This window comes from Kitasatospora sp. NPDC048545 (genome assembly GCF_040651155.1).
Lineage (GTDB): Bacteria > Actinomycetota > Actinomycetes > Streptomycetales > Streptomycetaceae > Kitasatospora.
The window spans coordinates 1-113,721 of sequence record NZ_JBEZIQ010000030.1; the positions used below are offsets into that span (position 1 = coordinate 1).

The window sequence follows — 113,721 nt, forward strand, 5'->3', positions numbered from 1 at the left end:
TCGCCCTGGGGGAACTCGACGCTGACGTTGTCGAGGGCGACGACGCGGGTCTCCCCCTCCCCGTAGACCTTGTTCAGGCCGGTGGCGCGGGCGGCCGCCACACCGGGGCGGACGGCGGTTGCGGTCGACGTGGTCACGGGGGGCTCCTTGTGCTCGTGGACTTGTACCTCCATGCTCCGCGACGTGATCATGGTCTGGCGTCGCTCCGCCGGACGGTTGGCCCGACCACCGCTGGGCGTACGGGAGAGCGGGACCGTCCTCCTGCGGTATGACGGAAACCCTGAGGGAGGGGCGGTGGCCGGGGGGTGGCCGGAAGCACTATCCTTCGTGGCCGAATCCCGAACAGTTCGTCAGATGGCAAGGAAACATGACAACTTCCGGGGCTGGGAACATGCGAAAGGGCGAGCCGGGAGACTAGGCTCAGGGTGGTTTCGCAGGACGCCCGGATGGTGGAACGCAGACACGGGCAGCTTAAAACTGCTTGGCCGCGAGGCCGTGCCGGTTCGAGTCCGGCTCCGGGCACCGGTCGACCGGCGGGGGCGCCGACGGCTCCCCCGCCGGGCGTCGTTCACCGGATCCTCCTCGCGGCGTATCCCGGAATTTTTGCCAGGCCATTACCCTTGTGCGTGGGCGGCGCAGTGCCGCCACGGAGGGAATGAGCAATGAGAAGCAGCAACCCGGTCTTCTCGCGGGAGGGGTCCTTCACCCGCGACTCCGGCTACGCGGGGTTCGGCAACACCGCGCAGGCCGGGAACCCGTACGGCGGGAACCCCTACGCCGGGACGCAGTACGCCCAGCAGCCGCAGGGTCAGGCGCCGCTGACCGACGAGCAGCTCTACCAGATGTACAACGGTCCGTCGGCCGGTCCGACGGCCACCGGGCGGATGACGCTCGACGACGTGGTCGCCCGTACCGCCATGACGCTGCTGACGCTGGTCGGCGCGGGCGCGGTGGCCTGGTTCGCGCTGCCGTTCGAGAACTACGGCTTCGCGATCGCCGCCAGCCTGGTGGCGATGGTCGTCGGCCTGGTGGCCTCCTTCAAGCGCAGCGTCAGCCCGCCGCTGATCCTGACCTACGCGGCCCTCCAGGGCTTCGCGATGGGCGCCTGGTCGCACGCGCTGAACACCATCCTGAACGGCATCGTGATCCAGGCGGTGCTGGGCACGGCGGCGGTCTTCGCGGCGATGCTGTTCGCCTACAAGAGCGGCAGGATCCGGGTCACCGCGCGCTACGCCCGGATCGGCATCGCGGTCGCCATGGGCTTCGTGCTGCTGATGCTGGTCAACATGGTCGCGTCGCTGGCCGGCGCCGACATGGGCCTGCGTTCGGGCCCGCTGGGCATCGTGGTCGGCCTGGTCGGCATCGGCCTGGGCGCCTTCTTCCTGTCGCTGGACTTCGCGGAGATCGAGACGGCCATCGCCCAGGGGGCCCCGCAACAGGAGTCCTGGCGGGCCGCCTTCGGGCTGACCCTCTCGCTGGTCTGGATCTACATGGAGATGCTGCGGCTGATCGCGATCCTGCGCGGCGACGACTGACCCGGTCTCCCGTGGTGAACCACTGCCGCCGGGCCCCGGAGCCACCCGCTCCGGGGCCTGGCGGCTTTTCGCCTAGGCTCGCTGCCATGCATGACGTACACCCCCTGGACGTACACCCCCTGGACGTACAGCCCCTGGTCGAAGCCGTCGACTCACTGGCGGATCGTTTCCGCTCGCTGCCGCAGAGCAAGCTGCTGGGCGCCGTACCCGGACACCCCTCGCGGGCGGCCGCCGCGCTGGAGCTGGCCCGGCGGCTGGCCGCGCTGGCGCTGACGGCGGAGGGCGGGGCGGAGCGGGACTTCCCGGACGCCGGGGCGTTCGCGGCGGGGGACCAACTGGCCGTCGCCGGGCACGATCTGGCGGCCGCGCTCGCGGCACTGCCGGAGGGCGCCGAGGTGGCCCTGCCGGGCGGGCCCGCCGTGGTGGGCGAGGTGCTGGCCGGGGCGGTCGCGGCGGTGCGCGGGACGGCGGCGCTCTGCGCCTGAGGCGCCCGGAGCCGGACGCACCGAAGGCCGGCCGGATCGGTAACCCCGTGATCCGGTCGGCCTTCGGCGTGAGGTGCGGGAGCGCGCCGGTGAGTACCGGCGGGCTCCGGTGACCCGGCGTCAGATGCTGGCGACCACCCGGTCGGCGAGCACGTAGACGGCCTCCTCGTCAGTGGAGAAGGTCAGCGAGTACGAGCCGGAGAAGCGCGAGCCGCCGAGCAGTCGCACGTGCTCGCCGGCACGGACCGCGTCGATCAGCCGGTAGGCGGCCTCCCGGTCGCCCGGGGCCACGCACAAGGTGGTGCCGTCGGCGAAGCCGTACACGTCCAGGGTGCCCAGCGGGCCCGGGCGGACGTCGGTCAGCGCGACGCCCTCCTCGGCGAGGGCGGCCAGCCGGTTGTCGGTCCACTCGCGGGACGGGGCCTGGCTCGGCACGAAGTCGGGGTGCGAGGGGTGGCGGCGCGGGTCGGGCGCGGCGACCGGGGCCTCCTCGACGAGCGGGTCGGTGTCCAGCAGCCCGGCCTCCAGGCCGGTGGCCAGCAGGTCGGCCTCGCGGCGGGCGCGGGCGTCCTTCGAGGTCTCGCCCGCCGGGTGGCCGGGGCGCAGCGGCGCGCCGCCCTCGGTGCCGGTCTCGGCCGGACCGGTGCCGCCCTCGTTGATCAGGTCCTCCAGTGCGGAGCGCAGCGCCTCGCCGAACTCCGGGTCCATCGTCCCGGCGTTGTCGGCGGCGTCCTGCGGGCCGGTGGGGCGGGGGAAGAAGAGCGGCCACTCGTCGGTGCCGGAGAAGACACCGGTGAACGGGGAGTCGAACAGCGGCGCGTCCTCGGCCGCGCGGGCCTCCTGCTCGGCCCAGAACGCCCGGGCCTCGGTGATCTCCCGCTCGCGGTCGGCGGCGAGCGCCTCGGCGACGGCCCGGCGTATCGCGGCCTCGTCCACCGGTGCGGGCACGGCCGGGGCCGCGGCCTGGGCGTCCAGTCGGCGGGAGATTGCCCGGAGACGGAGCAGCACGGCGGTCGACACGGTGATCAGGATCAGCAGCAGGATGGTGTAGACGGCGCTCACGGAACGTACTCCTAGCGAGGAGCGGAACGGGGTTACGTCTCCACACTGCCGCATCCGGGGCTGTTACCGCAGTGGCGAATGTCTAATTTGTCCCAGACTTTCGCTCTTGTCCCCAAATTGTTAGGTAACACCGTTCTACGCAGTGGAGTTGATCCGCTCCGCAGTGTCGATTTCCGGGCTGGAAACGAACGAAAAGAGGACCGGATCGACCTCGCGGTGTGATCCGGCCCTCAATTACGCTCCGTCACTCCAAATGGGTGGTCCAGACCCTTCGGAGGCTGCGGGGAGGGTCAGCTGAGGCGCTCGATGACCATCGCCATGCCCTGGCCGCCGCCGACGCACATGGTCTCCAGGCCGAACTGCTTGTCGTGCCACTGCAGGGAGTTGATCAGCGTGGTGGTGATCCGGGCACCGGTCATGCCGAAGGGGTGGCCGACCGCGATGGCGCCGCCGTTGACGTTCAGCTTGTCCAGATCGACGCCCAGGTCGCGGTAGGACGGGATCACCTGGGCGGCGAAGGCCTCGTTGATCTCGACCAGGTCGATGTCGTCGATGGTCAGGCCGGCCCGCTTGAGCGCCTGCTTGGAGGCCTCGACCGGGCCGTAGCCCATGATCTCCGGGGAGAGCGCGCTGACGCCGGTGGAGACCACCCGGGCGAGCGGGGTGATGCCGAGCTCGCGGGCCTTGGTGTCGGACATGACGACCAGCGCGGCCGCACCGTCGTTCAGCGGGCAGCAGTTACCGGCGGTCACGGTGCCGTCCGGGCGGAACACCGGCTTCAGGCCCGAGACGCCCTCCAGGTTGACGCCGGCGCGCGGGCCGTCGTCCGTGCTGACCACGGTGCCGTCCGGGAGCGTCACCGGGGTGATCTCGCGCTCCCAGAAGCCGGCCTTGATGGCGGCCTCGGCGAGGTTCTGCGAGCGGACGCCGAACTCGTCCTGCTCGGCGCGGGTGATGCCCTTGAGCGCGGCCAGGTTCTCGGCGGTCTGACCCATCGCGATGTAGGCGTCCGGCACCAGGCCGTCCTCGCGCGGGTCGTGCCACTCGCCGCCACCCTCTTCACCGCGCTTGGCGGTGCGGGCCTGGGCCGCGCCGAAGAGCGGGTTCATGGTGCCCGGCATGCCGTCCGAGGTGCCGTGGATGCTGCGCGAGACGGTCTCCACGCCGGCCGAGATGAAGACGTCGCCCTCGCCCGCCTTGATCGCGTGCAGCGCCATCCGCGTGGTCTGCAGCGAGGACGAGCAGTAGCGGGTGATGGTGGCGCCGGGCAGGTGGTCCATGCCCATCTGGACGGCCACGATGCGGGCCAGGTTGTGGCCCTGCTCGCCGCCGGGCAGGCCGCAGCCGAGCATCAGGTCCTCGATCTCGCGCGGGTCGAGCTGCGGGACCTTGGCCAGCGCGGCCTGGATGACGTGGGCGGTCAGGTCGTCCGGGCGGACGTCCTTCAGCGAGCCCTTGAAGGCCCGGCCGATCGGCGAACGGGCGGCGCTGACGATGACGGCTTCGGGCATGACGGGCTCCTCGCTGGGTGACGGCGGACCTGACGTCCGGGAGGAAAGCTACCGCTTGGTAGGTCAAGCGTCATCCGCCCCAGCGTGTGAGCTGGCCGACGTATTCCCGGGGCCCGCGGGGGTGTCCGTGCCCTGGTCCGTGCCCTGGTCCGGGCCCTGGCCCGAGCCGCGCGCCGGGTCGTGCGCCGGGCCCGGGTGCGCAGCCTGCCCCGGGCCGTGCGCTGTGTCCCGGTCCGGGCCGTGGTCCGGGTGGGACACCACGGCCACGACCGAGCCGGGCAGGCCGATCCGCAGCCGCCGGCGCAGCAGCGCCCAGCGTCGGCCCGTGCCCTCCGCCTCCACGGCCGCCACCTCGGTGCCCGCCCGGTCGGCCGCCGCCGCGGCGGCCACCGCGACCGGCAGCACCGTCCCGCCCGGAACCGGCGCGGTCGGCCGCTCCTCCTCCGGCCAGAGGCCGAGCGCGGCGCAGACCGAGGGCAGCACGGCCATCGCCGCGGTCGCGTAGCCCTGGGCCGAGGGGTGGTAGCGGTCGGCGGCGAACATCTCCGGGCGGGCGGCGAACTCCGGGCCCAGCAGCGAGCCCAGCGAGACCGTCCGGCCCCCCGCCTCCACCACCGCGATGGTCTGCGCGGCGGCCAGCTGCCGGCTCAGCCGACGGGCCACCCAGCGCAGCGGCGGGCGCACCGGCTTGATCGTGCCGAGGTCCGGGCAGGTCCCGACGACCACCTCGCAGCCGTTGGCGCGCAGCGCGGCGACGGCCTCGCCGAGCTGGCGGACGGCCAGCTGGGCCGGGCTGCGCCGGGTCACGTCGTTGGCACCGATCATGATCACCGCGACGTCGGGGCGGTGCCGCAGCGCCTGCTCCAGCTGGCTGGAGAGGTCGGCGGAGCGCCCGCCGGAGCGGGCCGCGTTGACCAGCCGGACCGGGCGCTCGGCGACCGAGGCCAGGCCGGAGGCGAGCAGGGCGCCGGGGGTCTCCCGGCCTCGCGCCACGCCGAGGCCGGCTCCGGTGGAGTCGCCGAGGACGGCCAGCACCAGCGGCGGCTGAGGGGTGGTGGCGCCGTCGGCGAAGGCCTCGCCGTAGACGCCGTCGGCCTTGGGCGGGTGGGTCTCCAGGACGCCGATGGCCTGGATCGCGAGCTTGCTCTCGGTCAGCAGCAGGCCCACCAGACCCACGCCGAGCAGTCCGAGTCCGCCGCCGCCGTACGCCGCCGCGGTGGCGATCCGCCGGGCCACCCGGGCCCGCGAGTCGTGTGCGCCTGGCATCCGGCACCCCCTTCGCGTCCTCGTGCCGCCCCCGGCGGGGCCGTACACCCCTCCTACCCGCGCGGGGGTAGGGAGTACCGGTGCCGGTGGGCCATTGGTGGGGAGGCGGGGCGCCGCGCGGAGGGTCGGCCGGGCGGGCCGCGGGGGAGGAGGGGCCGCCGGGCCGGAGGAGTGCCGGGGCGGCTCCTTGGAGGAGGTGGACAAGAGGGGGCGCTGGGGTGCGTGCCACGGCCTAGGCTTTGCAGTACCGAAAGCACAAGCACTCGCATGCCCACAGACCGGGAGGACCCCCGTGCGGTACCACAACTCGATCATCGACCTGGTCGGCAACACGCCGCTGGTCAAGCTGAACAAGGTCACCGAGGGCATCAGCGCGACGGTGCTGGCGAAGGTCGAGTACTTCAACCCCGGTGGCTCGGTCAAGGACCGCATCGCGATGCGCATGATCGAGGCCGCCGAGGCCTCGGGCGCCCTCAAGCCGGGCGGCACCATCGTCGAGCCGACCTCGGGCAACACTGGTGTCGGTCTGGCGATCGTGGCCCAGCAGAAGGGCTACAAGTGCATCTTCGTCTGTCCCGACAAGGTCTCGACCGACAAGATCAACACGCTGCGCGCGTACGGCGCCGAGGTGGTCGTCTGCCCGACCGCCGTCGCCCCGGAGCACCCGGACTCCTACTACAACGTCTCCGACCGCCTGGTCCGGGAGACCCCGAACGCCTGGAAGCCGGACCAGTACTCGAACCCGGACAACCCGGCCTCGCACTACCACTCCACCGGCCCGGAGCTGTGGGAGCAGACCGACGGGAAGATCACCCACTTCGTGGCGGGCGTCGGCACCGGCGGCACCATCTCCGGCACCGGCAACTACCTGAAGGAGGTCTCCGGCGGCAAGGTCAAGGTGATCGGCGCCGACCCCGAGGGCTCGGTCTACTCGGGCGGCACCGGCCGCCCGTACCTGGTCGAGGGCGTCGGTGAGGACTTCTGGCCGACCGCCTACGACCGCGCGGTCGCGGACGGGATCGTCGCCGTCTCCGACAAGGACTCGTTCCAGATGACCCGCCGCCTGGCCAAGGAGGAGGGCCTGCTGGTCGGCGGCTCCTGCGGCATGGCCGTGGTGGCCGCGCTGGAGGTCGCCCGCGGGCTCGGGCCGGACGACGTCGTGGTCGTGCTGCTGCCGGACGGCGGCCGCGGCTACCTGTCGAAGATCTTCAACGACGACTGGATGGCCGACTACGGCTTCCTGCCCTCGTCCACCGACGAGGCGCACATCGGCGAGGTGCTGGCCCGCAAGGAGTCCATCGAGCAGGGCGGCGTCCCGCAGTTCGTCCACATGCACCCCAACGAGACGGTCGCCGAGGCGGTCCGGGTGCTGCGCGAGTACGGCGTCTCGCAGATGCCGGTGGTCTCCCCGGGCGCCGGGCACCCGGACATCATGGCCGGCGAGGTGATCGGCTCGGTGGTGGAGAAGCTGCTGCTGGAGGGCATCTTCGCCAAGGAGATCGAGCTGACCGACACGCTGGACAAGGTGATGTCCAAGCCGCTGCCGGTGGTCGGCTCGGGCGAGACCGTCACCAACCTGATGACCGTGCTGGAGAAGGCCGACGCGGCCGTCGTGCTGGTGGAGGGCAAGCCGCAGGGCATCGTCACCCGCCAGGACCTGCTGGGCTACCTGACCGGCCGCGCCGCGCACTGACCCGGGGTCACCGCCGCCCGCCCGTGGACGGATCCGGAGGATTCGTCCACGGGCGAAGTGGTACACCGGCGTCACCTGCCCGCAGCACGTGGTTAACACGGCTCCGGCATCGTTGTGGTCAACGGCACGACGCCGAACGAGGCGACGGCAACCGTCCGGGAGCGGCTCCCCGGCGACCGCGGTCGACTCCGGGCACACCGGGCGGTCCTGACCCGGCCGCTGTGTCCTCCCTCGCGGGAGGCGCCGTCGTCCCGCCCCTGCCCGGCTTCGGCCGGTCCACAGGGTGTGGCGGCTCCCGCGGCCGCACCGCGCCGTACGGCGCGTCCCCGCGGCTCCCGGGTGGGGGAGTCCATGCGGGGGAACGGTGGGGCCGGTCCTTCTCCGAGGGACCGGCCCCTTCCGTCCGTTCCGGGCCCGGTCCGCCCGCCGATGGCTCCCGCGCTGTGCGTCGGCGGCCGTCCGTTCCCGTACGCTCGCACGCATGACCAGCACTGAAACGACCGACCAGGACGCCCCGCGCTACGTCCGGGTCAAGATCGAGCTCATCGCGGAGATCACCGACGAGGGCGCCCTCAAGGCGGCGGCCCTGCAGGCGGTGACCGAGGACGACTACCTCGACGACGAGGAGCGCGCCCAGTCCGTCGAGGCCATCGAGGTGGACCCGTCCGGCTCGCTCGCGCACTTCATCGACCCCGTCGCGCTGCTCGGCGACGTCCCCGGGGTGGAGCTCGCCTCGGCGACCTGGGAGTCGGCGCAGACCGAGTTCGACCCGGACAACGAGGAGTGGGACGAGTACGCGGTGGACAGCTCCGCCGAGTAACGACGGCACGCCGTCACCGCCCGGGAACGCCCGGTCTGCCATGGCAGACCGGGCGTTCTGTCCCTGTTCGGAGGCAAGTTGGGTCATCTCATACGATCGCTTACCCTTCGGTGGTGGAACCGTGAACGGGCGGATTGCGTTTCTGTATCCGTAAATGCCCGGGATGATCAGCAGGGAGACGCGACGTGACGGCACGGGACGGTCAGGGGCGGGCGGCCGGAGGAAGCTGGAGCCGACGCGGTGTGCTCGCGGGGCTGATCGGGGCTCCCGTGCTCCTGCTGGCGGCCTGCAACGACAACAGCGGCGGCAGCAGCGGCAGCGGTAGTGGCTCCGGCGGTGGCGCGGGCTCCGGCCAGGGCTCCGGCGGCGGAAGCAGCAGCACCCCGAAGACCTCGACCGCCGTGATCACCGTCACCCCCGCCGACGGCGCCGCCGCCGCCAGCTTCAGCGACCCGGTCAAGATCACCGTCGCCAACGGCACGCTGAGCACCGTCAAGGTCACCGACTCGACCGGCAAGGAGCTGGCCGGCCAGCTCTCCGCCGACAACACCAGCTGGACCTCGGCGGCTGCCCCGGCCAGCGGCACCAAGTACACCGTCGCCGCCGTCGCCGTGGACAAGGACAAGCTGGAGGCGGACGCCAACGCCGTGTTCACCACGGCGACCCCGGCCAACACCTTCGTCGGCTACTTCACCCCCGAGGACGGCTCGACGGTCGGCGTCGGCATGCCCGTCTCGATCAACTTCAGCAAGCCGGTCACCGACCGCAAGGCCGTCCAGCAGGCGATCACCGTGATAGCCGAGCCGGGCGTCGAGATCGTCGGCCACTGGTTCTCCAGCACCCGCCTCGACTTCCGGCCGCAGGAGTACTGGGCCAAGGGCACCAAGGTCACCCTCAAGCTCCGGCTCAAGGACGTCGAGGGCGCCAAGGGCGTGTACGGCACCCAGTCCAAGGACATCGCCTTCACCATCGGCCGCGCCCAGACCAGCGTCGCCGACCTCGGCACCAAGAAGCTCACCGTCACCACCGACGGCCAGGTCAGCGCCGTCTACAAGATCTCCGGTGGTTCGCCCGAGCACACCACCTGGGGCGGCAAGATGGTCATCTCCGAGCAGTACACCCAGACCCGGATGAACTCGCAGACGGTCAACCTGGGCAGCGAGTACGACATCGCCGACGTGCCGCACGCCCAGCGCCTCACCACCTCGGGCACCTTCGTCCACGGCAACTACTGGTCCCCGCCGTCGATCTTCGGCGGCCAGAACACCAGCCACGGCTGCGTCGGCCTGCAGGACACCAAGGGCGCGCAGGACGCCGACTCGGACGGCTACAAGTTCTACAAGTCCTCGATGGTCGGCGACGTGGTCGAGGTCGTGAACTCCGGCGACAAGACCGTCGCCCCGGACAACGGCCTGAACGGCTGGAACCTGAGCTGGGCCGACTGGAAGGCCGGCAGCGCCGCCTGACCCCCGACGCCTGACCCCCGACGCCTGATCCCCGCCGTCCGATCCGCACGGCCGGGCACCCCGTCGGCCGCCGACACCCGGCTCCCCGGGCGGACCGTTCCCGCGTCCGCCCGGGGAGCCGGGTCCGCGTTCGGTCAGCGCTTCGCGTAGTCCGCGAACCCCTGCCAGTCGATGACCACGCACGGCTCGTCGCCCAGGATCCAGGCGTCGTGCCCGGGTGCGCAGATCATGTAGTCGCCGGGGCCGAACTCCTCCGCCTGGCCGTCGTCCATGACGATCTTCATCCGGCCGGAGACCACGTACCCCGTGTGGGCCGCCTGGCAGCTGTCGGTCTTGGCGATCGGCTTCACGTGCTTGGACCACTGCCAGCCCGGCTCGAACACGGCCCGGCCCACCGGGCCGGCATCCAGGTTGACCAGGCGCAGCTCGCCCGTGCCCTCCTCGAAGGGACGGACTTCCTCGGGATCCTCGAAGCTCTTGCGGACCAGACCGGACATGGCGCACTCCTCTCCCCGGAGGGAGGACGGCCCGGCCGCCGGCGGTGGCCGCACCGCCCCTGCTGGCCCTTCCAGTCTGCGCCCGGATCGGGGAGCGGTCACGTGGGTGGCCGCTCCCCGGGAGGCGCGGAGCGGGTCATCCCCGGGTGCGGGCCACGCCGATCGGGCAGGCGGCGCCGGTGCCGCCGAGGCCGCAGTAGCCGTTGGGGTTCTTGGCCTCCGACAGGTACTGCTGGTGGTACGGCTCGGCCGGGAAGAACGGGCCGGCCGGGGCGATCTCGGTGGTGATCGGACCGTAGCCGAGCGCGGTCAGGGCCGGCTGGAAGGCGTCCCTGGTGGCCGCCGCGGCCTCGGCCTGGGCGGGGGAGTGGGTGTAGACGGCGGAGCGGTACTGGGTGCCCACGTCGTTGCCCTGGCGGTTTCCCTGCGTCGGGTCGTGCGCCTCCCAGAACGTCTTCAGCAGGCGCTCGTACGACACCACCGCCGGGTCGTACACCACCCGGACCGCCTCGGTGTGCCCGGTCAGCCCGCTGCACACCTCCTCGTACGTCGGGTTCGGGGTGTAGCCGCCCTGGTAGCCGGCCAGCGTCGTCCAGACGCCGGGCAGCCGCCAGAACGTCCGCTCGGCGCCCCAGAAGCAGCCCAGCCCGAAGTCGGCCACCTCCAGACCCTCCGGGTACGGGCCGGGCAGCGGGTGGCCGAGCACGGTGTGCGGGTCCCGCAGCTCGAAGGACGGGGCCGCCCGGCCGGGCAGCGCCTGGTCGGCGGGGACGAGCGAGGTCTTGTGGCGGTTGAACAGCACGGCCTGCTCCTGCGGGGTAGGGAGGGTTGCCCCGGATTCAACGCACGGAACGGCCCCCGGATTCCGGGAGCGGTACTTCCGGACGGCGGCGGCCCGCGGCGGCGGCGGTTTCCGCCAGTGCTCCCGGTTCCGGCGAGCGCGCCGACGTACGGCCACTAGGCTCGGAGCCATGACCGAGCACCAGCTTCCCCAGGGCTTCGAGACCCTCGCCATCCACGCGGGTCAGGAAGCAGACCCCCAGACCGGGGCCGTCGTCACGCCGATCTACCAGGTGTCCACCTACAAGCAGGACGGGGTGGGCGGCCTGCGGGGCGGCTACGAGTACAGCCGTAGCGCCAACCCGACCCGTACCGCGCTGGAGGAGTGCCTCGCCGCGCTGGAGGGCGGCGCCCGCGGCCTCGCCTTCGCCTCCGGCCTGGCGGCCGAGGACACCCTGCTGCGCACCATCCTCAAGCCGGGCGACCACATCGTGATCCCCAACGACGCCTACGGCGGCACCTTCCGGCTGTTCGCCAAGGTGCTGACCCGCTGGGGCGTCGAGTTCTCCGTGGCCAACACCCAGGACCTGGCCACCGTCCGCGAGGCGATCCGCCCCAACACCCGCGCGGTGTGGGTGGAGACCCCGTCCAACCCGCTGCTGGGCATCACCGACCTGGCCGCGCTCGCCGAGATCGCGCACGGCGCCGGCGCGCTGCTGGTGGTCGACAACACCTTCGCCAGCCCGTACCTGCAGCAGCCGATCGCGCTCGGCGCGGACGCGGTCGTGCACTCCACCACCAAGTACATGGGCGGCCACTCGGACGTGGTCGGCGGTGCGCTGGTGCTGGCCGACGCGACCCTCGGCGAGGAGGTCGCGTACCACCAGAACGCGATGGGCGCGGTCTCCGGCCCGTTCGACGCCTGGCTGGTGCTGCGCGGCATAAAGACGCTGGGTGTCCGGATGGACCGGCACAGCGCCAACGCGGAGAAGGTCGCCGAGCTGCTGGCGGGCCACTCCAAGGTCAGCCAGGTGCTGTACCCGGGCCTGCCCGAGCACCCCGGCCACGACATCGCCGCCAAGCAGATGAAGGCCTTCGGCGGCATGGTCTCGTTCCGGGTCGCGGGCGGCGAGGAGGCGGCCGTCGAGGTCTGCAACCGCGCGCAGCTGTTCACCCTCGGCGAGTCGCTGGGCGGCGTCGAGTCGCTGATCGAGCACCCGGGCCGGATGACCCACGCCTCGGTGGTCGGTTCGGCGCTGGAGGTGCCGTCCGACCTGGTGCGCGTCTCGGTCGGCATCGAGTCGATCGACGACCTGCTGGCCGACCTCGAGCAGGCGCTGGGCTGAGCCCGTCGGGGTTCTCGGGGTTCACTGCCCCTGCTGGTCCGCCGTGTAGGACTCCATCGCGTGGTTGAAGCGGGCCAGCAGGGCGCAGAACGCCCGTTGCTCCTCCTCCGGCCAGTCGGCCAGCAGGCGGCGGGTCAACTCGGCCCGTCCGTCGCGGACTTCGTCGAGGCGTCCGGAGCCGCGGGCGGTCAGTGCGAGCCGCACGGCACGCCGGTCGGCCGGGTCCTGCACCCGGCCGACCAGCCCGGCCGCGACCAGCGGGGCGACCTGGCGGGTCACCGTGGAGGAGTCCACGCCGAGCGATTCGGCCAGCGCCTTGACGTTGGCCGGCCCGTGCCGCTCCAGCCGGTCGAGCAGCAGGTAGGCGGCCCGGTCCAGCGCTCCGACCCCGCCGCCGGAGGTTCGGACCTGTTCCATGCGGCGGGCGAACACCGCGAGCTGGTACTGGAGTTGGGCGTGCACGGGGTCGGTGCGGTCGGTGGCCTGGGGCGAGGTCGTCGTCATCGCGGCTCACGATCGTCGTGCGGCGAGGGAGGCTCGGAAGCAGCAGCGTACGCGGGCGCGGCGGACCCGGGAACAGGCCCGGCGTGCCGGATTGCCGCCGTCCGGACCTCTAACCTTGGCGACATGCACAACTGGCCGATCACCCTCGACGACGTCCGCGGCGCGCAGAAGATGCTCGCCGGGATCGCCCGGGTGACCCCGATGGAGGGCAGCCGGTACCTGTCCGGGCTGATCGGCGCACCGGTCCACCTGAAGTGCGAGAACCTCCAGCGCACCGGCTCCTTCAAGCTGCGCGGGGCGTACGTGCGGATCGCGGGCCTCTCGCCGGTGCAGCGGGCCGGCGGGGTGGTGGCGGCGAGCGCCGGGAACCACGCCCAGGGCGTGGCGCTGGCGGCCGCGCTGCTGGGGGTGCGCTCGACGGTCTTCATGCCGGTCGCGGCGCCGCTGCCGAAGGTCGCGGCCACCCGCGAGTACGGCGCCGACGTGCGGCTGCACGGCGCCACCGTGGACGAGGCGCTGCTCGCCGCGCAGCGGTACGCGGAGGCGACCGGTGCGGTGTTCATCCACCCCTTCGACCACTGGGACGTGGTCACCGGCCAGGCGACCGTGGGCCTGGAGGTGCTGGAGCAGTGCCCCGAGGTGCGCACCATCCTGGTCGGGGTGGGCGGCGGCGGGCTGCTGGCCGGGATCGCGGCGGCGGTCAAGCCGTTGCGGCCGGACATCCGGGTGGTCGGGGTGCAGGCGGCCGGGGCGGCCGCGTACCCGCCCTCGCTGGCGGCCGGGCGGCCGGTGTCGCTGCAGCACGTCGCCACCATGGCCGACGGGATCATGGTCGGACGCCCGGGGGACATCCCCTTCGAGGTGGTCAACACGCTGGCGGACGGCATCCGCACCGTCTCCGAGGACGCACTGTCGCGGGCGCTGCTGATCGGCCTGGAGCGGCTGAAGCTGGTGGTCGAGCCGGCCGGGGCGGCCCCGATCGCGGCGCTGCTGGAGCGGCCGGACTCCTTCGAGGGGCCGGTGGTGGCGGTGCTGTCCGGCGGCAACATCGACCCGCAGCTGATGCAGCGGGTGCTGCGGCACGGCCTGGCGGCGGCCGGGCGCTACCTGTCGCTGCGGGTGCGGCTGGCGGACAAGCCGGGGTCGCTGGCGGACCTGCTGGCGGTGCTGACCAGGGTGGACGCCAACGTGCTGGACGTGGCGCACGTGCGGATCGACCCGCGGCTGGGGCTGACCGAGGTCGAGGTGGACCTGCACCTGGAGACCAAGGGCCCGGAGCACTGCGCGGCGGTGGTCGGCGAGCTGCGGGACTCGGGGTACGTCGTCTCCGGCGAGTCGTCCTCCGGTTGACCGGATGCCGGGTGGGACCGGTGGGGCGGGAGTGACCACCGGGTTCCCAGTTGCCGGTGGTTCGGGGCCTGATTGCCGGTCGTTGCTGCGGTCCGGCGCGGCTTCTCCCTGGAACGATGGCGGAGCTGCATCCCTTGACGCGATATATCGCGTACTGGGAGACTCGCGATACATCGCGTTCGAGTCCCGCGGGTCGAAAATCGAGTCGCCCGCGCGCCCGAAAGCGGGGCAGAGTGGGACAGATCGCTCCATACGTCCGAGGAGATGAGGCAGGCCATGGCGCCAGCCATCCAAGCCGAGAACCTGGTGAAGACCTTCGGCGACGTACGAGCCCTGGACGGCGTCAGCCTCGACGTCCCCGAGGGCACGGTGCTCGGGCTGCTCGGCCCGAACGGCGCCGGGAAGACCACCACCGTGCGGGTCCTCACCACCCTGCTCCGCCCCGACTCCGGTCGCGCGGTGGTCGCCGGCGTCGACGTCCTCAAGCACCCCAACAAGGTCCGCAGCCTGATCGGCCTGTCCGGGCAGTACGCGGCGGTCGACGAGTACCTCACCGGCTTCGAGAACCTCACCATGGTCGGCGAGCTCTACCAGATGAGCACCCGCGACGCGAAGGCCCGCGCGCTGGAGCTGCTGGAGTGGTTCAACCTCGCCGAGGCCAAGGACCGCACCGCCAAGACCTACTCCGGCGGCATGCGCCGCCGCCTGGACCTCGCCGCCGCACTGGTCGTCCGGCCGCCGGTGATGTTCCTGGACGAGCCGACCACCGGCCTCGACCCGCGCAACCGGCTCGCGCTCTGGGAGGTCATCGAGACCCTGGTCGAGCAGGGCACCACGCTGCTGCTCACCACCCAGTACCTGGAGGAGGCCGACCGGCTCGCCCACGACATCGCGGTGGTCGACCGCGGTCGGGTGATCGCGCGCGGCACCGCCGACCAGCTCAAGGCCCAGATCGGCGGCGAGCGGATCGAGGTCGTGGTGCACGAGCCCGGCCGGGTCGCCGACGCGGTCGCGGCGATGTCAGGCTACGCGCTGAGCGAGCCGACGGTGGAGAAGAACACCCGCCGGATCACCCTGCCGATCAGCGGCGGCGCCCGGGTGCTCGCCGACGCCATCCGCGAACTGGACGCCCGCGGAATCGAGATCGACGACATCGGGCTGCGCCGCCCGACGCTGGACGACGTCTTCCTCACCCTCACCGGCCACGCCGCCGAGGAGGAGACCGAGGAGGCCGGCGCCGACCCCAAGGCGCGCGGGCGGGGCAAGGGCAAGGGCAAGCCCGGCGGCACGGACGACGCCGGGAGCCGGGGACCGGACAAGCAGGCCGTCGCGGCCGGAAAGGAGCGCTGAGATGAGCACCGCCACCGAGCACGCCATCGGCGCGGCGATGCCCAGGCAGCGCCGGGGGCTGTCCGCCACCCTGCACGACTCCTGGGTGGTCGCCAAGCGCAACCTGCGCCGGATGACCCGCATCCCGGAGATCGTCGTCTTCGGCCTGATGCAGCCGGTCATGTTCGTGCTGCTGTTCTCGTACGTCATGGGCGGGGCGATCAAGATCCCGGGGGCGGACTCCAGCTCCCACACGTACATCCAGTTCCTGATGGCCGGCATCTTCGCCCAGACCGTCACCTTCGCCACCGCCGGCGCCTCGGCCGGCATCGCGGAGGACATGACCAAGGGCCTGGTGGACCGCTTCCGCTCGCTGCCGATGGCCCGCTCCGCGGTACTGGTCGGCCGCACCCTGGCGGACCTCGTGCAGACCGCGTTCATCGTGGTCGTGCTGGGCCTGGTCGCGCTGCTGGTCGGCTGGCGGATCCACGACGGGGTGCTCAACGCGCTCGCCGCCTTCGGCCTGCTGCTCCTGTTCGGCTACGCCTTCTCCTGGATCGGCGCGCTGATCGGCCTGTCGGTGCGCAGCCCCGAGGCGGCCACCTCGGCCGGGCTGATCTGGCTGTTCCCGCTGACCTTCGTGTCCAACGCCTTCGTGCCGGTCTCCTCGATGCCGGGCTGGCTGCAGGGGATCGCCTACTGGAACCCGTTCAGTGCCACCGTGCAGGCCTGCCGGGTGCTGTTCGGCAACCAGGTCGGACCGGTGGACAGCGCCTGGCCGATGCAGCACGCGGCGCTGGTGTCGGTGATGTGGTCGGTGCTCATCACGGCCGTGTTCTCGTGGCTGTCGGTGCGCAAGTACCGTTCGGCCACCGCCTGATCGGCCACCGCCTGATCGGCCACTGCCTGATCGGCCACCGCCCGGAACGCGGAAGGGCGGCCGCGGAGTCCTCGACTCCGCGGCCGCCCTCGACGTGTCGGGGCCGGATCAGCCGGCGTGCGGCACGACCTTGACGATCTTCACCATGGCCGGCTTGCCGTTCGGCAGCTCGTAGCTGGCCTCGTCGCCGATCTGCTTGCCGTCGATCGCGCGGCCCAGCGGGGACTGCGGGGAGTAGACGTCCAGGGTGTCGGAGCCGGCGACCTCGCGGGAGGCGAGCAGGAACTCCATGAGGTCGTCCTCGTCACCGTCGAAGGCGACCGTGACGACCATGCCCGGGGCCACCACGCCCGAGTCGGCCGGGGCCTCGCCGACCTTGGCGCGCTCCAGCAGCTGGGTCAGCTGGCGGATGCGCAGCTCGTACTTGCCCTGCTCCTCCTTCGCCGCGTGGTAGCCGGCGTTCTCCTTGAGGTCACCCTCCTCGCGCGCCGCCTCGATCTTCTGGGCGATCTCGATGCGCCAGGGCCCGGTCAGGTGATCCAGCTCGGCCTTGAGCTGGTCGTAGCCGGCCTGAGTGAGCCAGGTCACGTTCTCGCTGGTCTGGGTCACGGGTGCTCCTCGTAGGTGCTCGGGCTGTGCTGAGGGTGTGAGTCGTCAGCAGGGTTGGTGGTGATATCGGTCTCAACTACAAAGCAACGCCCGCTCCCGTACCATCCGGTGCGGAAGGGGCGAAACCACGAGCGTAACAAGTCCTGCGGACAAGCGGGAGAGGCGCCGACGCGCCATTGACGGTGGCGTTACGCCGCGGTGTACGGGACGCGGAGCGGGACCCCTGACGGATTCCCGCTCGCCCGGTCGACTATGCGCCCTACTTGGCGGGCGTGCAGCCCAGCAGCTCGGCGGTGGTGCCGCGGGACGTGGTGCGCAGGGTGACCACGGCGTCGTAGCCGGAGCCGGCCGCCGGGACCGGGAAGTCGGCCACCCCGACCACCGAGTGGTCGTCGCCCTGCGAGCGAACCGTGCAGGTGCCGGCCTGGCCGTCGCGCTTGCTGACGGTGAGGTGGAGCTGGACCTCGGAGTCGGAGAGCACCTGGAAGGTCGGCACCGAGCCGTTGATCTTCGTCTCGCGCAGCAGGTAGGAACCGCCCAGCCAGGCGATCAGACCCAGGCCCAGCACGCCGCAGACCGCGCCGACCACCTTCAACCGGCGGTCCGACTCGCGGTCGCCGCCGCGTCCGTAGCGCCCCTCGGGGAGCCGGGTGGCGGTGGTCTCTGCGGTCATCGGACTCTGTCCTCTCCTGGGGGAGGGGCCGTGCGGGGTGATGCGGGGGAATGCGACGGACCTCCAGTCCGTCACTATAGGAGGGGCACGCCCGCGGCCGGTCCGGCGGGGGCGGGGCTCGGCCGTGTCGGCGACTTCCGCGGGCCGGCCCCGCGGCGACGCGGCCCCGGAGTGAGCGGTTCGTACGGTGGGCTGACCCGGACTTCGCGGAACGCCCGACGATGTGGAAGGAACGCAAGGCGTTGACTGAGCAGTTGCGACTGATGGCGGTGCACGCCCACCCGGACGACGAGTCCAGCAAGGGCGCGGCCACCATGGCCATGTGCGTCGAGCAGGGTGTGGACGTGCTCGTGGCCACCTGCACGGGGGGCGAGCGCGGGTCGGTCCTCAACCCCAAGCTCCAGGGGGACCCGTACATCGAGGAGAACATCCACGAGGTGCGCCGCAAGGAGATGGACGAGGCGCGGGCGATCCTCGGCGTCAAGCAGGCCTGGCTGGGCTTCGTGGACTCCGGCCTGCCCGAGGGGGACCCGCTGCCCCCGCTGCCGGAGGGCTGCTTCGCCCTGCAGGACGTGAAGGACGCGGCCGAGCCGCTGGTCCGGCTGATCCGCGAGTTCAAGCCGCAGGTCATCACGACCTACGACGAGAACGGCGGGTACCCGCACCCGGACCACATCATGACCCACAAGATCACCATGCTGGCCTTCGACGCCGCGGGCGACCCCGACGCCTACCCCGAGGCCGGCGAGCCCTGGCAGCCGCTGAAGCTCTACTACAACCACGGCTTCCCGATGGGCCGCATCCGCGCCCTGCACCAGTACCTCACCGAGCGCGGCCACGAGTCGCCGTACGGCGAGTGGATCGCCGGCTGGGAGAAGAGCGGCCGCACGGAGCGCGAGATCACCACCCGCGTCCGCTGCGACGACTGGTTCGAGACCCGCGACCGCGCGCTGATCGCCCACGCCACCCAGATCGACCCCGACGGCCCGTGGTTCCGCGTGCCGCTGGAGGTCCAGCGCGAGGTCTGGCCCACCGAGGACTACGAGCTCGCCCGTACCCTGGTCGACGTGGACCTGCCGGAGGACGACCTCTTCGCCGGCCTGCGCACCCCCAGCCTGGCGGCCGAGGCCGCCGACACGCGCGACTGAACCACCCCCCGATGGCCCGGCTCCCCGTGAGCCGGGCCACCATAGAGATATGAGTGCCTCCGTGAACCTCCTCCACCTCGCCGCTGACCTCGCCGTCGACGACGCCAAGGTCACCCCCGGCCTCCTCGGCTTCGTCGTCTTCGCCGCCCTCGGCGTGGCGACCTGGTTCCTGGCCAAGTCGATGAACCGGCAGTTCAAGAAGGTCGACTTCGTGGAGGAGTCGGAGGCTCCCAAGGAGTGAGTCACCGGCCCCCGCCGCCCGCCGATGCGCGAGGATGGGGGCATGCCGAACCGTCTCGCTGACGCGACCTCGCCGTACCTGCTGCAGCATGCCGAGAACCCGGTCGACTGGTGGCCCTGGGGGGTGGAGGCGTTCGAGGAGGCGCGGCGGCGCGGGGTGCCGGTGCTGCTGTCCGTCGGGTACGCCGCCTGCCACTGGTGCCACGTGATGGCGCACGAGAGCTTCGAGGACGCCGGGCTCGCCGGGTACCTGAACGAGCGGTTCGTCGCGGTCAAGGTCGACCGGGAGGAACGCCCGGACGTCGACGCCGTGTACATGGAGGCGGTTCAGGCCGCGACCGGGCAGGGCGGCTGGCCCATGACGGTCTTCCTCACGCCCGACAAGGAGCCGTTCTACTTCGGCACGTACTTCCCGCCGGAGCCCCGCCACGGGATGCCCTCCTTCCGGCAGGTGCTGGAGGGCGTGGACGCCGCCTGGCGGGACCGGCGGCAGGAGGTCGGCGAGGTCGCCGGCCGGATCCGGGCCGACCTCGCCGAACGGGCCGCCGTGTACTCGGCCGGCGCCCACAACCCGCCCGGCGAGGCGGACCTGCACCAGGCGCTGGTGACCCTCAGCCGGGACTTCGACCAGGCCCGCGGCGGCTTCGGCGGCGCGCCCAAGTTCCCGCCGGCCATGGTGGTCGAGTTCCTGCTGCGCCACCACGCCCGCACCGGCTCGGAAGCGGCACTGGAGATGGCCGTCCGCACCGGCGAGGCGATGGCCCGCGGCGGCATCCACGACCAGCTCGGCGGCGGCTTCGCCCGGTACGCGGTGGACGCCGGCTGGGTGGTGCCGCACTTCGAGAAGATGCTCTACGACAACGCCCTGCTGCTGCGCGCCTACCTGCACCTGTGGCGGGCCACCGGGTCCGCGCTCGCACGGCGGGTCGCGCTGTCCACGGCCGACTTCCTGCTGCGTGAACTCCGCACGCCCGAAGGCGCGTTCGCCTCCGCGCTGGACGCGGACAGCCTGGACGAGGAGACCGGGCAGTCCGCCGAGGGCGCCTACTACGTGTGGGAGCCCGGCCAGTTGGTCGACCTGCTCGGCCCCGCCGACGCGGCCACCGCCGCCCGGCTGTTCACCGTCACCGCCGCCGGCACCTTCGAGCACGGCACCTCCGTCCTCCAACTCCTCTCCGAGCCGGAGGACTTCGCCGAGTACGAGGCGATCCGCACCCGGCTGCTCGCGGCGCGCGCCGCGCGGCCCGCGCCGGCCCGGGACGACAAGGTGGTCGCGGCCTGGAACGGTCTCGCCATCGCCGCGCTCGCCGAAACCGGCGCACTGCTGGACCGGCCCGACCTGGTCGAGGCCGCCGAGCAGGCCGGTGACCTGCTGCTCGCCGTCCACCTCACCCCCGACGGCCGGCTGCTGCGCACCTCCCGGGACGGCCGGGCCGGCGCCAACGCGGGCGTGCTGGAGGACTACGCGGACACCGCCGAGGGCTTCCTCGCGCTGTACGCCGTCACCGGCGAGGCGGAGTGGCTGCAGCTGGCCGGCGGCCTGCTCGACACCGTCCTCAAGCACTTCACCGACGAGTCCTCCGGCGCGCTCTACGACACCGCCGACGACGCCGAGGAATTGATCCGCCGCCCGCAGGACCCGACCGACAACGCCACCCCGTCCGGCTGGACGGCCGCCGCCGGCGCCCTGCTCACCTACGCCGCCTACACCGGCTCCGGCCGGCACCGGACGGCCGCCGAGCGGGCCCTCGGCGTGGTCGGCGCGCTCGCGGGGCGGGCGCCGCGGTTCATCGGCTGGGGCCTCGCGGTGGCGGAGGCGCTGCTCGACGGGCCGCGCGAGGTCGCCGTGGTCGGCCCGGCCGGGCACCCGGCCACGGCCGCGCTGCGGCGGGCGGCGCTGCTGGGGACGGCACCGGGCGCGGTGGTCGCGGTCGGCGCGCCGGGGGAGACCGAGGTGCCGCTGCTCGCGGACCGGCCGTTGGTCGGCGGCGCGCCGGCGGCGTACGTCTGCCGGCACTTCGCCTGTGACGCGCCGACCACCGATCCGGCGGCGCTGGCGGAGCGGCTGGGCACGGCGGTCGGGTAGCGGCCCCGGGTGTGGCGGCCGGGCGGGCGGCGGCCGGGCTCGGCGGTCGGATATCCGTTGGCGGGAGCGGGCGGGCCGGGGCGACCATGGGCCATGACCTGGACCTTCAGCACCTCCCTCGACGACTTCCGGGCCCGGGCGGGTGCCGTCCTCGCCGCCCGCCCCGCCGAGAACACCGTCCTGCTCACCATCGCGCACCGGCTGGCCGAGTCCGGGCTGGACGTGTTCGGAGGCCCGCCGGTCTTCGGCTGGTGGCGGGCCGAGGAGGGCGGCCCGGTCGAGGGCGCCTTCCTGCAGACGCCACCGTTCGACCCCCGGCTCTCCTTCATGCCGGAGGCCGCGGCCGCCGAACTGGCGGTCGGCCTGGCCGCCGCCGGAACGGGGCTGACGACCGTGAACGGGATCGGCGGAGCCGCCGACGCGGTCCGTGCCTTCGCCGCCGCGTGGACGGCGGCGACCGGCACCGAGCAGTCCGTCCGCGTCGAGGAACGGCTCTACCGGCTCGGCCGGTTGACCGATCCGCCGCGCCCGCCGGCGGGCCGGCACCGGCCGGCCGGGCCGGCCGACCGCGAGCTGGTGATCCGCTGGTACCGGGAGTTCCTGGCCGAGGCGAAGGTCGAACTGCCCGACGTGCCAAGGGCGGTGGACGAGAAGACCGCGGCCGGCGGACTGCACCTGTGGGAGGACGGGGGCGAGCCGGTCGCGCTGGCCGGCACCAGCCCGGTGCTCGTCGGGATGTCCCGCGTCGGCCCGGTCTACACGCCCGTGGAGCACCGCGGCCGCGGCTACGGCAGCGCCGTCACGGCCGCCGCCTCGGCCCACGTGATGACCTGCGGCGCCACCGAGGTGCTGCTGTACACGGACCTCGCGAACCCGACCAGCAACTCCATCTACCAGCAGATCGGGTACCGGCCGGTGGAGGACTGCCTGATCGTCGACTTCCGGGCGCGGTAGGGGAGTCGGCCGGACGCCGGACCGGGGCCCGGCGCCGGCGGTCCGGGGCTCGGCGCCGCCGGTCCGGGCGCGTCGAGGGCGTCACTCCCAGTCCCAGCGGATCCCCAGGATGCACGGCCGCAGCGCGGTGGCGACGAGGTGCACGCAGTGGTGGCCGTCGAGGGTCAGCTCCTCGGTCTCGTACGGGGCGTCGCCCGGGGAGTGCAGGGCGAAGCGGTGGCAGCGCACGGGAAGGGCGGCGGGGTCGAAGGTGATCTGGAGGACGTACTGGCCCGCACCGGAGTTGAAGCCGCGGACGTACTCGCAGCCGGGGTCCGGGGAGGGCGCGTCGTCGAAGCCGTAGCCGAGCAGGTGGGTGTCGCCGACGCGGAGCCGGCGGTCGAGGAGCAGTTCGGCGGCGAGCAGGTGGTGGGCCCGGTCGCGGCGGATCCGGCCGGGCCGGCAGTTCTCCTCCGCCCGGACACCGACCCGGGTGATGTCGCTGCCCGGGTCGCCCTGGTAGAGGGCGAGGTAGCGGTCGATGCCGTCGCGGTGGGCGCGCAGCGCGTGCTGGGAGTCGCGGCGGGCGAGCCGGCGGTCGGGGCCGACCCGGATGCGCTCGATGTGGGTGACGGTGTGCAGGCCGGTGTCGCGCGGCCCGGCGAGGGCGGTGAGCAGGTCGTCGACGGCGGCGGCGGGGAAGATCAGGTCGCGGTACGGCCGTACGGGCGGGCCGGCGGGCCCGGTGTCCGTGGCGCGGCGGGGGCCGAGCAGCCGGGTGAGGGAGTGCTCGGGCAGGTCGAGGACGTCCTCCAGCGCGGCGACGGCGCGCAGTGACTCGGGGCGTTCGGGCCGACGGCGGCCCTGCTGCCAGTAACTGAGGCTGGTGAGGCCGACGTTCACGCCGCGCAGCGCGAGGTGGCGGCGGATCCGGTGCAGCGCGAGGCCCCGGACGGCGATGGCGGTGCGCAGGGCGAGGTGGAACGGGCCGGTGCGCAGGGCGGCGGCGAGGTCGGCTGGGTCGCTCCGGTGGATGGCGGCCTCCTGACGGCGGACGGACCGGCTTTTGACCGTGAATATTCACATCGGTACGGCGGTTTGTCACCGGTCCGCGCCTGCTGCGCGGCGGTTTCGCGGGCGGTGTTCACATCCGGGCCCGCTCGTTCACACCCCGCCCGGGGCCGGTCCGAAGGCCGTTGACCCGCCTCCCGGCGAGGCGCGATGCTCGGGGCGCGATCCGGACCGCGCCCCCCCACACGGCACTTCGCGCCACGCGCGCAAGGAGGCATCCCCCCATGCCAGTTCCACGGATACGGCTGCGCAGAGCGGTCTCACTGCTCGCCCTCGGCGTGCTCGGCCCGGCGCTCACCGCCGCGGCGGCCGCACCCGCGATCGCCGCCCCCACGGCTGTCGCCCCCGCGGCCGCCGCCCCCACGGCTGTCGCCCCCGCTCAGGACCGGGCGCCGCACCAGGTGCGCCAGGCCGCCGCGCCCGGCAGCACGGCGGATCCGACCGGCACGTACAAGAAGCTCAACATCACCATGCAGCAGCAACAGCAGACCAACTGGTGCTGGGCGGCGAGCGGGAACACGATCGCCACCTGGTTCGGCTACGACTACAGCCAGAACCAGTTCTGCAACGCCGCGTTCGGCCGCCCGGCCGACTCCGGCTGCCCCAACAGCCAGGCCACACTGGCCGACGTGCAGAACGGGCTGGACCGGGTCGGCATCAACCCGGGCTCCTACGTCACCGGTTACCTGCGCTACGGCACCGTGCAGGCCGAGGTGGACGCCAACCGTCCGGTCGAGACCCGCATCCAGTGGAGTTCGGGCGGCGGGCACATGCACGTGCTCTACGGCTACGACACCGGGAACAACTGGGTCTACTGGGGCGACCCGTGGCCGTCCGACTACCGCTACAACTGGGCGGACTACTGGTACTACGTGAACAACGACACGTTCTCGTGGACCCACTCCCTGTACCGGATCGGCGCGTGAGGGCGGCCATGACCGAGAACCGTGACCTCCGTCGGGCCGCTGCCGGCGTCCTGCTCACCGTCGGCCTCGCACTGGCGCTCGCCCCGGCCGCGCAGGCCGCCGCACCCGCGCCGGCCGCCCCGGCCCCCGCGCCGCTGCCCGCCGCCGAGCTGGCCGGGGCCCGCGGCGCCGTCCAGGATCCGGCCGTGCTCGACAAGGTCGGCCACTTCTTCGCCCGCAAGGGCGTCCCGCCGACGACGCAACTGACCATCGGTGCCGCCGAGGAGGCGCGGGCGGCGAGCGCGGCCGCGCCGCGACTGTCCGGCGACACCGTGCCGGTGTACGTCCTGGACGCCGGCTTCGTGGCCGGCACCCCGGGCGCGCCGGTGGCGAAGGCGGAGTTCACCGCCAGCAAGGTGGTCGCGGCGGACGGGCAGACCGCCTCGGTCTGGACGGTCCGGCAGGGCGGGTCGTGGCGGGTGGTGAACATCGCCTCGGGCGGCGACGAGAGCGACTACGCGGCGAAGGCGGCGGCCGGCGGTGGCGGCACCGCCTTCCGTGAGCCGCAGGTCAACGCCTGGTACGCGCTGCGGGACGGGCGGGTGCTGCCGCTGGACGACGAGGCCCGCCGCTCGGTCGGCGCAGGCGGAGTGACGCTGGCCGCCTATCAGCAGCTGGTGCACCAGCGGTACGGGGACAAGCTGCCCGGGTCGGCGTACGACCGGGCGGGCAAGGGCGGCGGCTACCAGGCGGACGCCACGGACGCCGCGAACGCCGCGAACGCCACGGTGTCGACCGCGGGCGCCGGTGCGGTGCTGCCGGCCGTGACGGCGGCCGCGGCCCTGGGCGCCACGGCGCTCGCGGGCGCGGGCGCGGTCCTGCGGCGGAGGACGGGCGTGCGCCGCGGGTGAGGGGGAGCGGGGCCCGGCCGAGCGGACCGGGCCCCGCTGCCCCTTCCTCGCACGGCTGCTTCTCCCCTCTGTAGCGGTATAGAGGGGAGAGGCGGCCGCGGCGGGGCTCACACCCCGGCGAAACCGCTCTCCAGCAGTGCGAAGGTCCGGTCGACCAGGTCCGCAACGTCCTCCCGGCGGTCGCCGGCGGCCCACTGCAGCAGGGCCTCGGTGGTGGCGGCCGCGATGGCGGCGGCGGTCACCCGCATCTCGTACGTGGGTAACCCTCGAAAGATTGCGGCCGTCAATCCGGCGACGATGTGATCGTCTTCTTACTCTGCGTGACGTGTCCTGGAAGTGCTGCTTCCACACAAGGAATTGACGCAACGTTGATCTGTCGTTCGCCGCCCGGGGGCAGTGGGGAGTGACTGTCGGTAGATACCATGTGGCAATCGGTCAGTGCTGGCCGACGCGTGCCGAGAGCGGAGAAGGGGTGGGGCGGCAGGAGCCGACCACGTGCCCGGCACCGGGGAAAGGGGAGCCGAAGTGGCCGACGCGGACGACAAGCAGGCGAGTGCCCAGGCGTGGGGTGCGGCGGCGGTGGTGGCCTCCGCGCTGGCCGTGGTGGCGGCCTATCTGATCAACGGCGCCCTGCTGGTCCTGGCGGTCGCCGGGGTCGAGACCGTGCTGCTCATGGTCCACGTCGGCCGACGCTGGCGCGCCCTGCACGGCGCCCCGGCCCCGGCCGGGCACCGTCCGCGCCGCGGCATCCCGGACGCCGCGCACTGCGAGCGCTGCCGCCGGGCCCGGGAGGCGCTGGACGCCCGGCAGGCGCGCGGGCGCTCCGCCGGCGCGGCGCGGCCGGAGCCCCCGGCGCGCGCGGCCCACCGGGAGCACGAGGCGCGCACGGCGCACCGGGAGCGTGAGGGGCACGCCGCGTACCGGGAACACGACGAGCGCAGGGAGTACGGGGCCCACCCGGGCGACGGGGCGCACCGGCCCGGCGAGGCGCACGACGGGCGCGAGCGGCACCAGGACCCCGCCCCGCAGCCGGAGCCCGGCGCGGCCGACCACCCGCCGTACCCGCGCCGCCCGCAGATTCGCGCGCCGTACGAGCGGCCCTGGACGGCGGAACGGGCGGCCGCCCGGTCCGTGGACCGTTCGACCGCCCGTCGGGGTGCGCCGGGTTCAGCCGGCCGTGCTGTACGCCACGAGTGAGACGCCGACGTACTGCACGATGAACGCGCCGAGGGTGAAGGCGTGGAACACCTCGTGGAAGCCGAACCAGCGTGGTGAGGGATCGGGCCGCTTGAGCCCGTACACCACGCCGCCGATGCTGTAGAGCACCCCGCCGACGATCATCAGCACCAGGACGGCGACCCCGCCGGTGTGCAGGAAGTCCGGCAGGAAGAACGCGGCCGCCCAGCCCAGCGCGAGGTACACCGGCGTGTACAGCCAGCGTGGCGCGCCGACCCAGAACACCCGGAACGCGATGCCGGCGAGCGCGCCGCCCCAGACCGCCCAGAGCAGCAGCTGCTGGTCCGCGCCCTTGAGCAGCAGCATCGTGAACGGCGTGTAGGTGCCCGCGATGATCAGGAAGATGTTCGCGTGGTCCAGCCGGCGCAGGACGGCGTCTCCGCGCGGGCCCCAGTCGAAGCGGTGGTACACCGCGCTGACCCCGAACAGCAGCCAGGCGCTGACCGAGTAGATCGCGCAGGCGATCTTGGCGGGCGTTGAGTCGGCCAGGCAGATCAGCACGATCCCGGCGGCGACGGTGGCGGGGAACATGCCGGCGTGCAGCCAGCCGCGCCACTTCGGCTTGCTCTCCCCGCTCTCGGCAGGGCCCTCCGCGAGGCGCTCGGCGAGCGCAGCAGCAGTCATGCGCAGCATGTTACCCGCTACCTACGGATCCGTAGGTTACTGACGCGTAGGAAGTGGTGATCATCACTCTTGGACGTTTTGGAGTATTCGGGGTGTGGCGCCGCGCACTCCGTCCGGGACGTGAGCGACCTGTTACTGGCCGGTAATCATACTGACTGTAGTAAAAGATGCGTCAATTTCGCCGCTTCGGGGCGTTGGAGGCTTGAGGCCGGAGCTACGCTGCAAGCACCCTCAGACCCCCGCTACGCCGTCTCTTCGCCGAGATGGCGTGAAACGGAGCGATCGTGTCGTACGAGATCTCTGCTCTCAGCGCATCCGCGCCCACCCGCCACAAGCAGCTGCTCGCTTGGGTGAGCGAGATCGCCGAGCTCACCCAGCCGGACCGCATCGAGTGGTGCGACGGTTCCGAGGCGGAGTACCACCGCCTCGCGGACCTGCTGGTGGCTCAGGGCACCTTCAAGAAGCTCGACGAGGAGAAGCGCCCCAACTCCTACTACGCCGCCTCGGACCCGACGGACGTCGCGCGCGTGGAGGACCGCACCTACATCTGCTCCGAGCAGGAGAAGGACGCCGGACCGACCAACAACTGGAAGGCCCCCGCCGAGATGCGGGAGGTGTTCCAGGGCGAGCAGGGTCTCTTCCGCGGCGCGATGAAGGGCCGCACGATGTACGTCGTGCCCTTCTCGATGGGCCCGGTCGGCTCCCCGCTGGCCGCGTACGGCGTCGAGATCACCGACTCCGCCTACGTCGCCGTGTCGATGCGCGTGATGACCCGCATGGGTCAGGCCGTGCTGGACCAGCTGGGCGAGGACGGCGACTTCGTCAAGGCCGTGCACACCGTCGGCGCCCCGCTCGCCGAGGGCGAGGCCGACGTGGCGTGGCCGTGCAACAGCACCAAGTACATCTCGCACTTCCCGGAGACCAAGGAGATCTGGTCGTTCGGCTCGGGCTACGGCGGCAACGCCCTGCTCGGCAAGAAGTGCTACGCGCTGCGCATCGCCTCGACCATGGCCCGCGACGAGGGCTGGCTGGCCGAGCACATGCTCATCCTGAAGCTCACCCCGCCGGCCGGTTCCGAGGGCGGCACCGAGCCCAAGTACGTCGCGGCCGCCTTCCCGTCGGCCTGCGGCAAGACCAACCTGGCCATGCTCCAGCCGACCGTTCCGGGCTGGAAGGTCGAGACGATCGGCGACGACATCGCCTGGATGCGCTTCGGCGCCGACGGCCGCCTGTACGCCATCAACCCCGAGGCCGGCTTCTTCGGCGTCGCCCCCGGCACCGGCGTGGACACCAACGCCAACGCCATCGAGACCCTCTGGGGCAACACGGTCTTCACCAACGTCGCCCTCACCGACGACGGCGACGTGTGGTGGGAGGGCCTCACCGAGGAGCCCCCGGCGCACCTGACCGACTGGCGCGGCAACGACTGGACCCCCGAGTCCGGCACCCCGGCCGCCCACCCGAACGCCCGCTTCGCCGTCCCGGCCGCGCAGTGCCCGACCATCGCCCCCGAGTGGGAGGACCCGGCGGGCGTGCCGATCTCGGCGATCCTGTTCGGCGGCCGCCGCGCCACCGCCGTCCCGCTGGTGACCGAGTCCTTCGACTGGCAGCACGGCGTCTTCCTCGGCGCCAACATCGCCTCCGAGAAGACCGCCGCCGCCGAGGGCACCGTCGGCGAGCTGCGTCGCGACCCGTTCGCGATGCTGCCGTTCTGCGGCTACAACATGGGTGACTACTTCGCCCACTGGCTGAAGGTCGGCGCCCAGGCGGACGCCGCCAAGCTGCCGAAGATCTACTACGTCAACTGGTTCCGCAAGAACGCCGAGGGCAAGTTCGTCTGGCCCGGCTACGGCGAGAACAGCCGCGTGCTCAAGTGGATCGTCGAGCGCCTGGACGGCACCGGCGAGGGCGTCGAGACCCCGATCGGCGTGCTGCCGACGGTCGAGGGCTTCGACCTCGGTGACCTGAAGCTGTCCCAGGAGGACCTCGACCTGCTCTTCACCGTGGACGCCGACATCTGGCGCCAGGAGGCCGCGCTCGTGCCGGCCCACCTGGAGACCTTCGGCGAGCACACCCCGAAGGAGCTGTGGGACGAGTACCGGAGCCTCGTCGCGCGCCTCGGCTGAGCCTGAGCCTCTACCGAGCGAGAGGCGGCCGCCCGGCACGAACCGGGCGCCCGCCGATGCGACAGGACGGCCGGAGTTCCGCCGGACGATCTTTCCCCGACCAAGGAGATCGTCCGGACCGGGACTCCGGCCGTAGTGTTTTTCCGGGCTTCGCCGTCAGAGCCGGATGATGGCGGTGATCCACGCCTGGTTGCCCTGGGGGACGCCGGCCGTGGACCCCTGCCACTGGCGGGCCGGGGCGCCATTGTCGGTGCGCCAGTCGGCGATCTCCAGGAGGTCGGCCGAGTTGAGGTTGGCCAGGCCGAGCTCGTTGTGCGCGCCGATCGAGCCGGCGTAGTTCCAGTGCTGGTTCCAGCCGCCGGTGCAGTCCCACTGACGGGCCTCGGCGCCGTTGTCCCGGCTCCAGTCGGCGATCTCCAGGCACTTGCCGGAGTTGCGGTTCACCAGGCGGAAGCCGCCGCTGTCGGGGACGTAGTCCCACCGCTGGTTGGCGCCGCCGGTGCAGTCCCACTGGCGGGCCGGGGCGCCGTTGTCGGTGCTCCAGTCGGCGATCTCCAGGCACTTGCCGGAGTTGGCGTTCACGACGGTGCTCGACGTCGGAATGCGGAAGCCACCGCCGGCGGCGGCGGCGGGCGTGGCCGGCAGGGCGGTGGTCAGCGCGATGGCGGCGCCGACGGCGGCCGCGGCGGCGCGGGCAGGGGTGAGCGGAAAGCGGATGGTCAAGACGGACCGGTCCCTTGCGGAGGAGTGTTGGCAGGGGAGCGGACTCTTCCGGGTGGTCGCGCGCTCCGGTGTCCGCGTCGGCCCGGGCCCCGGCACACCGCCGACCGGCCCGTCCCCCTACGGCCCGGAGAGGAACCCGGGCCGCCGACGCGCCGGAATCCTACGGTCCGGTCGGTGGCCCGTGGTTAAAGGGGAGGTCAAGGTTGGGCGTAGCCGGAGAGGAATTCGCCGATCCGGGTCACGGCGTCGGTGATCTCCTCGGGGCGGGGCAGGGTGACCAGCCGGAAGTGGTCCGGCTCGGGCCAGTTGAAGCCGGTGCCCTGGACCAGCAGGATGCGCTGGGAGCGCAGCAGGTCCAGGACCATCTGGGCGTCGTCCTTGATCTTGTAGACCTTCGGGTCCAGCCGCGGGAACGCGTACAGGGCGCCCTTGGGCTTGACGCAGCTGACACCGGGGATCTCGTTGAGCAGCCGGTGCGCGGCGTCGCGCGAGGCGAGCAGGCGTCCGCCGGGGAGCACCAGGTCGCGGATCGACTGCCGGCCGCCGAGCGCGGCGGCCACCGCGTGCTGGGCGGGCATGTTGGCGCACAGCCGCATCGAGGCGAGCACGGTGAGGCCCTCGATGTAGCTGCGGGCCCTGGCCCGTTCGCCGGACAGCACCATCCAGCCGGAGCGGAAGCCGGCGACGCGGTACGCCTTGGAGAGCCCGTTGAAGGTGACGCAGAAGAGGTCCGGGGCCAGGGTCGCCAGCGGGACGTGCTCGGCGTCGTCGTAGAGGATCTTGTCGTAGATCTCGTCGGCGTAGACCACCAGGTCGTGCCGGCGGGCGATCTCGACGATGCCCTCCAGCACCTCGCGGGGGTAGACCGCGCCGGTCGGGTTGTTCGGGTTGATCACCACGATGGCCCTGGTCCGGTCGGTGACCTTGGCCTCGATGTCGGTGAGGTCCGGGTACCACTCGGACTGCTCGTCGCAGCGGTAGTGCACCGCGGTGCCGCCGGCCAGCGAGACGGAGGCCGTCCACAGCGGGTAGTCCGGGGCCGGGACGAGGACTTCGTCGCCGTCGTCCAGCAGGGCGGTCATGGCCAGCTGGATCAGCTCGGAGACGCCGTTGCCGAGGAAGACGTCGTCGACGGAGAGGCCGTGCAGCCCGCGGTCCTCGTAGTGCATGACCACCGCGCGGCGGGCGGACAGCAGGCCCTTGGAGTCGCCGTACCCGTGCGCGTTCGCGAGGTTGCGCAGGATGTCCTGGAGGATCTCCGGGGGCGCCTCGAAGCCGAACGTAGCCGGGTTGCCGGTGTTGAGCTTGAGGATGCGGTGGCCCTGCTCCTCCAGCCGCATCGCCTCGTCGAGCACCGGGCCGCGGATGTCGTAGCAGACGTTGGCGAGCTTGCTGGACTGGATGACCTGCATGCCTGCCTACTTTAGGGGTACGGAGGACCCCTTCGGCGGGACTCCGGGGAGGTGGTCCGCAGGGCCCGAGAGGCCTCCTTGGATCGGCAGGCGGGGGCGTCGGCAGGCCTTCCAATGGGGGAGCCCGGTGTCCGGAATGCCCGCGTATGCGAGGAGCGCGGGCGGGCCGTGCTCCGGAACGAGACGGACGGCACACCGCACGCCGCATCCGCCGCGCCGGACGGCGCCCCGCCCGGCGCGGCAGGATGGGGCCGGTGCGTCGATCGAGGAGGGGGTGCGCCGGTGGTGCCGGTCGTGGTCGCGGCGGTACTGGTCGGTCTCCTGGCGGCTCCGCCGCTGCGCGGACTGGTCGCCCGGTTCGCGGTGCCGGAGGGCGAACCCTGGTGTGCGGCCTGTCCGTCGTGCGGGCGCGACGTGCGCCTGCTGCCGCCCACCGGACGCTGCCCGGGCTGCCGGGAGCGGTTGGGCGCGGGCGCGTGGTCGGTGGAGACGGTCGCGGCGGCCGCCGCCGCCGCAGTGGCGTACGCGGCGGACGGGCCGGCGGCCGCGGCGCTGGGCTGGGCGGCCGCGCTCGGGGTGGCGCTCGGTTTCGTCGACGCGCGGGTGCGCCGGCTGCCGTACCGGCTGACCCTGCCGCTGCTCGGCGGGGTGGCCGCGCTGTTGACGGTGGCCGCGCTGGTCGACGGACGCCCCGGGGCGCTGCTGCGCTGTCTGCTGGTGGCGCTCGCGGTCGGCGCGGTGCTCGAACTGGCCGTCTGGGCCGGGGCCCTGGGGCCGGGTGACTCCCCGCTGGGGCTCGCGCTGGGCGGACTGCTCGGCTGGTACGGCTGGTCGGTGGCGCTCGGCGGACTGTTCGCCGCCGCGGTGCTGGCCGGTCTCTGGGCGGTGCTGCGGGCCGCCGCCGCCCTGGTCCGTCGGCGCCCGGTGCGCGGACTCGACGTCCCGGTGGGGCCGTTCCTGCTGCTCGGCGCGCTCACGGCGGTGCTGGCCAGGTAGCGCGAGCGCCCGCCCGGCGCCTCGCGGCGGGGACGGAACGCGGAAGGGCCCGTCGTACCGGAGCGGTACGACGGGCCCCGCCGCCGACGCGCGGGCCCCACCCTCAAGGAGCTGCGCGCCGGGGGAAGAAGAGTCCTCAGGGCATCTTGTGGACGAACGGGCCCACCGCGTTGGAGAACGCGTTGCCGTTGTCGGCGTCCCAGTTGGTCGACCAGGTCATCGCGCCGCGGATGGTGGGCCACTTGGCCGGCGGCACGAAGCTGCCGCAGCTGTTGCCGGTGGCCAGGCAGTCCAGCGCGTTGTTCACCACGGTCGGCGAGACGTAGCCGCCGCCCGCGGCCTTGGCCGAGGCCGGGACGCCGATGCCGACCTGGTCCGGCCGCAGGCCGCCCTGGATGTGGGTGCAGACCTGTGAGGTGATGAAGTCGATGGTGCCCTGGTTGTAGACCTTGCCGTCGCAGCCGTTCATGCCGCCCGAGTTGTAGAACTGGGTGTTGACGACGGTCAGGATGTCCTTGGTCCTCAGCGCGAGCTGGAAGTAGGCGCCGGCGGTGCTGTACATCCCGATGGTCTCGGGCGCCATGGTCAGGACGAAGCCGGGGCCGACCTTGGCCTGCAGGGAGTGCAGCGCGTCGCCGAGCGGGCCGGCCTGGACGCCGTTCTCCAGGTCGACGTCGATGCCGTCGAAGCCGTAGTCCTTGATGATCGCGTAGGCGCTGTCGGCGAAGTTGGCGCCGGCGGTGGCGTCCCCGACGGTGATCGCGCCGTTCTGGCCGCCGATGGAGAGGACGACCTTCTTGCCGGCCGCCTGCTTGGCCTTGACGTCGGCGCGGAACTGGGCGTCGGTGTAGCCGCCGAGCGCCTTGGACAGGCCCGGGTCCAGGGTGAAGCTGATCGCGCCGGTCCGGGTCGGCACGGCGTCGGCGAAGGAGACCGCGATGATGTCGTACGCGTTCTGGACGTCGCTCAGGCGCTGCGGGGTCGAGTTGTTGTCGAAGTTCTGCCAGTAGCCGGTGACGGCGTGCGCCGGCAGGCCGGTGGCCGGCGGGGTGGTGCCGGTCGCGGTGGGGGTGGGCGTGGCGGTGGGGGTCGGGGTCGCCGTGCCGGTGGGCGTGGCGGTGGTCGTCGCGGTCGGCGTGGGGGTGGGCGTGGGGGTCGCGGTCGGCGACGGGGTGCCGGTGCCGCCGGGCCCCAGCAGGGCGACGTCGTCGGCGAGGTAGGCGCTCTGGCCGTACCAGCCGTGCAGGTAGACGGTGATGCTGGTGGCGTTCGCCCCGGTGGTGAAGGTGGTGGACAGCTGGTTCCAGCCGTTCTGGTTCGACCAGGCGGATGGGTCGGTGCCGCCGGTGCCGCGTGCGCCGAGGTAGACGTACGGGCCCTGGACCCAGGCGCTCAGCGTGTAGCTGGTGTCGGGCAGCACGCTGATGGTCTGGGTGCACTCGGCGGTGTCGCCCGCGCCCGGGGCGGCCTGCAGCGCGCCGGTGCCGGAGTGGACCGGAGCGGAGACGGTGGTCGCCGCGCCGGCGCAGCTCCAGCCACCGAGCCCGCCGTCGAAGCCGCCGTTGGTGACCAGGTTGCCGACCGCCGCGCCGGCGCCGCCGGCGAAGAGGGCGAGGCCGCCGCCGGCCAGGGCGAGGGCGGTGGCGCCGGCCGCGACGGCCGGGAGGGGGCTGCGCCGGCGCTTGTGCGCGGGCTGGTTCAGCGTACGGGCCATGGGGTGACGCTCCTGGGGGAGGAGCGGCCGCCGCGGTGGGGGGCGCGGCGGCCGCGTGTGGGGGAGGGGAGGTCCGGGATGAGCCTGGGGGAGACGGAGTGGAGGGTCGTTCCGTCCGGAATCAAAAGCTGGACTAGACCATTGCGGGTCGTCAAGCAGGGAACCGAGGGCTTACGGTTCCGTTAAGGATTCGGAGACCGTTCCGTGTCCGCACCGCCGAGGCCCGTCGAGGCCCGCCGACGCCCGCCCCGCGGTCCGGGGCCGGCCCCCGTACGACCCCTGCGCGACCTCCGGCACGCCCGTCGCGACAGACTTCGTACAGGACCGTGACCAGACCGCTACCTGCGGCTTTACCGTGCGCCTGCGCGCCGGAGTAGGCTGCGCCGGGGCGGTGACGCACCAGCTGAACGAGCACGGAGGGGTCCGGGAACATGGGTCTGCGCGATGTCGCCGAACGGACGCCGGGGCTGCGCACCCTGCTGGGCGGGATGTACGGGCTCTACGGCCGCCGGGTCGAGGTCCACCTGGCCCGCACTCCGCACCACATCGGCGTGATCCTGGACGGCAACCGCCGCTGGGCCAAGGCCGCAGGCGGGTCCACCGCGTACGGACACCAGCGCGGCGCCGACAAGATCAGCGAGTTCCTCGGCTGGTGCGACGAGACCCACGTCAAGGTCGTCACCCTCTGGATGCTCTCCACCGACAACCTGGACCGTCCGGCCGACGAGCTGGTCCCGCTGCTCGGCATCATCGAGGACGCCGTCACCGGCCTGGCCGCCGCCCGCCGCTGGCGGGTCCACCCGGTCGGCGCGCTGGACCTGCTCCCGCAGCACACCGCCGACGTGCTCAAGCGTGCCGCCGACGAGACCGCCGACATCGACGGCATCACGGTCAACGTCGCGGTCGGCTACGGCGGCCGGCACGAGATCGCCGACGCCGTCCGCTCGCTGCTCCAGGAGCAGGCCGGACGCGGCACCTCGATCGAGGAACTGGCCGAGGTCCTGACCGTCGAGCACATCTCCGAGCACCTCTACACCCGCAACCAGCCCGACCCGGACCTGATCATCCGCACCTCGGGCGAGCAGCGGCTGTCCGGTTTCCTGCTCTGGCAGAGCGCGCACAGCGAGTTCTACTTCTGCGAGGCGTACTGGCCGGCCTTCCGCAAGGTCGACTTCCTGCGCGCCCTGCGCGCCTTCGAGCAGCGCCACCGGCGGCTGGGCCTGTAGTCCCGGCCCCCCGGGCCGGTGGGACCGGGGTCCCGTCGGCCGGTCCGCGGTGAAGTGACCGCCGTAGGGCTGGAGTACCCGGCCCCGGGGCGAGGCCAAACGTTCACCGGCAATGATCCGTCAGTTCTCCCGGGGCGCGAATGCACCGCCCCCCGCCTGGGAATACTCCAGTCAGTCCGGCCCCGAGGCCACCGGGGCAGCGAGGCCGGCTTGCCGCGGATGACGCAGGGTCATCCGCTCTGGAGGCCTAGTGGTCAGTTCCAAGAGCCGCCGGACACCAGACCGGCGCACGTACGTTCTCGACACCAGCGTGCTCCTGGCGGACCCGCTCGCCATGACCCGCTTCGAGGAGCACGAGGTCGTCCTGCCGGTGGTCGTCGTCACCGAGCTGGAGGCCAAACGGCACCACCCGGAGCTGGGCTACTTCGCCCGCCAGGCGCTGCGGCTGCTCGACGACTACCGCATCCGCCACGGACGGCTCGACGAGCCGATCCCGGTCGGCGAACTCGGCGGCACCATCCGGGTCGAGCTCAACCACTCCGACGTGTCGATACTGCCGGCCGGCTACCGCTCCGGCGGCGGCGAGGCGGACACCCGGATCCTGGCGGTCGCCCGCAACCTGCAGGCCGAGGGCTACGACGTCACCGTCGTCTCCAAGGACCTGCCGCTGCGGATCAAGGCCAGTTCGGTGGGCCTGCTCGCCGAGGAGTACCGGGCCGAGCTGGCGATCACGTCCGGCTGGACGGGCATGTCCGAACTGCACGTCCCCGCCGACCAGGTGGACGCGCTGTTCGCGGCGGGCCACGACGCGTCGGTGGACCTGGACGGGGCCGACGAGCTGCCCGTCCACACCGGACTGGTGCTCACCTCGGAGCGCGGCCGCGCGCTCGGCCGGGTCACCGGTGACGGCCGGGTTCGGCTGGTGCGCGGGGAGCGCGAGGCGTTCGGGCTGCGCGGGCGCAGCGCCGAGCAGCGGGTGGCGCTGGACCTGCTGCTCGACCCGGACATCGGGATCGTCTCGATGGGCGGCCGGGCCGGCACCGGCAAGTCGGCGCTGGCGCTGTGCGCGGGTCTGGAGGCGGTGCTGGAGCGGAGGCAGCATCGCAAGGTGATGGTCTTCCGGCCGCTGTACGCGGTCGGCGGCCAGGAGCTCGGCTACCTGCCGGGTTCCGAGGCGGACAAGATGGGCCCCTGGGCGCAGGCGGTCTTCGACACCCTCTCCGCCGTCACCACCCCGGACGTGATCGAGGAGGTCATCTCCCGCGGGATGCTGGAGGTGCTGCCGCTGACCCACATCCGGGGGCGCTCGCTGCACGACGCCTTCGTGATCGTGGACGAGGCGCAGTCGCTGGAGCGGAACGTCCTGCTGACGGTGTTGTCCCGGATCGGCCAGGGCTCGCGGGTGGTGCTCACCCACGACGTGGCGCAGCGGGACAACCTCAGGGTGGGCCGGTACGACGGTGTGGTGGCGGTGGTGGAGAAGCTGAAGGGGCATCCGCTCTTCGCCCACATCACGCTCACGCGGTCGGAGCGTTCGCCGATCGCGGCGCTGGTCACGGAGATGCTGGAGGACATCCACCCGTGATCAGGGCATAGTAGGACAATAGGGTCAACTCGACCTGCGGGGCCCGCTCCTGACGGAGCGGGCCCCGGCCGTTTCATCACATCGAGTGCTTTCCGTCCGGGAAACTCCCGTGCGGTGAATGTGACATGCGCCACGCGGGCGGGAATTGCGTCGACCGTGCCCGGTGCGGCATGGTGAGGGTTCTGTCAGGCCCCGCGTACGGCGCGGCAGGGCTTCCGGACTCGGAAGTCAGGCCCCGGAAGGTCCGCCAACTCCGGTCGGTGGACACACAATTGAAGACCGACGAGCCGTACGCCGCCCGATTCCAACGCCCGGTCGCCTCACCTCGGCCGGACGCCGGGCCAGCACCTCCCGTGACCAGAGCACCGTGCGGAGGTCCGTGCCAAGGGGCATGTTGCGCCCGCACGGTCACGCGTGGGCGATGCTGGAAGGAATCCATGTGACTCGGATCTCGGTCCGGGGAGTCGCTGTGGCCTCCGCCACCGCCGTCACCGCTGTCGGTGCCGTCGTGGGCATGGCCTCGGGCAGCGAGGGCAAGACGACGCAGACGGTCGATGTCGCCGGCGCGACCCTGCTTGCCGAAGTCCCCTCTGGCGCCCAGGCGCAGACCATCAGTGACAACATCGGCCAGCAGGCGTCCGCCCAGCAGGCCTCCGCCGACGCCGCCGCCAAGGCCGCCGCCGAGCAGAAGGCTGCTGAGGAGGCCGCGCGCCAGAAGGCGGCCGCGGACGCTCAGGCGAAGGCCGACGCCCAGGCCAAGGCCGACGCGGACAAGGCGGCCAAGGCCGCCGACGACGCGCGCAAGGCCGCCGCCGAGGCCGCCAACCGGTCGAAGGCCCGCTCGGCGATGACCGCCGTCGACGCCAGCGCGCCCCCGGTCTCGGTCAGCCCCGGCTCGGTCCAGGACACTGCCCGGCAGATCGTCGGCAACGACGCCCAGTTCCAGTGCTTCAGCCAGATCGTGAAGCGCGAGAGCGGCTGGGACTACACCGCGACCAACAAGAGCTCCGGCGCGTACGGTCTGGTGCAGGCGCTGCCCGGCAACAAGATGGCCTCGGCCGGTGCCGACTGGCGCACCAACCCGGCCACCCAGATCCAGTGGGGCCTCAGCTACATGAACAGCCGCTACGGCAGCCCCTGTGGCGCCTGGTCGTTCTGGCAGGCCCACAACTGGTACTAGGAACGGCTGCCGCCCCGGCGGCGCGCTCCGTACGGCCCCCGGCCGCCCGCCCCTCCCGGGCGGGCGACCGGGGGCCGTCGCCGTTCCGGGGCCGGGTCGCCCGGAGTCGCCCGGGGCCGGCGGGCCCGAGTCGCCCCGGATCGGCGGGAGAAGGACGAACCGCGCCGCCCGGGCTGCGCTGACCAGTGCGCTCTCGGGCGGTGCGGTCCTGGGTGCGGACGCGGGGCGCGGGAAGGGGTCCTGGTTGCTTCCCGCACCGGCCGGTCCGCCGGCGGTTGGCTCACGGCGCTCCCGGAGGCGCTGCCTCCGGGGTCTCGTCCCGACTCCTCCCCAGCGAAGTGCATCCGAAACCACCTGGAACATGGCGATTTGCCCGCATTTCCGAGGTGAGGTGTTCCCCTCGAACCCACCGGTGGCCGGACTTGCCGTGCCCGCGCCGGGTAGCGTCATCCCTGACGGCCGCGGCAGGACCCGCGGCGTACCGCCGGGCACGGCGGGCGGGCCGGGGAGCGGTGGTAGCGAGCATGGCGCGGGGCGGAAAGGCCTTCAAGGCCGTGGCCAAGGGCATGGCCGTGGTGGCGAGCGCGGCCGCCGTGATCGAACGGCGCCGACGCGCCGCGATGGCGGCCGATCCGCACGAACTCCCCGTCCCCGGGCTCACGGAGGGGCACCCGCTCGCGGAGGGGCGCGCCCTCGTCGAGGCGCAAACCCTCGTCGAGGCGCAGGCCCTCACCGACGGCCGTGGACCGGCCGTCACGGAGGGGGCGGGCCCGGTGCCCGTGCCCCGGACCGACCCCGCCCCGGCGCCGGAGGCACCGGCGGGTGCGGCACCCGCCGCGGCCCCGGCCGCACTCGCCGCGCACGCGGGGCTCGGCCGCGAGTACCACCCCGGCCGGCCCGCCACCCCCGCTGAGGCGGTGCCGTGGGGGCTGCGGGTGGCCGCCGAGTCCACCTGGCGGCTGCTGCTGCTCGGCGCCGCGCTCTACGTCGTCTTCTACGTCGTCGACATGCTGCGGCTGGTCGCCTTCTCGGTGCTGGCCTCGCTGCTGATCGCCGCGCTGTTGGAACCCTCGGTGTCCTGGCTGCGTCGGCGGGGGGCACCGCGCTCCCTGGCGGCGGGCGGGGTGTTCCTGAGCGGCCTGGCCGGGATCGGGCTGGTCGGCTGGTTCGTGGTCTGGCAGGTGAGCACCAACCTGCCGAGCGTCACCACCCAGGTCAAGGACGGTGTCAACCAGCTGAAGGACTGGCTGGTCACCGGGCCGCTGCACCTGACCCAGCAGCAGATCACCGACTTCGCCGACCAGATCACCAAGGCGATCACCACCAACACCGACCAGCTCACCTCGGCCTCGATCACCGGCGCGCAGATCGCCGTCGAGGTGCTGACCGCGGTGCTGATGACCTTCTTCACCACCTTCTTCCTGCTCTACGACGGCGAGAAGATCTGGAACTGGGCGTTGCGGGGGCTGCCCCGGCACTCCCGCTTCGCGATGGCCGGCGCGGGCCCGAAGGCCTGGGCGACGCTCACCGCCTACGTGCGCGGCACTGTGTGCGTGGCCTTCATCGACGCGGTCTGCATCGGGATCGGCATCGACCTGCTGGGCGTGCCGCTGGCCATGCCGCTGGCCGTGATCATCTTCCTGGGCGCCTTCGTCCCGCTGGTCGGCGCGCTCGTCACCGGCACCGTCGCGGTGCTGATGGCCCTGGTCACCCAGGGCGGGGTGTGGGCGGCACTGATGGTGCTGATCCTGCTGATCGCGGTGATGCAGATCGAGAGCCACATCCTGCAGCCGCTGATCCTGGGCCGGGCCGTCCGGGTGCACCCGCTGGGCGTGGTCCTCGGCGTCGCGGCCGGCGGCATCATCGGCGGCATCGGTGGTGCGGTCGTCGCCGTCCCGCTGATCGCCGTCACCAACACCGTGATCACCCACCTGCGCCGCCGCAACGAGGCCGGCCAGGCCGTGTTCACCGCGCTCGAAGCCGCCCGCGAAGCCGCCGAACGCACCGCCGCCACCCATCCGAACCCGCCCGCGGAGCCGGCCCAGGCCGTTCCGCCGGTCCAGCCGGCCCGTCCCGCGCGTCCCGCCACGGACTGAGCGGAGCGACGGCTCCCCGGCGTGCCGGGGCCGGAAACGGCGGCGGGCCCCTCCCGGACGTGGTGTCCGGGAGGGGCCCGCTCGTGGTGCCGGGTGCGTCAGGCGGTGACGGCGGCGAGGGCGGCCTCGGAGTCGAGGACACCGGCCACGGCCTGCAGGACGGCGGCGATCTTCATCGAGGCCTGGACGACCTCGCGGTCGACGCCGGCCTTGCGCAGGACGGCCTCGTGCGAGTCGAGGCACTGGCCGCAGCCGTTGATGGCCGAGACGGCGAAGCACCAGAGCTCGAAGTCGACCTTCTCGACGCCCGGGGTGCCGATGATGTTCATCCGCAGACCGGCCCGCATCGTGCTGTACTCCTTGTCGGAGAGCAGGTGCAGCGTCCGGTAGTAGACGTTGTTCATCCCCATGATCGCGGCCGCGCCCTTGGCGGCGGTGTACGCCTCGGGGGAGAGGTTGGCCTTGGCCTCGGGCTCCAGCTCGCGCAGCAGGCCGGGGCTACGGGTGGCCATCGCGCAGGACAGCACGGTGCCCCAGAGCTGCTGGGCCGGGAGGTCGGAGTTGCCGATGACCGAGCCCAGGTTGAGCTTGAGGTCCTTGGCGTAGTCCGGGAGGGCGGCCTTCAGGTCGTCGAGGGCCATGGGTCAGCCCGCCAGCAGGGCCTGGGCGTCGAGGGTGTCCTCGCCCTTGGTCCAGTTGCACGGGCACAGCTCGTCGGTCTGCAGGGCGTCCAGCACCCGCAGGACCTCCTTGGGGTTACGGCCGACGGAGCCGGCGGTCACCATGACGAACTGGATCTCGTTGTTCGGGTCGACGATGAAGACGGCGCGCTGGGCGGTGCCGTCCTCGCCCTCGACGCCGCAGGCGCGCATCAGGTCGTGCTTGATGTCGGCCAGCATCGGGAAGGGCAGGTCGCGCAGGTCCTTGTGGTCCTTGCGCCAGGCGTGGTGCACGAACTCGGAGTCACCGGAGACGCCGAGGATCTGGGCGTCGCGGTCGGCGAACTCGTCGTTCAGCTTGCCGAACGCGGCGATCTCGGTCGGGCAGACGAAGGTGAAGTCCATCGGCCAGAAGAAGACGATCTTCCACTTGCCCTCGTAGGTCTTGTGGTCGATGTCAGCGAAGGCGCTCGCGGCGTCCAGGTCGACACAGGCCTTGAGGTCGAACTCGGGGAACTTGTCACCGATCGTGAGCACGTTCGCTTCTCCTGAAATGAGGTGTGGGGAGCTTTTGTCCGGAATCCGGACACGCATCACGATTCCACATCGTGGACTGATCGGGGAAATAGCTACACTGGATGTGTCTGATCGGAGATTGCTATCAGTACCGAACCTCCCACGTCGCGGCCGGGATCCCGTCGGTCCGCCGGGGCCAAGACCGACCCGACTGTGACGAGCGCCACCGTCCGCAGTCCCCGCACCCCGACCGTCGCCCAGCTGCGGGCCTTCGTCGCGGTGGCCGAGCACCGGCACTTCCGGGAGGCCGCCGCCGCCACCGGGACCAGCCAGCCGGCGCTCTCCGGGGCTGTCGCCGCGCTGGAGGAGTCGCTGGGGGCGCAGCTGGTAGAGCGTACGACGCGCAGGGTGATCGTCACTCCCCTGGGGGAGCGGGTGCACCGGCACGCGCGCAAGGTGCTCGCCTCGCTGCAGGCCCTCACCGAGGAGGTCGAGGCCGCCCGCCGCCCGTTCACCGGGCCGCTGCACCTGGGCGTCATCCCGACCGTCGCGCCCTACCTGCTGCCCACCGTGCTGCGGTTGGTCCGTGACCGCTTCCCCGAGCTGGAGCTGCACGTCCACGAGGAGCGCACCCCCTCGCTGCTGGAGGGCCTGGCCGCCGGACGCCTGGACGTCCTGCTGCTCGCGCTCCCGGCCGGCGGGACCTCGCCGACCCTGGACATCCCGCTGTTCGACGAGGACTTCGTCCTGATCGCCCCGCCCGGCCACCCGCTCGCCGGGCGGATCGACGTCCCGCGCGACGTACTGCTCGACCTGGACGTGCTGCTGCTGGAGGAGGGGCACTGCCTGCGCGACCAGGCGCTGGACATCTGCCGCGAGGTCGGCGCCGACCCGACCGGCTCGACCACCCGCGCGGCCGGCCTCTCCACCCTGGTCCAGCTGGTCGCCGGCGGTCTCGGGGTGACCCTGCTGCCCGCCACCGCACTGGACGTCGAGGCCGGGCGCACCGACCGGCTGGCCGCCGTCCGCTTCGCCGCCCCGCCGCCCGGTCGCCGGATCGGGCTGGCCGTCCGCCCGGGCTCGGCCCGCGGCGCCGAGTACGAGCGCTTCGCGGCCGCGCTGCGTGAGGTGCTGGTCGAGCTGCCGGTCCGGATCGTCGGCCCCCGGGAGCCGGCGGCTTCGTCCTAGGACGCGTTCCCGGGGGTGGCGGGCGTGCCCAGGCAGAGTCCGACCGCGGTCGCCACCAGCACGTCCAGGGCCCGCAGGGTGTCCGGGCCGGGCTGCTCGCCGGGGGCGCGCAGCGACAGGTAGCGGTCGGTCAGGCCGTGGAAGCCGGTCAGGAAGTGGACCGCGATCTCCTCGGCGGGTGCGGCCAGTCGCAGCCCGTGAGCGTCGGCGAGGGCGGTGATCATCTCGGTCGCGGTGCCCTCGGTCTCCTGCTGGAGGGCCCGCATGATCTCCTGCAGGTCCGGGTCGCGCATGGCCAGTGCCGAGAACTCGGTGAGCAGTACGCAGCGCCCGTCCGGGCCGGTGGAACTCTCCCAGAGCGCGTGGACCAGGGTCCTGACCTGCTCGGCGAAGGAGCCCTCGCCGGGGTAGGCGTCGCGGACGTGGCCGATGAACTCGGCGGTCAGTTGCTCGACCACCGCCCGGTAGAGGTCCTTCTTGGTGCCGAAGGTGTAGTGCACCGTCGCCTGCGCCACGCCCAGCTCGGCCGCGATTGCGCGGGTGCTGCCGGCGGCGATCCCCTCCCGGGCCATCAGGTCGATGGCGGCCTGGATCAGTTGCGGGCGGCGTTCGGAGGCGGGGACGTGAGCCATTCAGTCAGGGTATCGCCACGGTCGGGCAACTGCGTCAGGCGATCCTGTCGATTGCACCTGTCGCTCGACTTGGTCGCCTGACAAACTTGCGCGTACGGTGGGCAGCGACCTGCCCTGACCGACCCCGAGGGACCGCCCATGGCCACGTACCTGTACCGACTGGGCCGCTTCTGCTTCCGGCGACGGCGCGCCGTCCTGGCCGTCTGGATTGCCGTGCTGATCGCGATCGGCGGGGCCGCGGGCGCCTTCGCCGGCAAGACCAGCGACGAGTTCAAGGTGCCCGGCACCGAGGCGCAGAGCACGCTGGACCGGATCAAGGACACCTTCCCGGCGCAGGGCCACGCCTCCGCCCAGGTCGTCTTCGCCGCCCCGGCGGCCGGCGGCGCCGCCGCGCCCGGGGCGGCCGAGGCGGTCGGCCGGGCCGTCGCCCGGATCGCCCAGGTCCCCGGCGTGGCCGCGGTGCCCGACCCGTACGCCACCGGCGCCGTCTCACCGGACCAGCGGGTCGCGATCGCCCTGGTCTCCTTCGACCGCAAGCTCGCCGACGTCACCGACCGGCAGCGCGACGCGGTCAAGGCGGCCGCCGAACCGGCCCGCGCGGCCGGACTGGACGTGGCCTTCGGCGGCGACGCCTACAACAAGTTCGCCCAGATCGAGGGCGGCTCCGAGTCGATCGGCCTGGTGGTCGCCGGGACGGTGCTGGTGATCACCCTGGGCACGCTGGTCGCGGCCGGGCTGCCACTGCTGACCGCGCTGGTCGGCGTCGGCGTGGCGATGGCCGGACTGCTGGCGCTCACCGGCTCGTTCCAGATCATCACCACCGCGCCGGTGCTGGCCCTGATGGTCGGCCTCGCGGTCGGCATCGACTACGCGCTGTTCATCCTGTTCCGCCACCGCCGGCACCTGGACGAGGGCCTGGAGCCGGAGGAGGCCGCCGCCCGTGCCACCGCTACCGCCGGCAGCGCCGTCGTCTTCGCCGGACTGACCGTGGTCGTCGCGCTCGCCGGGCTGGCCGTCGCGGGCGTTCCGTTCCTCACCGTGATGGGCCTGGCCGCGTCCGGGGCGGTGGTGGTGGCCGTCCTGGTCGCGATCACGCTGCTGCCCGCGGTGCTGGGCTTCGTCGGCCGCGCCGTCGACCGGCTGCCGGTCTGGAAGCGGGCGCTGCGCACCGGCGGCAGGACCACCACCGGTGAGCGCTGGGCCCGCTTCGTGGTCCGCCGCCCGCTGCCCGTGCTGCTCGTCGGACTGGCCGGGCTCGGCGTCATGGCGGTGCCCGCGGCGAGCCTGGACCTCGGCCTGCCGGGCGGCGGCTCGCAGGCCGTCGGGACGGACGCGCGCAAGGCCTACGACCTGGTCAGCGACAGCTTCGGACCGGGCTTCAACGCGCCGCTGGTGGTGGTCGTGGACGCCCACGGCGCGCCGCGGCCCGACCAGGCCGTGCAGGGGGTGGCAGCCGAGCTGCAGACCCTGAAGGGCGTCCGGACGCTGCTGCCGCCGCAGGTCGACCAGGACGGCCGGACCGCCCTGGTCCCCGTCATCCCGCGGACCGGCCCGGACCACGAGGACACCAGGGCGCTGGTCGACGAGATCCGCGACCGGCGCGGGGAGTTGAAGTCGGCGACCGGCGCGGACATCGCGGTCACCGGCACCACCGCCGCCAACATCGACGTCTCCACCAAGCTGGGCCAGGCCCTGCCGCCGTTCGTCGCGGTGATCGTCGGCATCGCGCTGCTGCTGCTCGCGCTGGCCTTCCGCTCGGTGCTCGTGCCGCTCAAGGCGGTGCTGGGCTTCCTGCTCAGCATCGGGGCCTCGCTGGGCGCGGTGGTCGCGGTCTACCAGTGGGGCTGGCTGGACGGCCTGATCGACGTTCCGAAGGTCGGCCCGGTGGTCAGCTTCGTGCCGATCCTGCTGATCGGCGTGCTCTTCGGACTGGCGATGGACTACGAGCTGTTCCTGGTCTCCGGGATGAAGGAGCAGCACGTCCACGGCAAGGCGCCGCGCGAGGCGGTCGTGGGCGGGGTCAAGGGCGGTGCCCGGGTGGTGACGGCGGCCGCGCTGATCATGGTCTCGGTGTTCGGCGCCTTCGTCTTCGGCCACGACCCGATCGTCCAGCCGATCGGCTTCGCCCTCGCGGTGGGCGTCCTGGTGGACGCCTTCGTGGTGCGGATGGCGCTGGTGCCGGCCGCGATGGCGCTGTTCGGCAAGGCCGCCTGGTGGTTCCCGAAGCGGCTGGAGAAGGTCGTGCCGAAGGTGGACATGGAGGGCGAGCAGCTGATCGCGCGGCTGACGGAGCAGCCGGTGAAGGAGCCGGCCGGGGTCTGACACCCGGTCGGGGCGCCCGGTGGAACCCGTTCCGCCGGGCACCCCGACCCGGTTCCGGCGGGCGCGCGGCCGACGGGCCGGCTACGGCTGCGGCAGCCGCTGCTCGAACCAGACCACCTTGCCGGTGCCCAGCCGGGTCGCGCCCCAGCGGTCCGCGCACCGAGCCACGATCTGCAGCCCGCGCCCGCGTTCGTCCTCCGGGCCGGTCCGGCGCGGGCGCGGCAGCAGCGGACTGTCGTCGCCCACCTCGCAGCGCAGCCGGGTGGTGCGCACCAGGCTCAGGGTGACCGGCCGCGTCGCGTGCTGGACGGCGTTGGTGACCAGCTCGCTGACCATCAGCTCGGTCGCCTCGCTGAGCTCGTCCAGCCCCCAGCGGCGCAGGGTGTGCGCGGCCAGCCGGCGGGCCCGGCCCGGCGTCTCGTTGCGGGGCTGCAGGTACCAGTGCGCGACGTCCCCGGCCGGAATGCCGTCGAAGCAGGCGCCGAGCAGGGCGATGTCGTCGCCGCGGTCGCCGGGCGGCAGGATCCGCAGCGCCTCCATGCACAGCTGCTCGGGTGACTGCCAGCGGGCGGCGGCGATCCGGGCGCGCAGCACCTCCAGGCCGTCGCTGATCGGGCGGCTGCGGGTCTCCACCAGGCCGTCGGTGAACAGCAGTAGCGCGGACCCGGGCGGCGCGGGCAGTTCGACCGAGTTGAAGTCCACCCCGCCGACCCCGATCGGGGCCCCGGAGTCCAGCTCCACCAGTTCGGCCGTCCCGTCCGGGCGGACCAGCACCGGCGGGACGTGTCCGGCGTTGGCCAGGACCACCCGGTTGGCGATCGGATCGTAGACCGCGTACACGCAGGTGGCCAGGTGCTGTTCCCGGCCGAGCCGCTGGGCCTGCTCGTCCAGGTGGTAGAGCACCTCGTGCGGCGGCAGGTCGAGAGCGGCCAAGGTCTGGGCGCTGGTGCGCAGTTGGCCCATGATGGCGGCCGAGGTCAGCGAGTGCCCCATCACGTCGCCGACGATCAGGGCGACCCGGTTGCCGGGCAGCGGGACGGCGTCGTACCAGTCGCCGCCGACCTGCGCGCCACGCTCGCCGGGCAGGTAGCGCTGGGCGAGCCGGACGCCGTGCGGCTGCGGCAGGCGCAACGGCAGCATGCTGCGCTGGAGCTCGTTGGCTATCTCCCACTCGCGGGCGTACCGCAGGGCGGTGTCCACGGCCAGCCCGGCCTGGGTGGCGAGGTGCGCGGCGGTCGCGGTGTCCGCGGCGTCGAAGGCCGGGCGGCCGGTGCGTTCAGGAGGACGGCGGATCAGCACCAGCAGCCCGAGGACGGCCTTGCGGCCGCGCAGCGGAAGGGCCACCACGGAGGTGCCCGGGGCCAGCCGGGCCACCCCGCGGCTGCCGTACAGCTCGCGCAGCAGCACCTCGGTGCGTTCGGAGCCGGGCGTGCCGAGAACGGCCGCTTCGGCGGGACGGCGGCTCAGCAGGGCGTGCGCGAGCGCCCCGCCGCGGGTCACCGGGGTGGCCGGGCCGCTGTCGGCGGTCGAGCGGGCGCCGTAGCGGCGCCGGTCGTCGAAGCCGCTCGGGCGGCCGCGGCGGCCGATCCGGGTGCCCGTGCTGTGGTGGATCCGCAGCTCCTCCGGGAAACCGGGCTCGCGCTCCACGTTGGGCAGCGGGTCGCGCAGGTGGACCACGGCGGCGTCGGCCAGCGTCGTGACCAGCACCCGGCCGATGTTGCGCAGCGTCGCGCCCAGGTCGAGGGCGCTGTTGATCCGCCGGGTCGCCGAGTCGAGGTAGGCGAGGCGGTCCGCCACGTCGGCGCGCTCCGGCCGCGCGGACGGCGGCTTCGCCGGGCCCTGCGCCCGGGCCGGGACCTGGCGGCGCTGGCCCGGGACGGCGGGCGGCTGCTCCGCCTCGGTCTTGAGCTGGTCGCGCACGGCTGCCTGTCCTGGATTCGGTGTGGTCGGTTGGTTTTCCGGTCGATCGGTCGGTCGGGCGGTCAGCCGACGCGTCGACAGCACAGGAACAGCTGTTCCTCCGGCGGCAGCGAGGTACTGGCCGGCGCGTACGGATGCCCCGAACACTCCTCGACGGCGAAGCCGGCCGCGACCAGAACCCGCTCCAGATCCTCCCTCAGATACCCACTGATCCGCAGCTCTCTGCCAAGGAACGGAAGCGGAACGTGATCCAGGTCCGCCTCGACCATACCGAGCGCCAGCAGTCCGCCCGGCCGCAGGAGTTCGCGCAGCCGCCGGAGGGCGGTCGGGATCTCGTCCTGCGGCAGCAGGATGAGCGAGAAGAACGCGGTGACGGCGGCGAAACCGCCGCGGCCGTCCGGGCCGAGCCCGGGGGCGCTCCAGACCCGGTCCGCGCGCTCGGTGGCCAGATCGTACAGGTCGATCCGATGGAACACCGGCGGGAACGGGCCGGGGAAGGCCGCCCGCCGGGCCAGGGTGAGCATCACGTCCGAGAGGTCCACACCGGTGACCCGAAACCCGGCGCCGGTCAGCTGGCGGACGGTCGGCTCACCCGTGCCGCAGCCCACGTCCAGCACCCGGGCCCCCGGTTCGAGTCCGGCGAGCAGCCGCCGGCCGCACGCCAGCTGTCCGTCCTTGGCGGGGAAGGCCTCGCCGTACCCCGTGCCGATGGTGTCGAAGGCGACCGCCTGCAGGGCCCGGGCCGCCCGGCGCCGCCGTACCTCGGGCTCGTCGTCCCCCGCGTCCTCGCCGACGCCGAACGCGTCGGATATCTGTCCGGTCGTCACGTTGAGAGGCACCCTTCCACCCGTGGCCTCCGGCCGGCTCCTCGGCGACCTCGCGGGCCGCTGCCGGTGGTGGCGTGTCACGCTCCCCGCAGCACACGGACGGACCGCACCCGACGCGTTCCCGGCAGCCACTCGTGTGCGTACTGGCATCTGAGAATATGCGTGATCACAGCGTCGTGGGGTCCCTTTCCGGCCAACTCGTCGTACTTGGGTCGATGTGGCCGGGCTTGCGGGAGCACGACGGTGCGGGCCGGGGTGGTGCGCCGGGCCCCGCACGCCGCACGACGCGCCGGGCAGAGCCGCTGACCTGCGGTTTCACCGATCCGCAGACCGACTATCGGGCGTTTATCGAACGTCAATCGGCGTGGTGCACAGTGGAGTCCAGCGCCGGGGAAGCGTTGAGGGCGCTCCCGCAGCCGGGGGGCTGCGGGAGCGCCGACGCGCGGAACGGGGGAGGTCCTCCGAGGGGGAACGGAGGCCTCACGGCGCGGGGGGAGAGAAGGGCTCGGTGTGCTGCTGAGCGATGAGGTCCGCCACGGGGGAGGCCTCTGGCACACCGAGCCGCGTGAAGATCGAGTGTGCCTCCTGGAGGCACGCGAGTCCGCGTGCGGGCTGGGCGAGGGCCAGCAACGCCTCGCCCAGTGCGGCGTTGGCCAGGCCCTGGCAGTAGGCGAAGTCCATTTCCTGGGCGATCGCGAGCGATTCGCCGGCCGTTTCGGCTGCCTCGGTGTGCTGCTCGGAGACGAGCAGGGCGGAGGCCAGCCGGGCCAGGGTGTAGCCCTCCCACAGCGGGTTCCGCTGGGACTGGTAGAGCCGGTGCGCCTCGCGCAGATGGGGGACGGCTTCGATGCCGGACAGCACCACGCCCAGCTGGTAGAGGGTCTGGGCGAGCAAGGGGTCGTTCTTGGACGCGCGTGCGGCCGAGACACCGTCCTCGGCGGAGCGGATCGCCGTCTCGGTCATGCCGAGGCGGTGCTGCACCCTGGCCATGTTGCTGACGACCCGTGCCTCAAGGATGGGCGCGTCGACGGCCCGGCTGGTGGCGCGAGCCCTTTCGAGGAACAGCAGTGCGTCGGCCGGACGGTTGCCGACGTTCAACATCACGCCCAGCATGTTGGCCGTGGCTACGAGCAAGACGGTCGGGTCGTCCGGTGCCTGGCGGTCCAGGCTCCGACGGAAGGACTGCTCGGCCCCTTGGAAATCACTGGTGACGGACTGCAGGGTGCCGCGGGCGAAGTGCACCCGGGCGAGCGCAGCCGCGTCGTCACGACTCTGTGCGCCGTCGCCGATGGCTTCCAGAGTCCGGAGTGCTCGGGGGCCACGGGTCGGGTCCGGGTCGATGCTGATCAGGTAGCTCAGCAGGTCGACCGCTGCGCGTTGCAGGGTGCCGGGGCCGCTCGCGGCCGCCTCGACAGTACTGAGCAACATGCCGCCCTCGGTCCGCAGCCAGTCCTGTGCGGAGTGGCTTGTGGGCAGGTCGAGCCCCGGAGAGGTGAGCGCGGTCAGTTGCTCGATCACCGGTTCGTCCGGCTCGATGACCTGGGCCGCGTTGCGCACGGTCGGGATCAGCAGGTGGAGCAGCCGCAGGACCGCCCTCTCCTGCTCCCCGGCGTCCCCGATCCGCTCGTTCTGCCGCTGGGCGTAGAGCCGGAGCAGGTCGTGGTAGCGGTAACGGCCGGGGGTGAAGCACTCCAGCATGTTCGCCTCGACGAGCGCCTCGACGAGGTCCTCGGCGGTGTACTCGTCCATGCCGAGCAGCGCCGCGGCGGCCGCCAGCGGGATGTCGGGGGAGTCGATCAGCGCGAGGAGCCGAAAGGCGCGGGCCTCGTCCACGGACAGTTGTCCGTAGCCGAGGCCGATGGTGGTCTCCACGGCGAGGTTGCCGAGCTGGAGTTCGTCCAACCGCCGTCGCTGGTCGGCTAACCGACTGGCCAGGTCGGAGACGCTCCAGCGCGGCCGACTGGCCAGCCGGGCGGCGGCGATGCGGACGGCGAGTGGCAGGAAGCCGCAGGCGGTGACCACCTTCATGGCGGCCTCCGGTTCGGCGGCGACCCGCTGCTCGCCGACGATGGCCGAGAACAACGCCAGAGCCTCGGCCGGGGTCAGCTCCTCCACGTCGAACAGCTGCGCACCCGGGATGCCGGCCAGCCGGGACCTGCTGGTGGCGAGCACGGCGCAGCCGGAGACGCCGGGGATAAGCGGCCGGATCTGCTCGGCGTCGCGCGCGTTGTCGAGCAGGATCAGCATCCGCCGGTTGGCGAGCAGCGAGCGGTAGAGGGCGGCGCGCTGTTCCAGCGAGTCCGGATTCTCGGTGACACCGAGCGCGTGCAGAAAGTCACCCAGGGCGACCACCGGGTCGGCCGGGGAAGCGCCGGCACCGCGCAGGTCGACGTACAACTGCCCGTCCGGGAACTCGGCACGCACGCGGTGGGCGACGTGGACGGCCAGGGTGGTCTTCCCGACGCCTCCGATACCGGCCAGCGAAGTGACCACCACGGCCTGCCCGCTGGCGTTCATCAAGACGGTCGAGAGGTCGCCCACGAGTTCGGTGCGACCACTGAAGTCCGAAACATCCGCAGGGAGTTGGGCCGGAGCCGGGGGCGCGGCCGGGCCGTCCTCACGGGTAGTGGATGCGGGGGCCGCCGGGATCGCGAGCGCGGGGTCGGCCGCCAGGATGCGGGTGTGCATCGCGGACAGGCCGACGCCGGGTTCGACCCCGAGCTCCTCGATCAGCAGCTTGCGGGTGTCGGAGTAGACGCCGAGCGCCTCGGCCTGGCGGCCGCAGCGGTACAGCGCCAGCATCAGCAGTTCGCGCAGGCGCTCGCGCAGCGGGTGTTCGGCCGTCAGGCTGTTGAGCTCCCCGACGATCTCGGCGTGCAGGCCGACATCGAGGGCGGCGGCGCACAGTTCCTCGGCTGCGGCTGCCTGGCGTTCGGCCAGCCGCAGCCGCTGGGCGTCGGCGTAGGGGCCGGGGATGCCGGTGAGCGGACGGCCGCTGAACAGGTCCAGCGCCTGCACCAGTAGCCGGTGCGCCTCGTGCTTGTCACCGGCGGCCCGGGCGGCCGCGGCCTCGGCGGAGAGCCGCTCGAAGACGGCCAGGTCGAGGGACTCGCCCGGGATGCGCAGGGCGTAGCCGTCGGCGACCGAGACCAGCAGCTCGGCGGGCCGGCGAACCTCGCGCCGCGGTTCGATGACGGAGCGCAGACGGGAGACGTAGGTGCGGAGCGCGGCCACCGCCTGGGTCGGGGGGCGTTCACCCCAGAGCGCGTCGACCAGGTCCTGCGTGGTGACCGGGCGTCCGGAATGCAGCAGAAGGGTGGTCAGGACGGCCTGCTGCTGGGGGGAGCCGAGGGAGAGGGGTTTGCCGTCGAGCCAGGCCTGGACCGGACCGAGGACTTGGAAGCGCAGCGCAGAGGTCTGCGGCGTCTCCCGAAACTCCATGAAGTCCCCCGATGGCCTGTCGTTTCGATTCCGTGAATGGGCGCTCGGCGGTCCGCCGCGGTGCTTCAGCTTAGGCGGACGCCCGACTCTGCCGGACGGCAGCGCAAGCCACACGATGTTTATCGGACATTTAATCAACCCTACGATACTGTCCGCGCGCCCGCGCCACGGAGGTCGGGCTGACACATTTGATGACCGAAAGGCGGCCGCCAATGGCCAACGACCAGAGCGAGACCCCGGTGGCGTCGGCGCCCGAGAACGAGGCGAAGACCGAGGCCCCGGCCGCCGCTGTGGAGGCGGGCAAGGCCGTCGAGGGTGCGGTGACCGCGTCCTCGAACCCGGCTGAGTACACCGCGCCGACCGGCGCGGAGAAGAACGCGTTCGAGAACGGTCCGTTCGGTGACGAGGGCCAGTACGTAGAGAAGCCCGCATCGCCGTCGACCGGTGAGCCGGGAGGCCCGTTCACGCCGGAGAGTGCCGTGGGCGGCCACCCGTAAGTCGCGCCGCCCGAGCGCCCCCGTGCCCCCGTCCGGGCGCGGGGGCGCTCCCGGTTATGTGCACGCCAGTTCGTGTGCCGGTGCGCCGGTGGCTGATTCCCGTCGCCGGTGCACGCATGGTGACGGGTGATATCCGTAACGTGCCCGGCGGCGCGTGCGGGGTGTTCCGGAATTCCTGATTCACCGGGGATCGCAGGGGTGATAGCAGGGTCCGGAATGTAGTCGTTCGCGTGGATTTCGCCGAATTGCCGAGGCCGAACTCATTCAGCCGATTCGTGGGGCCCGGGAACGGGCGAGACGTGGTTCGGTTCGGCGGTCCATTCCCGGCCGCCGCCCTCGGGGCGCAGGTAGTGCTCGCCTCCGGTGGTGCCCATGTAGATGCCGGTGCGTCCGGTCCTGCGGTCGAGGACGAGTTCGCCCACCTGGGGCCGGTAGGCCCGGGCGTCGTGCTGTCGAGTGCTCACCGTGCTGCTCCTCGCTCTGGTAGGCGACTGGCCAGCATCTCTAGAGAAGCTAAAATCTCTAGAGATGTCAACGGTCGTATCTCCTTACCGGCGGCCGCGGGCGCGCCTACGATTTGTCCGAGGCAGAGGGAGCGGCGATGACCGGCAGCAATGGCGACAAGCAGCCCAAGTACCAGCGGATCGCCGAGGCGCTGAAGGCGGCCATCGACACCGGTCGGTACGGCGCCGGTGACCGCCTCCCCGGCGAGAACGACCTCATGGACGAGTACGGCGTGGCCCGGATGACCGCCCGCCAGGCGCTGGGCGTGCTGCAGAGCGAGGGCATCGCCGAGGCGCGCCGCGGCGCCGGGGTGTTCGTGCGGGACTTCCGGCCGCTGCGCCGGCGCGGCATCCAGCGGCTGGCGCAGGGGCAGTGGGGGGCCGGCCGGTCGATATGGTCGGCGGACATCGACAATCGCAGCCTGGTCGTCGATCAGGTGTCCGTCACCGAGCAGGGCGCGCCCGAACACGTGGCCCGGGTGCTCGGGGCGGACCCGGGGGCCCCGATGTGCGTGCGGCACCGCCGCTTCGTCCTGGACGGCAAGCCGGTGCTGCTTTCGACCTCCTACCTGCCCGCGGTCCTGGTCGCCGGCACCGCCATCACCCGCGAGGACACCGGCCCGGGCGGCACCTACGCCCGGCTGGCCGAGATCGGCGCCAAGCCCGTGCACTTCCGCGAGGAGGTCCGCTCCCGGATGCCCAGCGGGGAGGAGTCCACCCGCCTGGAGCTGTCCGCCGGCACCCCGGTGATCCTGATCTGCCGCACCGCCTTCGCCGACGAGGGCCAGGTGGTCGAGCTCAACGAGATGATCCTGGACGCCGCCTCCTACGTCCTGGAGTACGACTTCGACGCCTGACCCTGACGGACGCGATCGCTACTTAGCGGGCCTTGAGGACCTTCACCTCCTTCTCGTCCGCCCGGTACACCAGCCGGTGCTCGTCGTCGATCCGGCGTGACCGGTAGCCGGCCAGATCGCCCTTCAGGGGCTCCGGCTTCCCGATCCCGCTGAACGGATCACGCTGGATCTCGCCCACCAGGCGGGCGATCCGCTGGGCCATTTTCCGGTTCGACCCGAGCCGGAAGCGGAAGTCCTCCCCGGCGTCCGGGTCGAAGTGGACGCTCCTCACACCTCACCCGCCAGGGCTGGGATTTCCGTACCGGGTGCCGTGAAAGAACCGCCCCGGCCGCAGGGCGGCCGGGGCGGTGAGAGAGGGGGTGCGGCACTACTCCTTGGAACGCACCCGCAGGTTGGTGATCAGCGGGCCCTCGGTGGTCTCGCGGAAGAAGTCGTTGCCCTTGTCGTCCACCACGATGAACGCCGGGAAGTCCTCGACCTCGATGCGCCAGACGGCCTCCATGCCGAGCTCGGCGTACTCCAGCACCTCGACCTTCTTGATGCAGTCCTGGGCGAGGCGGGCCGCCGGGCCGCCGATGGAGCCGAGGTAGAAGCCGCCGTGCGCGGCGCAGGCGTCGGTGACCTGCTTGCTGCGGTTGCCCTTGGCGAGCATGACCATCGAGCCGCCGGCCGCCTGGAACTGGTCGACGTAGGAGTCCATCCGGCCGGCCGTGGTGGGGCCGAAGGAGCCGGAGGCGTAGCCCTCGGGGGTCTTGGCCGGGCCCGCGTAGTAGACCGGGTGGTCCTGCAGGTACTTGGGCATGCCCTCGCCGGCGTCCAGGCGCTCCTTGATCTTGGCGTGGGCGATGTCGCGGGCGACGACCAGGGTGCCGGTGAGCGAGAGGCGGGTCTTCACCGGGTACTTGGAGAGCTCGGCGCGGATCGCGGACATCGGCTGGTCGAGGTCGACGCGCACCACGTCGTCGTCGAGGTGCTCGTCGGTGGTGTCCGGCAGGTACTTCGCCGGGTCGGTCTCCAGCTGCTCCAGGAAGACGCCCTCGGCGGTGATCTTGCCCAGGGCCTGGCGGTCGGCGGAGCACGAGACGGCCATGGCGACCGGCAGCGAGGCGCCGTGGCGGGGCAGGCGCACCACGCGCACGTCGTGGCAGAAGTACTTGCCGCCGAACTGGGCGCCGATGCCGATCTTCTGGGTCAGCTCGGTGACCTTCTGCTCCAGCTCCAGGTCGCGGAAGCCGTGGCCGGTCCTGGCGTTGCCCGCGGTGGGCAGGTTGTCCAGGTAGTGCGCCGAGGCGTACTTGGCGGTCTTCAGCGCGAACTCGGCGCTGGTGCCGCCGATCACGATGGCCAGGTGGTACGGGGGGCAGGCCGCGGTGCCGAGGGAGCGGATCTTCTGCTCCAGGAACGAGAGCATGCTCGCCTCGTTCAGGATGGCCTTGGTCTCCTGGTACAGGTACGACTTGTTGGCGGAGCCGCCGCCCTTGGCCATGAAGAGGAACTTGTACGCGTCGCCGTCGGTGGCGTACAGCTCGATCTGGGCCGGCAGGTTGTTGCCGGTGTTCTTCTCGTCCCAGGTGGTCACCGGGGCCATCTGGGAGTAGCGCAGGTTGAGCTTGGTGTACGCGTCGTACACGCCGCGCGCGATGGCGGACTCGTCCGCGCCGGGGGTGAGCACGTTCTGGCCGCGCTTGCCCATGACGATCGCGGTGCCGGTGTCCTGGCACATCGGGAGGATGCCGCCGGCCGAGATGTTGACGTTCTTCAGCAGGTCGAGCGCGACGAAGCGGTCGTTGGGGCTGGCCTCCGGGTCGTCCAGGATGCGGCGCAGCTGGGCGAGGTGGGCGGGGCGCAGGTAGTGCGAGATGTCGTGCATCGCCTCGGCCGTCAGCAGCCGCAGCGCCTCGGGCTCGACCTGGAGGAAGGTGCGACCGCCCGCCTCGAAGGTGGAGACACCTTCGGAGGTGAGCTTGCGGTACGGGGTCGGGTCAGCGCCCAGGGGGAGCAGGTCGCTGTACTCGAAGTCTGGCGTGGGAGCCATCGGGGCGGTCCTTAGGTGTCCAGTTGGTCCGGCTGCGTCGGCGAAGCACCATCCAGGGTAGGACCCGGTCGTGGTCGGCACGCGGACAGGTCGGCCTTGCGTGACGGGGCTCACTCGGGCAGCAGTGCGAGCGACTAGGGTGGACCCCGTGGACAACTCGCCGTCGCACGACGATCCGGGGCAGCCGGTGCCGGCGCCCGTACCGATGACCAAGTCCGAACCGGAGCCGGGGGCGAAGCCCGGGGCCGCGCCGCAGCCGGTGCACCAGCCGGCGGCGGACGCCGAGATACGCGTCTCGGACGCGGACCGCGAGAAGGTCGCGGAACTGCTGCGGGACGCCTACGCCGAGGGGCGCCTGGACGCGGACGAGCACGCGGAGCGCATCGAGGCCGCGTACGCCGCCAAGACCTTCGGTGACCTGGTGCCGCTGACCCGGGACCTGCCGGCCCGGCCGCTGTCCTTCGAGAAGCAGCCGCTGGGTTCGGCGGCCGCGACGCCCCAGCCGCCCGCGCGCCAGGAGTCGCCCGCGGTGGTGGCGATCTTCGGCGGCGCGTCCCGCAAGGGCCGCTGGCGGGTGGGGTCGCACCTGAAGGCCTTCGCCGCGTTCGGCGGGGTGGAGATCGACCTGAGCGACGCCGTCTTCGAGTCTCCCGAGGTGGAGATCGTGGTCGTGGCGATGTTCGGCGGGGTCGAGGTCCGGGTGCCGGAGAACGTCAGCCTGCAGGGCGGCGGGGTCGGCCTGTTCGGCGGTTTCGACGTCCGCGAGCAGACCGCGGCGGACCCGTACGCTCCGGTTGTTCGGGTCAAGGGCCTTGCGATGTTCGGTGGTTGCACCGCCAAGCCGCGCCGGGGCAAGAAGCTCAAGGAGTGGGTGCGCCGCCAACTCGGCGCAGAGTGAACCCGGTTGGCCTTTGTGGCGCCCGGCCGTGGATCAACTCCCGGTCGGGCGCTCGGCGTTGCGGCCGGGTGCACTCCGTAGTCGATTGCGTGCAGTGTGCATGAATCGCGGTCGGGCGGGGTAGTTCCTTCCGCACATCGCTTCTTGTACGGCTGCGCACCGGAGGCGGCCCAGCGGCCGTTCCGGAGGGTTGGACAGCGGGGGCTCGCAGCCGGGCAGGGGAGCGGGGTTCCCCGTGTCCGAGAGCCTCGTCAGGAGTACGGCCGTGCTGCATCCGATCGAGTCCCGCACCACCTCGCCAGTCGCCGCCGCGCAGCTGCTGGAACACCGCCGCGACGTCCGCCCGCAGCCGCAGCCCCCGGGCGGCCCGGCGGGCGGCGCCGCGGGCGAGGACGACCCCTGGCACACCGGTGCGGCGTGCCGGCGGGACGAGGTGGGGCTGTTCTTCGCTCCCTCCAAGGAGCCGACGGCGGCCCGGCTGTCCCGGGAGGAGCAGGCCAAGCAGGTCTGTGCCCGCTGCCCGGTGCTGCTGGAGTGCCGTGAGCACGCGCTGGCCCAGCCGGAGCCGTACGGGGTCTGGGGCGGGCTGACGGCCGCCGAGCGGCGGGTGGTGCTGGCCCGGCGCCGCCGCCGGGACGCGGAGCTGCGTGAGGCGGCCCGGGTGACGGCGCCCGCGCGGAGCCGGATAGCCGGGTGACGGCGGGCCGAAGACCCGGGGGTCCGGGTTCCGCGGGCCGCGGGCCCGGGGCCGGACGCGCCGCGGCCCCGGCGGAGGGGGATTCCGCCGGGGCCGCTGCCTGCTGTCCCCGGGGCGAGCCGTCAGCCGGTCGCCGGGCCCGGTGTCAGTTCGCGCGGTCGAAGTCGATCGCGCTGTAGGCCCGCAGCTTCGAGAGCTTGTGGGTGGAGTGGATCTCGCGGATCGTGCCGCTCTTGGAGCGCATGACCAGCGAGCTGGTGGTGGCGGTCTCCGAGCGGTAGTGCACGCCGCGCAGCAGCTCGCCGTCGGTGATGCCGGTGGCGACGAAGAACACGTTCTCGCCGCTGACCAGGTCGTCGGTGGTGAGCACCCGGTCCAGGTCGTGGCCGGCGTCCAGGGCCTTCTGCCGCTCGGCGTCGTCCTTGGGCCACAGACGGCCCTGGATCACGCCGCCCATGCACTTCATCGCACAGGCCGCGATGATGCCCTCCGGGGTGCCGCCGACGCCCATCAGCAGGTCGACGCCGGTGCCTTCGCGGGCGGCCATGATGGCGCCGGCCACGTCGCCGTCGGAGATGAACTTGATCCGGGCGCCCGCCTCGCGGATCTCCCGGACCAGGCCGTCGTGGCGCGGGCGGTCCAGGACGACGACGGTGACGTCCTCGACGGCGCTGCCCTTCGCCTTGGCGACCCGGCGGATGTTGACGGCGGCCGGGGCGGTGATGTCGACGAACTCGGCGGCTTCCGGGCCGGCCACCAGCTTGTCCATGTAGAACACGGCGCTGGGGTCGAACATGGTGCCGCGGTCGGCCACGGCCAGCACGGCCACGGCGTTGTTCATGCCCTTGGCGGTGAGGGTGGTGCCGTCCACCGGGTCCACCGCGACGTCGCACTCGGCGCCGGTGCCGTCGCCGACCCGTTCGCCGTTGTAGAGCATCGGGGCTTCGTCCTTCTCGCCCTCGCCGATGACGACGACGCCGTTCATCGAGACGGTCGAGACGAGGGTGCGCATCGCCTTCACGGCTGCACCGTCCGCGCCGTTCTTGTCGCCACGTCCGACCCACCGGCCGGCCGCCATCGCTGCCGCCTCGGTGACCCGGACGAGTTCGAGCGCGAGGTTCCGGTCCGGAGCCTCGGGCGCGACCTCCAGGGCACTGGGAAGGTGGTGCGGGTACTGCGTGGTCATCGTCGTTACCTCTCTGTACGCGACGGCCAGTGAGCGCCCGACTACTGCCAGGTCGAACGCCGTGGTGAGGGTGATGCGATCGTATCTGCCCACGAGATGACTGTCTGTGGCGCGGGTCGCCGTGCGGTGGCGGAAACCACCGGTTCGTCCCGGTTCACCCGTTCGTGGACACCCCGGGTGGCCGGGTCCGCATGTGCATGAGTCACCATGTGGGGGTGGCTGCAGAGAGCAAGGGCATGAGGGGTCGCCAGACCGTACGGGACATGGTCCTGTCGATGCTGGCGGTCGGTTTCGTCGTCTGGATCGGGTACCTGTTCCTCCCGCACGACGCCAACAGCGACCCGGTGCACGTGGTCGAGTACAAGGTTGCCGCGGCCAGTGCCAAGCGTGCCGCGCCGTACCCGCTGCTCTCCCCGGACGGGCTGTCCGACAGGTGGCGGGCCACCTCGGTCAGCTACCGGTCGGCCGACCAGAGCAACGGCAAGGGCAACTCCTGGCACCTGGGCTTCGTGACGCCGTCCGGCCAGTACGCGGCGGTCGAGCAGAGCGACGCGCCGCGCGACTCGCTGCTCGCCGACAAGGTCGCGGGCGGCAAGCCGGACGGCGCCTCCGACGTGGCCGGCCGCACCTGGGACCGGGTCCAGGGCGACAAGGCCCGCGCGCTGACCGCGCAGACCGGCACCGGGACCGCCGTGCTCACCGGCACCGCCTCCTACGAGGAGCTGGCCGAGTTGGCGCAGGCGCTCAAGTAGCGCCGGCCGCAGCACGCCGAAGGGCCCCGCACCGGACGAACCGGTGCGGGGCCCTTTCGCGCGGGCGCGTCAGACGTCAGACGGTGGTGACGACCTCGTCGTAGGCCAGGCGCGGCGAACGCGGGAACCAGGCGTCGTCGCCCGGCTTGCCGATGTTGACCACGGCCAGCACCGAGTGCTCGCCGTCGCCGAAGAACTCCTTGTTGATGCCGTCGGCGTCGTAGCCGGTCATCGGGCCGGCGGCCAGGCCGGCGGCGCGCACGCCGATGATGAAGTAGGCGGCCTGCAGGGCGCCGTTCAGCGTGGCGGACTGCTCGCGGACGCTGCGCTCCGAGAAGAACATGTCCTTCGCCTGCGGGAAGTGCGGGAGCTGGGTCGGCAGCTCCTCGTGGAACTCGTTGTCCGCGGCCAGGATGGCGACCAGCGGGGCGGCGGCGGTCTTGGCCTTGTTGCCGTCCGCCATGTGCTGGACGAGGCGCTCGCGGCCCTCGGCCGAGCGGACCAGGACGACGCGCAGCGGCTGCTGGTTGAAGGCCGTCGGGCCGAACTTGACCAGGTTGTAGATGGCCTGGACCTGCTCCTCGGAGACCGGCTCGTCGGTGAAGGTGTTCGCGGTGCGGGCCTCGCGGAACAGGAGGTCCTGAGCGGCGGCGTCGAGTACCAGGGCGTCGGTGGTCATGCTTCTGCACCTCATGCGGGAGGGGGTTCGTCGGTATGACCGGCCGGGGCCGATCACTTCCTCCAACATGGGTGAATATTCAACGATTCCCCGAGTCGCTGTGACTCGCCTCACATTCGCCCGGCGGCCTCACCGGTCGCCCGCGGCCCCGTCCTCCTCGGCGGCCAGCGCGGCGTCCAGCCGGGCCCGGGCGCCGTCCAGCCAGCGCTGGCACACCTTGGCCAGCTGCTCGCCGCGCTCCCACAGGGCCAGCGACTCCTCCAGCGACGTCCCGCCGTTCTCCAGCTGCCGGACGACCTCCAGCAGCGCGTCCCGGGCGTGCTCGTAGCCCAGCGCGTCGTCCGGGTTGGGTGCCGCCGCGTCCTGCTGCTCCTGCTGCTCTGCCATGCGTGCCAGCGTAGGGGGTGGGGCCGACAGCGTCAGTCCCCGTCGGCGGCGGTGTCACCGGCGGCGCCGGCGGCCCCTGTGTCACCAGCGGCGCCGGCGGCCCCTGTGTCACCAGCGGCGGCGTCACCGGCCCCGGCCGTGGACGCACCGGCCGCCGTGACGTCGAAGCCGCCGCCCGCCACCCGGGCGTGCAGCCCCTCCCCGGGCGTGACCTGCGCCGGGTCGGTCACCACCGTGCCGTCCGTCCGCTGGAGCACCGCGTAGCCGCGCTCCAGGGTGGCCGCCGGGGAGAGCGCGACCACCCTGGCCAGGGTGTGCCCGAGGTCGCTCTGCGCGTGGTCCAGCCGGTGCCGCAAGGTGCGCCGGGCCCGCTCCAGCAGGCTCTCCACCTCCTGGCCGCGGCCGTCCAGCATCCGGTGCGGCGCGGCCATCGACGGGCGGCTGCGCAGCCCGTCCAGCCCGTGCTGCTCGCGCTCGACCCGGGCCAGCACGTGCCGGCGGGCCCGGTCGCGCAGCTGGCGGACCTTCGCCAGCTCCTCGCCGACGTCCGGAACCACCCGTTTGGCGGCATCGGTCGGAGTGGAGGCGCGCAGGTCCGCCACGAAGTCCAGCAGCGGCTGGTCCGGCTCGTGCCCGATCGCGCTGACCACCGGCGTACGGGCGGCCGCGACCAGCCGCACCAGCCCCTCGTCCGAGAACGGCAGCAGGTCCTCGACGCTGCCGCCGCCGCGGGCCACGACGATCACGTCCACCTCGGGGTGCTCGTCCAGCTCCCGCACCGCCGCGCTCACCCGCTCCACCGCGCTGACGCCCTGCACCGGGACGTTGCGCACCTCGAAGCGGACGGCCGGCCAACGCCGGCGGGCGTTCTCCAGTACATCCCGCTCGGCCGCCGAGCCGCGCCCGGTGACCAGCCCGACGCACTGCGGCAGGAACGGCAGCGGCTTCTTGCGTTCGGCCGCGAACAGGCCCTCCCCGGCGAGCCGCCGCTTCAGCTGCTCCAGGCGGGCCAGCAACTCGCCCAGCCCCACCGGCCGGATCTCCGAGGCGCGCAGCGACAGCTGCCCGCGCGCCGCGTACCACTCCGGCTTGGCGTGCACGACGACCCGCGCGCCCTCCTGCACGACGTCCGCGACCTGGTCGAACACCGAGCGGAAGCAGGTCACCGTGAGCGACACGTCCGCCTGCGGGTCGCGCAGGGTCAGGAACACCACGCCCGCGCCGGGCCGGCGGCTGAGCTGGGTGATCTGCCCCTCCACCCACACCGCGCCGAGCCGGTCGATCCAGCCGCCGATCAGCGCGGAGACCTTGCCGACCGGGAGCGGGGCTTCGGGGGAGCTGGTGTTGGCCATGCGTACGAGGCTAGCGGCGTCCGCCGACAGATCCCGGGGAACCCTGGACGCCGAGCACCACCAGGCCGGCCGCCAGCCAGACCAGCCCGACCAGCTGCGCGGTGGGCGCGGCCTCGTAGACCACCGCGGCGATCACCGCGATCCCCAGGGCGGGGGCGACCACGTGCCGCAGTCGGTCAGGGGAGCCGTGCCGCACCGTGTACCAGCCGATCACCGAGGCGTGCAGCAGCGCGAAGGCGGTCAGCGCGCCCACGTTCACCACCGAGGTCAGCCGGTCCAGCCCGTCGTCCCGGCTCGCCGCCCAGACGGCCGCCGCCATGGTGACCACCGCGGCCGCCAGCAGCGCCCGGCGCGGCACCGCGCTGCCCGGGTCGACCGAGTCGAGCCGGCGCGGCAGCCGCCCCTCCCGGGCCATCGCGAAGACCAGCCGACCGGCCGCCGCCTGGCCGGCCAGGGCCGCGAAGGCCGCGCCGATCGCCTTGCCGGCCGCCACCAGCACGTGCAGCCAGTGCCCGACCCCGCTCTCCACGGTGTCGTAGAAGGCCGAACCCTGTGCCACCGGGTCGGCGGCCAGCTGCCGCGGGCCCATCGGCTCCAGCAGTGCCGCGAGGTAGGTCTGCACGACGAACAGCACCCCGGCCAGCGCCAGGCACCAGAGCACGGCCCGGGCGACCGCCGCCGAGGCGCCGACGGCCTCCTCGACGAAGGTCGCGATCGCGTCGAACCCCAGGTAGGACAGCACCGCGACGGACACCGCCGAGATCACGGCGGTCAGCGAGAAGCCGCCGACGGCCGTGAACGGGGTGTCCCAGCCGCGCCGGGCGCCGTCCTGGACCAGCGCCACCACGGCCGCCGCCACGAACACCGCCAGCACCGCGACCTCCATGGCGAGTACCGCGAAGCCGACCGCCGCCGCCGTCCGCACCCCGATCAGGTTGAGCGCGGTGGTCACCACGACCGCGGCCGCCGTCCACACCCAGCGCGAGACGCCCGGCACCAGCGAGTGCAGCGCGATCCCGGAGAACAGGTAGGCCACCGCGGGGATCAGCAGGTAGTCGAGCATCGCCATCCACCCGGCGATGAACCCCGCCCCCTCGCCCAGCCCGGCCGTCGCGTAGGCGAACACCGAGCCGGTCCGCGGCACCGCGCGCACCATCTGGGCGTACGAGAAGGCGGTGAGGCCCATCGCCGCGGTGGCGGCCAGGTAGACGGTGGCGACGGCGCCGTGGCTCTTGGCGTCCAGCACGCCGAACACGCCGACCGGGGCCATCGGGGCGATGAACAGCAGTCCGTAGACCATCAGATCGCGGACGCCCAGGCTGCGGCGCAGGCCGCCCGGCGTCGCCTGCCCGCTCACAGAGCTCATAGACACCAGATTTGAACACTCGTGGCCGGGACTGCACGGAAAGTGCCCGCTGTCGGCGCGGCTCCCCGGTGCGGGCGGCGGCGCCCGCCGTCGCCCGTACGATGGAGCCATGTCCAACACCGCGCCGCGCCGTGTCCTGCTCGCCGCCCCCCGGGGCTACTGCGCGGGTGTCGACCGCGCAGTGATCGCCGTGGAGAAGGCCCTGGAGCAGTACGGGGCGCCCATCTACGTCCGCAAGCAGATCGTCCACAACAAGTACGTGGTGCAGACCCTGGAGAAGAAGGGCGCGATCTTCGTCGACGAGACGGAGGAGGTGCCCGAGGGCTCGATCGTGGTCTTCTCCGCGCACGGCGTCGCCCCGTCCGTCCACGACGAGGCACGGGCGGGCAAGCTCGCCACCGTCGACGCCACCTGCCCGCTGGTCACCAAGGTGCACAAGGAGGCGGTGCGCTTCGCCGACGAGGGCTTCGACATCCTGCTGGTGGGCCACGAGGGCCACGAGGAGGTCATCGGCACCATGGGCGAGGCCCCGGACCGGATCCACCTGGTGGACGGTGCCGAGGACGTCGCCAACGTGCAGGTCCGGGACGAGTCCCGGGTCGTCTGGCTGTCCCAGACCACCCTGTCGGTGGACGAGACGATGGCCACCGTCGGCGAGCTGAAGAACCGCTTCCCGGCCCTGGTCAGCCCGCCCAGCGACGACATCTGCTACGCGACCCAGAACCGCCAGGTCGCGGTCAAGCAGATGGCCCCCGAGACCGACCTGCTGATCGTGGTCGGCTCCAGGAACTCCTCCAACTCGGTCCGCCTGGTCGAGGTCGGCCTGGAGTACGGGGCCAAGGCCGCCCACCTGGTGGACTTCGCCGAGGAGATCCGCGAGGAGTGGCTGGAGGGCGTCGGCACCGTCGGCCTCACCAGCGGCGCCTCGGTCCCGGAGATCCTGGTCGAGGGCGTGCTGGAGTTCCTGGCCGCGCGCGGTTACGACACGGTCGAGACGGTCAAGACCGCCGAGGAGCACCTGACCTTCTCGCTGCCCAAGGAACTGCGCCGCGACCTGCGTGCCGAAGCCGCGGGCAAGCTCTGACACCTCCGGACGGCCCGGCGCCCCCTCGCGGGGTGCCGGGTCTTCTGCTGTGCGGGCCCGTGTGCGCTCTCGTAGCGTTGTTCACAGGCTGTGGACAAGCGGTCCGCGGCGACGGCGGAGGGTGGATGTGATGACGGCGGTATTCGGCGTGGACATCGGCGGCTCGGGCATCAAGGGCGCACCGGTCGACCTCGCCAGGGGCGTGCTCGCCGAGGAGCGGCACAAGGTGCTCACCCCGCAGCCGTCCGCGCCCGAGGCCGTGGTCGCCGCCGTGTGCGAGGTGGTCCGCCGGTTCGACCACCGGGGCCCGGTCGGGCTGACCTTCCCCGGGGTGGTGGTCGGCGGCCGGACCAGGACCGCGGCCAACGTCGACAAGGGCTGGATCGGCATCGACGCCGAAGGACTGTTCCGCGAGGCGCTGGACCTGCCCGCGACCGTCCTCAACGACGCGGACGCGGCCGGTCTCGCCGAGGTGACGCACGGTGCGGGCCGCGGCCAGTCCGGGGTCGTCCTGCTGCTCACCTTCGGCACCGGCATCGGCAGCGCCCTCTTCGTGGACGGCGCGCTGGTGCCCAACACCGAGCTGGGTCACCTGGAGCTGCGCGGCAAGGACGCCGAGCGCCGGGCCTCCTCGGCCGCCAAGGAGCGGCACGGGCTGAACTGGGAGCAGTGGGCCGGGCGGGTCGACGAGTACCTGGACCTGGTGGAGATGCTGTTCTCGCCGCAGCTGGTCGTGATCGGCGGCGGGGTGAGCCGCAAGCACGAGCGGTTCCTGCCGCTGTTGAGGGACCGCGAGGCGCGGGTGGTGCCGGCGGAGCTGCGCAACGACGCGGGCATCGTGGGGGCGGCCATGGCGGCGGCCGGGGCGGCGGGCTGAGGGCCGCCCGCCCCGCCCGGCGGCGGAGTGTCCTCAGCGGGAGCGCTGGATCCGGCGCTGGGCGACGAAGCGGGCGAGCACGATCAGCGCGGCGAGCCCGGTGCCGGAGAACAGCCAGCCGGCCCGCAGCGCCAGCCCGGTCGCCAGTGAGACCACCTGGGCGGTGACGCCCGAGGAACCGACCGGCGCGAGCAGCAGCAGCGCCGCGGCGAAGGCGATCGGCCCGCTGATCGGCGCGGCCAGCAGGTCGACGTAGCGGACGCGTACGGCCAGCTGGAAGCAGACCACCAGGTAGCCGAGGCCGAACAGCCAGCCCAGGTCGTCGAAGAGCAGCCGGTCCAGGCCCGCCACCGCGAGGGTGGCCAGGACGGCGAGCACACCGGTGCCGATGGCCGTCAGCCGGGTCGGCCGACCGGTCCGGCGCCGCCCGTACAGCCGGTCGTCGCCGCGCCCGCGCAACGGCAGGCGAAGCCGTGGCGCGGGCGGACGGGCGGCGCCGGACGGGCCGGCCACCGGGCGCAGCCGGGAGGCGGGGGCGGACTCGGGAGCCCGGCCTGGACCGGGGACGGCGGCTGCGGCCGCGCCGTTCGGCGGACGGCGTCTGGGCCCTGGCGGCTGGGTTCGGATGCTCTGCTCCACCTGTCCAACGTACGGTCCGATCATCGCCACACTGTGTAATGGACCGTTCAGGCCTTGTCCCGTGTCTTCGGACGGCGTAGTCATGTGATCGTCGCTCTGGTGTGCTGACCTGCTCGGCGGAGTCGACAGAGCATGATCATTCGATCTTCACGCGGGGGCTTCGCATGACCGGTTTCACGTTCGAACGACTCGACCACGTCCAGCTCGACATCCCGGCCGGCACCGAGGACCGGTGCCGCGCGTTCTGGTCCGGGGTGCTCGGCATGACCGAACTGCCCAAGCCCTCCGTGCTGGCCGCCCGCGGCGGCTGCTGGTTCCGCGGCGGCGGGGTCGAGGTGCACCTGGGCGTGGTGCCGGACTTCCGCCCGTCCGTGAAGGGGCACCCCGGGATCCAGGTCGGCTCGCTGGACGCGCTGGCCGACCACCTTGCCGCGCACGGCCACGAGGTGCTCTGGGACACGAACGTGCCCGGCCGGCGGCGCTTCCACGCCGCGGACCCGCTGGGCAACCGGCTGGAGTTCCTGGAGCCCCGGGCCGCGGGGACCGAGGCGTGAGGCAGCGCGAACGCTGCCCGTAGACTTGGAGGTCGGCCCGTACGGTGCCGACCCAACTCCTCCAAGCCCCCGGGACTGCGCTTCATGTCGCTCACGATCGGAATCGTCGGTCTGCCGAACGTCGGCAAGTCGACCCTGTTCAACGCCCTGACCAAGAACGACGTGCTGGCGGCCAACTACCCGTTCGCCACCATCGAGCCGAACGTCGGCGTGGTCGGCGTCCCGGACGCGCGGCTGGCCAAGCTCGCCGAGATCTTCGGCTCGCAGCGCATCCTCCCGGCGACCGTCGACTTCGTCGACATCGCGGGCATCGTGCGCGGCGCCAGCGAGGGTGAGGGCCTGGGCAACAAGTTCCTCGCCAACATCCGCGAGTCGGACGCGATCTGCCAGGTCGTGCGCGCTTTCACCGACCCGGACGTGGTGCACGTGGACGGCAAGGTGTCGCCCAAGGACGACATCGAGACCATCCACACCGAGCTGATCCTGGCCGACCTCCAGACCATCGAGAAGGTCCTGCCGCGGCTGCAGAAGGAGGCGCGCCTCAAGAAGGACACCGCCCCCGTGCTGGCCGCCGCCGAGGCCGCGCAGGCGATCCTGGAGACCGGCAAGACCCTGTTCGAGGCCGGCTTCGACACCGCCCCGATCCGCGAGCTCCACCTGCTGACCGCCAAGCCCTTCCTCTACGTCTTCAACGTGGACGAGGACGAGCTGGCCGACGAGGACTTCAAGAACGCGCAGCGCGAGCTGGTCGCCCCGGCCGAGGCGATCTTCCTCAACGCCAAGATCGAGTCCGAGCTGATCGAGCTGGACGATGCCGAGGCCCTGGAGCTGCTCCAGTCGATGGGCCAGGAGGAGCCCGGCCTGGCGACCCTCGCCCGGGTCGGCTTCGACACCCTCGGCCTGCAGACCTACCTGACGGCCGGCCCCAAGGAGACCCGGGCCTGGACCATCAAGAAGGGTGCCACCGCCCCCGAGGCAGCCGGTGTCATCCACACCGACTTCCAGAAGGGCTTCATCAAGGCCGAGGTCATCTCCTTCGCCGACCTGGTCGAGACCGGCTCCGTCGCCGAGGCCCGCTCCAAGGGCAAGGCCCGCATCGAGGGCAAGGAGTACGTCATGCAGGACGGCGACGTGGTGGAGTTCCGCTTCAACGTCTGACGGCCCGCGAAGAGGCTGCCCGACCCGGACCGCCCGGTCCCCGTGCGCGTACGGGGACCGGGCGGTCCGACGTTCGCGGTGGGTCAGCCGACGGTGACGGTGAGGAGGCCGTCGGGGGTGGCCGTGACGGTGACGGCGGTGAGGTCGTCGGCGTGGGCGTCCGGGTGGTGGGCGGTGGCGCGGGGGCCGATGCCGACGACGCGGAGGCCGGCCGCCTTCGCGGCCGCGATGCCGGCGCCGGAGTCCTCGAAGGCGAGGCAGTCGGCGGGGGTGAAGCCGACGGCGGCGGCGCCCTTGAGGAAGCCCTCCGGGTCCGGCTTGCCGGCGCCGACGGACTCGGCGGTGACCAGGACGGGCGGCAGCGGCAGTGCGGCGGCGTCCATCCGGACCCGGGCGAGGGGCTCGTCGGCGGAGGTGACCAGGGCGTGCGGGTGGCCGGCCAGCGAGGCGAGGAAGGCCGCGGCGCCGGGGACCGGGATGACGCCCTCGGTGTCGGCGCGCTCCTCGTCGAGCATCCGCGCGTTGTCGGCGAGGTTGACCTCGACCGGACGGTCGGGCAGCAGGACGGCCATGGTGGCGTGGCCCTGGCGGCCGTGGGCGACGGCGAGCACCTCGGCCGGGTCGAGGCCGTGCCGCTCGGCCCAGCGGCCCCAGCAGCGTTCGACGACGGCGTCGGAGTCGACCAGGGTGCCGTCCATGTCCAGCAGGAGGGCACGGGTGGTCAGCCGGACGGGGGCGGCGGGCATGGGGGGCTCCTCGGGGAACGGGGCGGTGCTATTTGTTCCTCGATGATACAAAAGATTAGCCCAGCAGGTGGGCGTTGACCGCGCGGGCCTCCTCGGCCAGCTCCGGCAGCTCCACCACCTCGACCCCGGCTGCCTCCAGCAGGGCGGTGCCCTGGCAGTCGGCGACGAACAGGTCCGGCTCGCGCCAGGCGACCACCACCCGCGGCACGCCCGCCGCGATGAGCAGCCGGGCGCACGGCACCGGCCGCGAGGCACGCTGTCCGCAGGGCTCCAGCGAGCTGTAGACGGTCGCCCCGCGCAGCCGGGGGTCGCCGGCCGGGAGCTTGGCCAGGGCCGCCTCCTCGGCGTGGTCGTGCGCGTCCGCCTCCCGGCTGTAGCCCTCCGCCAGCACCCGGCCGTCGGCGCCGACGACCACCGCGCCGACCGAGAAGGCCGTCTCGGACGGCGGGCACAGGCGGGAGAGCTCGACGGCCCGGCGCAGGTGGTCGAGGTCGGTGGTCGCGGGGCGGTTCACGGTGCGGGCTCCTTCGGGGCGTACCTGAGCAGGACGAGATCGCCCACGGTACGTGCCCCGAGCAGCCGCATCCGCCGGGCCGGGCCGCCCGGGAACGCCGCGGGGCGGACGAACCGGGGTGCCTCGGCCTGACCGACCAGCAGCGGGGCGACGGCCAGCTGCAGTTCGTCCGCGAGGCCCTGCGCCAGGAACTGGGTGTGCACGCCCCCGCCGCCCTCGACCATCAGCCGGCGCACCCCGCGCGCGCCCAGGTCGTCCAGCACCGCGCCGAGGTCCACGGCGCCGCCGAGCGCGACCACCTCGGCCAGTCCGTCCAGCCGGGGGCGCAGCGCGGCCGCCCCGGCGTCCGTGGTGTAGGCGAGCTTCTCGCCGCCGGTGTGCCAGAACCGCAGGTCGGCGGAGAGGTCCCCGCTCGCGCTGAGCGTCACCTTCAGCGGGTGCTCGGGCCGGCCGGCCGCCTGCCGGGCGGCCCGGCGTCCGGGGTCGTTGACCAGCAGGCGCGGGTTGTCGGCGCGCAGGGTGTTGCCGCCGACCAGGATCGCGTCGGCGGCGGCGCGCTCCTCGTCCACCCGGTCGAAGTCCGCGGCGTCGGAGAGCAGCAGCCGGTCGGGGGAGGCGTCGTCGAGGTGGCCGTCGAGCGACACGGCGGCGCTCAGCAGGACGAAGGGGCGCTGGCCGGGCATGGGCGGGGACCGTTCTGTCGGGGGCGCCTCCACGGTACGGCGACCGGGTGCGGTCGGGGCGCCGGATGCTCGGAATGTGAGACGGATGTTCTCGCCATGCGGGATGCCGCGTAGCGTCGGGAGTCCAGGAGAACGGAAAGCCGACCACCTCCCAGGGGGATCCCATGTCCGGACCGCAGCCCTCCGCCGTCTACACCCACGGCCACCAGGAGGCCGTGCTGCGCTCGCACCGCTCCCGCACCGCCGCCGATTCGGCCGCCTACCTGCTGCCCGAACTGCGGCCCGGGCAGGCCCTGTTGGACATCGGCTGCGGGCCCGGCACGATCACCGCGGACCTGGCCGAGCTGGTCGGCCCGAGCGGCCGGGTGGTGGCCGTGGACACCTCCGTCGAGGTGCTGGAGCAGGCCGCCGGGTACGTGGCCGGACGCGGCCTGTCGAACGTCGTCTTCGAGCACGCCGATGTGCACCGACTGCCCTACCGCGACGGAGAGTTCGACGTCGTGCACGCCCACCAGGTGCTGCAGCACGTGACCGACCCGGTGGCCGCGCTGCGCGAGATGCGGCGGGTGACGGCCCCCGGCGGCGTGGTCGCGGCCCGGGACGTCGACTACGCCTCGATGACCTGGTTCCCCGAAGTGCCGGAGCTGGACCGCTGGCTGGAGCTGTACCGGCGGACCGCCCGTGCCAACGGCGGCGAGCCGGACGCCGGGCGACGGCTGCTGTCCTGGGCCCGCGCGGCCGGCTTCGCCGAGGTCACCGCGAGCGCCACCACCTGGACGTACGCGACGCCCGAGCAGCGCGCCTGGTGGGGCGGCATGTGGGCGGACCGGGTCACCGGCACCGCGCTGGGCCGGACGGTGGTCGACCGGGGCTACGCGGAGCCGGAGGAGCCGGCGCGGATCGCGGCGGGATGGCGGGACTGGAGCGCCGCCGGGGACGGCTGGTTCTCGATGCTGCACGGCGAGGTCCTGGCCCGCGGCTGAGCCGCCGGACGGGGGCTCGGGCCGGGGCGGGCAAGCGTTCGAAAAGATCGGGTAAAGTCGCGCGACCGTTCACATCGGGCCCGTTCGGGTCCGAGCCATGGCGCCGAGCGCCGAGTCGATGCCCGCCCGGGCGGGTTGGGGGAGTCCACGTGTCCAAGCCTGAGTCCGAGCTGCCCGCCCCGGGGTCGGAACCCCCCGTGCGGACCGGAACGGGCACGGGGGCGGGAGCGGACGCAGAGGCGGACGCGGGGCCGGAGACCGGCGAGCCCGGGGCCGCTCCGGCGACGGGTCAGGACCCCCGGGTGGACTTCCGCAAGGAGGCCGACGGGCCCGCGATCGCCGCGCAGCCGCCGGCGACCGCCCCGCCCGCGACCGCCGCGCAGCCGCCCGCCCCGGTGCCCCCCGTCGACCCGTGGGCCGCGCCCGACTTCTCCGCGGCGCCGATGGCGACGCCGACCGCCGCACCCGCCGCCGCGCACCCGCCGGCCGCCCCCGTGTCGTCGGCCGCCCCGCCCCAGCCGCCGCACCCGCTGCCCGCCGGCGGCTGGGCCTCCGTCACGCCCTCCGCCCAGTCCGGTCTCCAGCCCGGTCTCCAGCCCGGACCCCACCCCGCGCTCCAGCCCGGCTTCCCGCCCGGCCACCCGTACCCGCAGCCCGTCGGTCCGGCCCCCACGAACGGCTTCGCGGTCGGCTCCCTGGTGACCGGCCTGGTCCTGGTGGCGCCGCTGGCCCTGGTGTTCGGCATCGTGGCGCTGGTCCAGATCAACCGCCGCCGGGAGCGCGGCTTCGGCATGGCGGTGGCCGGCGTGGTGCTCGGCACGATCGGCACGCTGCTGCTCTCGCTGCTGCTGGGTGCGGGGGACTTCAGCAGCCCGCGCGGCGGACGGTTCGCCCAGGCCCCGAAGGCGCCGGCGGGCTCCGTCCACTGGTCGGCGCTCAAGGCGGGCGACTGCTACAGCTCCCCCGAAGGCGGATCGGTGGCCGACGGCGGCGGCGACGAGACGGTGTACTGGGTGCGCCGGGTGGCCTGCGCCGACGCCCATCACGGCGAGGTGGCCGGGACTGCCAAGATCCCCGCGAGCAGCGGGCCCTACCCGGGCGAGAGCGAGGTCCGCGCGTCGGCCGCCCGGCTGTGCCGCACGGTGCTGGACGACTACGCCCTCGACCAGTGGGCCGTCCCGGACGGCATGGACGACGTCTACCTCTACCCGACCGTGAGCAACTGGGCGGCCGGCGAACGGTACGTCACCTGCGCCTTCGAGGATCGCGACGACCAGCACCGGGGGACGGTCCGCACCGACCGGAGCAGCCTGACCGCACCTCAGCTGGTCTACCTGGACGCGGTCCGGAGCTACAACGACGTCTACCTGGACCCGCCGAAGAAGGGTGACTCCGACGCGGTGGCCGACGACCGGAGCTGGGCCCGCCGGATGGCCGTCGCCTCCCGCACCGAGGCCGCCGTGCTGGGCGCGCCGGCGGCGAACTGGTCGGCCGACGTCCAGCCGAAGATCGCCAAGCTGGTCGAGGCCCAGTCCCAGGCGGCCGCCGCCTGGGACGCCGCGGCCTCCGGCGACGACCCGGCGGGCGGCATCCGCCGGGCCAGGGCGCTGGTGGCCAAGATGGTGCCGATGACCGTGGACATCCGGCGCGGGCTGGGCCTGTCCACCGGTGAACAGGCGCCCGACCTGCGGGTGTGAGCCGGGGCGCACGCGGTTACCAGGCGTTAACAACGCCTGTACCTGCCGGTAGCGATCGACGCGTAGCGTCGCGGGTGTGTCCCCGGCCCGACCCCCACGCGAGCCGGGGGCACGACGATGTCCGGCACTCCCCGCCCGTACGGTGCGGACCCGCGCCGGGCGCCAGGGGGCGCGCTGCCCGGCGGGCGCTGGATACCCTCCCGCCATGGGCACCTATCGGGTGATACGACAGGACGACAACGGCAACCGCTTCCTGGTCGCCAAGGACCTGGACGGCGCCGGGGCGCAGCGGCTGGCCGCCGAGCTGGAGGCCCGCGGCCACAAGCAGCTGTACTGGGTCGAAGAGGTGGAAGCCCCCGGTATCCCCGGTATCCCCGGTGCCCCCAGTGCCCCCGGTGCCGCGGACGCGGACCGGACCGGGAACGGCGCGATCCGGAACGCCTGAGGCCGTAGGGTCGGGGCCATGGACGCCACGCACGCCGCACACCCCACGGACCGGGCCGCCGACGGCCCCGCCGAGCCCCGGATCGTGGTCGGCGGCGCGCTGGTCCACGACGGCCGGGTGCTGGCGGCCCGGCGCAGCGCGCCCGAGGCGGTGGCCGGGCGGTGGGAGTTCCCCGGCGGCAAGGCCGAGCCGGGGGAGACCGAGGCGCAGGCGCTGGAGCGCGAACTCCTTGAGGAGCTGGGCGTGCGGGCGCGGGCGCTCGCCCGGCTGCCCGGCGCGTGGGCCGTGCGCCCCGGCCTGGAGCTGCGGTTCTGGGCCGCCGAGTTGGTGTCCGGCGAGCCGCGCGCGCTGCAGGACCACGACGCGCTGCGCTGGCTGGGTCCGGCCGAGCTGGACGCGGTCGACTGGATCGACCACGACCGGGACGTGCTGCCGCACGTCGCCCGGCTGCTCACCGGGCCGGGAGCGGCGGGCGACGCGCAGTCCGCCGGGTAGGTCAATCGGACAAGACGAACCAGCGGCCGGGATAGCCTGGGTTCTGCTGGGGTATGTCACTTTTCGGTAGTATTCGTCACCATCGGTGAGCCGCTCCCAGTCGGCGACGCCGATCCCGACCAGAGCCGGAGGCCCCGTCGGTGTCGAGTACCGGGAACGGCGGGGGAGAGCGGCGGGCAGGAACCGCAGGCAGCGCCGCCGCCCGCGCCCGACTGCGTCGCGCCGCCCGCCCGGCCGTGCCCCCGCCGTCGGCCGGCCGCCGTCGCGGCGCCGTCGCCGCCCCCGACGTCGAGCGGCCCGCCCGGCCGGCGCCGACCCTGGCCCTCCCCGAACCCGGTGACCGATCCGGGCTGCGCAGCCGCCCCGGCCGGCCGTTCCCCGGCGGTCCCGGCGAACCCCCGAGGGGCCCCGGCGCTCCGTCCGAGGGCGGCCTGCTCGACATGCTCAAGGTCGCCATCGCGATCCTCGACACCGCGGGCCGGGTGGTGCTCTGGAGCCCCGCAGCCGAGGAACTGCTCGGCTGGCCGAACGAGTTGCTGGTCGGCCGCCGGATCGACGAGCTGATCCCTGACCAGGAGCAGGTCGTCCGGATCCGGACCGCGATCCAGGACACCCTGCGCCAGGGCCGCTGGGCCGGCTACGCGGAGCTACGCGACCGCGCGGGCGCGCCGGTCGCCGTGGAGGTCCGGATCTCCCTGCTGGTGGACGGCGACGGCACCCCGTTCCTGCAAGTCAGCATGGCGGAGTCGGCCGCCGTCCGGGCCGTCGAGCGCGATCTCGCGGTGCGTGACGCGCTGTTCGAGCAGTCCCCGCTGGGCATCGCCATCCTGGATACCGACCTGCGCTACACCGCCGTCAACCAGACCCTCGCCGAGATGAACGGCGTCGTCCTGGAGGACCACGTCGGCCGCACCACCGGCGAGACCCTGCCCGAGCGGGCCGCCGACGAGATCACCGCCATCCAGCGCCAGGTGCTGGCCACCGGCGATCCGGTCATCGACGTGACCCTGGCCTCCCCGGTCACCACCCGGGCCGGCTACCGCTCGATCTCCTACAGCCGGATGACCGACCGCTCCGGCCGGGTGCTCGGCATCTCCGGCACCGTGATGGACGTGACCGAGCGTTACCGGGCGGTCGCCAAGGTCGAGCACGCCCGGCGCCGGCTCTCACTGCTCAACGAGTTCGGCTCCCGGGTCGGTGACCTGCTGGATGCCTCCCGGATCGCCCAGGAGCTGGCCAGCTCGGTGGTCCCCCGGCTCACTGACCACTCGGCGGTGATCCTGCTCCAGGCCGTCGCGCACGGTGACGACCTGCCCCGGCACGGGCACGACCGGCGCACCTCGCTGCTCCAGCTCGGCACCGCGTCCGTCCAGGACGGCCCCGAGGTCGACGTGATGCTGCGCCGCGGTGCCCGGATCACCTTCGCCGAGGACTCCGCCTGCGGCCGGGTGCTGCGCACCGGCGTGCCCGAACTGCTCTCCGGCGCCGACCAGCTGGACGACGTCACCTACCCCGGCGACCCGAAGATGCAGGCCGGCCGAGACCTCGGCGTGCACTCGATGCTGGTCGTCCCGCTGCGCGCCCGCGGCATCGTGATCGGCCTGCTGCTGGTCAGCCGGGCCGGCTACCGCGAGGGCTTCGACCGGGACGACCTGGCCTTCACCGTCGAACTCGCCGACCGGGCCGGCAGCTCGCTGGACAACGCCCGCCTCTACGCCCGCGAACGCACCGCCGCGCTCACCCTCCAGCGCACCCTGCTCCCGCAGCAGGTACCGCAGCCCACCGGCGTCGAGGTCGCCTACCGGTACGTGCCCGGAAGCAGCGGCACCGAGGTCGGCGGCGACTGGTTCGACGTCATCCCGCTGCCCGGCGACCGCACCGCGCTGGTGGTCGGCGACGTGATGGGCCACGGCCTGCGGGCCGCCGCCACGATGGGCCGGCTGCGCACCGCCGTCCGGGTGCTGGCCGCCCTCGACCTGCCGCCGGACGTCCTGCTGCGGCACGTCCACGAACTGGCCGACGACCTCGCCCAAGGCCCGGACGAGGCCCTGCTCGCCACCTGCATCTACGCGGTCTTCGACCCGGCGACGGCCCGGCTGACCGTCGCCAAGGCCGGGCACATCCCGCCCGTGCTGGTGGTGCCGGGCCAGGACGCCGGGGAACCGACCCGCACCGGCGGCCCGCTGCCCGGCGGCGCCGGCCGGATCCTCGACCTGCCCTCCGGGGCGCCGCTGGGCGTGGGCGGGGTCCCGTTCGAATCGGTCGAACTGAAGATCCCCGAGGGCAGTCTGCTCGCGCTCTGCACCGACGGCCTGGTGGAGTCCCGGGACAAGGACCTGGACGTCGGCCTCGGCCGGCTGCTCACCGTGCTCCAGGAGCCGTACGCCTCCATCCAGGCCGCCTGCGAGGCGGTGCTCGACACCATGGAGCAGGGCCGCGAGCCGGACGACGTCGCGCTGCTGCTGGCCCGGCTGGGGCACGGCCAGGCGGGCACCCCGACGGCGGGCTGGACCCTGCCGGCCGAGCCGACCGCCGTCTCCCGGGCCCGCCGGCTGGTCCGCTCCACGCTCGCCGAATGGGGCGTGGAGGCACTCACCGACACCGCGGAGCTGCTGGTGAGCGAGCTGGTCACGAACGCCGTCCGGTATGCCAGCGCCCCCATCGGGGTACGGCTGACGCTCGGCGAGACGCTGCTGGTCGAGATCTCCGACCCGCTGCCCGACCCGCCCCGGGAGCGGCACGCGGCCGAGGCCGACGAGGGCGGCCGGGGCCTGGAGCTGGTCCGCCGGCTGGCGCTGCGCTGGGGCGCCAGGGCGGAGGGGATCGGCAAGGTGGTCTGGTTCGAGCAGGCGCTGTCGGGTAATGAGCCCGACGAGTCGTGACTCGATCGAACACCGGAATGAACGCCAGGAGAGCCGTGCCGCATATGCCATCGGGAGCCCGGGGGGAGCGCGCGCCCCGGAAGGGGGCGCGAGCGTGGCATTGTGGTTGCGCGGGCGGTAGGACAAAAACCTTCGCCCGATCTGATGTTGTGATGTTGAGGGCGTGTGAACGTACCCCTCGATGATGAATACTCGGTCTTCTCGACATCCGGACGGTCGCGGGTTGGAGGGGTCGGTCCGTTGAACAGCACACCGGCGCGGAACGCGCCGAGCAGCAGCGGTCATGCCGCTGTGCCCGGGCAGGCCGGCTCGCTGCACCTGCCAGTACCGGCGTCCCCGCCGGGCGGCGACACCGCGAGCCGCGGCGCCCACCCCGTCGCCGAGGCCCAACCGTGGGGCGTCGGCGACCCTGGCTCGATCTACGACTACATCCGGGTCGCGACCTTCGCGATCGGCCCGGACGGGCGGATCAGCCAGTGGAGCGAACGCGCCGCCGAGTTCTTCGGCGTCCCGGCCGCCGAGGCCGTCGGCGCCGACCCGATCAGCACCTTCGTCCCCCGCGAGCTCTGGCAGCGCGGCCGCGCCCGGCTGGAGCGCACGCTGGCCGGCGAGGAGTGGGTCGGCACCACCCCCTACCGGGACGCCGACGGCGGCGAGGGCCTCGCCGAGCTCTACCTGATGCCCGACAGCGCCCTGCCCACCGCGGGTGCCACCTGCCTGGCCGTCGACCTCGGGCGGCTGCGCCGGATCGAGACCGACCTGGCCGCCTCCGAGGCCGTCTTCGGGCAGACCCCCACCGGCTTCGTGCTGTTCGACGACCGGCTGCGCCTGCAGCGGGTCAACGACGCCTTCGCCTCCGGCATGGGCCTGGTCCCCACCGACCTGGAGGGCCTCACCCCGCACGACATCTTCCCGCCGTCCGAGGCCGACCGGCTCGCCGCGGCCCTGCGCAAGGTCCTCGCCACCGGCGAGCCCGTCTTCGACCTGCGCTTCCACGGCGCCGTCCCCACCCGCGAGGGCAACCGGCTCTGGGCCGTCTCGCTGTACCGCCTCAACGGCGCCGCCGGGCAGCCGACGGGCGTCGCCGGGCAGGTCTCCGACGTCACCAGCCGGCACGTCGCCGAGCGCGAGGCCGACGGCGTGCGCCGCAACCTCGCCCTGCTCAACGAGGCCAGCGCGCACATCGGCTCCACGCTCGACCTGGAGACCACCGCCAAGGAACTGCTGGACGTCGTCGTCCCGCCGTTCTGCGACCTCGCCACCGTCGACCTGTACACCGCGCTGCTCTCCGGCGAGACCGTCCCCAGCGCCGGCCGGCTCGGCGACAGCGTGCTCACCGACGGAAGCGGCGAACTGCGCAGGGTCGCCGTCTCCAGCGTGATCGGCGGCGCCTCCTCGGTGCTCGGCTCGGTCACCGGCCTGCCCATCGCCGAGGCCGGCGGCACCCTCTGTTACCCGCGCCGCTCCCCGCACGCCCGGGCACTGCGCACCGGCCGCAGCGTCGTCCCCGAGCCGGGCCGCGACCCGTTGCTTCGCTCCACCCTGATCGTCCCGCTGGTCGCCCGCGACCAGGTGCTCGGCCTCGTGCAGCTCTCCCGCGCCATCGGCAGCGAGCCGTTCGACGCCCGCGACGTCGCGATCGCCGAGGAACTCGTCGCCCGCGCCGCCGTCTGTATCGACAACGCCCGGCTCTACCGCCGCGAGCACGAACGCGCGCTGATCCTCCAGCGCAGCCTGCTGCCCCCGGGCAACCCGGCCGCCAGCGGCCTGGAGATCGCCTGCCGCTACCTGCCCAGCAACAACAACACCGAGGTCGGCGGCGACTGGTTCGACGTCATCCCGCTGCCCGGCAACCGCACCGCGCTGGTCATCGGCGACGTGATGGGCCGCGGCCTGCGCGCCGCCGTCGCCATGGGCCAGCTGCGTACCGCCGTCCGCACCCTGGCCATGCTCGACCTCGACCCCGCCGAGGTGCTCACCGCCCTCGACGAGATCGCCCGCGGCCTCGGCGACGACTCCGTGCCGGCCGGCCCGCCCACCCCGTACGGGCGCCTCACCTCGTCGGCCGACGAGGAGGCCCGCGAGGTCTACCTCGCCACCTGCGTCTACGCGGTCTACGACGCCGTCACCCGCCGCTGCATCATCGCCAACGCCGGCCACCTGCCGCCCGTGCTGCTCAGCCCCGGCGAGGGCGCCCGGATGCTGGACGTGCCGCCCGGCCTGCCGCTCGGCGTCGGCGGCGAGCCCTTCGAGGAGGTCGAGTTCGACCTCCCGGACGGCGCCGTGCTCGGCCTCTACACCGACGGACTGGTGGAGAGCCGCAAGCACCAGCTGGACGAGGGCCTGCGGGCCTTCCGCGCGGCGCTCTCCGTCGAGGGCAAGGCCCTGGAGGACCTCTGCGACCACGTGCTCGGCGAGCTCAACCCGCACCACGGCGAGGACGACATCGCGCTGCTGATGGCGAAGGTGCACGCCTTCCCCGAGGACGCCGTCGGGAACTGGTTCCTGCCGCCCGAGCCCACCTCCGTCTCCAAGGCCCGTGAGCTGGCCTGCAGCTGGCTGCTGGCGCGGGGACTCGACGAGCTGGTCGACACCACCGAGCTGCTGGTCAGCGAGCTGGTCACCAACGCGCTCAAGCACGGGCGCGGCGAGATCCGGCTGCGGCTGCTGCGCGAACGCGGCCTGGTCTGCGAGGTCTGGGACGACGGCTACGCCCAGCCCCGCCAGCGGCGCGCCCAGGAGACCGACGAGGGCGGGCGCGGCCTGCAGCTGGTCAGCCTGCTGGCGGAGCGCTGGGGCAGCCGGCGCACGCCGAAGGGCAAGATCGTCTGGTTCGAGCTGGCGCTGTAGCCGCCCGGGCGCCCGGCGGCCCGGCCTGCGGGTCGGCCCGCACGGCGCGGGCCGTACAGCTTGCTCCGTACGGGTGCAGTCGCCCCCGGCCTGCCGTGTCGACGCGGGCCGGGCCGCGCGGTCGGCGTTCGATGGCCGCCATGCGCGTCCGCCAGCTCACCGCCGCAGCCGCCGCGCTGCTGCTCGCCGCCGGCCTCGGTGGCTGTTCCGACGATCCCGCCCCCGCCCACACCCCGGCCCCCGTACCCGTCTCGGCCGAGCCCACCACGGCCACCGGGGACGTCCGGCCCGCCGACCGCACCGCCGTCCGGGACGGCGGCACACTGCGCTGGGCGGTGGACGGCGTCCCGGCCACGCTGAACGTCTACCAGGGCGCGGCGACCGCCGACTCGGCGCTGCTCGCCCACGCGCTGTACCCCTCACTGTTCCGGCCCGACGACCACGGCCGGCTCGTGCCCGACCCCGACTACCTGGCAGGCGCCGAGTCCACCCCGCCCGGCGAGCAGCCGCAGGTGGTCACCTACCGGCTCAACCCGCACGCCGTCTGGACCGACGGCACCCCGCTGTCGGCCGCGGACCTCGCCGCCCAGCGGGCCGCCCTCTCCGGGCTGGACCCGGCCTACCGGGGCGGGCACCCGGCCGGGTACGACGCCGTCGACTCGGTCGCCCAGGGTGCCGACCCGCACGAGGTGCGGGTCACCTTCCGACGGCCGTACGCCGAGTGGCGCTCGCTGTTCGGGCCGCTCTACCCGGCGGCCGAGACGGGCACGCCGACCACCTTCGACCGGGCGCTGACCGGCGGCCGCCCGAGCGCCGGGCCGTACACCCTCGCCCGCTACGACGCCGAGGGCGGACGGGTCACCCTGACGCGCAACCCGCTCTGGTGGGGCGACGTGCCGAAGGCCGACCGGATCGACTTCATCGCCGTGCCGCCCGAGCAGCGACTGGACGCGCTCGACCAGGACCGGCTGGACATCGCCCCGATCACCGCGGCGGTGGACCGGGCGGCACCGGCGCCCACGGCGGCCACCCCGGGCGCGCCGCCGCCCGCCGCGCCGCCCGCGGCCGCGCCCGAGGCGTCGGCTCTGGCGCTGCGTCGGGCCGAGTCGCTGCCCGGCGTCACCGTGCACCGGGCGGCCGCCGCCTCGCTCACCCAGCTCACCGTCAACGCAGCCCGAGGCCCGCTCACCGACCCGGCCGTACGGCGCGCCCTCGGCCGGGCCGTCGACCGACGCAGGATCGCCGAGGCCGCGCTCGCCCCGCTCGGCCTGCCCGGCGCGCCGCTCGGCAACCACCTCCTCGCCGGGGATCAGGAGGGCTACCGGGACAACAGCGCGGCGGCCGGCCCGGCGGACGCGGTCCGGCTGCTGGACGGGGCGGGCTGGAAACGACCCGGCGGCCGGGGCACCCGGACCAAGGGCGGGAAGGAGCTCGCCCTCACCCTGCTCGTCCCGGCCGGGTCGGCGACCGCCAAGCGCACCGCCGACGCGCTCACCGCCGACCTTGCGGAGAACGGGATCGCGCTGAAGCCGGTGACCGCGCCCGCCGAGACCTTCGTCCGGGACCACCTGGCCACCGGGGACTACGACCTCGCGCTCTTCTCCTGGCCGGCCGGCCCCAGCCCGGCGAGCGAACAGCGCCCCGCATACGCCAAGCCCCGGCCCGACGCCGACGGCGCGCTCGTCGCCGGTACCAACTACGGCCGCAGCGGCACCGAGGAGATCGACCGGCTGTTCGACCGGGCCTGCGCCGAACCGGACCCCGCGGCCCGGCTGGACCTGCTCCAGGAGGCCGACGCCCGGATCTGGCAGCTCGGGCACTCGGTGCCGCTCTACCAGCGCCCCGAGCTGGTCGGCGTCCGGACGGACGTCGCGGGCGCGGGAGCGTTCGGCTTCGGCTGGCCGCGCTTCCAGGACCTGGGGTGGGTCGGGGCGTCCTGAGTCCGGGCCTTCCGCCGGCGGCCGGCGCCTACAGCTCCCGGGCGAAGCGGCGCAGGGCGTCCGTGAAGGCCGCGGGGTCGTCGAAGTTCGCCAGGTGCCGGGCCCGGGGGATCAGCTCGATCCGGGCCCGGCCGTGCGGGTGGGCGGCCGCGAAGGCACGCTCGCCGGAGCGGAACGCCGGGTCCTTCTCCCCGTTCAGGATCAGCACCGGGGCCTCGACCCGGCGCAGCGCACCCGGCTCGAAGCGGCCCAGCACCGAGGCCCAGGCGGCCGGCAGGGTCTCGAAGCCGTACCCGGCGCGGATCGTCTCCGCCACCACCGCCGGCGGGTACAGCCGACGCAGCAGCCGGTCGTTCCAGCGGGCCAGCCGGTGCGCCGGGAGCCGCGGCACCAGCGCACCGACCGCCCGGTAGGGGAGCGCCCAGGGCCCCCGGGTGTCGGCGCTCGCGCCCGCCAGGACCAGCCCGCGCAGGCGCTCGGGCGCGCGCAGGGCGAACTCCAGCGCGACGTACCCGCCCAGCGAGTGCCCGACGACCAGGGCGGGGCCGCCGCCCAGCCCGTCCACCCCGTCCGCCACGGCCGCGCAGGCGGCGGTCAGGCTCCACGGCTCACCGCGCCGGGCACCGTGGCCGGGCAGGTCGACGGCCACGACCGGGAACTCCCCGCGCAGGCCGGGCAGTTGCGGGCTCCACTGCGCGGCGCTCAGCCGGGTGCCGTGCACCAGGACGATCGGGACACTCATCGGGCGGCCTCCTCGGGCACGGGCTTCGGCTCGGGCTGCAGCAAGCGTTCCACGTCGGCGATCCGGGCCAGCTCGGGGCAATCCCGCCGGGCCCGGGCGAGTGCCTTCCGGGCTTCCTCGGGGCGGCCGGCCGCGATGAGGGCGGCGGCGAGGGAGCAGCCGGCCAGGGCCGGCCAGAGGCTGAAGCGGAAGCCGGAGCGCAGGCGGCGGGCGGCGCGCACGGCGGCTTCGGGGTCGTTCGTCAGACGGGCGAGGTCGGCCGCCGGGAGGACGCCCCGCAGAACGGCGCGGTCGTCCTGGCCGAACGCGGCGAGGGCCGGGGCAAGCCGTGCCGCTCCCCGTTCGGGGGAGAGCTCCCCGCGGTCGACGAGGCCGACGACGGCCAGCCCGAGCAGGCTGTGCGCCGTGCCGTTGTCCCAGTCGTGGTCCACCGCCGCCCGGGCGAGTTCCTCGGCGGCCCGGTAGCGGCCCTGGGCCAGGGCCGTCGCGGCAGCGGTGACCGCTTCGCGCGGGGCGAGGGGGGCCTCTTCCAGCTTGGTGCGCGCCTCAGGGATCCGGCCCTGGAGCAGGAGTCGTTCGGCTTCGAAGCCGTGCGGCGTCCAGAGCTCGTGAACCAGGGCTTCGGAACCGACGAAGGGCAGGACGAAGACGGGCCAGAGGGACCAGATCAGTGACCTTCCCCTGGTCAGCGCGAAGAGCGCGAAGGAGAACAGCAGGCCGAACCCGGTGCCCCGGGCGAGGGCGGTGGCGGACGTCGTCAGCCAGAACCCCGAACCGGCGTGGAGGAGGACCATTCCGGTCGAACCGAGCCACAGGCGCAGGCGTGGCGCGCGGGAGGGTAGCAGCGCCCACGGGAGGGTCACACTGCTCGTCGGCCACAGCCGTACGTCGACCGGCACCCCGGAGACCGTGCCGCACCACAGCCCGCGCCCCCGGCCGTACGTGACACCGAGCAGCCGGACCCCGGTGAGCCGGTGGGTCAGCAGGAACCAGAGGTCGGTCAGCGGGTCCCGGCCGATCAGGAAGCCGAGCACGCAGCCGACGGCGGTCGGTACCGGGAGCCCGTGCAGGAGCGCCCAGAGCAGGGCGAGGGCGCCGGCGACGTGGAGGGGCCGGCTCAGCCGGGCCTGGAGCCTTTCGATCACGGGGCGAAGCCTGACGGAGCCGGAACTTCGGGTGAAGAGCGTGTGACCCACCTGTGATCTTGATCCCGCCCGACCTGCTCGTTTCCGCCCACCTGGGCCCTTCCCCGTACGATAGGAGGAAGCCGAGGCATGTCCATTGCCCGGCGGGTGGACCGGTAGTAGCAGGCGGAACGGGCGGCGGCGATCGACAGGGATCGCAAGTGCGCGTCACGCAGCCGGGCGCCGCAACCCACGATTCCGGGAGAATCAGCAAGGCATGCCCACGCGCAACGACATCCGTAACGTCGCCATCGTCGCCCACGTCGACCACGGCAAGACCACGCTGGTCGACGCCATGCTGAAGCAGGCCGGCGCCTTCGCCGCCCACCAGCAGCTCGACGACCGCATGATGGACTCGAACGACCTGGAGCGCGAGAAGGGCATCACCATTCTCGCGAAGAACACGGCGGTCAAGTACCACCCGAAGGATGGTGGCGCGCCGATCACCATCAACATCATCGACACCCCGGGCCACGCCGACTTCGGTGGCGAGGTCGAGCGCGGTCTGTCGATGGTCGACGCGGTCGTCCTGCTGGTCGACGCCTCCGAGGGCCCGCTGCCGCAGACCCGCTTCGTGCTGCGCAAGGCGCTCACCGCGCGGCTGCCCGTTATCCTCTGCATCAACAAGACGGACCGCCCGGACTCCCGGATCGACGAGGTCATCAACGAGACCTACGACCTGTTCCTGGACCTGGACGCGGACGAGGACCAGATCGAGTTCCCGATCGTCTACGCCTGTGCCCGTGACGGCGTCGCCTCGCTGACCAAGCCGGAGAACGGCACCGTCCCGGCCGACAGCACCAGCCTGGAGCCGTTCTTCTCCACCCTGCTGGAGCACGTCCCGGCCCCGAGCTACGACGCGGACGCGCCGCTCCAGGCCCACGTCACCAACCTGGACGCCGACAACTTCCTCGGCCGCATCGCGCTGCTGCGCGTCGAGCAGGGCGAGCTGCGCAAGGGCCAGACCGTGGCCTGGATCAAGCGCGACGGCTCCATCTCGAACGTCCGCATCTCCGAGCTGCTGATGACCGAGGCGCTCACCCGCAAGCCGGCCGAGGTGGCGGGCCCGGGTGACATCTGCGCCGTCGCCGGCATCTCCGAGATCATGATCGGCGAGACCCTCGCCGACCCGGAGAACCCGATCGCGCTGCCGCTGATCACGGTGGACGAGCCGGCCATCTCGATGACCATCGGCACCAACACCTCGCCGCTGGTCGGCCGTGGCGGCAGCGGCAAGGGCGCGGACGCGAAGTCCGGCGCCAAGGTCGACCGCAAGGTCACCGCCCGCCAGGTGAAGGACCGCCTGGACCGCGAGCTGATCGGTAACGTCTCGCTGCGCGTCCTGGACACCGAGCGCCCGGACGCCTGGGAGGTGCAGGGCCGCGGTGAGCTGGCGCTGGCCATCCTGATCGAGACCATGCGCCGCGAGGGCTTCGAGCTGACCGTCGGCAAGCCGCAGGTGGTCACCAAGGAGGTCAACGGCAAGACCCACGAGCCGGTCGAGCGACTGACCGTGGACGTGCCGGAGGAGCACATGGGCGCCGTGACGCAGCTCATGGGCATCCGCAAGGGCCGGATGGACAACATGTCCAACCACGGCTCGGGCTGGGTCCGGATGGAGTTCGTCGTGCCGTCCCGCGGCCTGATCGGCTTCCGCACCGAGTTCCTGACCAACACCCGTGGCACCGGGATCGCGCACTCGATCCACGAGGGCCACGAGCCGTGGTTCGGCCAGCTGACCACCCGCAACAACGGCTCGCTGGTCGCCGACCGCGCCGGTGTGGTGACCGCCTTCGCGATGACCAACCTGCAGGAGCGCGGCGTGCTCTTCTGCGAGCCGGGCACCGAGGTGTACGAGGGCATGATCGTCGGCGAGAACTCGCGCGCCGACGACATGGACGTGAACATCACCAAGGAGAAGAAGCTCACCAACATGCGTTCCTCGAACGCTGACGTGGCCGAGTCGATCGTCCCGCCGCGCAAGCTCTCCCTGGAGCAGTCGCTGGAGTTCTGCCGCGAGGACGAGTGCATCGAGGTGACCCCGGAGACGGTTCGCATCCGTAAGGTCGTCCTGGACCAGAAGGACCGCGGACGCACTGCCTCGCGCGCCAAGAAGGCGTGATCCGGACGCACTGAACGGCCATTGGCCGGAATGATTCGCCCCCCTTTCCATTGGAGAGGGGGGCGAACTTTTTCAACTACTCCAAGTTGTCGGGGCCGCTATTAACGGAATAGCGCTCATCACACCCGGGTGTCCGCTGAGCGGACACCACGGTTCGTCATGCATGACGACTGTCCGTTTGGTACCTGTCTGGCTATGTCTCAAATGTCCGGTTTTCGAAACTTACCGACTGTTCATGTGACCTAATTGAGATCGTCACTGGTCACTTTCGTGTCCGTGCGTGACGGATAGTGGGTGCAGTCAGGCTCGGGTCAAGGGTGAACGCGCAGGGGTGCGCGCCGAAACCACGAGCGCGGACGGCACAGCGGGTTTCGGTGACAACCGTTCCGCGGTGCTCTCCTCGTTGCAACGTCGAATTCAGGAGGCACACCGATGCGTGGTGGGAGCCAGGCCAAGTGGGTTGTCGCAGCTGTTGCGGTCGCCCTTGCCGCGACTGCTTGTAGCAGCAGCAGCGACTCCTCCAGCGGGGGCAGCTCCGATGGTGCGGTCAACGCCCAGGGCGTCTTCAGCTACCAGAGCGCCGAGCCGCAGCGTCCGCTGCAGCCGGCGAACGCCATGGAGAACCAGGGCGGCCGTATCGTCAAGCAGCTCTTCACGGGCCTTGTCGACTACGACCCCGCGACCGGTGCCCTGCGTAACCAGGTGGCCGACAAGATCGAGACCACCGACGCCAAGACCTACACCGTCACCCTGAAGTCCGGCTGGACCTTCCACGACGGTACCCCGGTCACGGCCAACTCGTTCGTCAAGTCCTGGAACTGGTCGGCCAACCCGGCCAACAACCAGATCAACTCGGACTGGTTCTCGGACATCGTCGGCTACGACGCGGTGCACCCGGACAAGGACAAGGGCGCCCCGACGGCCAAGGAGATGTCCGGCCTCAAGGTCATCGATGACACGCACTTCACCATCGAACTGACCAGCCCCGTCTCGTACTTCACGTACAAGCTCGGCTACTCGGCCTTCTTCCCGCTGCCCGAGGGCTTCTTCGCGGACCCGGACGGCTACGGCCAGAAGCCGATCGGCAACGGCCCCTACAAGTTCGTCTCGTGGGAGCACAACAAGGCCGTCACGCTGGCCGCGTACGACAAGTACTCGGGCACCAACAAGGCGAAGAACGGCGGAATCGTCTTCCGCAACTACACCTCGCCCGAGGCCGCGTACAAGGACCTGATGTCCGACACGCTGGACGTGCTGGACCAGGTCGACTCGACCGACCTGCCGAAGTACAAGGACGACCTGGGCAAGCGCGCCGTCGACCAGGCGCAGGGTGCCATCCAGAACATCTCCTTCGCGCTGTACAACGCGGAGTGGAGCGGCCAGGACAAGGCCAAGGTCCGCCAGGGTCTCTCGATGGCGATCGACCGCGACACCATCACCAAGACCGTGCTGAACAACAGCCGTCAGCCCGCCGACTCGTTCGTGGCGCCCGGCGTCATGGGCTACAAGGCCGGCACCTGCGGCGACGCCTGCAAGTACAACCCGGAGAAGGCCAAGCAGCTGATCCAGGAGGGTGGCGGCGTCCCCGGCGGCAAGATCACCATCCTGTACAACTCCGACGGTGGCCACAAGGAGTGGGTGGACGCGGTCTGCAACTCGATCCGCCAGGCGACCGGCGTCGAGTGCCTCGGTGACCCGAAGCCGGACTTCAAGACGGCCCGTGACATCGTCACCAAGAAGACCGTTCCGAGCATGATGCGTACCGGCTGGGTGCAGGACTACCCGCTGAACGCCAACTTCCTGCGCGACGTCTACGGCACCGGTGCCGCCGCCAACGACGCCGGCTACTCGAGCCCCGATTTCGACAAGCTGGCCCACGACGCCGACGCGGCCACCTCGGTCGAGAAGACGGCGGAGCTGTACGAGAAGGCCGAGGAGCAGCTGGCCAAGGACATGCCGGCCATCCCGCTCTGGTACTACAAGACCAACTCGGGCTTCTCGAACAAGGTCCAGAACGTCAAGTTCAACTCCTTCGGCGACCCGGTCTACACCGACGTCGAGGTCAAGAAGTAGTAATCGGTCGGCACCGCCTGACCCGGTGACAACGGCCGGTGCCCGTCCCATCCCCACAAGGGCGAGGACTGGCACCGGCCGTTGGCACGCCGACTTATCTCTGGCCGGGTTGACGGGCCCGGCAGAGTCATACATGGAGGCACGATGGGGCGCTTTGTCGCGAGGCGACTGCTCCAGATGATTCCGGTGTTCCTCGGAACGACCGCACTCATCTTTTTCATGGTGCACTTGCTGCCCGGTGACCCGCTGGCAGCGTTGTGGGGCGACAAGGCGCCGGACCCGGTGCAGCTCGCCGCCCTGAAGCACCAGCAGGGACTCGACAAGCCGCTGCTGCAGCAGTACTTCTCCTACATGGGGAAGCTGTTCACCGGCGACTTCGGTACCGCACTTGACGGCCGACCGGTCCTCGACAAGATCACCGAGGCACTGCCGGTCACGGTCCGGCTGGCGCTGTTCGCGTTCGCCATCGAGATCGTGCTGGGCATCGGCATCGGCCTGTTCGCCGGTCTGCGCCGCGGCAAGGCGTTCGACAAGGGCGCGCTGGTCCTCACCCTGCTGCTGATCTCGATCCCGGTCCCGGTGCTGGGCTTCGTCTTCCAGACGGTCTTCGGGCAGAACCTCAAGTGGGTCACCCCGACCGTGCAGGACAGCAACGACATCACCCAGCTGGTGCTGCCGGCCATCGTGCTCGGCTCGCTCTCGCTGGCCTACGTCGCGCGTCTCACCCGTACCTCCATAGCCGAGAACATCAAGGCCGACTACGTCCGGACCGCGGTGGCCAAGGGCCTGCCGCGCCGGAAGGTCATCGGCACCCACCTGCTGCGCAACTCGATGATCCCGGTGGTCACCTTCCTCGGTACCGACCTGGGTGCCCTGATGGGCGGTGCGATCGTCACCGAAGGCATCTTCAACGTCAAGGGTGTCGGCCACGCGCTCTACCAGGCGATCAACATGAAGGAGGGCGCGACCGTCTCCGGCTTCGTCGCCTTCCTGGTGCTCGTTTACCTGGCCGCCGGCCTGATCGTCGACCTGCTTTACGCGGTCCTGGACCCGAGGATCCGGTATGCCTGACCTGACCGAGAAGAAGACCTCCGGGGACATCCCGGCCCAGCGCACCGCGGACGTCCCGGCGCCCAAGCAGGAGAAGGCCCGCAGCCTCGGCTCCGACGCCTGGCACGACCTGCGCCGCAAGCCGATCTTCGTGATCTCCGCGCTGCTGATCCTGCTGCTGATCGTCATCGCGATCGCCCCGGGCCTGTTCACCTCGGTGGACCCGCGCGCCGGCGACCTGCGCAACCACTACCTGACGAAGCCGAACTACAGCCACTTCTTCCAGGCTGACTGGTTCGGCTACGACCTCCAGGGCCGCAGCATCTACGCCCGCGTCATCTACGGCGCCCGCGCCTCGGTCGTGGTCGGCATCTGCGTCACCTTCGGTGTGACCATCCTCGGTGGCATCACCGGTATGCTCGCCGGCTACTTCGGCGGCTGGACCGACACGATCATCTCGCGGATCACCGACATCTTCTTCGGCATCCCGCTGCTGCTCGGCTCGCTGGTGATCCTCAACGCCTTCACCTCGCGCACGATCTGGAGCGTGGTCTTCGCGCTGGTCGCCCTGGGCTGGACCCAGATGACCCGTGTCATGCGCGGCTCGGTCATCACGGTCAAGCAGGCCGACTTCGTGACCGCGGCCAAGGCGCTCGGCGCCGGCACCAGCCGGATCCTGCTCAAGCACATCCTGCCGAACGCGATCGCCCCGGTGATCGTCGTCGCCACCATCGCGCTCGGCGGCTACATCGCCACCGAGGCGACGCTGAGCTTCCTTGGCATCGGTCTGCAGGACCCGACCATCTCCTGGGGCATCGACATCAACTCGGCCCAGAAGGTGATCCGTACGGCCCCGTTCGCCCTGTTCTTCCCCGCCGGAATGCTGAGCCTTACCGTGCTGGCGTTCATCATGCTCGGCGACGCGGTGCGCGACGCCCTCGACCCGAAGCTCCGCTGAGAGAAGAGGTGACGACCCGATGACCACCGTGATCGAGAACAACCAGAAGAACGATCGTCTCGAAGTCGGAACCCCGCTTCTGGAGGTCAAGGACCTCCACGTGGAGTTCCACACCCGGGATGGCATCGCCAAGGCCGTGAACGGCGTCAACTACTCCGTCGCGGCGGGCGAGACGCTCGCCGTGCTCGGTGAGTCCGGCTCCGGCAAGTCCGTGACGGCGCAGACCATCATGGGCATCCTGGACATGCCCCCGGGCAAGGTGACCCAGGGCCAGATCCTGTTCCGCGGCCAGGACATGCTCACGATGAGCAACGAGGACCGCCGGAAGATCCGCGGCCAGAAGATCGCGATGATCTTCCAGGACGCGCTCTCCGCCCTCAACCCCGTGCTCAGCGTCGGCTACCAGCTCGGCGAGATGTTCCGGGTGCACCAGGGCGCCTCCAAGAAGGAGGCGAAGGAGAAGGCCATCGAGCTGATGGACCGGGTGCGCATCCCCGCCGCCCGGCAGCGGGTGAACGACTACCCGCACCAGTTCTCCGGCGGCATGCGCCAGCGCATCATGATCGCCATGGCGCTCTCCCTGCAGCCCGACCTGATCATCGCGGACGAGCCCACCACCGCCCTGGACGTCACCGTCCAGGCCCAGGTGATGGACCTGCTGGCCGAGCTCCAGGCCGAGTACAACATGGGTCTGATCCTGATCACCCACGACCTCGGCGTGGTCGCCGACGTCGCGGACAAGATCGCCGTGATGTACGCGGGCCGGATCGTGGAGACCGCCCCGGTGCACGAGCTGTACGCGAACCCCGCGCACCCGTACACCAAGGGCCTGCTCCGCTCCATCCCGCGCCTGGACCAGAAGGGCCAGGAGCTGTACGCGATCAAGGGCCTCCCCCCGAACCTGCTGAAGGTCCCGGCCGGCTGCGCGTTCAACCCCCGCTGCGACGTCGCCACCGACCTGTGCCGCACCGAGATCCCGGCGCTGCACCACGTGACCGACAAGGACGGCAAGGAGCTCACCGGCCGCCGCAGCGCGTGCCACCTTTGGAAGGAGACCCTCCATGGCTGAGAACATCCTGGAGGTCAAGGACCTGGTCAAGCACTACCCGCTGACCCAGGGCGTCCTGTTCAAGAAGCAGGTCGGCGCCGTCAAGGCGGTCGACGGCATCTCCTTCGAGCTCAAGAAGGGTGAGACGCTCGGCATCGTCGGCGAGTCCGGCTGTGGCAAGTCCACGCTGGCCAAGGTGCTGATGAACCTGGAGCGGGCCACCTCCGGCCAGGTGCTGTTCAAGGGTGAGGACATCTCCCAGCTGTCCGGTGCGGCGCTGAAGGCCGTCCGCCGGAACATCCAGATGGTGTTCCAGGACCCGTACACCTCGCTGAACCCGCGCATGACGGTCGGCGACATCATCGGTGAGCCGTTCGAGATCCACCCCGAGGTGGCGCCCAAGGGCGACCGCCGCAAGGCCGTCCAGGATCTGCTGGACGTCGTGGGTCTGAACCCGGAGTACATCAACCGGTACCCGCACCAGTTCTCCGGCGGCCAGCGCCAGCGCATCGGCATCGCCCGCGGTCTCGCGCTGAAGCCCGAGATCATCATCTGCGACGAGCCGGTCTCCGCCCTGGACGTGTCCGTCCAGGCGCAGGTGATCAACCTGCTGGAGCAGCTGCAGGGCGAGTTCGGCCTGTCGTACATGTTCATCGCGCACGACCTCTCCATCGTCCGGCACATCTCCGACCGCGTCGGCGTGATGTACCTGGGCAAGATGGTCGAGATCGGCACCGACGAGCAGATCTACGACAACGCCACCCACCCGTACACCCAGGCGCTGCTCTCCGCGGTGCCGGTGCCGGACCCGACGGCCCGCGAGTCCCGTGACCGGATCATCCTGACCGGTGACATCCCCTCGCCGGCCAACCCGCCGTCCGGCTGCCGCTTCCGCACCCGCTGCTGGAAGGCGGAGGACCGCTGCGCCGAGGAGACCCCGCTGCTCGCGGTGCCCACGGTGCTGAAGGGCGCGGCCGCGCACAACACGGCCTGCCACTTCCCCGAGGTCCGGGAGCAGGCAGCGGCCTGATCCCCGCTCTCCCCGGAAGGGCCCGTGGCTTCCCGCCACGGGCCCTTCCGTCGTTGCGTCAACTCCGCAGGGGGTCACGGCACCCGTCCGGGTGCACCCGGCTCGCGCCGTCGCCGGGGCGCGCTTCTCATGGGGTGTGATGCGACACACACCATGAGGAGGGACCTCCATGCCCGTAGCCGCCCGTGCTCGCTGGGTCCTCGCTGTTGCGACGTCCGTGGCCCTGGTGGCCACCGGGTGCAGCAGCGGTGGCGGAGGCAGCGGCAGCTCGTCGGACTCCACAAAGACCTTCAGCTACCAGAGCAACGAGCCGCAGAACCCGCTGCAGCCCGCCAACGCGAACGAGGTCGGCGGCGGTCGCATCATCCAGAACCTCTTCAAGGGGCTGGTCGACTACGACCCCAGCAACGCCACGATCCGGATGCAGGTCGCGAGCGCGATCGACACCAGCGACTCCCAGACCTTCACCGTCACGATGAACGACGGCTGGACGTTCCACGACGGCACCCCCGTGCACGCCAAGAACTTCGTCGACGCCTGGAACTGGGCCGCCAACCCGGCGAACAACCAGATCAACAGCTCCTGGTTCTCGGACATCGAGGGCTACCAGGACGTCCACCCGGCCACCGGCAGCCCGACCGCGACCAAGATGTCCGGGCTGACCGTCACGGACGACCTGCACTTCACTGTCAAGCTGAACCACAAGGTCTCGTACTTCGAGTACAAGCTCGGCTACATCGCCTTCTCGCCGCTGCCGGATGCCTTCTTCAACGACCCGGCCGGGTACGGGCAGAAGCCGGTGGGCAACGGCCCGTACCAGTTCGTCAGCTGGGCCCACAACAGCCAGGTGGCCACCAAGTCCTACCCGGGCTACAAGGGCGTGGACAAGCCGAAGAACGGCGGCATCGTCTTCAAGATGTACACCACGTCCGAGGCCGCCTACGCCGACCTGCAGTCCAACAACCTCGACGTGATGGACCAGGTGCCGCCGTCCGCGCTGGCGACGTACAAGAGCGACCTCGGGGACCGGGCGGTGGACTCCCCGCAGGGCGCCATCCAGAACATCGGCTTCACGCTCTACCAGGCCGACTGGGCGGCGCCGGAGAAGGCCCAGGTGCGCCAGGGCCTGTCGATGGCGATCGACCGCGCGACCATCACCAAGACCGTGCTGCAGGGTTCCCGGGCGCCCGCCAGCGCCTGGGTCGCCGAGGGTGTCGAGGGCTACAAGGCCGGCACCTGCGGGGACTTCTGCAACTTCGACGTCGCCAAGGCCAAGCAGCTGATCCAGCAGGGCGGCGGCGTCCCCGGCAACAAGGTGCTGATCACCTACAACGCGGACGGCGGCCACAAGGAGTGGGTCGACGCGGTCTGCAACTCGATCCGGCAGAACACCGGCGTCGACTGCCTGGGCGACCCCAAGCCCGACTTCAAGACCGCCCGCCAGGCCATCACCTCGCACCAGCTCAACGGCGCCTTCCGCACCGGCTGGGTGCAGGACTACCCGCTGAACGCCAACTTCCTGGCCGACGTGTACCGCACCGGTGCCGCCTCCAACGACACCGGGTACAGCAACCCGCAGTTCGACCAGCTGTCCCAGCAGGCCGACGCGGCCCCCAGCGTCGCCGACACGGTGACCGGCTACCAGCAGGCCGAGGCGGTGCTGGCGACCGGGATGCCGACCATCCCGCTCTGGTACTACCGCACCAACTCGGGCTACTCGACCAACGTGCAGAACGTGATGTTCGACTCCTTCGGCAACCCGGCCTGGACGCAGGTCGAGGTCAAGGGCTGATCCCGGGGCCCTGATCCCCGCGCCGGCCCCGCCCTCCCCGCACGGAGGGCGGGGCGCGGCCCCCGGCCGACCGGCCCGGCCGGCCGGGCACCTAGGAAGGAGGCTCGGATGGGCAGTTACGTGCTGCGACGGGTGCTGCAGATGATCCCGGTGTTCTTCGGCACCACACTGCTGATCTTCGTGATGGTCTACACGCTGCCGGGTGACCCGGTGGTCGCGCTGTTCGGCGAGAAGGCCGCCGACCCGACCGTGGTCGCGAGCATCAAGCACACGTACTACCTGGACCAGCCGCTCTGGAAGCAGTACCTGCACTACATGGGGAACCTCTTCCAGGGGGACTTCGGCACCAGCTTCACCGGCCGTCCGGTCTCCGACATCATGGCGGACGCCTTCCCGGTCACCATCCGGCTGGCGCTGCTGGCCTTCGCCTTCGAGCTGGTCGTGGGTCTGTCCCTCGGCGTGCTCTCCGGGCTGAAGCGCGGCAGTATCGCGGACACCCTGGTGCTGATCCTGACCCTGGTGGTGATCTCGATCCCGGTCTTCGTGCTGGCCTACATCGCGCAGACGGTGTTCGCCACCAACCTGGGCTGGGTCACGCCGACGGTGCAGGACAGCTACGACCTCACCCAGCTGATCCTGCCGGCGGTCGTCCTGGGCTCGCTCTCGCTCGCGTTCGTCGCCCGGCTCACCCGGACCTCCATCGGCGAGAACCTGCGGGCCGACTACATCCGGACCGCGACCGCCAAGGGACTGCCCCGGCGGACCATCATCTCCCGCCACCTGCTGCGCAACTCGCTGATCCCGGTGGTCACCTTCCTCGGCACCGACCTCGGCGCGCTGATGGGCGGGGCGATCGTCACCGAGGGCATCTTCAACGTGCAGGGCATCGGCAACGTCCTGTACCGGGCGATCAACCAGAAGGAAGGCCCGACCGTGGTCGGCATCGTGACCGTCCTGGTGATCGTCTACCTGGTCGCCAGCCTGCTCGTCGACCTGCTCTACGCGGTCCTGGACCCGAGGATCCGCTATGCCTGACATCCACGACGAGGACTCGTACGAACGGCATCCCAAGCCAGGCGTGGACCGGCTGGACTTCGCGGGGGAACAGGGCATGGCGGTCGAGCAGGAGACCCTGGTCGAACCCGACGTGGAGAAGCGGGAACAGGCCCGCAGCCTCTGGGGCGACGCCTGGCGGGACCTGCGCCGACGGCCGATCTTCCTGCTGTCGGTGGTGCTGATCCTGCTGCTGGTGATCATGGCGATCTTCCCCTGGGCCTTCACCGACGCCAACCCGCGCAAGGCCGACCTGGTGCACGACTACCTCAAGCGGCCGGACTGGACGGACTTCTTCGGTGCCGGCTGGTTCGGCTACGACGCGCAGGGCCGGTCCATCTACGCCCGGGTGATCTACGGCGCCCGCGCCTCGATCACCGTCGGCATCTTCGTCACCGCCGCGGTCACCCTGCTCGGCGGGCTGACCGGCATGGTCGCCGGGTACTACGGCGGAGCCGTCGACGCGGTGATCTCCCGGATCGTCGACATCTTCTTCGGCATCCCGCTGCTGCTCGGCGCCCTGGTGCTGCTGAACGCGTTCACCATCCGCACGGTGTGGACCGTGGTGTTCGCGCTGGCCGTCCTCGGCTGGACCCAGATCGCCCGCGTCATGCGCGGCGCGGTGCTGACCGTCAAACAGTCCGACTACGTGGTGGCGGGCCGGGCGCTCGGGGCCGGGACCAGGCGGCTGATGTTCCGGCACATCCTGCCGAACGCGGTCGCGCCGGTGATCGTGGTGGCGACCATCGCGCTCGGCGGCTACATCGCGACCGAGGCGACGCTGAGCTTCCTCGGCATCGGCCTGCAGGAACCGACCATCTCCTGGGGCATCGACATCTCCTCCGCCCAGAAGGTGATCCGGACCGCGCCGTACGTGATGTTCTTCCCGGCCGCGGCACTGTCCATCACCGTGCTGGCCTTCATCATGATGGGCGACGCGGTGCGTGACGCCCTCGATCCGAAGCTTCGCTGAGCGAGGGGAGCACACCGTGGGTACAGCGGCGCAGACCACCGAGCGCGAGCGCGGGACACCGTACGAGGGGCCGCTGCTCGACGTGCGGGACCTGCACGTCGAGTTCGTCACCAGGGACGGCGTCGCCAGGGCCGTCAACGGGGTCAACTACTCCGTCTCGGCCGGCGAGACGCTGGCCGTGCTGGGCGAGTCCGGCTCCGGCAAGTCGGTGACCGCGCAGGCGATCATGGGCATCCTGGACATGCCGCCGGCCCGGATCCCGCGCGGCGAGATCCGCTTCCGGGGCCAGGACATGCTCAAGATGAGCAAGGACGAACGGCGCAGGATCCGCGGCGGACGGATCGCGATGATCTTCCAGGACGCGCTGTCCGCCCTCAATCCGGTGCTGTCGGTGGGCTTCCAGCTCGGTGAGATGTTCCGGGCCCACCGGAGCGTCTCCCGCAAGGAGGCGAAGGAGAAGGCCGTCGAGCTGATGGACCGGGTGCGCATCCCGGCGGCCAAGGACCGGGTGAACGACTACCCGCACCAGTTCTCGGGCGGCATGCGCCAGCGCATCATGATCGCGATGGCGCTGGCGCTGGAGCCGGACCTGATCATCGCGGACGAGCCCACCACCGCCCTGGACGTCACCGTGCAGGCCCAGGTGATGGACCTGTTGGCCGAGCTCCAGGCCGAGTTCCACATGGGTCTGATCCTGATCACCCACGACCTCGGCGTGGTCGCCGACGTCGCGGACAAGATCGCCGTGATGTACGCCGGCCGCATCGTCGAGACGGCCCCGGTGCACGAGCTGTACGCGCGCCCCGCGCACCCGTACACCCGGGGCCTGCTGGACTCCATCCCCCGGCTGGACCAGAAGGGCCAGGAGCTCTACGCCATCAAGGGCCTGCCGCCCAACCTGCTGCGGATCCCCACGGGCTGCGCCTTCAACCCGCGCTGCCCGCGTGCGCAGGACGTCTGCCGGGCCGAGGTGCCGGAGCTGCTCCCGGTCACCGAGGAGGACGGGACGCCGCAGGAGGGGCGCGGCAGCGCCTGCTTCTTCTGGAAGGAGACCCTCCATGACCGTTAACGGGGCCAGCGCACTGGGCGCGGTGGTGCCGGAGGAGGCCGCCTTCGCACAGGAGGTGCCGCGCGGTGAGCCGATCCTCGAAGTCCGGGACCTGGTCAAGCACTTCCCACTGACCAAGGGCATCCTGTTCAAGAAGCAGGTCGGCGCCGTCAAAGCGGTCGACGGGGTCAGCTTCGACCTGATGCAGGGCGAGACCCTCGGCATCGTCGGCGAGTCCGGCTGCGGGAAGTCCACCCTGGCCAAAGTACTGATGAACCTGGAGCCGGCCACCGCGGGCTCGGTCCGGTACAAGGGGGAGGAGATCTCCCGGCTGTCCGGTGCGGCGCTGAAGGCCGTCCGCCGGAACATCCAGATGGTGTTCCAGGACCCGTACACCTCGCTCAACCCGCGCATGACGGTCGGCGACATCATCGGTGAGCCGTTCGAGATCCACCCCGAGGTGGCACCCAAGGGCGACCGCCGCAAGGCCGTCCAGGATCTGCTGGACGTCGTGGGTCTGAACCCGGAGTACATCAACCGGTACCCGCACCAGTTCTCCGGCGGCCAGCGCCAGCGCATCGGCATCGCCCGCGGTCTCGCGCTGAAGCCCGAGATCATCATCTGCGACGAGCCCGTGTCGGCCCTGGACGTGTCCGTCCAGGCGCAGGTGATCAACCTGCTGGAGCAGCTGCAGGGCGAGTTCAACCTGTCGTACATGTTCATCGCGCACGACCTCTCCATCGTCCGGCACATCTCCGACCGCGTCGGCGTGATGTACCTCGGGCGGATGGTCGAGGTCGGCAGCGACGCGGAGATCTACGACCACGCCACCCACCCCTACACCCAGGCGCTGCTCTCCGCGGTGCCGGTGCCGGACCCGACGGCCCGCGAGTCGCGGGACCGCATCGTGCTCACCGGCGACGTGCCCTCACCGGCCAACCCGCCGAGCGGCTGCCGCTTCCGCACCCGCTGCTGGAAGGCGCAGCAGCGGTGCGAGGTCGAGGTCCCGCTGCTGGCCTCGCCGACCTGGCTGAAGGGGGCGGCGGTCCACGACTCGGCGTGTCACTTCGCGGCGGAGCGCGAGATCGAACAGAGTGCGGCGGAGCGCGAGATCGAACAGAGCGCGGCGGAGCGCGACATCGAGCCGAGTGCGGAGGACGGGCAGGACGGTACGCAGTAGCGGGTCGACGGTGGGCAGGGCGCGTCCTCGGATTCGAGGGCGCGCCCTTTCCCGTGATGGAAAAGTGATCTGCCGTGGGCTCGCCAAGTGCGGCGCGGTCCTTGATAGTTGCTCTGCGCCTATCGGTGGTCGCTGCTGCGTTGAGGAGGGCTGCTCACATGGACGTGGTGGAGGTGACCGGCGGCGGCCGGGAGGGCCTGGTGCCCGGGACCCCGCTGCTGGAGGTCGACGACCTGCACGTGGAGTTCCACACCCGGGACGGGGTCGCGAAGGCCGTCAACGGGGTGAGCTACGCGGTGGCGGCCGGCGAGACGCTGGCGGTGCTCGGGGAGTCGGGTTCGGGCAAGTCGGTGACGGCGCAGGCGGTCATGGGGATCCTGGACATGCCGCCGGGGCGGATCACCGCGGGGCGGATCCTGTTCCGCGGCGAGGACCTGCTGACCATGAGCGCCAACGCCCGGCGGGCCGTCCGGGGCCGGCGGATCGCGATGATCTTCCAGGACGCGCTGTCCGCCCTCAATCCGGTGCTCAGCGTGGGCTACCAGCTGGGGGAGATGTTCCGGGTCCACCACGGCGTCTCCCGCAAGGAGGCCCGGGAGAAGGCCGTGGAGCTGATGGAGCGGGTGCGCATTCCCGCTGCCCGGCAGCGCGTCGGCGACTTCCCGCACCAGTTCTCGGGGGGTATGCGCCAGCGCATCATGATCGCGATGGCGCTGGCGCTGGAGCCGGACCTGATCATCGCGGACGAGCCCACCACCGCCCTGGACGTGACCGTGCAGGCCCAGGTGATGGACCTGCTGGCCGACCTGCAGCGCGAGTTCAACATGGGTCTGATCCTGATCACCCACGACCTCGGCGTGGTCGCCGACGTCGCGGACAAGATCGCGGTGATGTACGCGGGCCGGATCGTCGAGGCGGCCCCGGTGCACGAGCTGTACGCGCGCCCCGCGCACCCGTACACCCGGGGCCTGCTGGACTCCATCCCGCGCCTGGACCAGAAGGGCCAGGACCTGCATGCCATCAAGGGCCTGCCGCCGAGTCTGCTGCGGATCCCGGAGGGCTGCGCGTTCAACCCCCGCTGCGACCGGGCACAGGACCGCTGCCGGAGCGAGCTCCCGCCGTTGGTGCCGGTCGCAAGCGAGCACGGCGAGGAGCTGGCGGGCCGCCGCAGCGCCTGCCACTACTGGCGCGAGACGCTGCACGGCTGAGCCCGCCCGCCGCCGCGGCTACTTCAGGAAGCCGACGTTCTCCCAGACGATGTCGGACAGGCCCTGCGCGCCGATGTTGGCGAGGTCGGCGCGGGCTCCGTACAACTGCGGGCGCTGGTAGAGGGGCAGGACGCCGGCCACCTTCCAGAGCTCGCCGTCGGCCTGGTTGATCGCCTCGGAGGTGGTGGCCGCGTCGGTCGCGGCGGCGGCCCGGTCGAGCGCGGTGTCGACCGCCGGGCTGCCCGCGCCGACGTGGTTGGTGCCGCCGTTCTGGACGAAGTTGGCGCGGCTGCCGCTGGCCGGGAACGGGGTGCCGAGCAGCGAGTAGGCGGTGATGTCGAAGTCGTTGCGGTTGATGTACTTGTCGAAGAACTCGTTGACGGGGGCGGTCACCGTGCTGACCTTGATCCCGACGTCCTTGAGCATCTTGGCGGTGTTCGCGGCCTCGGTCTGGGCCTGGGTGACGCCGGCCGGGACGACCATCCGCAGGTTCAGTTCGCGGCCGTCCTTCTTGCGGACGTCGCCGTCGAGCTTCCAGCCGGCCGAGTCCAGCTTGCGGGCGGCCTCGGCGGGGTCGTAGCGGGCCAGGCCGAGCGAGTTGTCGCGGTAGCCGTTCTGGTTGGCGACCAGCAGGTGGTTGTTGAGCGGGACCGCGGGCCAGTCCAGGCCGTTGAGGTCGGATCGGATGACGGCGTCCCGGTTGATGGCCTGGAACACGGCCTGGCGCACGGTCGCGTCGCTCAGCGCGGGGGTGCGGGCGTTCAGGGTGATCTGGCGGAAGTCCGGACCGCCGGCCCGGCGCACGACGGCGCCCTTGGTGGTCCGGATGACCTGGTAACCGGCCACGTCCGGACCGTTGTTGACGAGGTCGAGCGCGCCCTTGGCGAAGGCGGCGGGCATCGCGTCGGGGCTCATCGCGTGGAAGACGACCCGGTCCAGCATCGGCTTGTCGCCCCACCACGCGGGGTCGGCGACCAGGGTGACGGTCTGCGCGGCGCGGTCGAGCTGCTCGACCTTGAACGGGCCCGCGGTGACCGGGATCGCGTCCAGGTAGGCGGTGTTGAACAGGTCCGGGGTGGAGATCCGGCTCGCCGGCAGCAGCGGGGCGTTGGCGGCGCCGTTGAACATCGACTGCCACTCCGAGAACGGCCGGTCGAAGGTCATCACGGCCTGGAAGTCGTCCTTGCCGCGCTCGACCGAGGAGACCAGCTCGAAGCCGGTGCTGCTGGACGGCTTGTAGGCCGGGTCCTTGCTGTTCAGGGCCCGCCAGTTGGCCTCGATGTCGCGCCAGGTGATCGGGGTGCCGTCGGACCAGTGGGCCTTCGGGTTGAGCGTCCAGGTGACCACCTGCCGGCCGTCCTTGAGCTCGGCGTGGGCGTCCTGAAGGTAGGCGGGGTTGACCGTCTGGGTGCCGGCGGCGTCCGAGCGGAAGAACGTCGGCAGCAGCGGCTTGGTGACCGCCATGGTCGAGGACTCGCTGCCGTCGGTGTGGATCGGCGACCACTGGCGGGAGAACTGGGTGATCGCCAGGTTCAGGGTGCCGCCCTGGCGCAGTTGTCCGCGGTCGTGCGGGTTGATGTCGACCGACGTGAGCTTGGGCGTCGCGGGTGCGGACGGCAGTGCGTCGGCGCCGGTCTCGCCCTGGCCGGAGGCACAGGAGCAGAGCGCGAGCGAGAGGGTGAGGGCGGTGAGGCCTGCGAGCAGGGCCGTCCCGTGCTGCTGGAGGCGGCGGCCCATCGGCGTGCTCCCCGGGGTGGATGAGGCGGAAGGTGTGGCGTCACATCTTGCTGACCGGGAGGGGGAGTTGTCGAGGGGCGGGACCGGATGCGGCCCCGCCCCTCGACGGGAGGCGGTACGTCAGACGGCGAACTTGAAGGTGCGGTCCTTGTCGCCGGTCTTGTCGAAGACCGAGGCGATGCCGTCCGCGACGTCCTGCGGGGTGATCGCGACGAGCTGGCCGTTCTTCTTGACCTTCACCTTGTCGAACACGCCGCCCAGCTGGGTGGAGAGCGCGTCGAGGTCCCACTTGGGCACGATCTTGCCGGAGGCGTCCGGGACGAGCGTGAGCGCCTTGGCCGCGGTCTTGCCGCCGAAGTCCCAGGTCTTGGTGCCGGCCACGACGTGCACCTTGCCGGCGGCCACCTGCTTGCCGAGGCTGTCGGCGGCGGCCTGGAGGGCCTGGGTGGAGACCTTCGGCTGGGCGGCCGTGACGGCCAGGGCGACCGGCTGGTCGGGCTTGCCGGCGGCGCGGTCGCGGTAGGCCTGCTCGACCGCGTCCAGGGCGTTCGCCGAGTCCACCGCCTGGCCGGCCCGGCCGGGGACGACGATCGGCTCGCCGTTGGGCTCGCCGAACTTGACGTAGCCCTCCTGCAGACCCTGGCCCGAGCCGGCCGACAGCGAGTCGAGGGCGGCCTTGAGCTTGGCCCGGTCGACCTTGACGTCCGGCGCGACGGCCTTGCTGCCGCCCTGGAGGGACTTGATGACGTCGACCGGGTTGTAGCTGTGCTGGGCCAGGTCGTCCACGGTGGCGGTGGTGTCGAAGCTCAGCCCGGCGACCGTCGGGTCGAGGTCCACGGTCTGGTCGCCGATCTTCAGCTTGAGCGGCTGCTGACCGGCCTTGCCGACCGAGGCGTCCAGCGAGTGGATCGCCTGGTCACGGCTGTTGCCGCCGATGTCGGTGCCGAGCACCACGGTGCCCTTGGGGACGTCGGACTGGTTGAGCATCAGGCCGGTGCCGTACGCGGCGGCGCCGAGGAACAGCACACCGCCGATGCCGTAGACGCCCAGCTTGACCAGCTTCTTGCCGCCGCCGCGCTTGGCCTTGCCCTTCGCGGGGGCCGGCTCGGACTTGGCGGGCGCCGGGGCGGGCGGCGGAGTGCCGTTGGGCCCCTGGGCGGCCGGCGGCCGCGGTCCGGGGGCGGGCATCGGTGTGACCTCGGTGACCTCCGGGTCGCGGCCCGGCTGCTGTGTGCGGCCGGGCTGCGGGCCCGTACCGGGCGCCCCAGGGAAGAGCCCGTTGGGGGCCGCCGGGGCGACCGGGGCGTCCTGGCCGGGGGCGGCCGGACGCTGGGTGGCGAACGGGTCGGCGCCGGTCGGCGCGGACGCGAACAGGCCCGGCTGCGGACGCTCGTCGGCACCGCGCGGGGCGCCGTTGCGGGGCATGCCGGATATCCCGGCGGGCGGCGGGGTGTTCTCGCGGATCGGCTTGAAGCCGTCGACCGAGGTGTCCTCCGGGCTCGGCCCGGCGCCCGGCGCACCCTGCGGGAGCGGGCCCGTCGGGTGGCCGTTCGGCTGGAAGCCGTTCTGCGGGCCGCCCTGGCGGGGGCCGTTCTGCCGTGCACCGCCCTGCCGTGCACCGTTCTGCCGCGCACCGTTCTGCGGGGCCCCGTTCTGCTGGGGCCGGTTCTGCCGCGCGCCGTTCTGCTGGGGCCGGCCGCCGCGCGGGCCGCGGGTGCCGGCGTCGGGCCCGGGGGTCGGGCCGAACGGGTCGGCGGCGGGCGCGAAGGGGTCCGCGGCCTCGTAGACGCCGGGCTCCTCCACGGGGGCCTCGGCGCGGGTGCGCGCGGCGGGGGCGCCGGGGTTCGGCGCCTTGCCCTGGGCGGGCACCGGGCGGCCGTTCGGCGCGCCGTTGGCGCGGGCAGCGGCGCCCCCGGCCTGGCGGGCGCCCTGCGGCCGGGGCTCGGCGGCGGGCGCGGCCTGGGTGGCCGGGGCGGCGGCGGACACGGTGGCCGGGGCGGCCTCGGTGGCGGGCGCCTTCTTCTGGCGCGGCCGGAACCAGGCACCGGTGGACTCGGACTCCGAGGTCGCCGGCGGGATCGGCGGGATCTCCCACTCCGGCGGCAGGTTCGGCTGGGCGGCCGTGCCGCTGCCGCCCTCCATCACGCCGAGGACGGGTGAGGACGGCGCGGAGCGGTGCCGGGGGCTGCCCTGCTCGGGGGCCGGGGCCTCCTCGGCCGGGCCGTCCTCGTTCTTGACGGCGCTGCGGACGACGACCGGCGGGATCGGGCGCGAGCCGGGGATGTTGATCCGGACCCGGGTGGTCAGGGTGGTCTCGGTCTTCGGGCCGTCGTCCTCGCCGCCGTCCGCGGCGCCCTGGCCCGCGCCGGCCGCGGCCCGGTCGCCGCCGGGGTGCCCGGGCGTGCCGTAGGGCGGGGTGCCCGACGGGTAGGCGTCCGGACCCGTGCGCCGTGGCGTCGGGTGGGCGTTGTCAGATTCGCGGCTGCTCAATGCTGCTGTGCTCCGGGTTCGCGGGAGGGCCGTGCGGCGCGACCGCGGTTCGTGGTCGCCGGGCCCGGCTGGGGCGGGCGGCGGTCGGGTACGGCGTTCTGCGGGACCACCATACTGGGAAGAACTGAGCGGTGAACGGCTTCGGACAGATCCTGATACGTCCGGTTCCTCCGGTATGAGAGTAAGGCCGTGTGCTCTTGACTGCGCGTCGTACGCGGTACCGTACGCCGCGTCCTGCCGGGGTCAGCGCGGCGGGCCGGGCACTCCGGGGAACCAGCTGGTGCGGGTCGGCAGGGTGGCGCAGATCACGCCCAGCACCGAGCCGGCGAACAGCCAGGCCAGCGAGGTGGCGTTGGACCACAGGACGTTGTCGCCCTCCGGCCGCGGCACGATCAGCAGCAGCATCGCCAGGAACCAGCCGGCCGCGGGTGCTCCCGCGCCGAGCCGGGTGCCGGTGATCCGCAGGCCGGCGTAGAACGTGGCGGCGGTCGCGGCCAGCGCCAGCAGGATTCCCGCGGGCGGCCACAGGGCCTGCACAAAGGATCCGCAGACCGACACCGCGATGCCCAACAGGAAGAACAGGACATACACCGCGATCCGGGCGGCGCGCGGGGGTTGGGGCTCGGCCAGCCGCTCGTCACGGGTGCCGAGGACGGCCGCCGTGATCGAGCGGCGCGGTGGCGGGGCAACGGGCTTGGTCATCGCACGTCCTCCTCGGCGTTCGCGGCCGCGACGTCGAGGCCCGCGAACAGGTCGTCCTCGGGTCGGCCGGGCCCGGCCTGGCCGCGCACCAACTGGTAGTACTCGGTGGCGAGCAGGGGCTGGCCGAGGTGGTTGGAGAGCGCGAAGAAGGCGCCGTCCACGGTGATCTGGGTGACGTGCGCGGCCATCGCGGCCGCCTTGCGCCCGGCGTGCGCGGCGCCGTCCAGCACCGTGGTGACCGTCCCGTCGGCGACCACGCCGGGGACGTCGGACGGCTGGGCCACGCCAGGGAAGGACGCCTTGGCGGCGGTCTCGGCGAGCCCGGCCTCGATCACCGAGCGGGGCATCCGGTTCCAGTACACCTTGGCGATCCGCCAGGCCGGGCCCAGCTCGGGGCGGTGCGCCGGGTCGGCGGCCAGCTCGTGCGCGCGCATCGCGACCCGGTGCGCCTGGATGTGGTCCGGGTGCCCGTAGCCGCCGTTGTCGTCGTAGGTGACCAGGACCTGCGGCCGCACCTCGCGGATCACCGCGACCAAGTGGCCGGCCGCCTCGTCCACGTCCGCGCGCCAGAAGCAGCCGGGGGCGTCGTTGTCGGGCACGCCCATCATCCCGGAGTCGCGGTAGCGCCCGGGGCCGCCGAGGAAGCGGACGTCGGTGACGCCCAGGGCGCGCGTCGCCTCGGTGAGCTCGCCGATCCGGTGCGCGCCGAGGGTGTCGTCCCGATCGGCCGTCAGGTGGGCCAGCTCCGGGGGGATCACCTCGCCGCCCTCGCCGAGGGTGCAGGTCACCAGCGTGACCCGGGCGCCCTCGGCGGCGTACCGGGCCATGGTGGCGCCGTTGCCGATCGACTCGTCGTCGGGGTGTGCGTGCACGAGGAGGAGTCGGCGGCCGGTAGTCGCGGTCATGGGAGGAAGCCTAACCACCGGCCGGGTGGGGCTAGAGCTTCAGGCCGTTGATCATCCCCGCGAGGTTGCTGGTGACCTGGCTGATCGACGGCGCGATCGAGCTGGACGCCAGGTAGAAGCCGAGCAGCGCGCAGACGATCGCGTGCCCCAGCTTCAGGCCGGAGCGGCGGATCAGCGCCACCACGATGACCAGCATCAGCACGGCGGCGGAGATGTTCATGGCCATGTCGGCTCACACCCCTTCTCGGGCGCGCCACCCCTGGGGGAGGGCGGCGGTGGGACGGTGCGGGACTGGGCTGCGGGCGACCGGGGACCGGGACGGGGCCGACGATCACTCGCCCGACAAGTCATACCCGATGGGTGAGGGGAGCATGACGTTCGGTGAGCACCGGCGTGTGGGGCGGCGCGGCGCCGACGGCGCGCCCGGGCCGGTCGGAGGCGGTTTTAGGGCCTTTGGGGCGCACTTGGGGACGATGCTCCGAACGAGTGATCACCAGCCTCCCGGCAGCGGCAGTTCGGCGTCGTAGGGTCTGGTGCCATGACCTCCCACACCCCTGCGGACACCTTCCCCCGGCAGTACGCGCGGACCCTGCGCTACACCGTCGGCGCGCCCCGCTCGTTCTCCGTCGCACCGGACGGCTCGCGGGTCGTCTTCCTCCGCTCGCTCCCCCAGCCTCCGGCCGGGGGGACCCCCACGGGCAGCGACCGGGCCAACCTGCTCTGGACCCTCGACACCGCCACCGGCGAGGAGCGGATCGCCGCCGACCCGGCGGCCCTGCTCGGCGGCGGCGAGGAGGACCTCTCGCCGGCCGAGAAGGCCCGCCGCGAGCGCAGCCGCGAGGGCTCGGCCGGCATCGTCGGCTACGCCCTGGACGGGACCGGCACGCTGGCTGCCTTCGCGCTCTCCGGCCGCCTCTTCACGGCCGACCTGGTCACCGGAACGACCACCGAACTGCCCGCCCGGGGACCGCTGCTGGACCCGCGGCTGTCCCCGGACGGCAGCTGCGTCGCGTACGCCAACACCGCCGGCGAGCTGCGGCTGACCCGCACCGACGGCAGCGGCGACCGGGTGCTCGCCGAGCCGGACGGACCGAACGTCACCTGGGGCCAGGCCGAGTTCATCGCCCAGGAGGAGATGGACCGCGACCGCGGCTTCTGGTGGTCCCCGGAGGGCGACCGGCTGCTGGTCGAGCGCGCCGACGACAGCCCGGTGCGCCGCTGGTGGATCGCCGACCCGGCGAACCCGGACCGCGAGCCCGCCGAGGTCCCCTACCCGGCGGCCGGCACCGGCAACGCCGAGGTCGGCCTCTGGGTGCTCGACATGCACGGCGGGCGCACCGAGGTGGTGTGGGACCGTGCGGCGTTCCCGTACCTCGGCCGGGTGCACTGGTCGAAGGGCGGCGTGCCGCTGCTGCAGGTGCAGTCCCGCGACCAGCGCAGCCAGCGGATCCTCGGCCTGGACGTGGCCACCGGCGCCACCGAGGTGCTGCACGCGGAGGAGGACGCGGTCTGGTTGGAGCTGTTCGGCGGCGTCCCGGCGTGGACCCCGGACGGCAAGCTGGTGCGGATCTCGGACGAGGGAGGGGTCCGGGCGCTGGTGGTCGGCGACCACGCCGTCACCGGGGCCGACCTGCACGTCCGGTCCGTCGTCGCCGTCACCGAGGACGAGGTCTTCTTCTCCGCCTCCGGCGGCGCCGCCGAGACCGACCCCGAGCCCGGCTGGATCGCCGTCGGCCGGATCAGTCACGACGGCAAGCGACTCGGCTGGGAGTCCTCCAACGGGCGGCCGTTCACCTCCGTCACCAGTGCCGTGCACGGCGGCGGGATCACCGTGCGGGCCACCGCCGAGCCCGACCTGCCCGGCACCCTCGTCCAGGTCGCCCGCGACCTGCCGGAGGGCGTGGTGGTCGACGACGTCGCCACCATCGCCTCGTACGCCGAGACGCCGGTCATCACCGCCCGCCCGGTCTTCCGCTTCGCCGGCGAGCGCCGCATCCCGGCCGCCGTCTTCCTGCCCACCGGCTACGACCGCGAACGGGACGGCCTGCTGCCCGTCCTGATGGACCCGTACGGCGGCCCGCACGGCCAGCGCGTCGTCCAGGCGCACAACCCGCACCTCAACTCGCAGTGGTTCGCCGACCAGGGCTTCGCGGTGGTCGTCGCCGACGGGCGCGGCACCCCCGGGCGCGGGCCGGCCTGGGAGAAGTCGATCGCCTTCGACTTCGCCGGGGCCACCCTGGACGACCAGGTCGAGGCGCTGCAGGCACTCGCCGGGGAGTTCCCGCTGGACCTCGACCGGGTCGCCATCCGCGGCTGGTCGTACGGCGGCTACCTCTCCGCGCTCGCCGTGCTGCGCCGCCCGGACGTCTTCCACGCGGCGGTCTCCGGCGCGCCGGTGACCGACTGGGCGCTGTACGACACCCACTACACCGAGCGCTACCTGGGCGACCCGGCCGAGCGGCCCGAGGTGTACGAGGCCAACTCGCTGAGCGGGTACGCGGCCGGGCTGGAGCGCCCGCTGATGATCATTCACGGGCTGGCCGACGACAACGTGGTGGCCGCGCACACCCTGCGGCTCTCCTCGGCGCTGCTCGCCGCCGGGCGCCCGCACACCGTGCTGCCGCTGTCCGGCGTCACGCACATGACCCCGCAGGAGGAGGTCGCCGAGAACCTGTTGCTGCTTCAGGTCGACTTCGTGAAGCGCGCGCTCGGGGCGTGACCGGGCCGAGGCCGGAGGAGGGGGGAGCGCGGAGGAGGGGGAGCGGGGCCGGATCGCCGAAAGACCCGGGCCCTTCGTGTGCGGTGCCCGGAGTCCGCGCCGCTCCCCCTGAGCCGCGTGTGCCCCGCGGGGCGACCAGTCCGGCCGGATCTCCCGGCATGCTAACCCCCGGGGCCGACAACCGCCCCTGACCTGCCTTTCCGCGGCCGGTACCCCTGATGCGGGTACCGGCCGCCGGCATGACATCCGTCATGCCGAAGGCACGACGGCGGACACTGCCGCCGCCGACCGCCCGCGCGGGACCCTGAACCGGTGCGAACAGCACCGGACGCGACAGCACCAGGGAAGAGGAGCCGGGCGATGGACACCGAGGTGGCCGCCTTCCGCGGCGTGGGCAAGAGCTACGGGCGGGTGCGCGCCGTGGACGGACTGGACCTCGTGCTGCGGCCGGGCGAGACCGTGGCCCTGCTCGGCCCGAACGGCGCCGGGAAGTCCACCAGCCTGGACCTGCTGCTGGGGCTGCGCGAGCCCGACCGGGGCAGCGTGACGCTCTTCGGGGGCACCCCGCGGGCGGCGATCGCGGCCGGCCGGGTCGGCGCGATGCTGCAGAGCGGCGGGCTGATGTCCGACGTCAAGGTGCGCGAGCTGGTGCGGCTCGCCTGCGACGTGCACCCGCGCGGCCGGTCGGTCACGGGGGTGCTGACCGACGCGGGGATCACCGAGCTGGCGGAGCGCCGGGTCGACAAGCTGTCCGGCGGCCAGGAGCAGCGGGTCCGCTTCGCCCTGGCGATCGCGGGCGACAACGACCTGATCGTGCTGGACGAACCCACCACCGGCATGGACGTCGGTGTCCGGCAGTCGTTCTGGGCGAGCATGCGGGCGCAGGCCGACGCCGGGCGCACGGTGCTGTTCGCCACCCACTACCTGGAGGAGGCCGACTCGATCGCCGACCGCGTCCTGGTGCTGCACCGGGGCCGGCTGATCGCCGACGGCAGCTCCGCCGAGATCAAGGCGCGGGCCGGGGTGCGCCGGATCGCCTTCGAGCTCCACGACGGCGACGGGCAGGCCGACGAGCGCCTGCTGCGCACCCTGCCGGGCGTGCAGTCGCTGGACGTCACGGCCCGGGTCCCGGGCGTGCGGACGGTGCGGATCCGGACTGCGGATGCCGACGCGAGCGTCGCCGGGCTCTACCGGGCGGGCCTGTACCCGCGCGGGCTGGAGGTCACCGGCGTCGGCCTGGAACAGGCCTTCCTGACCATCACCGGCGAGCTGGACCGCGCGGCCGGGCCCCGGAGCGCCGACGGCGCCGGGAATGCCGGGAGCGCCGCCACCAGCCGGAGCGTCGACAAGGAGAGCGTGCGATGACGACCCTGATCCGGCTGGAGGTCCTGCGGACCCTGCGCAACCGGCGCTACCTGTTCTTCACCGTGATGTACCCGGCCCTGATGTACGTCTTCTTCATCCACGCCTACGGGGCCGCCGACCAGGCCGGCGGACTGCCGGTGAAGACCTACTTCATGGTCTCGATGGCCACCTTCGGCGCGGTCGGCGCGGTGCTGACCGGCAGCGCGCAGCGGATCTCGCTGGAGCGCAAGAGCGGCTGGACCCGGCAGCTGCGGCTGACCGCGCTGCCCGGCCGGGCGTACACCGTCGGCAAGATCGCGGCGAGCGCGGTCACCACGCTGCCGGCGATCCTGGTGGTCTTCGCGGTCGGCGCGGCCCAGGGCGTCGTGCTCAGTGCGGCGCAGTGGACCGGGCTGGGCCTCGCGCTGTGGCTGGGCAGCTTCGTCTTCGCGGCGCTCGGCGTGGCGCTCGGGTACGCGGCGGCGCCGGACGCGGTGCAGCCGATCGTGATGATCACCTACATGGCGATGGCGCTGTTCGGCGGGACCTGGTTCCCGGTGAGCGGTTCGCTGGAGAAGTTCGCCCGGTTCGACCCGGTGTACCTGTACAACCACCTGGCGGGCTTCACCCGGCCAGGGCACTCCCTGGACACCGTCGCGGTCGCCGGGCTGGCGGGCTTCCTGGTGGTGTTCGTCGTCGCCGCGGCGGCCCTGTACCGGCGCGACACCCGACAGGCATGATGATCCACATGAGCGACGCGCGTCAGACCCACGGCCCCGACGAGTCGCCGAAGGCGGGTGCGGAGCGCGCGTCGTTCATGAGCGTGCCCGGTTCCCCGGTGGAGACCAGGCGGCAGCTGGTGGTCAAGGTCTCCTGGATGCTGCTGTGGATGACCTACCTGGCCTACCCGGCGGGCGACCTGGTGAGCGGGGGCCACAGTGCGGCCGACCGGGTGTTCGGCTGGTGCTGCCTGGCCGGGTTCGTGGCGGCGTACGTGCTGCTGGTGATCTTCCGCTCGCAGGCGGGGATGCGGCCGCGGGCCTGCCGGGTGATCGTCGCGACGATGATCGTGCTGGCCTCGGTGGCGCCCTTCGTCCTCGGCGACGCCTTCCTGACCCTGTTCATCTACGCCTCGGTGTGCGTCGCGATCATCACCCCGGCGAACTACGCGCTGGGCGCCCTCGGGGCCATGGCCGGGCTCACCGCCGCGGTCGGCCTGCTGAGCGGCGTCGACACCGACAACATCGCCACCTTCACGCTCAGCGCCTTCCTGGCCGGGGTCGCGATGACCGGCCTCCAGCGGCTGGTCGCCACCATGAAGGAACTGCGCGAGGCCCGGGCCGCCGTCGCGCACCTGGCCGCCTCCGAGGAGCGGCTGCGACTCGCCCGCGACCTGCACGACCTGCTCGGGCACTCGCTCTCGCTGATCACCCTGAAGAGCGAGCTGGCCGGCCGGTTCATGGATGCGGGCGCCGACGAGAAGGCGCGGGCGCAGGTCGCCGACATCGAACAGGTCGCCCGGCAGTCGCTGATCGACGTCCGGGAGGCGGTGACCGGCTTCCGCCGGCCGACCCTGCCGGTCGAGCTCGCCGCCGCCCGTACCGCGCTGGCCGCCGCCCAGGTCCGGCTGGAGGCCGCGCCGGAGCTGGTGGACAGCTGGCCGGGGCTGGCCGACGAGGAGGCGGGCGCGCTGGCCTGGGCGCTGCGCGAGGCCGTCACCAACATCGTCCGGCACGGCGAGGGCGCCACCGTCTGCACGGTGACGGCCGACGAGAGCTGGGAGGAGCACGGCGGGCGCTACGCCGTGCTGGAGGTCGCCGACAACGGGCGCGGGCCGGGCAAGTCCCAGCCGGGGAACGGGCTGTCCGGGCTGGAGGAGCGGCTGGCGCTGGTCGGCGGGCGGCTGGAGACCGGGCCCGGGGAGCGGGGGAAGGGCTTCCGGATGCGGGCCTCGGTTCCGCTGCGGACGGTGCCCGTCGCGCCCGACGCGTCGAAGGTGGGGTAGCGCCCGCCCCTCGAAGGTGGGGTAGCGCCCGACGCCTCGAAGGACGGCCGGCGCCCGGGCCCCCGGCGGAGGGTCAGGTGCGGCTCGCGGGCTCCCGCCCGCCGGAGTCCGCGGACCGTCCCCGGCCGGCCGCCTCGACGGGCGGCAGCTCCAGGACGAAGCGGGCGCCGCGCGGGGCGTGGGCGACGCGCAGGGTGCCGCCGTGGCGGGTGGCGACGTCCGCCGCGATGGCCAGGCCCAGACCGCTGCCGCCGGCGTCCCGGCTACGGGCCTCGTCGAGCCGGGTGAACGGCTCGAAGATCCGCTCGCGGTCCTCCGGCGGCACGCCCGGGCCGTCGTCCCGGATCTCCACGACGCAGCCGTAGGCGCTCTGCCGCGCGGACATCGTCACCTCGGTGGCCGCGTGCCGCTGGGCGTTGTCCAGCAGGTTGCGCACCAGCCGGTGCAGCCGGATCCGGCTGCCGTGCACCAGCACCGCCTCGGGGGCGTCCACCCGCAGGGTGAGCCGGGCGCCGAGGACCGGGCGGTACTGGTCGGCGAGTTCGCGCAGCACGGCGGACAGGTCGACGGTGCCGAGCCGGCCGGCCGTCGCCGGGTGGGTGCCGCGGGCCAGGAACAGCAGGTCCTCGGTGAGCTGCTGGAGGCGTTCGACCGAGGTGAGCGCCTCCCGGGTCGCGGCGGGCCAGTCGGTGTGCTCGGGGTGGGCGAGCGAGACCTCCAGGTTGGTGCGCAGGGCCGCGATCGGGCTGCGCAGCTCGTGCGAGGCGTCCGCGACGAAGCGCTGCTGTTGGGCGGCGGAGCGTTCCAGTCGGTCCAGGGTGGCGTTGGTGGCCCGGGCCATCCGGGTGATCTCGTCGCCGGAGCGCGGCACCGGGACGCGGCGGTCCAGCCGGTGCTCGCCGATCTCGGCCAGCTCGGCGCGGATCGCGTCCACCGGGCGCAGCGCGCGGCTGGTCGCGATCCAGGCCATCAGCGCGACCAGCAGGGCGGCGGTCGGCACACCGGCCTGGAGCACCGGGTCGATGCTGTGCAGCGAGGCCTCGGCGGCGAACGGGGTGGCCAGCACGTACACCGTGAACGGGCCGACCGTCGGCTTCACCTGGGTGCCGTCCTTGCGCAGCAGCGGGCTCCAACTGCCCATCGCGGTGAAGGCTCGCCCCGAGTAGCGGTTGGCGGCGGCCGTGCCCGCGGGGCCGATGGAGATCCGCTGGACCGTCTGCCAGTCGTCCGGTGCCAGGTGCGGCACGGCGGCCGGCAGCGGCCCGGTCAGGTGCTGGGTGGTCAGCGGGCCCCCCATGAGCAGCACTTGACCGTCGCTGCCCAGCACCACGTACGGCAGCTGCCAGCTGTCCGTCACCTGCTGGCCGTACTTGAAGCCGTTGCTGAGTTCCCGGGCCTGTGCCTTCGCCTCCGCGTCCGCGGCCTGCACCTGGGCGTCGTACATGTGGCCGCGCAGCCACCAGGCGCCGCCGCCGAGCAGCAGCAGCGCCGCCAGGCCGGCCGCCAGCGAGGTGCGCAGACGGGTGGAGAGGCGGCTGAGCACGGTCAGGACTCCATTCGGTAGCCGGCGCCGCGCACGGTGGTGATCGAGCGGACGCCGAACGGGGTGTCCACCTTGCGGCGCAGCATGCTGACGTACACCTCGACGATGGACTCCTCGCCGTCGAAGGCGATGTCCCACACCTCGTCGACGATCCGGCGCTTGGACAGCACCTCGCCGGGGTGCTCGACCAGGCAGCGCAGCACGGCGAACTCGCGCTCGGTGAGGGTGATCTCGGCGCCGCCGCGGCCGCAGCGGCGGCCCGCCGGGTCCAGCCACAGGTCGCCCGCCCGCAGCAGCGGGCCGGGCGTCTGGCTGCGGCGGATCAGGGCGCGCAGGCGGGCCAGGAAGACCAGGTAGGAGAACGGCTTGGTGAGGTAGTCGTCGGCGCCGGTGTCCAGGCCCTCGGCCTCGTCGTACTCGCCGTCCTTGGCGGTCAGCATCAGGATCGGGGTGGCCACGCCGTCGGCGCGCAGCGCCTCGCACACCTTGTAGCCGTTCAGGCCGGGCAGCATGATGTCGAGCACGATCGCCCGGTAGGCGTGCCGCTGGGCCAGCCGCAGGCCGGTGAGACCGTCCGGGGCGAGGTCCACGGTGTAGCCCTCGGCCTCCAGGCCGCGCCGGACGGCTGCGGCGACCTGGGCGTCGTCCTCCACCACCAGAATCTCCATGCGGATCAGGATGCCACCGGCGCCGGATCCGTTCCTTAAGCGGCCTTCAGCTTTCTCAGCGTCGCTTCAGGGGTCTTGTCGCATGCTCTCGCCGTTTTCGCCGATCCGTTCGGGTCGGTGCCCGGAGCGAGAGGGGCTGGCGGATGACCGTTCTCCAGGAGGCCGTCGGGGTCCGTGACTTCGGGCCGCGGTCGGCACCGGCGTCCGCCGAGGAGCGCGCGGCGCGGGCCGGTGCCGAGTCGGCGGGGGCGGCCGCCGCACGTCGGCCGCCGGCACCGGGCGGCGCCGGGGCCGGGGCTTCGGCGGGGGCGGGGGCGGGCGTGCCGGTCGTGCCGGCGCCGCCCGGTCCGTCCGCCCGGCACCGCAAACCGCGGCGCACCGCCCCGCCCAGCCTGGTGATGGCGGCGGGGACGGTGGTGTCCCGGGCCACCGGCTTCGTCCGCTCGGCCGTCCTGGTGGCCGTCCTCGGCTCGGGGGTGCTCGCGGACGGGTACAACGTGGCGAACACGGTGCCCAACATCCTGTTCGTGCTGCTGATCGGCGGCGCGCTGAACACCGCGCTGGTGCCCCATCTGGTGCGCGCTGCCAAGGAGTCGGCGGACGGCGGGGCCGCGCACGTCGACCGGCTGGTGACGGTGCTGGTGACGGCCCTGCTGGTGCTGACGGCCGTGGCGGTGCCGGCCGCGCCGCTCGTCGTGCGGGCGTACACCTCCTACGGCGGAGCGCAGTTGGACCGTACGGTGCTGCTGGCGTACCTGTGCCTGCCGCAGGTGTTCTGCTACGGGCTGTTCACCGTGCTGGGCCAGATCCTGAACGCCCGGCGGCGGTTCGCGCCGATGGCGTGGGCGCCGGTGCTGAACAACCTGGTCGTGATCGCGGCCTTCGGCGCATACATCGGCCAACGGTCCTTCTCGACCACCGACTTGACCCTGCTCGGTGCCGGTACGACGGCGGGCGTGGTCGCGCAGAGCCTGGTGCTGCTGCCGTGCCTGCGGGCCGCCGGAGTGCGGCTGCGGCCGCGCTGGGACTGGCGGCAGGCCGGGCTCGGCGAGCCGCTGCGGGCCGCCGGGTGGACGCTGCTGCTCGTGCTCAGCGACCAGGTCGGCTACTGGGTGGTGACCCGGCTGGCCACGCTCGACGGCGCGCGGGCCGCCGAGGCCGGGCTCCCCGGCGTCGGGTACACGGCGTACAGCAGCGCCTACCTGCTCTGGATCGTGCCGCACGGCGTGGTCACGGTGTCCCTGGTGACCGCCGTCGTCCCCGCGCTCACCGCGGCCGCCGACGCCCCGCACACCGTTCGCACCGTCCTCGCTCGCACCGTCCGCACGATCGGCGTGGTCACCGTCCCGGCGGCCTGCGCGTTCGTCGTCCTCGCGCCGCAGCTGTGCGCCCTCGCCTTCGGCCACGGTCGCACCGACTCCGCCGACGTCCAGGCGATCGCGGGCATGCTGACCGCCTTCGCGCCCGGCCTGGTCCTCTACTCGGCCTCCTACGCGCTGACCCGCGCCTTCTACGCGCTCGGCGACAGCCGCACGCCCTTCCTGCTCAACCTCCTGCCCGTCGCCGCCACCGCGCTCGGCGCCCTGCTCTGCCACCGGCTGCTGCCGCTGCGCTGGGCCGTCACCGGGACGGCCGGCTGCTACGGCGGCTCGTTCCTGCTCACCTGCGTCGCCGCCCACCTGCTGCTGCGCCGCCGCCTCGGCCCGCTGCCCGTGCTGGGCGCGCACGTCAGGCTGCTCGCCGCCGCCCTCCCGGCCGCGGCCGCCGCCTGGTGGACCACCCGCTACGGCCTGCTGCCCGCCGTCGCCGTCCTCGCCGTCGGCTACCTGCTGCTCGCCCACCTCCTCCGCGTCGAAGAACTGTCCGCC

The 113,721-nt window shown here is 72.7% G+C and carries 96 protein-coding genes, 1 tRNA gene and 2 pseudogenes (1 of these 99 only partly in view); 58 read left to right on the forward strand and 41 right to left on the reverse strand.

The genetic code is table 11. The features are described 5' to 3' along the window. Positions 1-191 (reverse strand): annotated as a pseudogene (locus AB0D10_RS26285) (ABC transporter ATP-binding protein); the annotation flags it as partial. Positions 192-440: 249 nt separating this feature from the next. Here AB0D10_RS26285 and AB0D10_RS26290 point away from each other — a divergent pair. From AB0D10_RS26290 to AB0D10_RS26300, 3 genes are all read left to right on the forward strand, one after another. Continuing rightward, positions 441-522, forward strand: a tRNA-Leu gene (locus AB0D10_RS26290). Positions 523-662: 140 nt separating this feature from the next. Further along, positions 663-1,535, forward strand: a complete 873-nt coding sequence (locus tag AB0D10_RS26295) for a Bax inhibitor-1/YccA family protein (protein ID WP_360260826.1) — start codon at positions 663-665, stop codon at positions 1,533-1,535. Positions 1,536-1,621: 86 nt separating this feature from the next. Next, positions 1,622-2,020, forward strand: a complete 399-nt coding sequence (locus AB0D10_RS26300; protein WP_360260829.1) for a hypothetical protein — start codon at positions 1,622-1,624, stop codon at positions 2,018-2,020. Between the two features lie 120 nt (positions 2,021-2,140). Here the strand turns inward: AB0D10_RS26300 and AB0D10_RS26305 are convergent, their stop codons facing one another. From AB0D10_RS26305 to AB0D10_RS26315, 3 genes are all read right to left on the reverse strand, one after another. Next, entirely contained in the window at positions 2,141-3,082 is a 942-nt protein-coding gene (locus tag AB0D10_RS26305; protein ID WP_360260831.1) for a hypothetical protein, read from the reverse strand. 290 nt (positions 3,083-3,372) lie between these two features. Next, positions 3,373-4,593 carry an acetyl-CoA C-acetyltransferase gene (locus AB0D10_RS26310; RefSeq protein ID WP_360260834.1) on the reverse strand — a complete coding sequence of 407 codons (1,221 nt, stop codon included), beginning with the start codon at positions 4,591-4,593 and terminating at the stop codon, positions 3,373-3,375. A gap of 63 nt (positions 4,594-4,656) precedes the next feature. Beyond that, entirely contained in the window at positions 4,657-5,859 is a 1,203-nt protein-coding gene (locus tag AB0D10_RS26315) for an SGNH/GDSL hydrolase family protein (protein ID WP_360260837.1), read from the reverse strand. A 292-nt stretch (positions 5,860-6,151) separates the two neighbouring features. Between AB0D10_RS26315 and AB0D10_RS26320 the strand changes: the two genes are divergently transcribed. From AB0D10_RS26320 to AB0D10_RS26330, 3 genes are all read left to right on the forward strand, one after another. Then, entirely contained in the window at positions 6,152-7,552 is a 1,401-nt protein-coding gene (locus tag AB0D10_RS26320) for a cystathionine beta-synthase (RefSeq protein WP_360260840.1), read from the forward strand. 481 nt (positions 7,553-8,033) lie between these two features. Then, positions 8,034-8,372, forward strand: a complete 339-nt coding sequence (locus tag AB0D10_RS26325) for a hypothetical protein (RefSeq protein WP_360260843.1) — start codon at positions 8,034-8,036, stop codon at positions 8,370-8,372. 185 nt (positions 8,373-8,557) lie between these two features. Further along, on the forward strand, positions 8,558-9,838 hold the full coding sequence (locus tag AB0D10_RS26330) for an Ig-like domain-containing protein (RefSeq protein ID WP_360260845.1): 1,281 nt from the start codon (positions 8,558-8,560) through the stop codon (positions 9,836-9,838). Between the two features lie 134 nt (positions 9,839-9,972). Here the strand turns inward: AB0D10_RS26330 and AB0D10_RS26335 are convergent, their stop codons facing one another. Then, on the reverse strand, positions 9,973-10,335 hold the full coding sequence (locus AB0D10_RS26335) for a cupin domain-containing protein (RefSeq protein WP_360260847.1): 363 nt from the start codon (positions 10,333-10,335) through the stop codon (positions 9,973-9,975). Between the two features lie 136 nt (positions 10,336-10,471). Then, positions 10,472-11,137 carry a peptide-methionine (S)-S-oxide reductase MsrA gene (gene msrA, locus AB0D10_RS26340; RefSeq protein WP_360260850.1) on the reverse strand — a complete coding sequence of 222 codons (666 nt, stop codon included), beginning with the start codon at positions 11,135-11,137 and terminating at the stop codon, positions 10,472-10,474. Between the two features lie 169 nt (positions 11,138-11,306). Between msrA and AB0D10_RS26345 the strand changes: the two genes are divergently transcribed. Next, complete coding sequence (locus AB0D10_RS26345; protein ID WP_360260852.1) at positions 11,307-12,461, forward strand: cystathionine gamma-synthase; 1,155 nt, start codon at positions 11,307-11,309, stop codon at positions 12,459-12,461. Positions 12,462-12,482: 21 nt separating this feature from the next. Here AB0D10_RS26345 and AB0D10_RS26350 read toward each other — a convergent pair whose 3' ends face one another. Further along, entirely contained in the window at positions 12,483-12,965 is a 483-nt protein-coding gene (locus AB0D10_RS26350; protein WP_360260854.1) for a MarR family transcriptional regulator, read from the reverse strand. Positions 12,966-13,088: 123 nt separating this feature from the next. Between AB0D10_RS26350 and ilvA the strand changes: the two genes are divergently transcribed. The 3 genes from ilvA to AB0D10_RS26365 all read left to right on the forward strand — a co-directional run bounded on the left by ilvA (position 13,089) and on the right by AB0D10_RS26365 (position 16,524). After that, positions 13,089-14,315, forward strand: a complete 1,227-nt coding sequence (gene ilvA, locus AB0D10_RS26355) for a threonine ammonia-lyase (RefSeq protein ID WP_360260856.1) — start codon at positions 13,089-13,091, stop codon at positions 14,313-14,315. Positions 14,316-14,591: 276 nt separating this feature from the next. Then, complete coding sequence (locus AB0D10_RS26360) at positions 14,592-15,665, forward strand: ATP-binding cassette domain-containing protein (RefSeq protein WP_360260858.1); 1,074 nt, start codon at positions 14,592-14,594, stop codon at positions 15,663-15,665. 1 nt (position 15,666) lies between these two features. Continuing rightward, positions 15,667-16,524, forward strand: a complete 858-nt coding sequence (locus tag AB0D10_RS26365; RefSeq protein WP_360260861.1) for an ABC transporter permease — start codon at positions 15,667-15,669, stop codon at positions 16,522-16,524. A 108-nt stretch (positions 16,525-16,632) separates the two neighbouring features. On the opposite strand, the gene greA is transcribed toward AB0D10_RS26365, so the two are convergent. Together greA and AB0D10_RS26375 are read right to left on the reverse strand one after the other, a co-directional pair. Continuing rightward, positions 16,633-17,133 carry a transcription elongation factor GreA gene (gene greA / locus AB0D10_RS26370; protein WP_360260863.1) on the reverse strand — a complete coding sequence of 167 codons (501 nt, stop codon included), beginning with the start codon at positions 17,131-17,133 and terminating at the stop codon, positions 16,633-16,635. A gap of 259 nt (positions 17,134-17,392) precedes the next feature. Continuing rightward, positions 17,393-17,806, reverse strand: coding sequence for a DUF4307 domain-containing protein (locus AB0D10_RS26375; RefSeq protein ID WP_360260865.1), 414 nt, complete (start codon positions 17,804-17,806; stop codon positions 17,393-17,395). A gap of 242 nt (positions 17,807-18,048) precedes the next feature. Between AB0D10_RS26375 and mca the strand changes: the two genes are divergently transcribed. From mca to AB0D10_RS26395, 4 genes are all read left to right on the forward strand, one after another. Continuing rightward, the gene (gene mca, locus AB0D10_RS26380; protein ID WP_360260867.1) at positions 18,049-18,954 is read left to right on the forward strand and encodes a mycothiol conjugate amidase Mca; all 906 of its coding nucleotides are present in this window, start codon (positions 18,049-18,051) and stop codon (positions 18,952-18,954) included. 49 nt (positions 18,955-19,003) lie between these two features. Continuing rightward, the gene (locus AB0D10_RS26385; protein ID WP_360260869.1) at positions 19,004-19,195 is read left to right on the forward strand and encodes a hypothetical protein; all 192 of its coding nucleotides are present in this window, start codon (positions 19,004-19,006) and stop codon (positions 19,193-19,195) included. Positions 19,196-19,237: 42 nt separating this feature from the next. Next, positions 19,238-21,280 carry a thioredoxin domain-containing protein gene (locus tag AB0D10_RS26390; RefSeq protein ID WP_360260871.1) on the forward strand — a complete coding sequence of 681 codons (2,043 nt, stop codon included), beginning with the start codon at positions 19,238-19,240 and terminating at the stop codon, positions 21,278-21,280. A 93-nt stretch (positions 21,281-21,373) separates the two neighbouring features. After that, complete coding sequence (locus AB0D10_RS26395) at positions 21,374-22,234, forward strand: GNAT family N-acetyltransferase (protein WP_360260873.1); 861 nt, start codon at positions 21,374-21,376, stop codon at positions 22,232-22,234. A gap of 81 nt (positions 22,235-22,315) precedes the next feature. Here the strand turns inward: AB0D10_RS26395 and AB0D10_RS26400 are convergent, their stop codons facing one another. After that, on the reverse strand, positions 22,316-23,248 hold the full coding sequence (locus AB0D10_RS26400; protein ID WP_360261059.1) for a hypothetical protein: 933 nt from the start codon (positions 23,246-23,248) through the stop codon (positions 22,316-22,318). 260 nt (positions 23,249-23,508) lie between these two features. On the opposite strand from AB0D10_RS26400, the gene AB0D10_RS26405 reads away from it, so the two are divergent. Further along, a complete protein-coding gene (locus AB0D10_RS26405; RefSeq protein ID WP_360260875.1) occupies positions 23,509-24,210 on the forward strand; it encodes a papain-like cysteine protease family protein in 702 nt (233 codons plus the stop codon). A gap of 8 nt (positions 24,211-24,218) precedes the next feature. Next, entirely contained in the window at positions 24,219-25,100 is an 882-nt protein-coding gene (locus tag AB0D10_RS26410; RefSeq protein WP_360260877.1) for a hypothetical protein, read from the forward strand. A gap of 107 nt (positions 25,101-25,207) precedes the next feature. On the opposite strand, the gene AB0D10_RS26415 is transcribed toward AB0D10_RS26410, so the two are convergent. Beyond that, a complete protein-coding gene (locus tag AB0D10_RS26415; protein ID WP_360260879.1) occupies positions 25,208-25,342 on the reverse strand; it encodes a hypothetical protein in 135 nt (44 codons plus the stop codon). 283 nt (positions 25,343-25,625) lie between these two features. Between AB0D10_RS26415 and AB0D10_RS26420 the strand changes: the two genes are divergently transcribed. Next, positions 25,626-26,297, forward strand: coding sequence for a hypothetical protein (locus tag AB0D10_RS26420; RefSeq protein WP_360260881.1), 672 nt, complete (start codon positions 25,626-25,628; stop codon positions 26,295-26,297). Here the strand turns inward: AB0D10_RS26420 and AB0D10_RS26425 are convergent. Then, positions 26,268-26,960 carry a hemolysin III family protein gene (locus tag AB0D10_RS26425; protein WP_360260883.1) on the reverse strand — a complete coding sequence of 231 codons (693 nt, stop codon included), beginning with the start codon at positions 26,958-26,960 and terminating at the stop codon, positions 26,268-26,270. The two genes, AB0D10_RS26420 and AB0D10_RS26425, sit on opposite strands and share 30 nt — an antisense overlap. Before the next feature lie 284 nt (positions 26,961-27,244). Between AB0D10_RS26425 and AB0D10_RS26430 the strand changes: the two genes are divergently transcribed. Beyond that, a complete protein-coding gene (locus tag AB0D10_RS26430) occupies positions 27,245-29,086 on the forward strand; it encodes a phosphoenolpyruvate carboxykinase (GTP) (RefSeq protein ID WP_360260885.1) in 1,842 nt (613 codons plus the stop codon). Positions 29,087-29,242: 156 nt separating this feature from the next. Here AB0D10_RS26430 and AB0D10_RS26435 read toward each other — a convergent pair whose 3' ends face one another. Continuing rightward, entirely contained in the window at positions 29,243-29,809 is a 567-nt protein-coding gene (locus AB0D10_RS26435; RefSeq protein WP_360260887.1) for an RICIN domain-containing protein, read from the reverse strand. A 197-nt stretch (positions 29,810-30,006) separates the two neighbouring features. Further along, positions 30,007-31,221, reverse strand: a complete 1,215-nt coding sequence (locus AB0D10_RS26440; protein ID WP_360260889.1) for a pyridoxal phosphate-dependent aminotransferase — start codon at positions 31,219-31,221, stop codon at positions 30,007-30,009. Positions 31,222-31,503: 282 nt separating this feature from the next. Between AB0D10_RS26440 and AB0D10_RS26445 the strand changes: the two genes are divergently transcribed. Next, a complete protein-coding gene (locus AB0D10_RS26445; RefSeq protein ID WP_360260892.1) occupies positions 31,504-32,217 on the forward strand; it encodes a prepilin peptidase in 714 nt (237 codons plus the stop codon). Positions 32,218-32,353: 136 nt separating this feature from the next. Here the strand turns inward: AB0D10_RS26445 and AB0D10_RS26450 are convergent, their stop codons facing one another. Next, a complete protein-coding gene (locus AB0D10_RS26450) occupies positions 32,354-33,931 on the reverse strand; it encodes a glycosyl hydrolase family 18 protein (RefSeq protein ID WP_360260895.1) in 1,578 nt (525 codons plus the stop codon). Between the two features lie 431 nt (positions 33,932-34,362). Here AB0D10_RS26450 and AB0D10_RS26455 point away from each other — a divergent pair, with 431 nt between their 5' ends. From AB0D10_RS26455 to AB0D10_RS26470, 4 genes are all read left to right on the forward strand, one after another. Beyond that, positions 34,363-35,157 carry an isoprenyl transferase gene (locus AB0D10_RS26455; RefSeq protein WP_360260896.1) on the forward strand — a complete coding sequence of 265 codons (795 nt, stop codon included), beginning with the start codon at positions 34,363-34,365 and terminating at the stop codon, positions 35,155-35,157. 250 nt (positions 35,158-35,407) lie between these two features. Beyond that, positions 35,408-36,742, forward strand: a complete 1,335-nt coding sequence (locus AB0D10_RS26460) for a PhoH family protein (RefSeq protein ID WP_360260899.1) — start codon at positions 35,408-35,410, stop codon at positions 36,740-36,742. Positions 36,743-37,181: 439 nt separating this feature from the next. Beyond that, positions 37,182-37,922, forward strand: a complete 741-nt coding sequence (locus tag AB0D10_RS26465) for a transglycosylase SLT domain-containing protein (RefSeq protein ID WP_360260902.1) — start codon at positions 37,182-37,184, stop codon at positions 37,920-37,922. Between the two features lie 524 nt (positions 37,923-38,446). Continuing rightward, positions 38,447-40,018 (forward strand): AI-2E family transporter, encoded by a 1,572-nt coding sequence (locus AB0D10_RS26470; protein WP_360260904.1) that lies wholly within the window; start codon positions 38,447-38,449, stop codon positions 40,016-40,018. 98 nt (positions 40,019-40,116) lie between these two features. Here AB0D10_RS26470 and AB0D10_RS26475 read toward each other — a convergent pair whose 3' ends face one another. Then, a complete protein-coding gene (locus tag AB0D10_RS26475) occupies positions 40,117-40,659 on the reverse strand; it encodes an alkyl hydroperoxide reductase (RefSeq protein WP_360260906.1) in 543 nt (180 codons plus the stop codon). Positions 40,660-40,662: 3 nt separating this feature from the next. Then, on the reverse strand, positions 40,663-41,214 hold the full coding sequence (locus tag AB0D10_RS26480) for a peroxiredoxin (RefSeq protein ID WP_350515070.1): 552 nt from the start codon (positions 41,212-41,214) through the stop codon (positions 40,663-40,665). Between the two features lie 192 nt (positions 41,215-41,406). On the opposite strand from AB0D10_RS26480, the gene AB0D10_RS26485 reads away from it, so the two are divergent. After that, positions 41,407-42,381, forward strand: a complete 975-nt coding sequence (locus AB0D10_RS26485; RefSeq protein ID WP_360260908.1) for a LysR substrate-binding domain-containing protein — start codon at positions 41,407-41,409, stop codon at positions 42,379-42,381. Here the strand turns inward: AB0D10_RS26485 and AB0D10_RS26490 are convergent. Continuing rightward, a complete protein-coding gene (locus tag AB0D10_RS26490; RefSeq protein ID WP_360260911.1) occupies positions 42,378-43,013 on the reverse strand; it encodes a TetR family transcriptional regulator in 636 nt (211 codons plus the stop codon). The two genes, AB0D10_RS26485 and AB0D10_RS26490, sit on opposite strands and share 4 nt — an antisense overlap. A gap of 138 nt (positions 43,014-43,151) precedes the next feature. On the opposite strand from AB0D10_RS26490, the gene AB0D10_RS26495 reads away from it, so the two are divergent. Then, on the forward strand, positions 43,152-45,335 hold the full coding sequence (locus AB0D10_RS26495) for an MMPL family transporter (RefSeq protein ID WP_360260913.1): 2,184 nt from the start codon (positions 43,152-43,154) through the stop codon (positions 45,333-45,335). 81 nt (positions 45,336-45,416) lie between these two features. Here AB0D10_RS26495 and AB0D10_RS26500 read toward each other — a convergent pair whose 3' ends face one another. From AB0D10_RS26500 to AB0D10_RS26510, 3 genes are all read right to left on the reverse strand, one after another. Next, positions 45,417-47,255 (reverse strand): ATP-binding SpoIIE family protein phosphatase, encoded by a 1,839-nt coding sequence (locus AB0D10_RS26500; protein ID WP_360260915.1) that lies wholly within the window; start codon positions 47,253-47,255, stop codon positions 45,417-45,419. Between the two features lie 62 nt (positions 47,256-47,317). Then, positions 47,318-47,989, reverse strand: a complete 672-nt coding sequence (locus tag AB0D10_RS26505; RefSeq protein WP_360261062.1) for a methyltransferase domain-containing protein — start codon at positions 47,987-47,989, stop codon at positions 47,318-47,320. Between the two features lie 573 nt (positions 47,990-48,562). Continuing rightward, positions 48,563-51,523, reverse strand: a complete 2,961-nt coding sequence (locus AB0D10_RS26510; protein ID WP_360260918.1) for a BTAD domain-containing putative transcriptional regulator — start codon at positions 51,521-51,523, stop codon at positions 48,563-48,565. A gap of 212 nt (positions 51,524-51,735) precedes the next feature. Between AB0D10_RS26510 and AB0D10_RS26515 the strand changes: the two genes are divergently transcribed. After that, positions 51,736-52,020 (forward strand): hypothetical protein, encoded by a 285-nt coding sequence (locus AB0D10_RS26515; RefSeq protein ID WP_360260920.1) that lies wholly within the window; start codon positions 51,736-51,738, stop codon positions 52,018-52,020. Between the two features lie 260 nt (positions 52,021-52,280). On the opposite strand, the gene AB0D10_RS26520 is transcribed toward AB0D10_RS26515, so the two are convergent. Continuing rightward, complete coding sequence (locus AB0D10_RS26520) at positions 52,281-52,484, reverse strand: hypothetical protein (protein ID WP_360260922.1); 204 nt, start codon at positions 52,482-52,484, stop codon at positions 52,281-52,283. Between the two features lie 137 nt (positions 52,485-52,621). Between AB0D10_RS26520 and AB0D10_RS26525 the strand changes: the two genes are divergently transcribed. Further along, on the forward strand, positions 52,622-53,380 hold the full coding sequence (locus tag AB0D10_RS26525) for a GntR family transcriptional regulator (protein ID WP_360260925.1): 759 nt from the start codon (positions 52,622-52,624) through the stop codon (positions 53,378-53,380). Between the two features lie 22 nt (positions 53,381-53,402). Here the strand turns inward: AB0D10_RS26525 and AB0D10_RS26530 are convergent, their stop codons facing one another. Together AB0D10_RS26530 and AB0D10_RS26535 are read right to left on the reverse strand one after the other, a co-directional pair. Then, positions 53,403-53,651 carry a Txe/YoeB family addiction module toxin gene (locus AB0D10_RS26530; RefSeq protein ID WP_360260927.1) on the reverse strand — a complete coding sequence of 83 codons (249 nt, stop codon included), beginning with the start codon at positions 53,649-53,651 and terminating at the stop codon, positions 53,403-53,405. Positions 53,652-53,747: 96 nt separating this feature from the next. After that, positions 53,748-55,415 carry a fumarate hydratase gene (locus AB0D10_RS26535; RefSeq protein ID WP_360260929.1) on the reverse strand — a complete coding sequence of 556 codons (1,668 nt, stop codon included), beginning with the start codon at positions 55,413-55,415 and terminating at the stop codon, positions 53,748-53,750. A gap of 148 nt (positions 55,416-55,563) precedes the next feature. On the opposite strand from AB0D10_RS26535, the gene AB0D10_RS26540 reads away from it, so the two are divergent. Then, positions 55,564-56,313, forward strand: a complete 750-nt coding sequence (locus AB0D10_RS26540; protein WP_360260931.1) for a DUF1707 domain-containing protein — start codon at positions 55,564-55,566, stop codon at positions 56,311-56,313. A gap of 265 nt (positions 56,314-56,578) precedes the next feature. After that, on the forward strand, positions 56,579-57,010 hold the full coding sequence (locus AB0D10_RS26545) for a WhiB family transcriptional regulator (RefSeq protein ID WP_360260933.1): 432 nt from the start codon (positions 56,579-56,581) through the stop codon (positions 57,008-57,010). 145 nt (positions 57,011-57,155) lie between these two features. Here AB0D10_RS26545 and glpX read toward each other — a convergent pair whose 3' ends face one another. Further along, on the reverse strand, positions 57,156-58,196 hold the full coding sequence (gene glpX / locus AB0D10_RS26550; protein WP_350631566.1) for a class II fructose-bisphosphatase: 1,041 nt from the start codon (positions 58,194-58,196) through the stop codon (positions 57,156-57,158). Between the two features lie 215 nt (positions 58,197-58,411). Between glpX and AB0D10_RS26555 the strand changes: the two genes are divergently transcribed. Further along, a complete protein-coding gene (locus AB0D10_RS26555; RefSeq protein WP_360260936.1) occupies positions 58,412-58,948 on the forward strand; it encodes a DUF4245 domain-containing protein in 537 nt (178 codons plus the stop codon). A gap of 76 nt (positions 58,949-59,024) precedes the next feature. Here the strand turns inward: AB0D10_RS26555 and AB0D10_RS26560 are convergent, their stop codons facing one another. From AB0D10_RS26560 to AB0D10_RS26575, 4 genes are all read right to left on the reverse strand, one after another. Beyond that, entirely contained in the window at positions 59,025-59,627 is a 603-nt protein-coding gene (locus AB0D10_RS26560) for a malonic semialdehyde reductase (protein ID WP_360260938.1), read from the reverse strand. 129 nt (positions 59,628-59,756) lie between these two features. Continuing rightward, entirely contained in the window at positions 59,757-60,014 is a 258-nt protein-coding gene (locus AB0D10_RS26565; RefSeq protein ID WP_360260940.1) for an exodeoxyribonuclease VII small subunit, read from the reverse strand. Positions 60,015-60,046: 32 nt separating this feature from the next. After that, a complete protein-coding gene (gene xseA, locus AB0D10_RS26570; RefSeq protein WP_360260942.1) occupies positions 60,047-61,366 on the reverse strand; it encodes an exodeoxyribonuclease VII large subunit in 1,320 nt (439 codons plus the stop codon). A gap of 10 nt (positions 61,367-61,376) precedes the next feature. Then, on the reverse strand, positions 61,377-62,732 hold the full coding sequence (locus AB0D10_RS26575; protein ID WP_360260944.1) for an APC family permease: 1,356 nt from the start codon (positions 62,730-62,732) through the stop codon (positions 61,377-61,379). Between the two features lie 109 nt (positions 62,733-62,841). Between AB0D10_RS26575 and AB0D10_RS26580 the strand changes: the two genes are divergently transcribed. After that, positions 62,842-63,816: a 4-hydroxy-3-methylbut-2-enyl diphosphate reductase gene (locus AB0D10_RS26580; RefSeq protein ID WP_360260946.1), complete on the forward strand. Its 975-nt coding sequence runs from the start codon at positions 62,842-62,844 to the stop codon at positions 63,814-63,816. Between the two features lie 130 nt (positions 63,817-63,946). Further along, positions 63,947-64,693 (forward strand): polyphosphate--glucose phosphotransferase, encoded by a 747-nt coding sequence (gene ppgK / locus AB0D10_RS26585; protein WP_360260948.1) that lies wholly within the window; start codon positions 63,947-63,949, stop codon positions 64,691-64,693. 33 nt (positions 64,694-64,726) lie between these two features. On the opposite strand, the gene AB0D10_RS26590 is transcribed toward ppgK, so the two are convergent. After that, positions 64,727-65,332 carry a DUF6542 domain-containing protein gene (locus AB0D10_RS26590; RefSeq protein WP_360260951.1) on the reverse strand — a complete coding sequence of 202 codons (606 nt, stop codon included), beginning with the start codon at positions 65,330-65,332 and terminating at the stop codon, positions 64,727-64,729. Positions 65,333-65,496: 164 nt separating this feature from the next. On the opposite strand from AB0D10_RS26590, the gene AB0D10_RS26595 reads away from it, so the two are divergent. Continuing rightward, positions 65,497-65,886 carry a VOC family protein gene (locus AB0D10_RS26595; RefSeq protein WP_360260953.1) on the forward strand — a complete coding sequence of 130 codons (390 nt, stop codon included), beginning with the start codon at positions 65,497-65,499 and terminating at the stop codon, positions 65,884-65,886. Between the two features lie 84 nt (positions 65,887-65,970). Further along, positions 65,971-67,044 carry a redox-regulated ATPase YchF gene (gene ychF / locus AB0D10_RS26600; RefSeq protein ID WP_360260955.1) on the forward strand — a complete coding sequence of 358 codons (1,074 nt, stop codon included), beginning with the start codon at positions 65,971-65,973 and terminating at the stop codon, positions 67,042-67,044. Positions 67,045-67,127: 83 nt separating this feature from the next. Here the strand turns inward: ychF and AB0D10_RS26605 are convergent, their stop codons facing one another. Both AB0D10_RS26605 and AB0D10_RS26610 read right to left on the reverse strand, forming a co-directional pair. Continuing rightward, positions 67,128-67,790 carry an HAD-IA family hydrolase gene (locus tag AB0D10_RS26605; RefSeq protein ID WP_360260957.1) on the reverse strand — a complete coding sequence of 221 codons (663 nt, stop codon included), beginning with the start codon at positions 67,788-67,790 and terminating at the stop codon, positions 67,128-67,130. Positions 67,791-67,845: 55 nt separating this feature from the next. Beyond that, positions 67,846-68,987, reverse strand: a pseudogene (locus AB0D10_RS26610) (dihydrofolate reductase family protein). A gap of 164 nt (positions 68,988-69,151) precedes the next feature. Here AB0D10_RS26610 and AB0D10_RS26615 point away from each other — a divergent pair. The 7 genes from AB0D10_RS26615 (at position 69,152) to AB0D10_RS26645 (ending at position 80,279) form a co-directional block, all read left to right on the forward strand. Beyond that, positions 69,152-69,970: a methyltransferase domain-containing protein gene (locus AB0D10_RS26615; protein WP_360260959.1), complete on the forward strand. Its 819-nt coding sequence runs from the start codon at positions 69,152-69,154 to the stop codon at positions 69,968-69,970. A gap of 302 nt (positions 69,971-70,272) precedes the next feature. Further along, positions 70,273-71,667, forward strand: coding sequence for a DUF4190 domain-containing protein (locus tag AB0D10_RS26620; protein WP_360260961.1), 1,395 nt, complete (start codon positions 70,273-70,275; stop codon positions 71,665-71,667). A 205-nt stretch (positions 71,668-71,872) separates the two neighbouring features. After that, positions 71,873-72,112 carry a hypothetical protein gene (locus AB0D10_RS26625; protein WP_360260963.1) on the forward strand — a complete coding sequence of 80 codons (240 nt, stop codon included), beginning with the start codon at positions 71,873-71,875 and terminating at the stop codon, positions 72,110-72,112. A gap of 18 nt (positions 72,113-72,130) precedes the next feature. Further along, positions 72,131-72,607 (forward strand): NUDIX domain-containing protein, encoded by a 477-nt coding sequence (locus AB0D10_RS26630; protein ID WP_360260966.1) that lies wholly within the window; start codon positions 72,131-72,133, stop codon positions 72,605-72,607. Between the two features lie 140 nt (positions 72,608-72,747). Further along, positions 72,748-75,489, forward strand: a complete 2,742-nt coding sequence (locus AB0D10_RS26635; RefSeq protein WP_360260969.1) for a SpoIIE family protein phosphatase — start codon at positions 72,748-72,750, stop codon at positions 75,487-75,489. Between the two features lie 417 nt (positions 75,490-75,906). After that, positions 75,907-78,339, forward strand: a complete 2,433-nt coding sequence (locus AB0D10_RS26640; protein ID WP_360261064.1) for a SpoIIE family protein phosphatase — start codon at positions 75,907-75,909, stop codon at positions 78,337-78,339. A 140-nt stretch (positions 78,340-78,479) separates the two neighbouring features. Continuing rightward, positions 78,480-80,279 (forward strand): ABC transporter family substrate-binding protein, encoded by a 1,800-nt coding sequence (locus AB0D10_RS26645; RefSeq protein WP_360260971.1) that lies wholly within the window; start codon positions 78,480-78,482, stop codon positions 80,277-80,279. A 28-nt stretch (positions 80,280-80,307) separates the two neighbouring features. Here the strand turns inward: AB0D10_RS26645 and AB0D10_RS26650 are convergent, their stop codons facing one another. Then, positions 80,308-81,021 (reverse strand): alpha/beta hydrolase, encoded by a 714-nt coding sequence (locus tag AB0D10_RS26650; protein ID WP_360260973.1) that lies wholly within the window; start codon positions 81,019-81,021, stop codon positions 80,308-80,310. Continuing rightward, positions 81,018-82,166, reverse strand: coding sequence for a hypothetical protein (locus AB0D10_RS26655; RefSeq protein ID WP_360260975.1), 1,149 nt, complete (start codon positions 82,164-82,166; stop codon positions 81,018-81,020). The genes AB0D10_RS26650 and AB0D10_RS26655 overlap by 4 nt, the downstream gene beginning before the upstream one ends. 256 nt (positions 82,167-82,422) lie before the next feature. On the opposite strand from AB0D10_RS26655, the gene typA reads away from it, so the two are divergent. The 12 genes from typA (at position 82,423) to AB0D10_RS26715 (ending at position 97,740) form a co-directional block, all read left to right on the forward strand. Next, on the forward strand, positions 82,423-84,327 hold the full coding sequence (gene typA / locus AB0D10_RS26660; protein WP_360260978.1) for a translational GTPase TypA: 1,905 nt from the start codon (positions 82,423-82,425) through the stop codon (positions 84,325-84,327). A gap of 432 nt (positions 84,328-84,759) precedes the next feature. Next, positions 84,760-86,400 (forward strand): ABC transporter substrate-binding protein, encoded by a 1,641-nt coding sequence (locus tag AB0D10_RS26665; RefSeq protein WP_360260980.1) that lies wholly within the window; start codon positions 84,760-84,762, stop codon positions 86,398-86,400. Positions 86,401-86,544: 144 nt separating this feature from the next. Beyond that, positions 86,545-87,471 (forward strand): ABC transporter permease, encoded by a 927-nt coding sequence (locus AB0D10_RS26670; RefSeq protein ID WP_360260983.1) that lies wholly within the window; start codon positions 86,545-86,547, stop codon positions 87,469-87,471. Beyond that, complete coding sequence (locus tag AB0D10_RS26675; RefSeq protein WP_360260985.1) at positions 87,464-88,408, forward strand: ABC transporter permease; 945 nt, start codon at positions 87,464-87,466, stop codon at positions 88,406-88,408. Before AB0D10_RS26670 ends, AB0D10_RS26675 begins: the two co-directional genes overlap by 8 nt. A 19-nt stretch (positions 88,409-88,427) precedes the next feature. Beyond that, the gene (locus tag AB0D10_RS26680; RefSeq protein ID WP_360260988.1) at positions 88,428-89,477 is read left to right on the forward strand and encodes an ABC transporter ATP-binding protein; all 1,050 of its coding nucleotides are present in this window, start codon (positions 88,428-88,430) and stop codon (positions 89,475-89,477) included. Next, on the forward strand, positions 89,470-90,486 hold the full coding sequence (locus AB0D10_RS26685; protein ID WP_360260990.1) for a dipeptide ABC transporter ATP-binding protein: 1,017 nt from the start codon (positions 89,470-89,472) through the stop codon (positions 90,484-90,486). The genes AB0D10_RS26680 and AB0D10_RS26685 overlap by 8 nt, the downstream gene beginning before the upstream one ends. Positions 90,487-90,655: 169 nt before the next feature. Beyond that, the gene (locus tag AB0D10_RS26690; protein WP_360260992.1) at positions 90,656-92,278 is read left to right on the forward strand and encodes an ABC transporter substrate-binding protein; all 1,623 of its coding nucleotides are present in this window, start codon (positions 90,656-90,658) and stop codon (positions 92,276-92,278) included. 108 nt (positions 92,279-92,386) lie between these two features. Then, positions 92,387-93,313: an ABC transporter permease gene (locus AB0D10_RS26695; RefSeq protein WP_360260994.1), complete on the forward strand. Its 927-nt coding sequence runs from the start codon at positions 92,387-92,389 to the stop codon at positions 93,311-93,313. A 76-nt stretch (positions 93,314-93,389) separates the two neighbouring features. Beyond that, positions 93,390-94,304: an ABC transporter permease gene (locus AB0D10_RS26700; protein ID WP_360261067.1), complete on the forward strand. Its 915-nt coding sequence runs from the start codon at positions 93,390-93,392 to the stop codon at positions 94,302-94,304. Between the two features lie 16 nt (positions 94,305-94,320). Next, the gene (locus AB0D10_RS26705; RefSeq protein WP_360260996.1) at positions 94,321-95,373 is read left to right on the forward strand and encodes an ABC transporter ATP-binding protein; all 1,053 of its coding nucleotides are present in this window, start codon (positions 94,321-94,323) and stop codon (positions 95,371-95,373) included. Next, a complete protein-coding gene (locus AB0D10_RS26710) occupies positions 95,363-96,532 on the forward strand; it encodes a dipeptide ABC transporter ATP-binding protein (RefSeq protein WP_360260999.1) in 1,170 nt (389 codons plus the stop codon). The genes AB0D10_RS26705 and AB0D10_RS26710 overlap by 11 nt, the downstream gene beginning before the upstream one ends. A 158-nt stretch (positions 96,533-96,690) precedes the next feature. Further along, positions 96,691-97,740 (forward strand): ABC transporter ATP-binding protein, encoded by a 1,050-nt coding sequence (locus AB0D10_RS26715; protein ID WP_360261002.1) that lies wholly within the window; start codon positions 96,691-96,693, stop codon positions 97,738-97,740. A gap of 18 nt (positions 97,741-97,758) precedes the next feature. On the opposite strand, the gene AB0D10_RS26720 is transcribed toward AB0D10_RS26715, so the two are convergent. The 5 genes from AB0D10_RS26720 to AB0D10_RS26740 form a co-directional block, all read right to left on the reverse strand. Beyond that, positions 97,759-99,477: an ABC transporter family substrate-binding protein gene (locus tag AB0D10_RS26720; protein ID WP_360261005.1), complete on the reverse strand. Its 1,719-nt coding sequence runs from the start codon at positions 99,475-99,477 to the stop codon at positions 97,759-97,761. A 120-nt stretch (positions 99,478-99,597) separates the two neighbouring features. Further along, on the reverse strand, positions 99,598-101,967 hold the full coding sequence (locus tag AB0D10_RS26725; protein ID WP_360261008.1) for a hypothetical protein: 2,370 nt from the start codon (positions 101,965-101,967) through the stop codon (positions 99,598-99,600). Between the two features lie 243 nt (positions 101,968-102,210). Further along, positions 102,211-102,669 carry a DUF6113 family protein gene (locus AB0D10_RS26730; RefSeq protein ID WP_360261011.1) on the reverse strand — a complete coding sequence of 153 codons (459 nt, stop codon included), beginning with the start codon at positions 102,667-102,669 and terminating at the stop codon, positions 102,211-102,213. Further along, on the reverse strand, positions 102,666-103,574 hold the full coding sequence (mshB, locus tag AB0D10_RS26735; protein ID WP_360261013.1) for an N-acetyl-1-D-myo-inositol-2-amino-2-deoxy-alpha-D-glucopyranoside deacetylase: 909 nt from the start codon (positions 103,572-103,574) through the stop codon (positions 102,666-102,668). The genes AB0D10_RS26730 and mshB overlap by 4 nt, the downstream gene beginning before the upstream one ends. Positions 103,575-103,605: 31 nt before the next feature. Then, positions 103,606-103,800, reverse strand: a complete 195-nt coding sequence (locus AB0D10_RS26740) for a DUF2304 family protein (protein ID WP_360261016.1) — start codon at positions 103,798-103,800, stop codon at positions 103,606-103,608. 312 nt (positions 103,801-104,112) lie between these two features. On the opposite strand from AB0D10_RS26740, the gene AB0D10_RS26745 reads away from it, so the two are divergent. From AB0D10_RS26745 to AB0D10_RS26760, 4 genes are all read left to right on the forward strand, one after another. Continuing rightward, positions 104,113-106,293, forward strand: a complete 2,181-nt coding sequence (locus AB0D10_RS26745) for a prolyl oligopeptidase family serine peptidase (RefSeq protein WP_360261019.1) — start codon at positions 104,113-104,115, stop codon at positions 106,291-106,293. A gap of 360 nt (positions 106,294-106,653) precedes the next feature. Next, on the forward strand, positions 106,654-107,658 hold the full coding sequence (locus tag AB0D10_RS26750) for an ABC transporter ATP-binding protein (protein ID WP_360261021.1): 1,005 nt from the start codon (positions 106,654-106,656) through the stop codon (positions 107,656-107,658). After that, positions 107,655-108,377, forward strand: coding sequence for an ABC transporter permease (locus AB0D10_RS26755; protein WP_360261024.1), 723 nt, complete (start codon positions 107,655-107,657; stop codon positions 108,375-108,377). The genes AB0D10_RS26750 and AB0D10_RS26755 overlap by 4 nt, the downstream gene beginning before the upstream one ends. 8 nt (positions 108,378-108,385) lie before the next feature. Next, a complete protein-coding gene (locus AB0D10_RS26760; protein WP_360261027.1) occupies positions 108,386-109,642 on the forward strand; it encodes a histidine kinase in 1,257 nt (418 codons plus the stop codon). Positions 109,643-109,715: 73 nt separating this feature from the next. On the opposite strand, the gene AB0D10_RS26765 is transcribed toward AB0D10_RS26760, so the two are convergent. Both AB0D10_RS26765 and AB0D10_RS26770 read right to left on the reverse strand, forming a co-directional pair. Continuing rightward, entirely contained in the window at positions 109,716-111,185 is a 1,470-nt protein-coding gene (locus AB0D10_RS26765) for an ATP-binding protein (protein ID WP_360261030.1), read from the reverse strand. A 2-nt stretch (positions 111,186-111,187) separates the two neighbouring features. After that, positions 111,188-111,853, reverse strand: coding sequence for a response regulator transcription factor (locus AB0D10_RS26770; protein ID WP_360261033.1), 666 nt, complete (start codon positions 111,851-111,853; stop codon positions 111,188-111,190). A gap of 143 nt (positions 111,854-111,996) precedes the next feature. Between AB0D10_RS26770 and murJ the strand changes: the two genes are divergently transcribed. Then, positions 111,997-113,721, forward strand: partial view of a murein biosynthesis integral membrane protein MurJ gene (murJ, locus tag AB0D10_RS26775; protein ID WP_360261036.1) — the 5' portion only. It continues 27 nt past the right edge of the window; the window shows 1,725 of its 1,752 coding nt (coding positions 1-1,725); its start codon is at positions 111,997-111,999; its stop codon lies off the right edge, out of view.

Bases quoted from the DNA above. Each gene is read 5' to 3' on its own strand.
- AB0D10_RS26295 (WP_360260826.1), top strand. From the start codon at position 663: ATGAGAAGCAGCAACCCGGTCTTCTCGCGGGAGGGGTCCTTCACCCGC.
- AB0D10_RS26300 (WP_360260829.1), top strand. From the start codon at position 1,622: ATGCATGACGTACACCCCCTGGACGTACACCCCCTGGACGTACAGCCC.
- AB0D10_RS26310 (WP_360260834.1), bottom strand. From the start codon at position 4,593: ATGCCCGAAGCCGTCATCGTCAGCGCCGCCCGTTCGCCGATCGGCCGG.
- AB0D10_RS26315 (WP_360260837.1), bottom strand. From the start codon at position 5,859: ATGCCAGGCGCACACGACTCGCGGGCCCGGGTGGCCCGGCGGATCGCC.
- AB0D10_RS26325 (WP_360260843.1), top strand. From the start codon at position 8,034: ATGACCAGCACTGAAACGACCGACCAGGACGCCCCGCGCTACGTCCGG.
- AB0D10_RS26335 (WP_360260847.1), bottom strand. From the start codon at position 10,335: ATGTCCGGTCTGGTCCGCAAGAGCTTCGAGGATCCCGAGGAAGTCCGT.
- AB0D10_RS26345 (WP_360260852.1), top strand. From the start codon at position 11,307: ATGACCGAGCACCAGCTTCCCCAGGGCTTCGAGACCCTCGCCATCCAC.
- AB0D10_RS26350 (WP_360260854.1), bottom strand. From the start codon at position 12,965: ATGACGACGACCTCGCCCCAGGCCACCGACCGCACCGACCCCGTGCAC.
- ilvA (WP_360260856.1), top strand. From the start codon at position 13,089: ATGCACAACTGGCCGATCACCCTCGACGACGTCCGCGGCGCGCAGAAG.
- AB0D10_RS26360 (WP_360260858.1), top strand. From the start codon at position 14,592: ATGGCGCCAGCCATCCAAGCCGAGAACCTGGTGAAGACCTTCGGCGAC.
- AB0D10_RS26365 (WP_360260861.1), top strand. From the start codon at position 15,667: ATGAGCACCGCCACCGAGCACGCCATCGGCGCGGCGATGCCCAGGCAG.
- AB0D10_RS26375 (WP_360260865.1), bottom strand. From the start codon at position 17,806: ATGACCGCAGAGACCACCGCCACCCGGCTCCCCGAGGGGCGCTACGGA.
- AB0D10_RS26385 (WP_360260869.1), top strand. From the start codon at position 19,004: ATGAGTGCCTCCGTGAACCTCCTCCACCTCGCCGCTGACCTCGCCGTC.
- AB0D10_RS26390 (WP_360260871.1), top strand. From the start codon at position 19,238: ATGCCGAACCGTCTCGCTGACGCGACCTCGCCGTACCTGCTGCAGCAT.
- AB0D10_RS26395 (WP_360260873.1), top strand. From the start codon at position 21,374: ATGACCTGGACCTTCAGCACCTCCCTCGACGACTTCCGGGCCCGGGCG.
- AB0D10_RS26405 (WP_360260875.1), top strand. From the start codon at position 23,509: ATGCCAGTTCCACGGATACGGCTGCGCAGAGCGGTCTCACTGCTCGCC.
- AB0D10_RS26410 (WP_360260877.1), top strand. From the start codon at position 24,219: ATGACCGAGAACCGTGACCTCCGTCGGGCCGCTGCCGGCGTCCTGCTC.
- AB0D10_RS26425 (WP_360260883.1), bottom strand. From the start codon at position 26,960: ATGACTGCTGCTGCGCTCGCCGAGCGCCTCGCGGAGGGCCCTGCCGAG.
- AB0D10_RS26440 (WP_360260889.1), bottom strand. From the start codon at position 31,221: ATGCAGGTCATCCAGTCCAGCAAGCTCGCCAACGTCTGCTACGACATC.
- AB0D10_RS26450 (WP_360260895.1), bottom strand. From the start codon at position 33,931: ATGGCCCGTACGCTGAACCAGCCCGCGCACAAGCGCCGGCGCAGCCCC.
- AB0D10_RS26455 (WP_360260896.1), top strand. From the start codon at position 34,363: ATGGGTCTGCGCGATGTCGCCGAACGGACGCCGGGGCTGCGCACCCTG.
- AB0D10_RS26470 (WP_360260904.1), top strand. From the start codon at position 38,447: ATGGCGCGGGGCGGAAAGGCCTTCAAGGCCGTGGCCAAGGGCATGGCC.
- AB0D10_RS26475 (WP_360260906.1), bottom strand. From the start codon at position 40,659: ATGGCCCTCGACGACCTGAAGGCCGCCCTCCCGGACTACGCCAAGGAC.
- AB0D10_RS26490 (WP_360260911.1), bottom strand. From the start codon at position 43,013: ATGGCTCACGTCCCCGCCTCCGAACGCCGCCCGCAACTGATCCAGGCC.
- AB0D10_RS26495 (WP_360260913.1), top strand. From the start codon at position 43,152: ATGGCCACGTACCTGTACCGACTGGGCCGCTTCTGCTTCCGGCGACGG.
- AB0D10_RS26510 (WP_360260918.1), bottom strand. From the start codon at position 51,523: ATGGAGTTTCGGGAGACGCCGCAGACCTCTGCGCTGCGCTTCCAAGTC.
- AB0D10_RS26515 (WP_360260920.1), top strand. From the start codon at position 51,736: ATGGCCAACGACCAGAGCGAGACCCCGGTGGCGTCGGCGCCCGAGAAC.
- AB0D10_RS26525 (WP_360260925.1), top strand. From the start codon at position 52,622: ATGACCGGCAGCAATGGCGACAAGCAGCCCAAGTACCAGCGGATCGCC.
- AB0D10_RS26535 (WP_360260929.1), bottom strand. From the start codon at position 55,415: ATGGCTCCCACGCCAGACTTCGAGTACAGCGACCTGCTCCCCCTGGGC.
- glpX (WP_350631566.1), bottom strand. From the start codon at position 58,196: ATGACCACGCAGTACCCGCACCACCTTCCCAGTGCCCTGGAGGTCGCG.
- AB0D10_RS26560 (WP_360260938.1), bottom strand. From the start codon at position 59,627: ATGACCACCGACGCCCTGGTACTCGACGCCGCCGCTCAGGACCTCCTG.
- AB0D10_RS26565 (WP_360260940.1), bottom strand. From the start codon at position 60,014: ATGGCAGAGCAGCAGGAGCAGCAGGACGCGGCGGCACCCAACCCGGAC.
- xseA (WP_360260942.1), bottom strand. From the start codon at position 61,366: ATGGCCAACACCAGCTCCCCCGAAGCCCCGCTCCCGGTCGGCAAGGTC.
- AB0D10_RS26575 (WP_360260944.1), bottom strand. From the start codon at position 62,732: ATGAGCTCTGTGAGCGGGCAGGCGACGCCGGGCGGCCTGCGCCGCAGC.
- AB0D10_RS26580 (WP_360260946.1), top strand. From the start codon at position 62,842: ATGTCCAACACCGCGCCGCGCCGTGTCCTGCTCGCCGCCCCCCGGGGC.
- ppgK (WP_360260948.1), top strand. From the start codon at position 63,947: ATGACGGCGGTATTCGGCGTGGACATCGGCGGCTCGGGCATCAAGGGC.
- AB0D10_RS26595 (WP_360260953.1), top strand. From the start codon at position 65,497: ATGACCGGTTTCACGTTCGAACGACTCGACCACGTCCAGCTCGACATC.
- ychF (WP_360260955.1), top strand. From the start codon at position 65,971: ATGTCGCTCACGATCGGAATCGTCGGTCTGCCGAACGTCGGCAAGTCG.
- AB0D10_RS26605 (WP_360260957.1), bottom strand. From the start codon at position 67,790: ATGCCCGCCGCCCCCGTCCGGCTGACCACCCGTGCCCTCCTGCTGGAC.
- AB0D10_RS26615 (WP_360260959.1), top strand. From the start codon at position 69,152: ATGTCCGGACCGCAGCCCTCCGCCGTCTACACCCACGGCCACCAGGAG.
- AB0D10_RS26625 (WP_360260963.1), top strand. From the start codon at position 71,873: ATGGGCACCTATCGGGTGATACGACAGGACGACAACGGCAACCGCTTC.
- AB0D10_RS26630 (WP_360260966.1), top strand. From the start codon at position 72,131: ATGGACGCCACGCACGCCGCACACCCCACGGACCGGGCCGCCGACGGC.
- AB0D10_RS26645 (WP_360260971.1), top strand. From the start codon at position 78,480: ATGCGCGTCCGCCAGCTCACCGCCGCAGCCGCCGCGCTGCTGCTCGCC.
- AB0D10_RS26650 (WP_360260973.1), bottom strand. From the start codon at position 81,021: ATGAGTGTCCCGATCGTCCTGGTGCACGGCACCCGGCTGAGCGCCGCG.
- typA (WP_360260978.1), top strand. From the start codon at position 82,423: ATGCCCACGCGCAACGACATCCGTAACGTCGCCATCGTCGCCCACGTC.
- AB0D10_RS26665 (WP_360260980.1), top strand. From the start codon at position 84,760: ATGCGTGGTGGGAGCCAGGCCAAGTGGGTTGTCGCAGCTGTTGCGGTC.
- AB0D10_RS26670 (WP_360260983.1), top strand. From the start codon at position 86,545: ATGGGGCGCTTTGTCGCGAGGCGACTGCTCCAGATGATTCCGGTGTTC.
- AB0D10_RS26675 (WP_360260985.1), top strand. From the start codon at position 87,464: ATGCCTGACCTGACCGAGAAGAAGACCTCCGGGGACATCCCGGCCCAG.
- AB0D10_RS26680 (WP_360260988.1), top strand. From the start codon at position 88,428: ATGACCACCGTGATCGAGAACAACCAGAAGAACGATCGTCTCGAAGTC.
- AB0D10_RS26685 (WP_360260990.1), top strand. From the start codon at position 89,470: ATGGCTGAGAACATCCTGGAGGTCAAGGACCTGGTCAAGCACTACCCG.
- AB0D10_RS26690 (WP_360260992.1), top strand. From the start codon at position 90,656: ATGCCCGTAGCCGCCCGTGCTCGCTGGGTCCTCGCTGTTGCGACGTCC.
- AB0D10_RS26695 (WP_360260994.1), top strand. From the start codon at position 92,387: ATGGGCAGTTACGTGCTGCGACGGGTGCTGCAGATGATCCCGGTGTTC.
- AB0D10_RS26700 (WP_360261067.1), top strand. From the start codon at position 93,390: ATGGCGGTCGAGCAGGAGACCCTGGTCGAACCCGACGTGGAGAAGCGG.
- AB0D10_RS26710 (WP_360260999.1), top strand. From the start codon at position 95,363: ATGACCGTTAACGGGGCCAGCGCACTGGGCGCGGTGGTGCCGGAGGAG.
- AB0D10_RS26715 (WP_360261002.1), top strand. From the start codon at position 96,691: ATGGACGTGGTGGAGGTGACCGGCGGCGGCCGGGAGGGCCTGGTGCCC.
- AB0D10_RS26720 (WP_360261005.1), bottom strand. From the start codon at position 99,477: ATGGGCCGCCGCCTCCAGCAGCACGGGACGGCCCTGCTCGCAGGCCTC.
- AB0D10_RS26730 (WP_360261011.1), bottom strand. From the start codon at position 102,669: ATGACCAAGCCCGTTGCCCCGCCACCGCGCCGCTCGATCACGGCGGCC.
- mshB (WP_360261013.1), bottom strand. From the start codon at position 103,574: ATGACCGCGACTACCGGCCGCCGACTCCTCCTCGTGCACGCACACCCC.
- AB0D10_RS26740 (WP_360261016.1), bottom strand. From the start codon at position 103,800: ATGGCCATGAACATCTCCGCCGCCGTGCTGATGCTGGTCATCGTGGTG.
- AB0D10_RS26745 (WP_360261019.1), top strand. From the start codon at position 104,113: ATGACCTCCCACACCCCTGCGGACACCTTCCCCCGGCAGTACGCGCGG.
- AB0D10_RS26750 (WP_360261021.1), top strand. From the start codon at position 106,654: ATGGACACCGAGGTGGCCGCCTTCCGCGGCGTGGGCAAGAGCTACGGG.
- AB0D10_RS26755 (WP_360261024.1), top strand. From the start codon at position 107,655: ATGACGACCCTGATCCGGCTGGAGGTCCTGCGGACCCTGCGCAACCGG.
- AB0D10_RS26760 (WP_360261027.1), top strand. From the start codon at position 108,386: ATGAGCGACGCGCGTCAGACCCACGGCCCCGACGAGTCGCCGAAGGCG.
- AB0D10_RS26770 (WP_360261033.1), bottom strand. From the start codon at position 111,853: ATGGAGATTCTGGTGGTGGAGGACGACGCCCAGGTCGCCGCAGCCGTC.